Origin of the sequence: Microbacterium oleivorans (genome assembly GCF_001691565.1) — a bacterium.
Taxonomy (GTDB): domain Bacteria; phylum Actinomycetota; class Actinomycetes; order Actinomycetales; family Microbacteriaceae; genus Microbacterium; species Microbacterium oleivorans_B.
In genome coordinates, this window is the sequence record NZ_MAYO01000003.1 from 1830600 (window position 1) to 1945942 (window position 115343).

The following is a 115343-nucleotide window of genomic DNA, read 5'->3' on the forward strand; positions in this document are numbered from 1 at the left end:
CGAGGCGCAGCGCGCTCGTGCCGAGCTCGCCCAGCGAGTGCAGCGCGTCGCCGATGACGAGGCGCATGCCCGCGAACGTCGGGTCGAGCCAGTTGATCGACGGCTGGCCCTGCTTGAAGTAGTGCAGGTACACCCAGCGACGGGTGACGCCGTCGGGTCCGATAGAGGGCGCCGTCGCACTCCAGTTCGTCTCCTTCACACCCGGCGTGTAGAAGATGACGCGCTGCAGGGCGCCGATGATGTAGCCGTGCTCGGCGAGCGTGTGCTCGGTCGCGGGGTCGAGGTTGACGCTGTCGTAACCCTCGGGCACGTCGGGCAGCAGGTGCCAGTCCTCGGGCGGGATCGCGACCATGTGGTAGATCCCGGGGTAGTCCTTGAAGCCCATCTCGGCGAGGCGGAAGTCCGCCCCCTTGCCGGTGTGGCCGGGGACGATGTCGTCGATGATGCTGCCGCCGTGCGTGTCGGCGACGTCGCACAGGGCGCGGAACTCGTCCTCCGTGCCGAAGGTCGCGTCGATGGCGGTGCTGATGCGGTCGAAGTGGCCGTCGACGCTGGGCGTCTCGCCCCAGCCCTCGATGCCGCCGGCGCGCTTGACGGGTCCGGTGTGGACCGCGGTGATGCCGATCCGCTCGAACACCGACCACAGCTCCTCGTCGCCGAGCGCCGAGAGGAAGGACTGCCCCGGTCGCGTGATGAGCGAGATCGGGTAGGCGGTGAACCACACGTCGCTGGTCGCGATGGCGCGACGCGCGTCGGGACGCGCATAGGCGTTCCGCCACATCGTCGGCTGGCCCGACAGCTGGCGGGCGAGCACGTCGGCATCCTTCAACATCGACTGCCGTACCAGCCACTCGACGTACGAGGGGTTCGTGCCGTTCGCGGTGCGCGGGTCGGTGCGGATGCGGCGGACGCTGCTTCCGCGCAGGTTGTCGCGCGGGCGGAGCCGGCGGGGACGGGCGGGGTAGCGCTGCTCGTCGTAACTGATCTCGGGCATCTCGAGGTCGCCCTCTTCGGCCGCGGCGAGCGCCGACAGATCGATGGGGCCGGTGTAGAGATCCTCGGGTCGGTCGTCCTCATGCGCCATGGAGTCCACGCTACGAACTCGCGCGGGTCGGCCGGAAGGGGTGGTGCCCAGATTCTCGAAGCGTTATGGGGCGCCTCGTAGGAACGCCGGCGATCGCCGACCCGACGCGAAGTGCGGTTTGCCTCGCGGGATGGGCGCAGATCGCGTCGGGTCGGCGTCGTCAGGTCCTACAGGCGCGGGTCGATCGGGTCGGACTCCAGCGCGAGCACGCCGAACACCGCCTCGTGGACGCGCCAGAGCGGCTCGCCGGCGGTGAAGCGGTGCAGTGACTCGATCCCGAGGGCGTACTCGCGCGCGGCGAGCGAGCGCTTGTGCCCGACGTTGCGGTCGCGCAGACGCGCGAGATTCGCGGGATCGGTGTAGTCCGACCCGTAGATGATCCGCAGGTATTCGCGGCCGCGCACCTTGATGCCCGGCTGCACGAGCCCCTTCTCGGTGCGCGTGAGGTTGGCGAACGGCTTCACGACCATCCCCTCCCCGCCCGCGGCGGTGAGTTCCTCCCACCAGTCGACGGCGGCGGTGACGGATGCCTCGTCCCCGAGATCGATCCGTCGTCGCCGCGTCGGCGCCACGAGGTCGGGCGCGGCTTCGACGAGCCGGTCGGCGACCCCCAGGTGCCAGCCGTGGTCGCGCACCTCGAACGTCGACTCGCCCGCCGCCAGCACCTGGAACGGCGCGACGCGCGCGGCGGACTCGTCGCCGACGTACCTGCGATAGGCCGCGCGGAACCCTCGCGCACCCTCGGCACGTGCGCGGGTGCGCGAGGCGAGGTCACTGACGTCGATCCCGGATGCCGCGGCCCGGGCGAGCACCGCAGCGGCGGCATCCGTCGCGGTCTCGGCCGCAGCGGCCACCGAGGCGTAGAGGTCACGGATGAGGTCGCCCGCCTTGAGCGACCAGGGCAGGATCTCGGCGTCGAGGAGGACCCACGACGAGCCGAGCTCGTCCCAGAGACCGGCTTGATCGATCGCCGCATCGAGACGCGTGAGGATTCCGGCTTCACTGTCGGGCGCGAAGAAGGGGCGACCCGTCCGCGTGTGGATCGCACCTCGCCAGCCCTCGGGCGCGGAGAAACGCGCCGGATCGCGCGCGACGAGCACGAGGGCACGCGAGCCCATGTGCTTCTCCTCGGCGATGAGATCGGTCACGCCGTTCGCGCGGTACGTCGCGAACGCCTCGTCGGGGTGCTCGAGGTAGCCCTCTCGCGCCGACGTGTTCGGCGGCGACATCGTCGGCGGCAGGTGGATGAGCCAGCGCGGGTCGGTCGCCCACCGGCTGATCGTCTCGAGCCCTCCGGCGGACTGCTCCTCCTGGATGCCGACGCGGCCGTGCAGGCTCGTCTGCACGATGATCTTGCCCTGCACATCGGCGAGGTCGAGGACGCCGGGGGCGCGCACGGGCGCGGCGGGCGCGAGCGGACGGATCGGCTCGTACCAAACCTGCTCGGCCGGCACCGAGACGACCTCGCGCTCCGGGTAGCGCATCGCCGAGAGCGACCCGCCGAACACGCAGCCCGTGTCGACGCACGCGGTGTTGTTCACCCATTCGACCGACGGGACCGGCGTGTGCCCGTAGAGGACGACGGCCTTGCCGCGGTAATCCTGCGCCCACGGATGCCGCACGGGCAGGCCGTACTCGTCGGTCTCGCCGGTCGTCTCGCCGTAGAGGGCGAACGCGCGCACACGTCCGGACGCGCGCCCGTGGTACTGCTCCTTGAGTCCCGCGTGGGCGACGACGAGGCGCCCTTCGTCGAGGATCAGGTGCGACACGAGGTCGTGGCAGAACGCCTCGACCTGCTCGCGGAACTCCTCGCTCTCGCCCGCCAGCTGCGCCAAGGTCTCCTCGAGACCGTGCGAGATCGTGACCTTCGCGCCGCGGAGCGCGCGCACGAGCTTCGCCTCGTGGTTTCCGGGGACGGCGAGCGCGCTCCCCGAGGCGACCATCCCCATCGCGAGGCGCAGCACGCCGACGACGTCGGGCCCGCGGTCGACGAGGTCGCCGACGAAGACGACGCGACGCTGCTCGGGATGCCGCGCGTCGACCGCCCGGCCCTGCTCGTCGCGCACGAGCTCGTAGCCGAGGCGTCCGAGCAGTGTCTCGAGCTCGCTGCGGCATCCGTGCACGTCGCCGATGACGTCGAACGGGCCGTGCTCGTCCGTGCGGTCGGTGAGAAGGCGCGTGCGTTCGATGGTGGCGTCCGCGACCTCGTCGGGGGTGCGGAGCACGTGCACCTTGCGGAAGCCCTCGCGCCCGAGGTGACGGAGTCCGCGGCGCAGCTGGTCGTTCTGCCGCTTCACGACGCCCGCGGGGATGTGACGGTCGGTGCGCGCCGCGTTGCGTTCGACCGAGACCGCCTCGGGCACGTCGAAGACGATCGCGACCGGCAGCACGTCGTGCGCCTTCGCGAGTTCGACGAGCTTGCGCCTCGCCTCGGGCTGCACGCTCGTCGCGTCGACGACGGTGAGCAGGCCCGCGTCGAGACGCTTGCCGGCGACGTACTGCAGCGCGTCGAAGGCGGCGGCGGTGACCGACTGGTCGGACTCGTCGTTGCCGACCAGTCCGCGGAAGGCGTCGCTCGAGAGCGTCTCGTACGGGCCGAAGTGCTCCCGCGCGAAGGTCGACTTACCCGATCCGGATGCCCCGACGAGGACCACGAGCGAGAGGGCGGGGATGTCGAGGACGGTCATGCCGCGACCTCCTTCCGGAACAGGGCGAGCTGCGTGGGGGCGCCGTGGTCGGCATCCGCCTCACCGACGGGACGGTACGAAACGGTGTAGCCGTGACGGGCGGCGACCCCCTCGGCCCAGTCGCGGAACTCGTCGCGCGTCCACTCGAAGCGGTGGTCGTCGTGACGGAACGCGCCCACGGGCAGGTCGGGGTAGAGGACGTTGTAGTCCGCGTTGGGCGTCGTGACGACGACCGCGTCGGGTGCGGCCGACGCGAAGACGGCGTCTTCGAGCGCGCCGAGCCTCGACGGGTCGACGTGTTCGACGACCTCCATGAGCACCATCGCGTCGAAACCGCGCAGCCGCTCGTCGCGGTAGACGACCGAGCCGTGGAGCAGCTCGATGCGCTCTCGCTCGGCATCGGATGCCTCGGCGAGCCGCAGCATCCGTGCGGCCTGGTCGAGCGAGCGGGCCGAGACATCGACGCCGACGATCTTGGTGAAGGAGCGGTCCTTCGCGAGGCGGGCGAGGAGGGCTCCGGGGCCGCAGCCCATGTCGACGACGCGGTGCGCGCCGACGTCCGCGAGCGCGGCGAGGACCGCGTCGGCACGATGCTGGCGGAGCGGCGTCGGGCGGTCCTCGGGAGCGGGCTCGTCCAGCAGGGCGCGCTGGTGCACGAGGTAGCGGCGCGTGATCAGGTCGCGCTCGGGGTGCTCGGCGAGCCATCCCTCGCCGGCGCGCTCGAGCTTGCCGATCTCGTCGTCGCCGACCCAGTAGTGCTTCGCGTCGTCGAGGACGGGGAGGAGAACGTACAGCTGGCGCAGCGCCTCGGCGAGCCTGACTTCCCCGGTCAGGACGACCGAGCTGTAGCGCGAGTCACCCCACTCCGGGTGATCGTCGTCGAGGGTGATGCGAGTCTGCTGGACGGCCCACCCGCAGGGTTCGAACAGCCGGCGCACGAGGTCATCGTCGCCGCGGGCTGACACGACCGGGATCTCGATGCGCAGAGGCAGAGCGGATGCCGCCAACTCGGGGTACGAGTCGCTCCGCCCGGTCATCGCGGTGCGGAAGACCGTCCCGATCGCGACGGCGAGCATGCTCGAGGCGACGTACGGGCGGTCGTTGACGTAATGACCCAGGGCCCCGGCATCCCCTCGGAACCGCTTGTTGCGGACGAGCGCGATCGGATCGACCTCGAGCATGACCGCGACGGTGCACCGCTCGGGGGTCGCCTCGGGATAGAAGACGTGGATGTCGCCGACCGGCGCCGAGAAGGTCTGCACCTTGGCGGGGTGCTTGTGCACCAGGAAGCCGAGCGCGGTCGCATCCTGACCGTCCGTCGGCGCATAGGTCACCGTCGCGAGCATCGTCGCCTCCCCCGTCGTGGCATCCGACTCACTCTAGGGCGGCGGGCCTGGTCTCGACCCGACGCGATCTGCGCTGACCGTGCGCGGATGGATGCCGTTCGCGTCGGCTCGCCCTGGTCCCGGCCGGGAGCACGCCGCTAGGGTCGGGGCTATGACCGCCGTCACCGCGTCCGAGGCCCGTCCCGTCGCACGCCGTCGCTACCGACCGACCCGGTGGACCGTGCTCGTCGCCGGCGTGGTGGTCGTCCCGCTCGCGCTGATGCTCGTCTTCAACAGCTGGGGCCCGCTGACGGAGGAGTCCGCCGTGCGCATGGCCTTCGCCCAGGTCGCGGGCCAGACCGTCGCGATCCTCAGCGCTCTCGCCTTCGTCGTCCTGACGATCCGCCGCGGCCTCGATTGGGCCGCCACCGCGGGTGCCCTTCTCGTCGCGGCTCTCGTCATCTCCTGGTCGGCCGCCGCGATCGATCGCGCGGCAGGCGACCTGGTCGATCGGATCGCCACCGTCCAGAGCGTGTCGCTGCTGGAGGGCTGACGTCCGCCGAGAGAAACAGAAAACCCCCGCATCAGCAGGGGTTTTCATGGCGGTGACGGTGGGATTTGAACCCACGGTAGGGGGTTACCCTACACAACTTTTCGAGAGTTGCACCTTCGGCCGCTCGGACACGTCACCGTCGTCCAGCTTACGACACGAGAGCGGATGCCGCGAACCGAGCCTCGTCACGCCTCGCCGACTCGACAAACGGGCGGACGGGTACTCGCCGACCTCGACCCGACGCGAACTGTCGTTTCACTTCCGGGATGACGACAGGTCCCGTCGGCTCGAGCCCCCGCTGACCCCCAGCCCGGGCGTAACGTGAGCCTGTGAACGCTCCGACGACATCCCCCCGGTTCGGGCTGATCGTCGCGATCGCAGCCCTCGCCTCGGCGGTCGCGTTCCTCGACGGCACGGTCGTCAACGTCGCACTCCCCGCCATCCGCGATGAGCTGGGCGGTGGACTGTCCACGCAGCAGTGGGCGGTGGATGCCTATCTCCTCACTCTGAGCTCCCTCATCCTGTTCGCGGGGTCGGTGAGCGACGCGTTCGGTCGCGTGCTCGTCCTCCGGATCGGGCTGATCGGCTTCGGGATCGCGTCGATCGGCGTCGGTCTCGCACCCGATCCGGTCGTACTGATCATCGCGCGGGCCCTGCAGGGCGCCGCGGGCGCATTCCTCGTACCGAGCTCGCTCGCCCTCATCACGTCGCTGCTGAACGGACCGGCGCAGGCCCGGGCGATCGGCCAATGGACCGCGTGGACGACGGCCGCCAACCTCGCCGGCCCCCTCATCGGCGGCCTCTTCGTCGACCTGCTGTCGTGGCGGTTCGCATTCCTCGTCAACATCCTCCCGATCGTCGTGACGTTCGTCCTCCTGTCCCGCCTCGGCCACGTCGACCACCGCCGCGACGACGCGCACATCGACCTCGTGAGCGCGGCCCTGTGCACCCTGGGCCTCGGCGGCATCGTCTTCGCGCTCATCGAACAGCCGAACCTGGGGTGGGCGCATCCGGCGATCTGGATGCCGCTGGCCGCCGGCATCCTCCTGTTCACGGCGTTCCTGCTTCGTCAGCGCACGGTGCGCTCGCCCATCCTGCCGCTGGGGATCTTCCGCGTCCGGAACTTCTGGACCGGCAACCTCGCCACCTTCTTCATCTACGCGGCGCTCTCGCTGAACGGTTTCGTCGTCGGGGTCTACCTGCAGCAGGGCGCGGGGCTGAGCGCGACCTTCGCCGGGCTCGCGAGCCTGCCGACGACCGTTGCTCTGATCGCGCTCAGCTCGGTTGTGGGCGGGTGGGTGAACCGGTTCGGCCCACGCCTGTTCATGACGGTCGGCCCGCTCGTCATGGCGGTCGGCGCGCTGATGCTGCTCGCCGCCCGCGAGGACTTCGACTACTGGACTCAGGTCCTGCCGGGTCTCGTCGTCTTCGGTCTGGGGCTCGGCATCACGGTCTCGCCGCTGACGTCGACGATCCTCGGCGCTATCGGCGGCGAGCGCTCCGGCATCGCCTCGGCGACGAACAACGCCGTCTCGCGCATCGCCGGACTCGTCGTCATCGCGATCCTCGCCGTCATCATCGGCGGCGCGCTGGACCTCGACGGCTTCCACCGCGCCGCGCTCGTCACGGCCCTGCTGATGGCGGCCGGTGCGGTGGTCTCGTTCCTCGGGATCCGGAGGCCCGTCACCGCCGACGCGCAGGCCACCTGATTTCCACGGCCGGATGCGGGCCTGCGGCATCCGTCGACTGCCACACTGGCGGTATGAGCGTCATCGAGAACTCGAAACTGACCGTCGTCGGCGCGGGCGCCGTCGGATCGAGCGTCGCCTACGCCGCCCTCATTCGCGGATCGGCCCGGCACGTCGCCCTGTACGACATTGCTGCGGAGAAGGTCGAGGCCGAGGTCCTCGACCTCGCCCACGGCGCGCAGTTCACCGGATCGAGCGACATCTCCGGCGGCTCGGACGTCTCGGTCGCCGCGGGTTCCCACGTCGTCGTCATCACCGCGGGGGCTAAGCAGAACCCCGGGCAGACCCGCACCGAGCTCGCCGGAGTGAACGCCGGCATCCTCAAGCGGATGCTGCCCGAGCTGCTCGAGGTCGCCCCGAACGCGGTCTACGTCATCGTCACGAACCCGTGCGACGTGCTCACGGTCATCGGGCAGGAGGTCACCGGGCTGCCGCCCGAGCGGATCTTCGCCTCGGGCACCGTGCTCGACACGTCGCGCCTGCGGTGGAAGCTCGCCCAGCGTGCGGGGGTGTCGACCTCGAGCGTCCACGCCTACATCGTCGGCGAGCACGGCGACACCGAGTTCCCGCACTGGTCGCGCGCGACGATCGGCACCGTGCCGATCCTCGACTGGCAGCCGCTCGACGGCCAGCCGCCGTTCACGGCCCTGGAGCTCGACCGTATCGCCGTCGATGTGCGGGATGCCGCCTACACGGTCATCCGCGGCAAGGGAGCGACGAACTACGCGATCGGCCTGTCGAGCGCCCGGATCGTCGAAGCGATCCTCGGCGACCAGCACGCCGTCATGCCGGTGTCGACGGTGCTGAGCGACTTCCAGGGCGTCGACAGCGTCGCGCTCTCGGTGCCCTCCGTCGTCAGCAGCGCGGGCGCCCGCCCGATCCTCGAGACGTCGTTCTCGGACGACGAGCTGGCGCTCTTCCACCGCTCCGCCGACGCCCTGGGGGCGGTGGCGGCGTCGCTCCGCTGAGCCCTCAGTTCAGGCCGGTCGCCGCCGGAGCGTGCCCGGCTCGGGAAAGGTCCATCCGAAGGCGACGGCGACGACGCGCACCGTCACCGTGACCGCGATGCACACGAGCCCCGCGACGAGGATCGGCACCGAGAATGCGTTCAGCACGACGAGCACGACCACCCCGCCCGCGGCAGCGATCGCGTAGAGCGTGCTCACCTGCAGGAACGAGAACGGCAGGTTCAGCGCGACGTCGCGGAGCATCCCGCCTCCGATCGCGCCGAGGACCCCGACGACGACCGCGCCGACCGGACCCACGCCGAGCGACAGCGCCTTCGAGGCACCGATGGCGCCGAACATGCCCATGACGATCGCGTCGAGGACGGTCAGCGGCCATGTCAGCCGGGACACGACTGCCTGCACCCCCATCCCGACCAGAGCCCCTCCCGCCGCGACGAGCAGGTACCAGTTCTGCCAGATCACGACGGGCGGCTGATTGAGGACGACATCGCGCAGCAAGCTTCCCCCGAGGGCGACGAGGAGTCCGATGACGAGCACACCCAGCACATCGATGCGCTGATGCCGGTGCTCCGCCGCGACGAGCGCGCCCTGGAGTCCGCCCAGTCCCGCGGCCAGCAGCTCGACCCACAGGGGAACGGCGAACGGGGCGACGCTCATCTCGACTCCTCCTCGATCCCTCGTCGACGGGTCAGTGCGCGGAGCCTGCGGCGTCGGCGATGACCTTCGCGACCGTGTCGGCCTGCGAGATGAACAGTGCGTGGCTGCCCGGGACGTTCGTGATCTGTGCTCCGACCCGCGAGGCCATGTGCTGCAGCATCGCCTGATCGAACGCCTTGTCCTCCGTGGCGATGACGGCCCAGCTCGGCTTGTCGCGCCACGCCGCTGCGGTGACGGGCTCGGCGAACACCGACATGTTGACGGGCACCTGGCTGTCGGCGAGGAAGGCGGCATCCGCTTCGTCGATGTCGGCGGCGAACCCGGCGCGGAAGTGATCGCGGGCGAGGTAGCCGTACCCGTCCTCACGGACGTCGATGACGAACTCGGGCGTGGCCGCGAAGCCCTCGTACTGCTGCCCGGACGACTCCCCCGCATCGGGGATCAGCGCCGAGACGTAGACGAGCCCGGCGACGTTGGGGTGGGTGCCCGCCTGCGTGATGACGGTGCCGCCCCACGAGTGGCCGACGAGGATGGCAGGTCCGTCCTGCTGGTCGAGGACTCGAGTGGTCGCGGCGACGTCGGCCTCGAGCGAGGTCAGCGGGTTCTGGACGATGGACACGCGGAAGCCGCGAGCGGTGAGGAGGTCGTACACACGGCGCCAGCCGGAGCCGTCTGCGAAGGCTCCGTGGACGAGGACGACGTTCGTGATGTCTGCGGTGTTCATGAATCTCTTCCTTTGATGTCGTGCCCCCGGATCGGGGTGCTGTCTGACGTAACGCTTGCGATACGCAATATATTGCATACGGGGTGCAGCCGCAAGAACATCTGCGGAAGCGATGTCGGATGCCGCGATTAGCCTGATCACATGGCTTCACGACGACCCGCCCCGACCGCGGCTTTCCGCTGCACCGAGTGCGGGTGGACGACCGCCAAGTGGGTCGGCCGGTGCGGCGAGTGCCAGCAGTGGGGCACGGTCGTCGAGGCGACCACGCAGACCGGGATCACGGCGACCGTCACCCCGATCGCCCCCACACGCAGCGCCCGGCCCATCACGCAGATCGACACGAGAGAGACGCCGCGACGCTCGAGCGGCGTCGGGGAGTTCGATCGCGTCCTCGGCGGCGGCATCGTCCCCGGCGCCGCGATCCTGCTCTCCGGCGAGCCGGGGGTGGGTAAATCGACTCTCCTCCTCGAGGTTGCCGCGCAGAGCGCGCGCGCCGGTCGCCGGGTCCTCTACGTCAGCGCGGAGGAGTCCCTCAGCCAGGTCCGGCTGCGCGCCGAACGCACCGGCGCCCTGCACGACGAGCTCTACCTCGCGAGCGAGACGGACCTCGCGACGACCCTCGGGCACGTCGACGACGTGCGCCCCGACCTCCTCATCGTCGATTCGGTGCAGACGGTCTCATCAGGTCTCATCGACGGTGCCGCCGGGCAGCCGAGCCAGGTGCGGGAGGTGGCATCCACCCTCATCCGCGTCGCGAAGGAGCGCGACCTGCCCGTCGTGATCGTCGGTCACGTCACGAAGGACGGCCAGGTCGCCGGACCCCGCATCCTCGAGCACCTCGTCGACGTCGTCTGCCACTTCGAAGGCGACCGCCAGACCTCCTTGCGCTTCGTGCGGGCCCTCAAGAACCGGTTCGGCGCGACCGACGAGGTCGGCTGCTTCGACATGGCGGGCGACGGCATCGCCGAGGTACCCGATCCGAGCGCGCTCTTCCTCAGCAACCGTCCCAGCGAACCCGGCACGTGCGTGACGGTCGCGCTCGAGGGCCGGCGGGCACTGCCCGTCGAGGTGCAGGCCCTGACGCTGCACACCTCGGCCCCGAACCCACGGCGGATCGTGAGCGGGGTCGACGGCGCCCGCGTCGCAATGGTGCTCGCGGTACTCGAGAAGCGGGCCGGCATCAAGCTGTCGGACCAGGACGTCTACGTCTCGACCGTCGGCGGGGTGCGTCTCACCGAGCCGGCCGCCGACCTCGCCATCGCCCTCGCCATCGCGAGCGCGGCGTCCGAGCGGCCGAACCCTGCGAAACTCGCGGCGATCGGCGAATTGAGCCTGTCGGGCGAGATCCGCCGGGTGACCCAGCACGATCAGCGGCGCTCCGAGGCGGCACGGCTGGGCTACAAGGCCGTGATCGACGCGGGCGCCGGCACCTTGCGGGACGCCCTCGTCCAGCGGTCGCGCCACCACGCTCCTCGGCCGGACGACCGACCCGACTTCTGAGCGGGTCAGGCGTCGAGCGCGGCTATGAGGTCCGCCGGTGCGGCCTGCATGGGGTGCGGACCGGCGATGTCGAAGAACACCGTCGTGATCTCCTCGCCGTACGTGCCGAGGAAGGCGCGCAGCCAGGCCGGAGACTGCAGGCCGACGCCCGGCGGAAGCGTCGCGGGCTTGTTCGCCGCATCGCTGAACAGCAACAGAGCGACGTCGCCGGTGGCGGGGTCGCGGTACGTCCACACCTCGCCGGAATCCCGAGGGTCGTCACGGGCACCCGGACGCAGGAGCGGTACGACGGTCGGACCGTGCCGCAGTGCGAACGCGAGGGCAGCCATGTCCTGCGTCTGGAGAGCATCGGCCAGCGCCGTGTTGCGGAACTCGAGCGGCTTCTTCTCGCGCTTCTTCCCAGCCATCCCCTCAGCCTAAGCGGGATGCCGCGGATCGCCGCGCCGAGCACCGGAACGTAAGGGGGCCCCCTCGAACTCCCCATTGGGGACTGGAGAAGTCGAGAGGGCCCATCGCTCACCGGCAACCGGGGGATCCGAGGTCCCGCTTCTGGGGGTGGGCGGGACTCCGTCGCTGGGGACGACGGGGGTGACCACCGGGAGCTGAACCCCAGGGTACGCGTCGAGGGTCGCCCCGGAACACCCCGCGAGGGCGATCGGAGATGAGAAAGTTCTCAGAAATCCCGGTGCGTCAGGTGGCTCACTTGATCGTGAACGAGGCGGGCTCCGCTGAGCCGATTCCGCCGATGGTGACCGAGAGGTTGTACCAGCCGGGGAGGGCCTTCTGCCGATCAGCGTCGCACGTGTCCACCGACGACCGGGTGCGATCCCAGACGATCGGACTCGCGCTCGTGACGGTCTTGCCGGCATCCAGCTGGACGACCTGGTCGCTCGGCTCGGTCTGACAGTCGGTGGATCGCCACCAGGTGTCGCTGCCGCTCGTGATCTCGAACGTCTGCGCAGCCGTCCCGACGTTGATGAGGCAGGGCTCGTCCGTGTCGTTGACGAGGGTGATCGAGAGCTTGGGCAGCTCCCCCGTCCCGTACGAGCTCTTGTCGACGTCTGCGGTCACCGTCACATCGCCCGTCGTGCACGCAGGCACATCGCTCGGCGTCGCATCCGTCTGCTCGCCGTCTCCGTCCGCCGATGTGGTCACCCGGGGACTCGGGGTGCTCGACGGCGTCGCGGGGGCGGCACCTGCGCTCGGCGCCGGCGTCGGCGTGGAGCCGGCGGATGCCGGGGCTCCCCCGGTAGGCGGGGACGCGGTATCCGTCATCGCACGCCACGGCTGCCACGCCACCAGCGCGACGATGCCGCCGACGATGAGGACGGCGAGGAGCAGCACGGCCAGCCGCCGTCGGCGGTAGACGGCCGGGGACGGCCGGCGGCGGGGGGCGTTGCTGCTCACGCGTCCAGGGTACGCACGGGGTCTTCGCCCGCCGGCCCGGCGCGCCTACAACTGCTTGAGCATCCGGGTGTTGCCCAGGGTGTTGGGCTTCACGTGCGCCAGGTCGAGGAACTCGGCGACACCCTCGTCGGGGCTGCGGAGGAGTTGCGAGTAGACGTCGGGTGCCACGACCTGCTCCCCGATCTCGGCGAAGCCGCGACGGGAGAAGAACGGGACCTCGAAGGTCAGACAGAACAGCCGGCTGAGCCCGAGGGCGCGCGCGTTCTCCTCCAGGAGGTCGACGACAGCGCCGCCCACTCCCCGGTGCAGCCAGTCGTCGGCGACGATGAGGGTGCGGATCTCGCCGAGGTCCTCCCACATCACGTGGAGGGCGCCGCAGCCGACGAGCCGATCTCCGGCTTCGGCGACCACGAACTCCTGCACGGTCTCGTACAGGGTGACGCGCTCCTTGCCGAGGAGGATGCGCCGCTGCACCCACGGCTCGAGGAGCTCCTGGATGCGGGGGACGTCCGTGGTCCGCGCGGGGCGCACGGTGAAGGTCGCGTCCGATCCCGTCATGGGTTCCACTGTATTCGCCCTGCACGCGCCGCCCCGCGCGAATCCGGCGGTCCGGTACGCCTACGCTGGACGCAGGGAGGGGACCCCGTGAGTGTGCTCCGTGACTACGCCGCGGCCGTGTCGCAACCGACGCTGCCGTTCGCGTCGATGACACCGCGCTACGACGAGGTCGTCGACGCCGACGGCGCACTGCGTCCTGCGTGGCAGGGTCTCGCCTCTCTCGCCCTCGGGCTCACCCGCGACGAGCTCGAGCGCGTCGACGGCGAGATCTCGCGTTTCCTCGCCGACGACGGCGTCTCGTACGCCCGCTCCGGCGACGACTTGCAGCCGTGGCAGCTCGATCCGATGCCGTTCGTCCTGGATGCCGTGGGCTGGGCGCGCCTCGACGTCGGCCTGGCCCAGCGCGCCGAACTCCTGGACGCGCTGCTGGCGGATCTGTACGGACCCCAGGTGGTGCTCCGCGAACGCATCGTTCCCGCGGCCGTCGTCTTCGGCCATGCCGGCTTCCTCCGCGCGATGGCGCGACCGGGCGAGGAGGGCCTTCCGCCTGACCTCCTGCTGTCGGCCACCGATCTGGGGCGCGACGCGTCAGGCGAGTGGCACGTACTCGCCGACCGCGTGCAGGCGCCCTCCGGACTCGGCTACGCGGCCGAGAACCGCCGGGTCATCTCGCAGGTGCTGCCCGACCTTCTCGACGAGGGCGCCCTGCACCGCATGGATCCCTACTTCGCTGCGCTGCGGGCCGCGCTCATCGCCGCCGCCCCCGATGCGACGAACAGCCCGCGGATCGTCGTCCTCTCACCTGGTCCCCTGTCCGAGACGGCGTTCGATCAAGCGTTCATCGCGAACGCGCTCGGCTTCCCCCTCGTTCAGGGCAGCGACCTCGTCGTCCGAGACGGGGCCGTCTGGATGAAGCCCGCCGGCTGGCCGCAGCGCTCGCCCCGCGAACGCGTCGACGTCATCCTCCGTCGAGTGGATGCCGAGTGGTGCGACCCGCTCGAACTCCGCTCCGGATCGCGCCTCGGCGTCGCGGGCCTCGCCGAGGCCGTCCGACGCGGACGCGTGCGGGTCGTGAACGGCCTCGGGGCGGGCGTGCTCGAAAACCCCGCGCTTCTGCCCTACCTGCCGGCGGTGTGCGAACGGCTCCTGGGAGAGCAGCTGCGCCTCCCCTCCGTTCCCGCCTGGTGGCTGGGCGATCCCGACGCGCGCGCCGAGGTGCTGCCGCGGCTCACTGCCGGCGATCCGACCCTCGCCGTCGGGCTCATCGACGATCCGCGCCGCCGTCTCGGTCCCGCCGACCGTGCGGTCCTTGCGCGCCTCGACCGCGAGCCGCACCGCTTCGCCGCGGTCGGGCAGCTGCCTCTCTCACAGGTCCCGGTGTGGGATGCCGGGGGCGCGGCATCCGCTCTGCCCGTCACCCTCCGGGGTTTCGCGATCCGCTTCGGATCGACGTATCGGCCGCTCGTGGGCGGCCTCGCCACGATCCGCACCGCGCCCGACGCGGCGCCGCGCACGAAGGACGTGTGGGTGCTCAAGTCGGACGAGGCGGAACCCGACCAGGGGATCGCCGACGTGGCATCCCTCCCGACGACGCGCAGCGACCCGACCCTCGCGCCGCGCGCCCTGTCCGACCTGTACTGGACGGGGCGCTACGCCGAGCGCGCCGAGGATCTGCTGCGCCTCGTGATCGCCACGCAGGCCGCGCTCGACCAGCCCGGCGCGCACACCGCCGCACGCGCGAGTGAGAGCGTGCGGGTCCTGCTCGCGGCGCTGCACACGCTGGCCGGCACGCGCGCGTCGGACCCCGAGGCGGAGTTCCGGTCGCTGTTGCTGGATGCCGCCCGTCCCGGCTCGGCGGCGCACTCGATCGCGAGGCTGCGCGACGCGATGGAGGGCGTCCGCGACCAGCTCTCCGGCGACACGTGGCGGGTGTTCTCGAACATCGAGCGTGCGGTGCGGGCACTGCGCACCTCGTCGCACGCGCACCGCACGGCCGAGTCGGCCGGACGCATGCTCGCGTCGATGCTGTCGCTGTACGGCGTGACGGCCAACATGATCCGCGACCCCGGTTGGCACATGATGGAGGCCGGTCGCTACCTCGAGCGCGGGCTCCAGTTGACGACCCTCTTATCGTCCGCGCTGTCGGCCAGCCGCAGCCCGCGCACCGATCGCGAAGTGCTCGAGTCGTTGCTGCTGTCGGCCGAAAGCGTCGTCACCCACCGCCGCCGTTACCGCGGGGCGATGCGTGCGGCGGACGTCGCCGAGCTGCTGCTGCTCGATCGGGGCAACCCGCGCTCGCTCGCGTTCTCGCTGCAGACGCTCCGCGAGCACCTCGCGGCGATGCCCGCCTCGACGGGCTCCTCAAGGGCCGAGCGTCTGCTCGACCAGCTCGAAACCGAGCTCGCCGAGGTCGAGGTGCTCGAGATGACGGCCGTCGTCGGCGGCCGTCGCGAGCGGCTCGTGGACGGCCTCGACGGGGTGCGCACCCAGCTCGAGCAGCTCTCCGACGCGATCGGCGACCTGCACTTCGAGGCGGGCCCGCCGCCGGTGTCGATGACCGAACTGTCGCTGGTCGAGCTGATGGGCGTGCGCGCATGACTCGGTATCGCGTGTGGCATCGCACCGCCTACACGTACAGCGACGCCGTCCAGGACAGCATCGGCCAGTTCCACCTGCGCCCGCGCGAGCTGCCGTGGCAGCGGATCGCGGATTCCGACGTGACGGTAGACCCGCTTCCCGGGGACGTCTCTCCCCGCACCGACTGGTTCGGCAACTCGTCGACCTACTTCCACGTCACCGACCCGCACGAGGCCCTGACGATCGAAGCCACCAGCGAGGTGACGGTCACGGTGCCCGAGTACGACGCCGAGGCGCTCGCGCAGCCGTGGGAGCTCGCGCGGCCGCTGCGGCATCCCGACATGCCCGGGGCCGTCGAGGCCACGGAATACGCTCTCGAGTCGGCCCGGGTCGCGCACGTCGAGGCGGCCGTCGCCTACGGCGCGGAGTCGCTGACGCCGGGCCGGCCGATCGGCGAGGCGGCGACGGACCTGATGCAGCGGATCTTCCGCGACTTCGACTACGACAAGACGGCGACCACCGTGACGAGCACGGTCGCAGACGCGATGACGAAGCGGGCGGGTGTCTGCCAGGACTTCGCCCACGTCGCCCTCGCGTGCCTGCGCGGGCACGGCGTCGCGGCGCGCTACGTCTCGGGGTACCTCGCGACGCAGCCGCCGCCCGGCAAGGAGCGCGTGTTCGGCGCAGATGCGTCGCACGCGTGGCTCGCCGTCTGGCTGCCGGGCACAGACCAGTGGCTCGCGATCGACCCGACGAACAACCAGTGGGCGAACGATCGGTACGTCACGGTCGCCTGGGGCCGCGACTACGGCGACGTCTCGCCGGTGACGGGCATCATCTTCACCGAGGCGAAGACCTCGACCCTGCGCGTGCAGGTCGACGTCGCCCCGCTCGGCTAGGTTTCGGGGATGGATCATCTCGAACTGGGTGCCGCGCGGGATGCCGCTGTCGCCGCGGCATCCGCTCTGTCCGAAAGGGCGCGCACGGCGGATGCCGCGATCGACGACGCGCTCGAGCACGGCGTGACCGCGCATGACATCGCGGCTGCGCTGGGGCTGACGTACGAGGTCGCCCAGCGGGTCGTGGCCGGTGAGCTGTCGTTCTCGGAGTACCTGTACGCCGGTCTTGCCGCGGGCGTCGTGCCCCCTGCGGCCGATGAGAGGGTGCGGCGCGCGCTCGAGTTCGCGAAGCGTTCGCGGATGCAATAGTTCGGCCGCGACACGCCGTCGCCGGACGAGCGGATGCCGCGTGTCCCCCGGCATCCATTGCATCCGTCGACGCCGCGCGCGGGCCCGACCGCGCGCATCAGTTCCGGGGCGCGCCGAGCGGCAGCACACGCGAGCCGAAATCGAGGATCGTGTAGCGCCCGCATTCCACCGTGTCGGCTACCACCGCGCCGCCGGGCAGCACGAAGGGGACGGAGGCGGCATCCTCCACCAGGAAAGTGACCGGCCCGCGACGCTCCGCGCGGTTGACGAGCCAGTCGTACGGGCGAAGCGTGTTGTCGACCTGGATCAGCTGCGACGGATCGGCGAGCGCCAGCTTGGGCGCGCGGACGGTCCAGAACTGGCCGGCGCCGGTCCGCCCGGACCGCTCCACCCACCGCGTCACGCAGGAGAGGTCGGTGTCTCCCCTGCCCGCTGCCGCGACGGCGACGGGCACGGCGGCGATGCCTCCGACCGCGAGCGCACCCGCGACGACGACTCCCGCCGCCCGGGGCACCGAGAGGGCGGGAGGGCGGACGGCGAGAACGAGGATCGGCAGGAACGCCCACGGCTGCAGGTAGCGGTCGGCATCCGTCCCCGCGACGACGACGAGAACCGCCGACGCGACCGGCGCGGCCACCGCCACCGCGCACACCGCGATGACGGCGGCGTCGCGTCGGCGCCACGCCCGCAGCCCCACGATGATGCTCGCGGCGACGAGCGCCAGGAGGCCGGCGAACCAGAGCACGCCGTTCCACCGCGACACCGTTGCGCCGGTCGCCTCGGCGAGGTGCGCGACCGCGGCACCGGCCTGGTCCGGGCGAAGGTAGTTCCCACCCGCCGCGACGATGTTGCCGGCGAAGGGGGCCCGCAGCAGGTAGCCGCCCGCCGCCGCACCCGCGACCGCGAGCATCGCCACGAACGCGAGACGCGGCGTGATGCGGCGGCCGAGGAGGAGGATGCCGACGACTCCGATGATCGGCAGCACGCACCACACGGCGACGAGAGGATTCGTGAGCATCGAGATCACGACGACTGCCGTCATCACCGGTACGACGCAGGCGACCGGCGCACCGTCCAGCAGACGCCGGAACAGACCCACGACGACGAGGGTGCCGACGACCGTCGCCGAGTAGTAGGTCGTCGTCGCCGTCAGGAGCGCGAGGTGGAACCCCGGCATCCCGTCGGGCACTTCGAGGACGATCAGCACGACGAACGCCGCGAACGCGAGAACACTCCCCGTCACGGGGCGCGCGCCCGCCCGGAAGCGACCGGCGACCAGGCGGATGCCGCCGTAGACGGCGAGCAGGTTGACGACGGAGTTGAGCGTGAGCGTCCCGGTCGTCCCGAGCCCGAACATCGACAGCGCGGCGTAGACCGCGGTCTCGGGCAGGAAGAGCACGGGCGAGAGCGCCCAGTCCTGCGGGTCCCCGCGCCGCAGCGAGTCCGCCACGAGCGCGACGACGACCGAGTCCCCGTCGCGGTACAGCAGCCACGGACTCGTCGAGGCGACGACGGCCACGGCGATGAGCGCGAGAGCGAGGGCCGCACCCCACCCGGCCGCCTCCGCGACACCGCGCCGCTGCATCACCCCGGGCCGCATCATCACCGCTCAGCACACCAGATTCGCCCGGTCGGCACCAGTCGGCGGGTGACGGATGCACGACCACAGGTGCAGGTGCGGCCCGGCGCGGCTCCGAACGCCACATCAGCCCCAGCGGTCGGACGTCCGTCACCCCACCTCAGCCTAGGAACCCTCGCAGCAGCGCCTCGGACCCGGCGAGGTGCTCGAGCACGGCGGCCTCGGCGGCGTCCGGCTTGCCCGCCAGGATCGCCGCGACGATCCGCTCGTGCTGCGCGTCGGAGTGCTCGATGTTGCGCGGCAGCAGTGGGAACGTGTCGAGCCAGGCGTTGATGCGGGCCCGGTTCTCGACGACCAGGGGCAGCAGTGACGGGATGCCGCTGGCCTCCGCGATCGCCAGGTGCAGCAGCGAGTCGAGCCGGCGGTACTCCCCCTCGGCGGCTCCCACGGTCGCGCGGTGGCGTTCCTCGAGCGCGGAGCGGGCGGCATCCGTCAGATCCTGCGACGCCGCGGCGCGGGCGGCTCCCGCCTCGAGCACACGGCGCAGGCCCAGGATGTCCTCGAGCTCGGCGGCGTCCACCGGCCCCGCCGGCACGGGCAGCGGGTCGGCGACGAACGTGCCGCCGTACCGACCGCGGCGACGTGCGACGTACCCGGCGTCGGCGAGTTCGCCGATCGCCTGCCGCACGGTGTCGCGGCTGACGCCGTACCGCTCCGCGAGGTCGCGCTCCGAGGGGAGCGACTCCCCTGGCGCGACGACGCCGAGCCGCACGGTCTGCACGAGCCGCGAGACGGTGTCTTCGAGCGCGTTGCCGCCGCGCACCGGCCGGTAGACGGTGCGGCCGAGGTCCGGCGACGACGCGGCGCGGGTCACAGCGGCGTCACGTAGGCGTTGGTGATGCCGCCGTCGACGACGAACGCGTTCGCGGTGATGAACGACGAGTCGTCCGAGGCGAGGAACGCGACGGCCGCCGCCAGCTCCTCCGGCTCGGCGAAGCGGCCCATCGGCACGTGCACGAGGCGACGCTGTGCGCGCTCAGGGTCCTTCGCGAAGAGTTCGCGGAGCAGCGGCGTGTTCACCGGTCCCGGGCAGAGCGCGTTGACGCGGATGCCCTGCCGCGCGAACTGCACGCCGAGCTCGCGGGTCATCGCAAGGACGCCGCCCTTGGAGGCGGTGTACGAGATCTGCGACGTCGCCGAGCCGAGCAGCGCGACGAACGACGCCGTGTTGATGATCGACCCTTTGCCCGCGGGCACCATGTGACGCAGCGCCGCACGCGAGCAGAGGTAGACGCTCTTAAGGTTGACGTCCTGCACCTTGTCCCACGCGGGCAGCTCGGTCGTCTCGATCGAGTCGTCATCGGCGGGAGAGATGCCGGCGTTGTTGAAGGCGATGTCGACCGAACCGAGGTCGGCGGCGACACCGTCGAAGAGCGCGTCGACGGATGCCTGGTCTGCGACGTTCACCTGGCGGAAGACGCCGACCACCTCGTCGGCGGCCTTCTGCCCGGTCACCGGGTCGAGGTCGGCGATGACGACGCGGGCTCCTTCGGCGGCGAACCGGCGCGCGGTCGCGAGGCCGATGCCGCTGGCACCGCCGGTGATGATGGCGACGCGGTCGCGCAGGCGCTGGGTGAGGTCCATGGGGGTCCTTCCGGGTCAGGAGGTGGCGTAGAAGACGTTCTTGGTCTGGGTGAAGTGCTCGGCCGCGTCGGGTCCGAGTTCGCGGCCGAGACCCGAGGCCTTCATGCCGCCGAACGGGGTCGTGTAGCGGACCGACGAGTGCGAGTTGACCGACAAGACCCCGCTCTGCAAACCGCGGGACACGCGGATGCCGCGCCCCAGGTCGCGCGTCCAGATCGAGCCCGCGAGCCCGTAGACGGTGTCGTTGGCGAGCGCGATCGCATCGGCTTCGTCGTCGAACGGCAGCACCGCGACGACGGGTCCGAAGACCTCCTCGGTCGCGATGCGGTCGCCGCGGCCGGCGAGCACGACGGTCGGCGCGAACCAGAACCCGTCGCCCTCGGGCGCCGCACCGCGGAACGCGACGTCCGACCCGTCGACGTACCCGGCGACGCGATCGCGCTGCGCGGCGGAGATGAGCGGTCCCATCTCGGTGGCCTCATCGTTCGGATCGCCGACCTGCCACGCGGCGACGGCGGGTTCGACGAGCTCGAGGAACCGGTCGAACACCGAGCGCTCGACGAGCAGACGGCTGCGGGCGCAGCAGTCCTGCCCGGCGTTGTCGAAGACCGACCCGGGGACGGCCGCGGCGGCCGCCTCGAGATCGGCGTCGGCGAACACGATGTTGGCACTCTTGCCACCGAGCTCGAGCGTCACGGGCTTCAGCTCGCGCGCGCAGCCTGCGGCGACCTCGGTGCCGACGCGGGTCGATCCGGTGAAGACGACCTTGCGCACGTCGGGATTCGACACGAACCGCGCGCCGACGACTGGACCGGCACCGGGGATGACGGTGAAGACGCCGTCCGGGAGCCCCGCCTCGAGCGCGAGGTCGCCGAGTCGCATCGCGGTCAGCGGGGTGAGCTCGGCGGGCTTCAGCACGATGGCGTTGCCGGCGGCGAGCGCGGGGGCGAAGCCCCACGCCGCGATCGTCATGGGGAAGTTCCACGGCACGATGATTCCGGCGACGCCGTACGGCTCGTGGTAGGTCACGTCGAGTCCGCCGGCGACGGGGATCTGGCTGCCGATCAGGCGTTCCGGTGCCCCCGCGTAATAGTTCAGGACCTGGGCGACGTGGGACGCCTCCCACCGGGCGGACGAGATCGGATGCCCCGCCTCGAGCACCTCGAGCTGCGCGAGCTCCTCGACGTGGTCCTCGACGACACGTCCGAAGTTCCGGAGCGCATCGGCGCGGGCGACGGGGGCGAGCTCAGCCCACGCGCGCTGCGCGCGGACGGCGCGTGCGACTGCGGCATCCGTCTCCTCCACCGAGGCGAGCGCGACGTCGCGGACGGCGGCGCCGGTCGCGGGGTTCAGGACGGTGAACGCGCTCATGCGGAGGCCCCCCGGTGCGAGACGGCGTACGCATCTGAGGCCGCGACCAGCCCCAGGAAGAGCCGCCGATCGGCGGAGTTCTCCTCGGGATGCCACTGCACCGCGACGAGGTAGTCGTCGCCCGGCGCCTCGAACGCCTGCACGAGCCCGTCGTCCGTACGCGCGGTGACGACGAGCCCGCCACCGAGGCGGTCGACGCCCTGGTGGTGGTAGCTGTGCACCGTGTAGGGGCCGGCGCCGATCAGGCCCGCGAGCTTCGTGTCGGCATCCACCTCGACGGTGTTCTCGGCGAAGACGCCGCCACCGATCTTGTAGCGCTCGGTGCCGAGAGCTTCGGGAAGGTGCTGATGCAGCGTGCCGCCGTAGGCGACGTTGATCAGCTGCAGGCCGCGGCAGATGCCGAAGACCGGGATCCCGCGCTCCCGCGCTCCGGCGAGCAGAGCGAGCTCCCACTCGTCGCGGTCCGCGCGAGCGGGGTCCGTGAGCGGATGCCGGGGCGCACCGTACAGCTCGGGCTGCACGTCGAGCCCGCCGGTCAGGATCAGCCCGTCGAGACCGTCGAGCACGACCTCGGCCGCGGCTTTCGCCGACGGCTGCGGCGGGAGCAGCACGGCCACGCCGCCCGAGGCGGTCACGGCGTCGAAGTACTGCTGCGGCAGGAAGCTCGCGCGGACGTCCCACACCCCCTGCACAGCACGCTCGAGGTAGGTGGTGAGCCCGATGACGGGGCGGCGGCCGCCCGCGGGATCAGAGACGTTCGAAGCCACGGATGCGCTCCCAGTCGGTCACGGCGGCGTCGTAGGCGAGGACCTCGACGCGCGCCTGGTGCAGGTAGTGGGCGACGACGTCGTCACCGAACGCCGCGCGCGCGATCTCGGAGGCTCCGAAGAGGTCGGCCGCCTCTCGCAGCGTCGTCGGCAGGTGGTCGACGTCGGCGTCGTACGCGTTGCCGCTGAGCGGCGCGGGCAGCGGGAGCTCGTGCTCGATGCCGTGCAGCCCGCCCGCGACGATTGCCGAGATCGCGAGGTACGGGTTCACGTCGCCGCCGGGCACGCGGTTCTCGACGCGCAGCGAAGAACCCTTCCCGACGACGCGGAGCGCGCACGTGCGGTTGTCGACGCCCCACGCGATGCCGGTGGGAGCGAACGAGCCCTTCGCGAAGCGCTTGTACGAATTGATCGTCGGCGCGTAGAGGAGGGTGAACTCCTTCAACGTCGCGAGGATGCCGGCGATCCAGTGCTCCATGAGCGGGCTGAACCCGTGCTCGCCGTCGCCCGCCATGACCGCTTCGCCGTCCTCGCCGCGGACGGAGAGGTGGATGTGGCAGCTGTTGCCCTCGCGCTGGTCGAACTTCGCCATGAAGGTCAGAGACTTGCCGTGCGCGTCGGCGATCTCCTTCGCGCCGTTCTTGTAGATCGTCTGCTGGTCGGCGGTTTCGAGCACCTCGGCGAAGCGGAACGCGATCTCCTGCTGCCCGTCGTGACACTCGCCCTTCACGCCCTCGCAGTAGAGCCCCGCTCCTTCCATGCCGCGGCGGATGTCTCGCAGCAGCGGCTCGAGTCGGGTCGTGGCGAGCAGGTTGTAGTCGACGTTGTAGTCGGTGGATGCCTGGAGCCCTGCGTAGCGCTTGGCCCAGGCATCCCGGAACGAGTCGTCGAAGACGATGAACTCGAGTTCCGTGCCCGAGTAGGCGACGAGCCCGCGGTCGGCGAGGCGCTGACGCTGCGCGTTCAGGATTCCGCGAGGCGACTGGATCACCGCGCCGCCGCGCACGTACTCGAGATCCGCCATGACGAGCGCGGTCGCCGGCTGCCAGGGGATGCGGCGGAGCGTGGCCATGTCGGGGCGGAGGACCAGGTCACCGTAGCCCTTGTCCCAGCCCGACATCTCGTAGCCGTCGATCGTGTTGACGTCGACGTCGACCGAGAGCAGATAGTCGCAGACCTCGGCACCGTGCCCGGCGACCTCGTCGAGCCAGAACCGCCCCGCGACGCGCTTGCCGACGAGGCGCCCCTGCGCGTCGGGGAAGGCCACGATCACCGTGTCGATCTCGTCGGCCGCGATCGCGTCGGCGAGTTCGTCCACCGTCAGATTTCCGGGCATCGGTCGTCCTTCCGTCGTGCACTGTGCGAGATCGTGGCGGGTCTGTAACGAGAACGCTACATCCCAAAGGTAGACACGGCATACCAATAGACGCCACACTCTTCCGCAAGGCGTGAGCCAGCGCGCCGACCCGACGGCGCGCTGCGCGCCGACCCGTAGCCAGGAGGTCTCATGACGAATCCGAGCACCACCCCCACCACGACGGGCGGCGTCCGCTACGCCCGGGCCGAGGACGGCTATTTCGAGAAACGCACGCTGAAGCGCTCGGCCGGAGTGTGGGGACTGTGGGGTCTCGCGGTCGCCGCCGTCATCTCGGGCGACTTCTCGGGCTGGAACTTCGGCATCGGCTTCGCCGGATTCGGCGGCATGCTGATCGCGTTCGCCGTGCTCGTACTCATGTACTACGGCCTCACCTTCTCGATCGGCGAGATGGCCGCCGCGATGCCGCACACCGGTGGCGCCTACTCGTTCTCGCGCTCGGCGATGGGTCCCTGGGGAGGGCTCGCCACGGGCCTGGCCGAGACCATCGAGTACGTCGCGACGACCGCGGTGGTCGTGTACTTCTCAGGGCAGTACGCCGACAAGGCACTGTCGCTGCTCACCGGGGTCAGCCTGCCGCCGTGGCTGTGGTGGGTCATCCTCTACGCGCTCTTCATCGCCCTCAACGCGGCAGGCGCCGCCGTGTCCTTCGGCTTCGCGATCGTCGTCTCGATCATCTCGATCGGCATCATCGTCGTCTTCGGCGTGATGGCTCTCGTCTCGGGTGCGTTCGACTGGGCTTCGCTCTGGAACATCGCACCCGACCCGGCGGCGTTCGGCGCCTCGGAGTTCCTCCCCCACGGCATCGGTGCGGTCCTGTTGGCGCTGCCGTTCGCGATGTGGTTCTTCCTCGGCATCGAGGAGCTCCCACTGGCGGCCGAGGAGTCGCACAACCCCGCCCGCGACATTCCCCGCGCGGGCCTCTGGGCCCGCGGCACGCTGATCGTGACGGGCCTCATCGTCCTGTTCCTCAACACGGGCGTCCTCGGCGCGGAGGCCACCGCACCGTCCACCGAGCCGCTGCTCGAAGGGTTCCAGGCGTTCCTGCCCGATCAGGCCGCCGCAATCCTTTCGCTGCTGGCCCTCATCGGCCTGTTCGCCTCGCTGATGGGCATCATGTTCGCCTACGGGCGCAACATGTACTCCCTCTCGCGCGCGGGCTACTACCCGCGCTGGCTGTCGCTCACGGGCAAGCGCCAGACCCCGTGGGTCGCGCTCACGTTCGGCGCCGTGCTCGGATTCATCGCGCTCGTCATCCTGCAGGCCGCCGGTGGCGACACGAGTCCCGCCGGTGCGATCGTGCTGAACATCGCCGTCTGGGGCGCGGTCCTCGCGTACTTCCTGCAGATGGTGTCGTTCATCATCCTGCGCAAGAAGTTCCCGAACGCCGAGCGCCCGTACAAGAGCCCGTGGGGACTGTTCGGCGCGTACTCGGCCGGCATCATCGCCGCGATCGTGTTCGTCGGACTGCTGTTCAACCCGTCGTACCTGCTGGCGATCGTGGCGATCATCATCGTCTACGTCGTGATCTTCATCGGGTTCGCCGTCTACGGCCGCAAGCGCCTCATCCTCTCGCCGGAGGAGGAGTACGCCCTCTCGGGCGGCCTGCACGGCGACCCGCAACGCGAGGGCTACGACGCCATGGAGAAGGACGTCTTCGGAAACCGTCGCTCCTGACAGACCCGGACGGGCCGGGCGCTGCCGAGGGCGCGCCCGGTCCGTTCGCATGCCCCGCGCGGCGTCGGCAGCCTCCCCGTTCGCCGATGCAAGAGTCCACGCCCGACACGCCGACGATCGGACCAAGGGATGCCGGGTGTCGCCCGGCATCCCTTGCATCCGTCGACGCGCATCAGCCCCCGCAGACCCGACGCAGATGTTCGAGCACGAGCGGAACGTTCTCCTCCAGCGACAGCGTCGAGTCGATCGTCAGCCGCGCATCGGCCCAGCCGTTGAAGCCGGCGGATCGCGCGCGGACCTCGTTCCACGTGGGCTCCACGAACCCCGCCAGCGACCGTCGCCGAGTCTCGAGGCGACGGCGATGCTCTTCCTGGTCGGTGCACACCACCTCGATGAACGCGACGTCCACTCCTTGCTCGTCGGCGAGCGACCGCCACTGCTGCCGCGCGAGCTCGGCGTCGTTCACAGCGTCGATGATGACGTCGGCACCGATGCGGAGCTGCTCGCGCGCGAGATTTTCGGCCACGACGTAGGCCGCCAGCCCGGTCGGCTGGTCCCGGCCGATCCCCGCGCGCCAGAGCGCGGCCTCGATCGGATCCACAGACAGGATCGCGCAACGCAGTTCGCCGGCGATGCGCGCGGCCAGCGCGCTCTTCCCCGACGCGGGCAACCCCGCCATTGCGATGAGCATGACCCCATCCTCGCCCGTCCGCGGATGCAATAGATCGAGTGCGACACGCCGACGATCGAGCCGCGGATGCCGGGTGTCGCCCGGCATCCCTTGCATCCGTTGACGCGCAGGCCCGGTTGAATGGACGGATGCGCTGGACCACCCGCCCCTCGACGCCCGATGACGCGACGTGGATCGCCGAACTCCGAGCCGTGGTCATGCGTCCCGACCTCGAACGCCTCGGCGTCTACGACGAGACCCGCGTGCGACAGCGGTTCCTGGACGCCTTCGATCCTGCCCTCACCCGAGTGATCGTCATCGACGGGGCGGATGCCGGTTCGATCGCCGCGCGCCCCACGTCCGACGGCACCTGGCTCGAGCACTTCTACCTCGATGAGCGCGTGCAAGGGGCCGGGATCGGCACCGAGGTGCTGGCCGCTGCCCTCGCCGAGGACCACCCACTCCCCTGGCGTCTCAACGTCCTGCAGGGAAGCCCCGCCCGTCGCCTCTACGAGCGACACGGCTTCACCCTCGAGAGCGAGGACGAGGTCGACGTCTTCCTGGTTCGCCGGCACTGAACGACGAAGGGGTCGGACGCCTCTCGGCATCCGACCCCCGTCGCTCTGGTCGCTTACGAACCGGCGATGATGTCCGGGCTCGCGGTGATCTCGCCCGCAGCTCCCACACCGACCGCTTCGCGGCCTTCCTGACGCGTGGTCTCGAAGACGAAGGCGTTGTTCTCGACGTCGACCGCGACGTGGTCGCCGGCGTTCAGCTCGCCACGGAGGATCCGCTCGGACAGCTGGTCCTCGACCTCGCGCTGCATGGCGCGACGCAGGGGCCGGGCGCCGAGTGTCGGGTCGAACCCGATCTCGATGAGGCGGTCCTTGGCGGCATCCGTCAGCGCGACCGTCATGTCACGGTCGAGCAGACGCTCGCTGAGACGCTTGGTGAACAGCGTCACGATCTGGCGGAGCTCCGCCTTGTTGAGCTGCGGGAAGACGATGACGTCGTCGACGCGGTTGAGGAACTCGGGCTTGAAGTGACGCTTCAGCTCCTCGTCGACCTTGCCCTTCATCCGCTCGTAGGTCGTCTGCGAGTTGCCCTCGACCTGGAAGCCGACGGGACCACCGGCGATCGCCGACGAACCGAGGTTCGTCGTCATGATGATCACGGTGTTCTTGAAGTCGACCACGCGGCCCTGACCGTCGGTCAGACGACCCTCTTCGAGGATCTGCAGCAGCGAGTTGAAGATGTCGGGGTGAGCCTTCTCGATCTCGTCGAACAGGACCACGGAGAACGGCTTGCGGCGCACCTTCTCGGTGAGCTGGCCGCCCTCTTCGAAACCGACGAACCCGGGAGGGGCACCGAACAGTCGCGAGACCGTGTGCTTCTCTCCGAACTCCGACATGTCGAGGGAGATCAGTGCGCCCTCGTCGTCGAAGAGGAACTCGGCGAGCGCCTTGGCCAGCTCGGTCTTTCCGACGCCCGTGGGGCCGGCGAAGATGAACGATCCCGACGGGCGGTTCGGGTCCTTGAGTCCGGCACGCTGGCGACGGATCGTGCGGGAGAGTGCCGCGATGGCCTCCTCCTGACCGATGACGCGCTGGTGCAGGGCCTTCTCCATGAAGACGAGACGGCTCGTCTCCTCCTCGGTGAGCTTGAAGACCGGGATGCCGGTGGCCTGAGCCAGGACCTCGGCGATCAGACCCTCGTCGACGACCGCGTGCGACGCGACGTCACCCGAGCGCCACTGCCTCTCGAGGCGCAGACGCTCGGCCAGGAGCGACTTCTCCTCGTCGCGCAGGGCGGCGGCCTTCTCGAAGTCCTGCTCCTCGCTGGCGGCTTCCTTGTCCTCGCGGACCTTGGCGATCTTCTCGTCGAACTCGCGCAGCTCCGGCGGGCTGGACAGGATCGACAGGCGCAGGCGGGCGCCGGCCTCGTCGATCAGGTCGATGGCCTTGTCGGGCAGGAAGCGGTCCGAGACGTACCGGTCGGAGAGGTTGGCCGCGGCGACGATGGCGCCGTCGGTGATCTGCACCTTGTGGTGCGCCTCGTACCGGTCGCGCAGACCCTTCAGGATGTTGATCGCGTGGGGCAGGCTCGGCTCGGCCACCTGGATCGGCTGGAAGCGGCGCTCCAGCGCGGCATCCTTCTCGAAGTGCTTGCGGTACTCGTCGAGCGTCGTGGCACCGATCGTCTGCAGCTCACCGCGGGCGAGCAGCGGCTTCAGGATGCTGGCCGCGTCGATCGCGCCCTCGGCGGCGCCCGCACCCACGAGGGTGTGGATCTCGTCGATGAAGACGATGATGTCGCCGCGCGTGCGGATCTCCTTCGTGACCTTCTTCAGGCGCTCTTCGAAGTCACCGCGGTAGCGGGAACCGGCGATGAGCGAACCGAGGTCTAGCGAGTAGACCTGCTTGTCCTTGAGCGTCTCGGGCACCTCGCCCTTGACGATCGCCTGGGCGAGGCCCTCGACGACGGCGGTCTTGCCGACGCCGGGCTCGCCGATGAGGACGGGGTTGTTCTTGGAGCGGCGCGACAGGATCTGCATCACGCGCTCGATCTCCTTCTCGCGCCCGATGACGGGGTCGAGCTTGTTGTCGCGCGCGGCCTGCGTCAGGTTGCGGCCGAACTGGTCGAGGACGGCGGAGCCGCCCTGGGCCGTTGCCTGCGCCTGCTCGCCGGCGCCCGAAGCGACGCCCGCGGGCTCCTTGCCCTGGTAGCCGCTGAGGAGCTGGATGACCTGCTGGCGGACCTTGTTCAGGTCGGCGCCGAGCTTCACGAGAACCTGAGCGGCGACGCCCTCGCCCTCGCGGATGAGCCCGAGCAGGATGTGCTCGGTGCCGATGTAGTTGTGGCCCAGCTGCAGCGCTTCGCGCAGCGACAGCTCGAGCACCTTCTTGGCACGCGGCGTGAACGGGATGTGACCCGTCGGCTGCTGCTGCCCCTGCCCGATGATGTCCTGGACCTGCTCGCGCACAGCGTCGAGCGAGATGCCGAGGCTCTCGAGGGCCTTGGCGGCGACGCCTTCACCCTCGTGGATCAGGCCGAGGAGGATGTGCTCCGTGCCGATGTAGTTGTGGTTCAGCATCTTCGCCTCTTCTTGGGCGAGCACCACCACACGACGTGCACGGTCTGTGAATCTCTCGAACATCGTCTCCACCTCCACTCGACGCACTGGCGGCGTCTTACGTAGAGGCTAACGACGGCGGGATGCCGGTATGCCCGTGTTCGCCGTGGGCATACCGGATGCCGGGGCTTGCGGTCGCGGCATCCACGGGCATAACGTTTCTCGATAACAACGAATGTCGTTATGTACGTCGAAGGGTTGGTGTGACGTGGCACGGTGGATGCTGATCGTCGGGGCGGTTCTCGTCGTCCTCCTGATCGCGGGAACGATTCTGGCGTTCGCGCTGGCGACTGCCAAGAAGCGGCGCGAGGGGTCCGTACGGGATGCCGACCCGACGCCCGTCGTCCGAGTAGCGCGGATCGTCGCGGTCGTCTGGGCGGTGGTCGCCGCCGCCGGCGCCCTCGCGAACCTCTTGGTGCCGCTGCTGTCACCGGGGGTCGCGATCACGATGCCGGTGCAGGAGTTCTGGCCTCAGCTCCCCAGCTCGGTCACCCTCGACACCGGTGAGGTGAGCCGCGTCTCGGGCGGGTTCACGAGCGTGACCCTCACCGTCGACGGGCTCGGCGTCGCGGCGCGCGTGCTGTGGGCCCTCAGTCAGATGATCGCCTGGGCGATCCCCGGGGTCGCAGCGCTGTTCGTCGCCGTCGCATGCTCCCGACTGCTCACCGGCGCGGCGTTCGCCCCCGTCGTCGCGAAGATGGCCGCGACGACGGGCGCCGTCATCGCCTTCGGCGGCGTCGCCGCCCAGGTCATGGGCGACATCGCGGGAAGCATCGCTTCGACGCAACTGTTCGGCTCGAAAGGCGGCGGCTGGGAAGGCGACTACGCCGGCATCGACAACGTGTTCGACGCCTGGGTTCCCGCCGCCACCGTGCAGGTCTCCTTCCCCTTCTGGCCGATTGCGGTCGGTCTCGCGTTCGCCGTCCTCGCCGCGATCCTCCGCTACGGCTCCCGGCTGCAGAACGATGTGAAGGGGCTCGTCTGATGTCCACCGCGACCCGGACCACCGGAGCACTCGACCTCATCGTCTACGGCGTCGCCGCTTCGCTGGCGGCGTTGGCCGTCGCCACATTCCGAATCACCGAGATCCTGAGCCCCGAAGGCCCTGCCGTGACCGTCGGGGCGGATGCGGCATCCGCTGCCCTCGGGCTCTCTGCCCGTACGGGCGTGGACGCGGTCGTCGTCCGTGCGCCGGACCTCGGCGCGGGCGGTCGCGCGTGGATGATCGCGGCGGTCCTGCTGGCCGCCCTCGCCGCGATCGTCATCGCCGCGGCGCTGATGCGCGTAGCCCTCGCGGTGCGCCGGGGGCGCGTGTTCACCGGCGGCGCGACGCGCGCGTTGGCGGCGATAGCCGCCACTCTCACCATCGCCGTGTTCGCGTGGCCGATCATCGACGGGATGGGCCGACAGCACGCGCTCCAGTCCCTCGGCATCCGGTTCGAGACGCTGTCCATGCTCGATCTGCTGCCCCTCCTGCCGATCCTGCTGGTCGCCGTCGCCGCTGCCGTGCTGGCGAGCGCCTTCGCGCAGGGCGAGCGGCTGCAACGCGACACCGAGGGGCTCGTGTGAGTCCCGCCGAGGAGGACGAGCTCACCGGCATCCACTGTCGCCTGGACGAACTGCTCGCCGCGCGCGGAATGACCCTGACACGGCTCTCCGAGATCGTCGGCGTCTCGGTCGTCAACCTGTCGATCCTCAAGAACGACCGCGCCCGCGCGATCCGGTACTCGACGCTGTCCGCCATCTGCCGCGCGCTCGACTGCGAGGTCGGCGAGCTGCTCGTGCGCGCAGACTGAGCCGCGGCGGTCCCGGGGACGCGATTCGTCGTCTCGCCGCCGCGCACCCGACATGTTGCGTCCCTGGAACACTCACGCCGTCGACGCCCCTGCGCTCCAGGGACGCAAATCGCCGCTCGCACCACGCGCAGGCGACACATCGGGTCCCCGGAAGCCCCGTGTCACTGACGCGCGAGCGCGTGCCGCACGCGTGCGACGACACCCCCGGCATCCGTGAACAGGTGCTGCTTCGTGATCCGGACGACGACCCAGCCCGCGGCGGCGAGCGCCTCGTGACGTTCGATGTCTCGCGACCACTGGCGCGCGTCGACCCGGTGGTGCTCCCCGTCGTACTCCACGGCCACGCGCTCGCGCGGGTAGGCGAGGTCGACGCACGCGAGGAGTCGTCCGTTCACGACGATGTTCCAGTTGAGCTCAGGCTCGGGAAGGCCGCCCTCGATCAGCGCGAGGCGGCACCACGTCTCGGTCCGGGATGCCGACCGTTGCCGCACGAGCGGCAGCGCGTCACGCAGACGGGCGACACCCACCCTCCGCCCCAGCGACGCTGCCGCGAGGTCGTCGACCGTCGCGAGCGGGGGTGGATCGCCGCGGAACATCGGGACGCGGACGATCGCGTCCCCGACGGCGACGAGATCCCGGACGTCGAGGACCGCGCTCAGACTCGCCCAAGTGCAAGCCGGTGCGAGGAGCGGTACGCCCCGTCGCGGGTGGACCCGGATCTGGGTCGACGCGTGCACCAATCGATGCCCGCGCACACCCGCGCCCCGGGGAGTGCGTCGCGGCGCGAGGACGCCGACGTCCAGTCCGGGAGCGCGCAGCGCAGATCGCGGGAGCGGCAGCCCCCACAGCACGGCGGCAGTCACATGACAGAAGAACTGACCGTCGGGCAGTGCCACGGCGTACGCGTGCGCCTGCTGGGCCTGACGGTCCGCGGCATCCTCGGCAATCGGCGCCGCCCGCGCGCGCACGCCGTGGAACGGCCGTTCGAGGTCACGCGCGCGGAGCCGGCGCGGCGAGACGCCGGCATCCACCGCCGCCTTCACGGAGAACGCGGATCCGAGAGCAGGCGGCAGCGGACGGGGCTCCATGCGCCGATGCTCGCGCACCCTACGACGCACACGCAGGGATCCGGGCAGACCGTGGACGTTTCGCCGAGCGTGTGGGCTGGGGAGGATGCCGCAACGCGGCTTCCGGGGACGCAGACGGTCGCGTGCGCACACGCCGGGCGACCACACAGGTCCCTGGAGCGAAGGCGACCGCCGCTCCGGGGACCCGACCCGCCGCTCACACCACGCGCAGGCGACACATCGGGTCCCCGGAAGCCCGCTGACGCGCGTGCGTCAGCGGATCGGCACCGTCTCGCCCGAGCCGAACACGCCGAAGCTCAGCGTCGCGTCGCGATCGACCACCGCGTCGGGATCGAGCTGCACGAGGGTGAGCTGCGGCGCCATGTCCGTCGTGCAGACGCGATCCGCATCCAGCATCGCGAAGCCGACGACGACGGATGCCGGTGACTCCACCCTCGTGTCCGCGACCATCGGCGGGCACGACGACGATCCCCACGTGCGGAGCGCGATCGTGCGGTCACCGACCCAGGTCGCCGCCGGGGCGAACTCCTCGACCTGGCCGCCCGCGTACGCGGCGAGATCGACGTCGGCACTCGTCTCCCCGAGGGACACTCGCAACTGGAGACCGTCCGCGGGATCGACCCCCTGCGGCGTCGGGACCTCGAGCGCACGAGCGACGAGGTCGTCCGTGCACGGTCCCGGCTCGGGCCCGCGGAGGGTCACGACGAATGCCGAACCGTCGAGGTGCGTCTCGTTCACCGCCGGCACGCACGACGAGCTGCCCCACGTCACGAGCGCGATCGTTCTCCCGCCGTCGAGCCAGCCGGCGCCCACCGGCCACGCGGGCGCCGCGTCGGCGGACGAAGCGCCGGGGTCCGTACCGTCGGCGGCAGGCGTCGCACAGGCGGTCAGCGCCAGACCGACGAGGGCGCTGCCGGCGAGCGCGGTCAGAAGGCGGGTGCGCATCAGGGTCTCCTCCCGGGAAGCGGACACCCTCTGAGTGTCATCGCCCGCAGGATCGTCTCACTGGAGCGCCGAGGTGAGCCGGGCCAGGTTGTCGAGGACGACGGAGCGGATGGGGCGCTGCTCCCACTCCTCCATCGTCAACTCGCGTGACATTCCGCGGTACTGGTCTTCGACCGTGCGCAGCTGCTCGACGAACTCGGCTCCTCGGACGAGCATCGTCACTTCGAGGTTGAGGCCGAACGAGCGCATGTCCATGTTGCTCGAGCCGACGACGGCGACCTCGTCATCGATCGACATGGACTTGGAGTGCAGGATGTAGGGCCGCTTGTACATCCAGATCTTCACACCGGTCGCCAGCAGCTGCTCGTAGTAGCTGCGCTGCGCGTGGTAGACCATCGCCTGATCGCCCTCTTCGGAGACGAACAGTTCGACCTCGACGCCGCGATGGCAGGCGGTCTGGATCGCGAGCAGGAGTCCCTCGTCGGGGACGAAGTACGGGCTGACCATCACGATCTTCCTCTTCGCCCCGAAGATGAGGCTGAGGAAGAGTTTGAGGTTGTTCTCGTACTCGAAGCCCGGACCGCTCGGGACGATCTGACAGTCGAGGTCGCCGGTTCCGGCATCCGTCAAGAAGTCGGACTCGACGGCGAAGACCTCGCCCGTCTCGCCGTACCAGTCCGAGACGAACACGGCGGAGAGGGACGCCACGACCGGGCCGTCGACGCGGACCATGAGATCCACCCACTGCAGTCCGCGACGCAGATTCGTCTTCAGGTTGTAGCTGCGGTCGGTGACGTTCTGCGAACCGACGAACCCGACAGCGCCGTCGATCACGAGGAGCTTGCGGTGGTTGCGCAGGTCGGGTCGCTGGTACTTGCCCTTGAGCGGCTGCACCGGGAGCATCAGGCGCCACTGGGCGCCCATGCGCTCGAGGCGCGAGATCGTCGCGTGGTAGTTCGGCTTCCACCGGTTCGCCCAGTGGTCGAGGAGGACGCGGACGGTCACGCCGCGCGCTGTCGCGCGCTCGAGCGCCGCGAAGAATCCGTCGGTCGCCCCGTCGGACTGCAGGATGTAGAACTCGACGTGGACGTACCGGGTGGCGCGATCGATCTCGGACGCCATCGTGTCGAGACTGCCCTGGTAGTCCGAGATGATCTGGGCGCCGTTGTCGCCGGCCATCGGAAGCGCCCCGAGTTTGCGGTTGAGACCCACGAGCTGCTCGAACCACTCCGGCGCATCGGGGCGCAGTGTGCCGAAGTCGAGCCCCTCGCTCGCCTCGCGGAACGCGTCGTTGATCGACTCCTGCTCCTTGCGGCGCTTGCGCGGAAGGCGCGGGTTCCCGATGAGGAGGAAGAGCAGGATGCCGATGATCGGGATGAAGTAGATGGCGAGGAGCCACGCCATCGCCGCCGTCGGGCGACGGTTCCGCGGGATGATGAACACCGCGATGATGCGCACCGAGATGTCGAACGCGAGGACGAGGACGATCCACCACGTCCACGTCCAGTCGACGCTGATGCTGATCACAGTTCCCCCAGAGAGTGTGGGGTCAGCCTATCCTTTGGCGGGTCGACCGGCGGTTTCGTCGCGGGGCGGCAGACCGCGCTTGCGGCGCTCCTCCGCCTCGACCCGCGCGTAGAGCTTGCGTTCGGTGCGGTCCATTCGCAGGATGCTGCGGATGACGAAGGCGAACAGCCCGGCGACGACGATCGTGGGGATCAGCCCCCAGATGACCGCAGTCCAGATCTCACCCATATCTCCATCGTAATCGGCCCGCGACACCGCGCGGCCCGGAGCGTTCTGCACCGGCGCCTGTTCGCGCGACCTCTCCCCAGGCGATCGTCTCGGCGCCCGACACGACGTCGGCGCCGCGACCGTGGGGCCATGTCCACCATCGTCACCGCCGCGGATTCCGCGCACTTCCTCGCCCTCGTCCCCCGCCTCCTCGGGTTCACGCCGACCGAGAGTCTCGTCGTGGTCCCCATGAGCGGTGGCCGAAGTCTCGGCGCTCTCCGGATCGACCTTCCGCCGTCGGACACCTCTGCCGATGCGGTCGCCTCCACCGTCATCGGCATGCTCTGCCGGGTGTCGGGTGCCGACGGCTTCGCCGGCGTCGTCTTCACCGAGGCATCCGCTGGTCGAGGCCTGCCGGGAGCGGATCTCGCGCTCGCGCTCGAGCGCTCGGCAGACGCGTGCGGGCTCGAGGTCGTCGACATCCTGACGGTCGCCGGCACCGGGTGGGGATCGCATTTCGACGAACGGATGCCGCCGGGCGGCCGCCCGCTCGTCGAGCTGGAGCGGCACCTCCCACCGCTGGAGGGCGACCAGCACGAGGGGGCGGCGTTGCCGTCAGCCGAGCCTGCTGCCACGGCGAGCGTCGAGGTCGCCCTGCGATCGCTCGAATCGGCTCTCGCCGTGTTGTGCGGCATCCCGGCCGTCGACGGGACATCCGAGCGGATCGATCCGGCGGCGCTCGAGGCGGGATGCGCACTCGACGACCTCCCAGGGCTGTACGAGGGGTGCCTCGACTGGGATCCGGCGAGCCTCGACCCGATGCGCACGGCGGTCCTCGCATGGTGCCTCGCCCGGCCGTCGCTCCGGGATGTCGCCCTCGTGCAGTGGGCCACAGATCGTCGCGGCGGCGACACGGCGCTCGATGCGCAACGACGGTGGGAGGACGGCGAGGATTACCCCGCCGACCTTGCGTCGGTGATGTGGGGCGAGGGCGAGCAACCCGACCCGAGTCGGCTCGAGGCGGCGCTGACACTCGTGCGCCGCGTGGCGTCGAGGACGCCCGAGGCGCATCGCGCGGGGAGTCTCGCCACTGCCGCGTGGCTCGCCTGGTCGCTCGGCCGGTCCACGCACGCCGATCGCTACGCGGCGGAGGCACTGCAGATCGAACCGGAGCACGGTCTGGCCGAGATCGTCCGATCCTTCGTCGCGCACGCTCACCTGCCCGATTGGGCCTTCCGGCGCTGACCGGGCCGCGGCATCCACCCCGGCCAGGTCAGCATCATCACCGTTCGACGATGGCGAAACCGCCGGCGGGGATGATCACGGCACCGGTGCGGTCCTTCTTCACGCGGACCTCACGTCCACGATCGTCGTAGACGGCCAGCTCGCCCGCGCCCACCGTCACCCTCTGCGGCGAGCGCGCCGCGGAGTGGACGAGCTCGCTGCGCGACCCCGCCTGGCCCTCGAGGACGAGCCGCGAGACGAACGGCCGGAGGAGGACGCCATCGAGCTGCAGGTCGCCTCGCGCCGAGACGACGCGGAGCTCATCGCTCGAGCGGGACATCTCCTTCTGCAGAGTGTGCGGATGCATCGCCCCCGGGGTCGGCGAGATCCCCTGCCGGGGACCGGTCAGGTGCAGGGAACCGAGCCGAGTGCGCTCCGTCGTCCAGGTCGACGACGTCCGTTCGCCGACCTCCGACCACACCACCGGCTCGACCCACCGGTCGGACGCCGCGGCGCCGACATCGAAGACCGCGCTCTCGCCGCGGGACAGCGTCAGCTTGTCGCCCGACCAGCTGGACTCTCCCGTCCAGGCGTCGGGTGTCGAGATGTCACCCGTCGTCCTCACGGCGTCTTCGGCTTCGATCCACGCGAGTCCCTCGCGGTCCGTGACCTCGGTCAGGGCGACGGCGTGCCGCTTCACGTCCGGGTTCGCGTCGAGCGCGAGAGCCGTGAGGAGCCCGTGGATCGTGGACTCCGCGCCGCTGTTGCGATTGACGGTCCCGTCCGGTTGCAGGCCGTCGTATGTGACGCCCGTCGCCGGGTCGTACATCCGCTGCCCCGCGTGGTTGGCACCGAAGAACCACGCCGCCTGCATCGCGGCCAGGCCTTCGAACCCGTCCGAGCCGGTCGCCTTCGCGACGCCCAGCAGCGACTGGACCCGCGAGTCCGCACCGTAGGCGATCTGAACCCGATCGACGGGGCTCGGGTTCCACCCGTTGCCGGGTCCACCCGCGGTGAGGAGGGTCGGCGTGAACGTCGCCGCGTCCGCGATCGCGGGCCGCGCGATCGACCGATCCTTCAGCACGACGGATGCCGCGGCCAGCGCGGCGGGCATCTGCGAGCCCCAGGCGTGCCAGATCGCCGGGGACTCGGCCCACGGCAGCACGGCGTCGTAGGGCCACTCGCGCGCCGAACCGTCCGACATCGCGGCGATGCCCGTGGCGAGCTGGCGCAGCGCCTTCGAGGCCGCCCGGTCGGGACTCGCTTCGACACGCGCTGCCAGACCGAGCACGGCTTCGGCCGAGGCATCCGCCCCGTTCGTGACGAGCCACGTCGGGACGCGTTTGCCGTCCGAGACCGTCCACGCGCCGTAGGTCGACAGGACCTGGCGGTTCAGCGCACCGAGGGAGAGGTCGAAGCGCTCGTCGAGGAAGGCGGCGAAGGCAGGGTCCTCGTCCTCGAACGCGGCGTACCCCTCGCCGAGTGCCCACAGCGTGCGGGCGAGCCAGTAGCTCGGCCCGCTGTCGGACGGGTCGGGGAGCTCGACCGGTTCGGGAGAGGGATTGAAGGTGCCGTCGGGCTGCATCCACAGGACGACGTTGCCGGCATCCGGGCCGTCGGTCGTCTGGAAGTACGCGACCGAACGCAGCAGCTCGTACGCCTTGTCGCGGCTGTCGTCGTCGCCGGTGAGCTCCCAGTGACGCGTGTAAACGACCGCGGCACGGGTGATGTCGTCGGCGTTGTACGCCCCCTGCCCCCAGTAGCCGGTCTCCGGATCGAGCGGTCCGCCCCCGACCCGCTCGAAGGTCCCGCCGTCGCGGGCATCGGCGTACGTCCACGGCATGACGAGCGCGGGCTCTTCGGACTGCCGGTAGGTGCTGTGGCCCTCGACGTCGGCGGGCGGCGTCGCTTCGTCGAGCAGGAAGTCGAGGTGCGCGAGATTCGTGACCGGCGGATCCGTCGGCGCCGCGGCCGCGGCCGTGACGCCGAGCGGGACGGTGAGGGCGAGCGCGGCCAGTGCGGTGAGGCCGACGGTCCTTGCACGACGGTGTGCAGAGGTGGACATGGGGGTTGGTCCTTTCGTGCGGTGCCGAATGCAGGTCCAGAACCGGATCAGACGCCGTTCCGGCGCCCGGAGCCGGGTCGGACCTGCACTCGGCATGCGATCAGTCGGTGCGCTCGAGAAGGGCGACGCCGATCTTGGAGTCGGCCATGCCGTAGAACACGAACAGGCGACCGTCGACCTCTTCGATCGCGGTCGGGAAGACGACGTTCGGCACGATCCCGCTCCGCTCGTCGTCTGTCTCCGGGGCGAGCAGCGGCTCCGGAGTGCGGGCGACGACCTTCGAGGGATCGTCGGCGTCGAGGATGATGGCACCCGCGGCGTAGTTCACCTTCTGCTGTTGCGCGAACGCGCTCTCGAGCACGCCGGTCACACCGTGATGCAGGACGAGCCATCCCTCGGGGACCCGGCGCGGCGGGGGCCCCCCGCCGATCTTCAGCGCCTCGAACGGGAACTCCGGCCCGGCGACGAAACGGTGCTGCTCCCACAGGGTGAGTGCCGAGAGGTCTTCGCGGACCGCGGCGAGCGGGATGTAGCTGATCCATATCGACTGCCGCTCGTCCTCGACGCCGGCGGGTACCCGGACGCCCTGTCCCGGCTTCGTCTCACCGAGGTCCCACATGGGGCGGTGCAGGACGGCGAGCGCCTCCCGCCCGTCCGGCGCGGTGACCGGCTCGGGGAAGAACACGGTGTCCTTGTTGTGGAACAGGTTCAGGTCCATGTCGAGGTCGTCCTGGTACCGGAACAGCGCCGGTCCCAACCGGCGCCACTCCCGCAGGTCGCTCGACACGGCGACCGCGGTGCGCGGGCCGAGGGGCCCGTACGCGACGTAGGTCATGACGTGCAGCCCGAGCATCTCGACCCACGTGACCCGGGGGTCCTCGACGCCGGCGTTGCCGACCCCGCGTTCCCACCCCCGGTCGGGCTCGAGGACGACGCCCTCGCGTTCGACGCCGATCGGCACGCCGTCCGCGACGACGACGCGGGCCAGTCCCACGCGCGACACGTTGCCGTCGGCGACGAGTCGCGGCAGCAGGTACAGCTCTCCATCGGGGCCACGGCCGGAACCGGGGTTCAGCACCCCCTCGACCTCGTTCGGATCGCCCGCGGCGGGGGTCATCACGACCCCCACGCGGGTGAGTCGGTAGGGCACGTGGGTCTCGGTGGGCATGGTCAACCTTTCACTCCGGATCCGAGGTCGTTGGACGTGAAGTAACGCTGGAACACGAGGAACAGCGCCACGGCGGGCGCGGCCAGCACGACGGCGCCGGCCATCATCGCCCCGAACGGGTTCGCGGTGGATGCCGCGATGTTCGAGATGAAGTTGGCGAGGGACACCGCGAGCGGCTGCATGCCGGCATCCTTCGTGATGAGGAACGGCCAGAGGAACTCGTTCCACGGACCGATGAAGGTCAGCAGCACGACCGTCAGGAGGGCCGGTCTCACCAGGGGCAGCGCCACGCTCCACAGCAGACGGAACTCGTTCGAGCCGTCGATGCGAGCGGCGTCGAAGAGCTCCTTGGGGAGCTGCAGGAAGTACTGCCGGAAGATCACGACCGCGGTCGAGTTGATGAAGAACGGCAGGATCATCCCGAGGTAGCTGTCGGCCAGGCCGTAGTCGCGGGCGATCATGACGTAGAGCGGGATCATGAGCAGCTGGAACGGCACGACCTGCACGAGGAGGGCGAGGGCGAAGGTCGCCCCTCGTCCCCGCCAGCGCAGGATCGCCAGCGCATACCCGGCCAGGACGCCGAAGACGACCGTGCCGAGGATCACCCCGCCGGTGAAGATCCCGGAGTTGGCGAGCCCCTTCAGCAGGTCGATACGCCCGTTGATGGCGGTGTAGTTGTCGAGCGTCAGGTTCGCCGGGTTCGGGAACGCCCCCGCCGGCGTCGGATCGACGTTCGTCTGCAGCGACCCGACGATCATGTAGAAGAACGGGAACAGGAATGCGAGCGCGCCGATCGACAGCGCCGTGTACATCGCGATCTTGGAGCCGAGTGCGCGCTTCATCGCTCCTCACCTCCCACGAGCTTGCGCTGCAGGGCAGCGATGGCCAGGACGAACACGATGAGCACAACGCCGATCGCGGCGGCGACGTCGGGGTTCTGCTGCTCGATGCCGCGCTGGTACATGAGGAGCACCGGCGAGGTCGACGCCCCGTTGGGGCCGCCGCCCCCGGTCAGCAGGTACGGCTCGGTGAATAGGTTCGCCCCGGTGATCGTGGCGAGGAGGACGACGAGCAGGGTCGCCGGCCGGACGCTCGGCACGGTGACCGAGAAGAATTGGCGGAGCTTGCCGCCGCCGTCCATCGACACCGATTCGTACAGCTCGCGCGGCACGTTCTGGAGGGCGGCGAGGTAGAGCAGGATGTAGAACCCGAGTCCCTTCCACGTCACGAAGATCGCGATGGTCGGCATCGCGAGCGCGGAGTTCACGAGCCACGACGGGTCGGGCGCGAGCGGCCCGAGCACGTTGTTGACGAGTCCGCCGCGGGCGAAGAGGAAGAGCCACACCGCGACGACGGCGACGGATGCCGTGACGTACGGCACGTAGTAGCTCACCCGGAAGAAGGTCCGCGCCTTCGTGACGCGGTCGAGGGCCGTCGCCAGCAGGATCGACAGCACCACCGTGAGCGGCACGTTGATGATCAGGAAGATCCCGACGTTGCCGAACGACCGCCAGACCTCGGGGTCGCTGAGCGCCGTGACGTAGTTGTCGAAGCCGACGAACGGCCGGTCGACCACTGCCCCCGGGGCGGCGAAGAAGTAGTCCTGGAACGACATCCAGACGGCGAACACCACCGGGTAGGCGAAGACGACCAGGACGAAGACGATGTAGGGCGCCGAGAAGAGGAGCCCGTGCGGCTGCGCGCCGAGGAGGCGGTGAAGGATGCCGCGGCGAGGCGCGGCATCCTTCCCGCTCTTCTCCGGGGCGGCACCGCGGGTCGCGCCGGGATCGGACCCGGCGCGACCCGGGACGACGGCGGTCATCTCAGCCCGCCGATGCCAGCTTGTCGACCTCTGCCGCGGTGTCGGAGAGGAACTGATCGACCGGCGTCTCGCCGAAGATGACCGACTTCGAGTAGCCGTCGCGGAAGGCCTGCCAGATCTCCACCGACCCGATGACGTTCGGGACCTCGACCGTGCGTGCGGCCTGGGCGCCGAACTGCTCGTAGGCGGGGTTGTCGGCGAAGTAGTCCGGGTAGGTGCCGGTCAGGTCCTGCCGTAGCGGCATCTGTCCGGTGGCTTCCAGCCAGGCGCCGTCCTGCTCCTCGCTCGTGGCGAACTTCAGGACGTCCCACGCCGTGGCCTTGTTCTTGCAGGCGGTGAACATGCCGACGTTCTTCGCGTCGCTGAAGGTCCAGGTGTCGTCTGCCGCGGTGCCCTCCTTCGTCGGCACGGGGACCGCACCCCAGTCGATGGAGTCGCCGTACACGCTGATCGCCCACGGACCGACGATGGCCATCGCGGCGTACGCGTCGGCGAAGGCGTCGCCCTGGTACTGCTCGTTGCCGGCGAGCTGCTCCTCGTAGAGCGTCCGCCAGAAGTCGGCGACGGCCTTTCCGTCGTCATCGTTGAACGTGGCCTTGCCGTCTTCGAGCAGCTGTGTGCCACCGGTCTGGGCGGCGTAGAGCGGGTAGAAGTCGAACCAGGACTGGAAGAACTCGCTCGTCGGCGCGGGGTTGATCGCGTACTCGGACACGCCCTTCTCCTTGAGCGTCCGGGCGGTATCGAGGAACTCGTCGTAGGTGGACAGCTTCGGATTGTCGGGGTCGAGCCCCGCCTTCTCGAAGAGGGCCTTGTTGTAGAAGATCATCACCGGGTTCGACTTCCACGGCAGCTGGTAGAAATCGCCGTCTTCGGAGCGGTACTGATCGGCGAGGTCACCGCTGCGCGCGGTGATGTAGTCATCGCCGTCCTCGAAGTCGGACAGGTTCACGAGACCGCCCTGACGTTGGAAGCCGGGCACCGCCGCCGGGGAGGTGTTGAACACGAGACAGGGTGCGTTCCCGGCGGTGATCGCGGCACCGATGACCTCTTCGCTCGACGCGCCGGCGGGGATCTCCTGCGCCTTGACCTGTTCGTCGGGGTGGTCGGCGTTCCACGCCTCGACCATCTTCTTGCCCCAGCCGATCTCGGCCTCGTTGTTGGAGTACCAGATGGTGATGTCGCCGCGGCTCTCGAGGTCGCCGCCACCACCTCCCCCTCCCCCGCCGCACGCGGTGAGGGCGAGCACACCGGCTGCGCCGGCTGCCGTGATGAGGATGCGTCGTTGCATGTCCTGCTCCTTCTTCGTGTCTCGTCGTGCTCTCTTGCTGTCGGCGGACGCGCGTCACGCGCCCGTGGGAGGTGCCGTCGAACCCCGGACGGCGAGGGTGGGATCGGGAAGGTCGATGTGCGCGGGTGCGTCGCCGGCGATCGCGGCCAGGAGCGTCCGCGCGGCGGTGATGCCCCAGCCGCGGGCGTCGGTCGCGACGCTCGTGAGGGCGGGGTGCACCCACCGCCCGATCTCGGTGTCGTCGAACCCCGTGATCGAGAGGTCCTCCGGCACGCGCAGCCCGCGGCGATGGGCGACACCCATCCCGGCGACGGCCATGCTGTCGTTCGCGTAGATGATCGCGGTCGCCCGGGTGGTCTCGTCCAGAAGGGATGCCGTGGCCCGGGCGCCGTCGGCGGCGCTGAAGTCGGTTTCCACGACGGCGACATCGAGGCCGGCGGCATCCGCGGCATCCAGGAACGCGTCGCGGCGGTGCTGGGCGTGGAGCATGCCGGAGGGTCCTGCGACGTGCGCGATGCGGCGGTGCCCGAGACCCGCGAGATGCTCGACCGCGAGCCGGATGCCGGCGCCGTCATCCGACGAGACCGAGGCGAACGGCGAGGCGACGTCGGGGGCGCCGAGAGTGACAGCAGGGATCGAGAGTTCGGCGAGGAGCGCGATGCGCGGATCCGCCGCGCGGATGTCGGTGAGGATGACGCCGTCCACCCGGCGGTCGGCGGCGAGTGCCCGATAGGTGTCGGCTTCCTGCCGACCGGGGTTCGCGACGGCGAGGACGAGCGCTTGCCCCGTGACGGAGAACTCGTCTTCGAGGCCGGCGATGAAGGAGGGGAAGAACGGGTCCGCCGCGATGACGTCGGGACTGCGGCCGATGACGAGCCCGCACGCGAACGCGCGGCCGACGCTGAGGGACCGCGCGCTCAGGCTCGGCGTCCAGCCGAGGTCGGCTGCGGTGTCCATGATGCGTCGTCGCGTGTCGGCGGCGACGCCGGGACGACCGTTCAGCGCGAAGGAGACGAGTCCCTTGCTGACGCCGGCTGCGCGCGCGACATCCGCGATCGTCGGACGGGTCTCGGGCGGCATCGGTCACTCCTTCGTGGCGAACCCGTTCCACTAAACCGGTTCAGGCGACCAAAAAGCAAGACCTTGACTTTCGAGGGAGGCGCGGGAGTGCGCCCGCGATCACCGCGGGCGCACCGCGATCACGCCCGCATCCCCGCATCACCCCGCGCCCGCGCAGCGCACCAGGTAGCCCGCCATGCCCGTCGGCCACATCATGTGAGCCGGACGAGACCCCATCTTCCGCACCGCGCACGACGTGTGATGTCGTCGCGAGCACATGATGTGGACCGAGGAAGACCCGGCCGGGACACGCGGGACCTGCGCACGCGCGGACGTGCCGCGACCGCTACTTGACGAGCGGGAAGAGGATCGTCTCGCGGATGCCGAGGCCCGTGATCGCCATCAGCAGGCGGTCGATCCCCATGCCCATGCCACCGGTGGGCGGCATGCCGTGCTCGAGCGCCCGCAAGAACTCCTCATCGACGCGCATCGCCTCGTCGTCGCCGCGCGCGGCGAGCTTCGCCTGCTCGACGAACCGCTCGCGCTGGATGACGGGGTCGACGAGCTCGGAGTAACCGGTCGCGAGCTCGAAGCCGCGGACGTAGAGGTCCCACTTCTCGACGACGCCCGGGATGGTGCGGTGCTCGCGCACGAGAGGTGAGGTGTCGAGCGGGAAGTCCATGACGAACGTCGGGCGCTCGAGGCCGCCCTTCACGAAGTGCTCCCAGAGCTCCTCGACGAACTTGCCGTGGGTGGCGATCTTCTCGGGGACCTCGACACCCGCCTCGGCCGCGAGCGCCTGCAGGTCCTCGAACGGGGTCGCGGGCGTGATGCGGCGACGCTGCGCTTCGGGGAGCGCGCTCTGCGCGACGGCATCCGACAGCGACTCGTACATCGAGATGCGGTCCCACTGACCGCCGAGGTCGTACTCGGTGCCGTCGGCCCACGTGACGGTGGTCGAGCCGGCGACCGCGATCGCGGCGTTCTGGATCAGCTCCTGGGTCAGGTCGGCGATCCCGTTGTAGTCGCTGTAGGACTGGTACGCCTCGAGCATCGCGAACTCGGGGCTGTGCGTGGAGTCGGCGCCCTCGTTGCGGAAGTTGCGGTTGATCTCGTAGACGCGGTCGATGCCGCCGACGACGGCGCGCTTGAGGAAGAGCTCCGGCGCGATGCGGAGGTACAGCTCGGTGTCGAACGCGTTCGAGTGCGTGACGAACGGGCGAGCGGCGGCGCCGCCGTGCTGCACCTGCAGCATCGGCGTCTCGACCTCGAGGAAGCCGTGCGCGTCGAACGTACGGCGGAGCGAGGCGTTGACCTTCGCGCGGGCGACGACGGTCTCGCGAGCGGTGTCGCGCACGATGAGGTCGAGGAAGCGCGAGCGCACGCGGCTCTCCTCACTCAGCTCGGAGTGCAGGTTCGGGAGGGGCAGCAGCGCCTTCGCGGCGATGGTCCAGTCGGTGACCATGATCGACAGCTCGCCGCGGCGGCTGGAGATGACCTGGCCGGTGACCGAGACGTGGTCGCCGAGGTCGACGAGTTCCTTCCACGCCTGCAGCGACTCGTCGCCCACCTCGGCGAGGGAGACCATCGCCTGGATGCGGCTGCCGTCGCCCGCCTGGAGCGCCGCGAAGCACAGCTTGCCGGTGTTGCGGCTGAAGACGATCCGGCCGGCGACCGACGCGGTCTCGCCCGTCTCGTCGCCCGCCTCGAGCGAGGCGAACCGCTCGCGCAGGGACGAGATCGTGTCGGTGACGGGCACCGTCACGGGGTAGGCGCCACCCGCGGCATCCGCTCGTTCGCTCAACAGTCGTTCCCGCTTCGCGAGACGGACCGCCTTCTGCTCGATGACGTCCTCTTCGGTCGTCTCGGCGGGCGTGGGCGCGGACGCGTCGGTCATGTTCGGGGGCTCCTCGGGGATTCGACCCTTCAGTCTATCGACGGGGTCCCGTGCGGTTTCCGAGCGGATGCCGGTGGCCGCCGTGCCCGCACCCCGGACTCAGCGGCGCGGGGTTCACCCGGGCGGACGCGGGTCGCCGCCTGCGGCACGCTCCGTGTCGAACGCGGCCGACCAGCCCTGTGCGGCATCCACCGTGTCGAAGCCGCCCCGCGCGATGCGGAACCCGACGTCGTCGTGCGTCATGCGCGGGCCGCCGCCCCGGCGCGTTCCAGCTCGGACGCTCCAGGCATCGTCGGCGAAACCGCCGCCGCGGAAGACCCGGTAATCGTCGTAGCGCTCAGTGTCGAGGGAGTCCCAGCACCACTCCCAGACGTTGCCGAGCGTGTCGAACAGGCCGTTCAGGTTCGGGAGCTTGCCGCCGACCGGCTGCGGCGACGTCACACCGTCGCCCGCCGTCCACGCGACCTCGGCGAGCGGACCGTAGTGCGGTCCGGTCGAACCCGCACGGCACGCGTACTCCCACTCGGCCTCGGTCGGCAGCCGGAAGCCATCGCTGTCGACGTGCCAGCGCACCTCCTCGCCGTCCACGGCATACGCCGGATCGAGCCCCTCCCACTCCGACAGCGCGTTGCAGAAGCGCACGGCGCGCAGCCAGCTCACCTCGACGGCGGGACGGCGGGGGTCGGATGCCGCGACCCCGATCACCTCGGAGAGCTGCTCCTCCGTGACCGGGTAGACGCCGATCTCGAACGGCTCGAGCGCGACGCTCCAGCGCCGGCGGCGTCGCGCGTCATGGAGTTCGACGCTGCCCGCGGGGATGCGGGCGAGCTCCACATCGCTCACGGCAGCGGCGGTCCGTCGCCGAGCGAGGGGGCCGCGGCGCTCAGCGCACGATCGATCGTCGTGTGGACGAGGGCGGACAGGTATCGAGACGGATCGTCGACGCCTGCCCCACGCAGCAGATCGGCCGCCTGCTGGACGATCGACGACGAGAATGCGGTCGCGGTCGAGATCGCCTCGCCGTATGCGGCACGGTCGGCGTCGGCGACGACGACCGGCTCGCACCCCATCTCGACGGCGAGCGCCTGCGCGATCGGGAGGACGGCTGCCGGCGCCGTCACCGCGGCATACGCATCTTTGAGGGCGCGCAGGTCGGTCGACGTGCCGGTGAAGGCGATCGCAGGGTGGATGGCGAGGGGGATGGCTCCCCGCCCGGCGGCCGGGGCCAGCACCTGTATGCCGTGCGCGGCATCCGTGTGCATCACGATCTGTCCGACCTGCCATGCGCCGATCTCGGCGAGACCGGACACGAGGCCGGGCAGCTCATCGTGCGGCACCGCGAGGACGACCAGCTCGCTGCGGCGGATCACCTCTTCGGCGCTGACGCGCGGCACCTCGGGGAGGATCGCCTCGACACGATCGTCGTCGGAACCCGCGGTGATCCCGGTCAGGGCGTGCCCCGCACCGGCGAGCGCAGCCGCGACGACGGGACCTACCCGGCCGGCGCCGATGACACCGACACCGAGGCGCCCCTCGCGGGTCACCGGTCCTCCGCAGGTGGGGCCGGTGGCGCAGGCGGCGCCCACGCCGGCGGCGCGAACGAGCCGGGCGCCTCGGGCGGCGTGAGGGACGGCGCGGCTTCCGGCCACTCCACCTCCACCGCATTCCGCTCGCCCCCGTCCGTCGACGACGAGCTCTCCGCGGATGCCTCGGCCACCGCGGCGGCCGTGATCGCGTTCCACCGGGCGTAGGCCTGCTCGTGGTCGAGCGACTCGATGGTCCCCGAGACGGGTCCCATCACGGTGTGCCCGGTGAGGGCCGCGAGTCCCAGGCGACGCGCGAGGGGACCCTGGGAGATCCGCACCGACTGCAGCCGCGCGAGCGGCAGGATGGTGAGCTTCGGCCACAGGCGTCCCGTGCGCATGAGCACCGCCTGCGGCAGGACGAGGATGCCGTTGCGGCGCCACGTGAGCGGATCGATGACGCGGGCGCGAGCGGGCGACGTGAGGTATCCGTCCCCGTCACGCGGACCGCGCAGTCCCGCGTCGAGCAGAGGCGCATCGATGTGCAGCGACGGCAGGAGCAGCCGTAGGACGCGCTCGACGTCGGCCTGGGTTCCGATGGGCAGCACATCGCCCATCTGAGCGGCCGACGCGTCGCTCGCCGAGCGCCCCGACAGCTTGTTGACGCGGATGCGGTACCAGCCGCCCCACCGCCACAGCAACGGCTGACGGATGTCGACGGCGTGCACGCGGCCCGGCGGCAGCGTTTCGGTGACGGTCGTGAGGAGGCCGAAAGTGATGCGCACCCCGGCCGACGACGGCGCGATCGAGTACCGCACGGTCTTGATGAACTGCCGGATCGCGTACGTCCCGAAACCGATCGCGGCTGGAACCGAGGCGCCTAGGGCCGGGATGATCCAGACCGGCTGCAGCACGAGCCCGACGATCACGGCGACCACGATCAGCACGAACCAGATGGTCGAGCCCGACAGCAGGCCCGCGAGGATGAGGCGCGACATCGGCACCCGGACGATCGACTCCGGTTCGGCTCCGTCGTCATCGACGCCGTCGACGATCTCGCTGAGGCCGGCGCTCACCCGCGAGCTCAGGCGGCCATCGGCGGCGGCGGGGCGTGCCGCGGCATCCTTCGCGCGATGTCCCGACGCGAGACGCAGGATGTCGCCGCGCACCGTCTCGGCGTTCCGCGTCGACAGGTATTCGAGCTTCACATTCGCGTCGAGGCCCGCGCCGACGACCTCGAGCTTCGCAAGCCCGACGAGGCGAGCGAGGGCGGGTCGGGTCAGGTTGACTCCCTGCACGCGGTCCAGGGGCGCGCGCCGGTGGGTACGGAACAGCACGCCGCTGCGCACCTCGACCTCGTCGCCCGTGATGCGGAAGGTGTGGAACCGCCACGCCGTCCAGAAGATCGCCAGCAGGACGACGAGACCGACCACGACGACGACGATCGCCTGCACCGCGATGCCGTTCTGCAGGACGAAATCGACAGGATCCTCCTCGTCCCACCGGAAGTTCTCCGGCAGGAAGAAGGCGATGAGACGGTCGCGGAGGTTGGCGACCAGGATGCCGATGATCACGATGAGCGTCAGCCCGCCGCGGAGGAGAGGCGACAGCGGATGCATCCGGTGCCATTCGCCGTCGCTCATGTCGGAGTGCACCGCTGCCGGCGGCGGTGCCGACGCGTGCTCCGCGGGCGCGGCGTGCGGGTCGAGGTCGCTCACAGACCGGTCCGCCGGGTCTCAGCCACCTCGATGAGCGTGTCGCGCAGCTGCTCCGCATCGGCCTGCGGGAGGCCGGGGATCGTGACGCCGGTGGATGCCGCGGCGGTGACGAGCTTCAACTGGGCGATGCCCAGCATCCGATCGAGGGGGCCGTGGGTGATGTCGACGAGCTGAAGGCGGCCGTACGGGACGGACACCATCCGCTGCCAGAGGATGCCGCGACGGAAGACCAGGTCGTCCTCTCGCAGTTGGTATCCGATCGACCGCGCCTGACGGGGTGTGACGACGAGGGCGACGAGTGCGACCGCGAACATGATGGCGCCGGGGATGAAAGGCCAGGTCGCCTCGAACATGAGCCAGAGGGTGAGGACGGCGGCGGCCGCCAGCACCATCAGCACCAGGTAACCGACGATCTGACCGATCACGTACTTACGCGACAGCTGTCGCCACTGGCCGTCGCCCAGCGGCAGACGGGAGGATCCGCGTGGTTCGAGGATCGAGGTGAAGGTCTCGTCAATCGGAGTGGGAGAGCCCGTAGCCGGGTTCCTCGGGTCCGGGCTGGTCGTCATCATCGTCCTTCCGGATCGTGCACAGGTGTTCGGCGACGAGGGCGGCGCCGACGAGGAGCAGCCCGCCCCCCAGCGCGGCGACCACCGCACCCGTCGAGCCTAACGACGGCGACACCGGTCGTGTGAGAACGAAGACGAGAAGTCCGCCGGCGAACCCGGCGACGAGGGCCCCGACGATGCTCGACGCCTTCGCCATCATGGCGATCCGCAGCGCACGGAACGGGTCCACCGGAGCAGCCGCCCCGACCGTCGCACGACGCACGGGGATGGCGGCGATGACCACCGCGGCGCCCAGGGCGACGAGCAGGATCGGCAACAGCGGCGACGGCGTGAAACTCGGATGCCCCATCCCGGTGAGGATCTGATCGACGAAGAAGCCGGCGAACCCGGCGACGACGGCGACCGCGACGAGCAGAAGAGGTTTCGTGCGGGTCATGCGGTGCCCCCGGGGAGTGCGGCCCGCAGGTCGGCGACCTTCCCGACGCCCGGCAGCACCGCGTCCGGGTCGATGCTCAGCCAGGGGTCCAGCACGAAGTCGCGCTCCGCGGCACGGGGATGCGGCAGAACGAGGGCTGGGTCGTCGGAGCGCACGTCCCCGTACGCGATGAGGTCGAGGTCCAGGGTCCGGCTCCCCCATCGCTCGCGGCGTTCCCGCCCATGACGCCCTTCGATCGCGTGCAGGTAGCCGAGCAGCAGACTCGGGGCGAGCCTCGTGTCGACGAGTGCGACCGTGTTGAGGTAACGGGGGGCGTCGGCATCCGGTCCCCCCAGGGTGATCGCGACGGACTCGAGCGGGTCGGCGGCGGCGACGAGGGTCGTCAACGGCAACCGGCCGAGGTCTGCCACCGCCTCGTCGATCGTGCCGGCACGGTCGCCCAGGTTCGCCCCCAGCGCGATGACGGCGCGGTGGGCGGGGCCCGCTGCGCGCGGTTCCTTCGGCGGCATCTCTTCGGCCAGGCGGCGACTCATGCGCGGGACCTCCGCACCGTGACGGCGACATCGCCGAACGGGACCGGGATCGGCGCGGCCGGCTTGTGCACGGTCACCGCGACGGCGTCGACGAGGGGCCAGTCCGACAGCACGGCGGTCGCGATGCGCTCGGCGAGAGTCTCGATGAGGTCGACCGGCTCGCCCGCGAGGATCGCGGCGACCCGCTCGGCGACCTCGCCGTAGTGGACGGTGTCGGTGACGTCGTCGGTGGCGGCGGCCCGGGCCAACGAAAGCGACAGCGTCAGGTCGGCGACGAACTCCTGTCCGTCACGGCGCTCGTGCTCGTAGACGCCGTGGAACCCGGTGGAGCGGATGCCGGTGATCGCGATCTCGTCGGTCGTCATCCTTCACCCTCCCACGCCGTCCGCACCGCGAGGGCCAGACGCGTCGCGGCGACGTCGTGCACGCGCACCGCCCAGACGCCGGCTTGCGCGGCGAGGACGCTCGTGACGGCTGTGGCGAGGTCGAGGTCGTCCTCACCGGTGAGCTCGATGTCCGCGCCCGACGCGGCGACCGCCAGCATCCGTTTGCGACTCGTTCCGACGAGCACGCGCTGCCCGCCGACGACGAGCCGGCCGAGGCCGCGGACGACCCGCCAGTTCTGCTCGGGCGTTTTGCCGAAGCCGAAGCCCGGGTCGATCACGATGCGGTGATCTGGGATGCCGGCCGCCCGAGCGGCGGCGACGCGTTCACCGAGTTCGCCGACCACCTCCGCGACGATGTCCTCGTAGACGGCGGTGCCGTACATGTCGGCGGAGTGCCCCCGCCAGTGCTGCAGGACGACGTCGGCATCGGTGCCGGCCACGGCCGCGAGCATGTCCGGATCGGCGATTCCGCCCGAAACGTCGTTGACGATGCGGGCCCCGGCTGCGACCGCGGCGACCGCCGTGGCGGCGTTCATCGTGTCGACGCTGATCGTCGCGCCCTCGGCGGCGAGCGCCTCGACGACGGGCAGGATCCGGGCCTGCTCATCGCTGGGTGCCACGCGGGTCGCGCCGGGTCGCGTCGACTCCCCGCCGATGTCGAGCAGGTCAGCCCCGTCGGCGAGGAGGGCGCGGCCGTGCGCGATCGCCGCATCGTGCGACGCGTAGCGTCCGCCGTCGCTGAACGAATCCGGCGTGACGTTCACGACCCCCATGACGAGGGTCACGTCCGGCCGCCCGTCAGCAGGGCGATCGCCTCTGCGCGCTCAGCCGGCTCCGTGAACCGGCCGCGGGCCGCGACGGTGACGGTGGATGCCGACGGCTGGCGTCCCCCGCGCATCGTGACGCACTCGTGCACGGCGTCGAGCACGACGAGCACTCCGCGCGTATCGATCGATCCGGCGATCGCATCGGCGATCTGCTCGCCCAGGCGCTCCTGCACCTGCGGGCGCGCCGCGAGGATGTCGATCACCTTCGGCAGAGCGCCGAGCCCCACCACCTGCTCGCCGGGGAGGTAGGCGACGTGCGCGCGCCCCGCGAACGGCAGGAGGTGATGCTCGCACATCGAGCGGAACCGGACGTCGCGCAGCATGACCGCGCCAGAGGGCAGCGTGTCGGGGGCCGGGCCGCGGCTGACCGAGATGGTGTGCGCGAGCGGCTCAGCGGCATCCTCTCCGACGCCCGAGAAGAACTCCGCATACGCGTCGGCGACGCGCTGCGGAGTCAGCTTCAGGCCGGGGCGTTCCGGGTCCTCACCGATGGCGACGAGAAGCTCCCGCACCAATTCGGAGACGCGCTCGCGGTCGACCGCCATGCGCGCCGCCTCAGGCCGTCGCGGGTCGAGCCTGCCCGGTCGCGTGGCGCGCCGGTGAGGTCTCGGGAGCCGTCTGCTCGGCCTCGGTGTTCGCTGCGACCGGAGCCTCGGCCCGACGCGGCACCTCGACCGGCGGAAGCGTCGAGACGGGACGCTCGCTGCTCGAGAGCCACTGCGGGCGCGGGGGCAGGCGCTTGATGTCCGAGAAGATCTCGGCGAGCTCGATGTGGTCGAGCGTCTCCTTCTCGAGGAGCGCGAGGGCGAGACGGTCGAGGACCTCGCGGTTCGCGTTCAGCACCTCGTAGGCCTCGTTGTGCGCCTGCTCGATGAGGCCGCGGACCTGGGCGTCGACGCGCTCTGCGATCCGCTCGCTGAAGTCGCGGCCATGGCCCATGTCGCGACCCATGAAGACCTCACCCGACGACGAGCCGAGCTTGACGGGACCGACCTCGGTGGTCATGCCGTACTCGGTGACCATCTTGCGGGCGATGCCGGTGGCCTTCTCGATGTCGTTCGAGGCGCCCGTGGTCGGGTCGTGGAAGACGATCTCCTCGGCGACGCGGCCGCCCATGGCGTACGTCAGCTGGTCCTGCAGCTCGTTGCGGGTCACGGAGTACTTGTCGTCGAGCGGCAGCACCATCGTGTAGCCGAGCGCCTTGCCGCGGGGAAGGATGGTGACCTTCGTGACGGGGTCGGTGTGGTTCATCGCTGCGGCAGCGAGGGCGTGGCCGCCCTCGTGGTACGCCGTGATCAGCTTCTCCTTGTCCTTCATGACGCGGGTGCGACGCTGCGGACCGGCGATGACACGGTCGATCGCTTCGTCGAGGGCGCGCATGTCGATGAGCTGCGCATTCGAGCGGGCCGTCAGAAGCGCGGCCTCATTGAGGACGTTCGCAAGATCGGCGCCGGTGAAGCCGGGGGTCTTGCGCGCGATGACGGCCAGGTCGACCGAGGGCGAGAGCGGCTTGCCGCGGCCGTGCACCTCGAGGATGCGCTGGCGGCCCTTGAGGTCGGGCGCGTCGACGCCGATCTGACGGTCGAAGCGGCCCGGGCGCAGGAGCGCGGGGTCGAGGATGTCGGGACGGTTCGTCGCGGCGATGACGAGCACGGACACCTTCGGGTCGAAGCCGTCCATCTCGACGAGCATCTGGTTGAGCGTCTGCTCGCGCTCGTCGTGACCGCCGCCCATGCCGGCGCCGCGGTGGCGGCCGACGGCGTCGATCTCGTCGATGAAGATGATGGCCGGAGCGTTCTCCTTGGCCTCCTTGAAGAGGTCGCGCACGCGGCTCGCGCCGACGCCCACGAACATCTCGACGAAGTCGGAACCCGAGATCGAGTAGAACGGGACGCCCGCCTCGCCGGCGACAGCACGCGCGAGCAGGGTCTTACCGGTTCCGGGAGGGCCGTACAGAAGCACACCCTTCGGGATGCGGGCGCCGACGGCCTGGAACTTGGCCGGGTCCTTCAGGAAGTCTTTGATCTCCTGCATCTCCTCGATGGCCTCGTCGGAGCCGGCGACGTCGGCGAAGGTGACCGTCGGGGTCTCCTTCGTCACGAGCTTCGCTCGCGACTTGCCGAACTGCATGACCTTGCTGCCGCCGCCCTGGGCGCTCGAGAGCAGCCACCAGAAGAGCAGACCGAGGATGAGGATGGGGAGGAGGATCGAGATCAGGCTGCCGAACCAGCTGGTCTGCGGCACGACGTCGTTGTAACCGTCTTTCGGGGCGGCGGAGTTCACGGCCTGCACCACCGCGTCGGCGCGCTCGGTGACGTAGTAGAACTGCACGTTCGTCGACCCCTCGAACGCCTTGTTCAGGGTGAGATCGACGCGGTTGTCACCGTCGGTGATCACCGCCTTGCTCACGGTCGAGCCGTCGAGGAGCGTGAGACCCTGCTGCGTCGTGATGCTCTTCGCACCGGTGAGGTTCGAGATCAGCGTCATGCCGATGATCAAGAGCACGCCGATGAGAACCACGTAGACGAACGGGTTGCGGGAGAGCTTCTTGACGTTCATGGTGCGTTCAGGCTACCCCCGCGGCGCTATGCGAGGTCTGTGCGTTCGTTTTGGGCGTACCGGGGTGCGCTCAGGAGTAGACGTGCGGTGCGAGGACCGCCACGTCGCGGAGGTTCCGGTACTTCTCCGCGAAGTCCAGGCCGTAACCGACGACGAACTCGACCGGGATGTCGAAACCGACGTAACGGCAGTCGATCTCGACCTTCGCAGCCTCGGGCTTGCGCAGGAGCGCGAGCACCTCGATGGAGGCCGCGCCGCGCGAGGCGAAGTTCTCGAGCAGCCAGCTCAGAGTGAGGCCGGAGTCGATGATGTCCTCGACGATCAGGACGTGCTTGCCAGAGATGTCGGTGTCGAGGTCCTTCCGGATCTGGACGACACCGCTCGACTTGGTTCCGGCCCCGTAGGACGACACGGCCATCCAGTCCATCTCCATCGGGCGCTTGAGCGACCGGGCGAAGTCGGCCATCACCATGACGGCACCCTTCAGCACACCGACCAGCAGCAGATCCTTGCCTTCGTAGTCCGCCTCGACCTGACGGGCGAGCTCTTCGAGCTTGGCCTGGATCTCCTCCTCGGTGACGAGGACATCGGTGAGCTGGTCGGCGATCTCGGCTGCGCGCATTGCAGAAGTCTAAATACCGAGATCGGATGCCGGCGTCGCGGCGTCCGATCCCGTCCCCGTGAACTCGATCATGGCGCCCGTGCGGCGGGCGCGGCATCCGGGCAGGTCGATCGGTCCCTGCCCCGCCCAGTCCGTCACGAGGCGCGCCACCTCGAGCGTCTGAGTGCGGGTGAGTGAGACGTGGAACTCGCTCGCGACGACGTGCCGGATGATGCGGTGTCGGAGCGCGGGCGGGTTGGCCGCGAGGGCGGCGACCGAGACCGCGATGCCCGCCTCGGCGTGCTCGACGATGTCCTCGATGGTCTCGTCGATCATGTCGTCGAAGGCCTCCGCGTCTTCGCGGAGCTGGGCGGCCGTGCGGACGAGGGCGTCGGCGATTCCCGGGCCGAGCTCGGCCTCGAGCATCGGCAGCACCGTTTCGCGGACGCGCACCCGGGCGTACTTCGGGTCGCGGTTGTGCGGGTCCTCCCACGGCTCGAGGCCCTGCGCCGCGCACGCGTCGCGCGTGGTCGTGCGACGCACGTCGAGAAGAGGACGCAGCAGGGGGACGCCGCCCAGATCGGATGCCGCCGCCATCCCCTGCAGGCTGCCGGCGCCGGATCCGCGGGCCAACCCCAGGAGCACCGTCTCGGCCTGGTCGTCCAGCGTGTGCCCGAGCAGGACCGCCGCCGCACGGACGTCGCGCGCGGCATCCCGGAGCACGCGGTACCGCGCGTCGCGCGCCGCTGCCTCGGGGCCGCCCTCGGTGCCGACCTGCACCCGGACGATGAGCGGATCGAGGCCGAGCGTCGCCGCCCCGCGGGCGGCAGCCGAGGCGACCTCGGCGGAGTCCGGTTGCAGACCGTGATCGACGGTGACGGACGCCGCCCGCAGTCCGAGCTTCGGGGCCTCGAAGCCGACCGCTGCGGCCAGGGCGAGCGAATCGGCGCCGCCCGAGAGCCCGACGATGACGACGGCTCCCTCGGGGAGTCCGGTCAGAGCGGTGCGGACGGCGCGGCGGACCTCGGCGACGGCAGGATGCAGGGACGGCACGGAGCAACGCTATCCGGCCCGGCGTTCCGTATTCAGTCTCCGCTGCGCACCGGGGCGGGGGGGGCCGCGTCTTCTCGGGTCGTTGCCCGCGAGTGGCAGCCGCGGAGACTGAGTTCGGCTCACCCACCCGCGCAAGTAGGCTTATGCCCGCATCCCACCGGACTTTCAAAGGAGCACAGGTATGGGCGCGTACGACGCCGTCATCGAGATCCCGCGCGGCAGCCGCGTGAAGTACGAGGTCGACCACGGCACGGGCCGCGTCTTCCTCGACCGCGTTCTGTTCACCCCCATGGGGTACCCCGCGAACTACGGCTTCTTCGAGAACACGCTCGGCGAGGACGGCGACCCGCTCGACGTGCTCGTCCTCCTCGACCGCGAGATCTACCCGGGCGTGCTCGCCAAGGTCCGTCCCGTCGCCGTCCTCAAGATGAGCGACGAGGCCGGCGGCGACGACAAGGTCGTGGCTGTCCTCGCGAAGGACCCGCGCTGGGCGCACATCCAGGACGTCGACGACATCGACGAGTGGACCAAGGGCGAGATCGGCCACTTCTTCGAGCGTTACAAGGACCTCGAGCCCGGCAAGTGGGTCAAGGTCGACGAGTGGGCGGGCGCCGCCGAGGCCGAGCGCCTCGTGTCCGAGGCTTTCACGCGCTTCGACGAGCACGAGGGCGAGACCCGCACGCAGGGTGAGGGCGAAGCGCCCAACAGCCTCTGAGGCTCATAACGAGAAGGTCGGATGCCGCGCGGCATCCGACCTTCGTCGTTTCGGGACGCTGAGCGTCAGACGCTGATGCCGCGGGCCCGCAGGAAGGGTGCCGGGTCGACGCGGATGCCGCCGCGATAGACCTCGAAGTGCAGGTGGCAGCCGGTGGATGCCCCGGTGCTGCCGATGTAGGCGATGGTCTGGCCGGCGCGGACGTAGTCGCCGATGCTCACCGCGTAGCCGCCGTCGATGATGTGGGCGTAGCCGGTGATGGTGCCGTCCCGGTGCCGGACCTTCACGAAGTTGCCCCAGTCGCCGCTGTAGCCGGCGAAGACGACGGTGCCCGAAGCAGCGGCGTAGATGGGCGAGCCGCACGAGCTGGCGAAGTCGATTCCGCGGTGACCGCTGGCGGTGCACCCGCTCGGGGTGCAGATGCTGCCGCGGACGCCGAACCATGAGCTGATGTAGCCATGGGCGGGGCGCACCCAGCCCGAGGGCTGAACGGAGCCGCCGGTGCTGCCACCGCCGCCGCCGGACGATCCGCCGCCGCCGGAGGACCCACCGCCGCCGCCGGACGAGCCACCGCCGCCGCCGGACGAGCCCCCGCCGCTGTTGTTCTTGGCCTCGTCTTCGCGTCGGCGCTTCTCTTCGGCGAGCCGGCGCTCTTCGGCGAGCTTGGCCCGGCGGAGGGCTTCGGCCCGAGCTTTGCGAGCGGCTTCCTCGCGACGCTTGCGCTCCGCCTCGACCCCGGCCTTGTAGCCGGCGACGGTCTTCGCGGTCGTGTCCTGCAGCGCCTGGAGCTGTGCTTCGAGGACCTCGCGGTGCTCGTTCTGCGCAGCGAGCGCGGCCTGGGCGGCTTCGGCGGCATCCTGCGCGGCCTGCATCTTCTGCTCGGCTTCGGCCTTGCGCTTGTCGCGTTCGTCGCGGGCGACCTGCGCCTGCGCGGCGAGGTTCTTGGCGCTGTCGCGCGCACCGATCGCCTCGGCGTAGACGTCTCGGTTGGCCTCGACGAGGCGGTCCATCGTGCCGAGGCGGCCGAGCAGGTCATCGGCGGTCGCGGACGAGTCGGAGAAGAACAGGTCGAGGGTCGCGTCGCCCTTGCCCGAGCGGTACTGCTGCGCGGCGAGCACTCCCAGCTTCGAAGCGGCTTCCTTCGCCCGCTCCTCTTCGGCGTCGGCCTGCGCCTGGCGCTGATCCGCGAGCGCGGCCGCGTCCTCGTAGGCGATGAGGGCGTCCTGATACTCGACGCCGAGTCGCTCGGCCTCGGCCTGCTTGGCGACGACGTCGTTCTCGAGCGACGAGATGAGGTTCTGGATGCGGGTGATCTCGGAGCCCTTGGCGGACTCGTTCTTGCGGGCCTTCTCGACGTCGTCCCAGCTGGGATACGAGGTCGCGGCGAACGCGGGCAGGGCGAAGCCGATGCCGGTGGATGCTGCGGCCACGCCGAGCGCTCCGAGCCCGAGGACGTTGCGACGGCTGATGCGTGACGAGATCGATCGCATCTCGTCGGCGGTGGGCGCGCAGCCGCAGTCGACGTCGATCGCTTCGGGTAGGTCGGTCACTGCACACACCCTTCCCTCGGCCAGACGGCGTGCTGATCCGCCCATCACAGTAGCAACACTGGTCACATTCGTCACAGAAGAGCTTGTGGGAGGCACGGCCATCCTGCCCCCGTTCCGAGGGTCGGAGGGGTCGGCGCGCCCTCGATTCGCACATTCGCCAGGGATCGCATATGCTTGACCCTCGGTAAGCGTGATCCCCCCGGGGTCGCTCGGCCCCATCGTTTAGCGGCCTAGGACGCCGCCCTTTCACGGCGGTAGCACGGGTTCGAATCCCGTTGGGGTCACTCCCACAACTTAATAAGTATGGCCCTGTAGCGCAGTTGGTTAGCGTGCCGCCCTGTCACGGCGGAGGTCGCGGGTTCAAGTCCCGTCAGGGTCGCTCCGAGCGACAGGCCCTTGTCTTCAGCTTCTGTTGAATTCACGGGCCTTTCGTCTAGGACATGGCACTTCTGATGCCATGCGGCTCTGTAGCTCAGTTGGTAGAGCGCACGACTGAAAATCGTGAGGTCACGGGATCGACGCCCGTCGGAGCCACACGAACCGTCGTTACAACGGTTCTAGGAACCCTCGCGAAGCTTCTATTCGCGGGGGTTTCGCCTTTCCCCGGGTGAGACGCGGCTTTCCGCGCCACCCCGGGCGAGCAGAACCGCGTGTGTCCGGCGAGCGAATTGAAGACGAAACGCTCCGATCGGACGCTGTGCGCCATGACTCTGGCAGTGGTTGAGCCGGTCTGGGGCCGGTTCAAGGCCACCCCGAGCCCGAGCAAGCAGCAGCTACCGCGCGACGTCGATTGGCGGCCTCGAAACTGAGACCACCCCGCGTTGGGGTTGAGCCCGGCTGGGTTTGCGTGAGCAAACTCTCGACCAACGCTCGATGAGCTGAGAACGATTTTGAAGCGGACGCTAGATCGACAGAGCCTCGGGCTCAAGCGAGAGTTCGGAAAGGGGCGGCGACGCATAGGAGACCAGCCCTTCAGCCCTAATCGGTGATTGGGACAACGCGATGGTTGCCTCTAAATCTGGTGGCGCGTTGGCCGAGCCCGGCTCTAGGATCTGATGGAGCCTGGGGGGCACTGTGACGGACGAGTGGGAGCTCAAGTACGACGATTACGTGGCCTGGTACACCGGAGCGCGGAAGAGCTTCCTTGCACCCGCGCTCGCGACGGCGCTGAGGTTGATGGGCGAGCTGCTCGATGCGCGCGTGGACAGTGTCGATCGCGGTAGGTTTCGAATATCAGCAAGCCGAGTTAAGAGCGCGCAACGATCCTTCGCGAAGCTGAGCAACGACAAGTACCGCTCACGTCTAAGGAACTACGCCCAGACGCCTGACGTTCTGGACGATCTGGTCGGCATGCGACTGGTCTGCAACAACCTCTCCGACATCAACACTTTGCAAGAGATATTGGGCGAGCTGCCGCTCGAGGACGGCTCCTCGGCCGGGCTCACGGTTGAACCGGATTCTCACCGCGACTACTTCAGCGACCCGAAGCCTTCGGGCTATCGTGCGTACCACGTCAATCTCGTCGTACCGGTTCCACAGATGACGGGTCACCGACGCGTACGCGTCGAGGTTCAGGCACGCACCCTTCTGCAGGACGGTTGGGGCGAGCTCACCCATGAGGACACGTACAAGCCGGGATCAACGGTGCCGGACTGGATAGTCGGAATGTCGCTCCGGATGGCGGAGCTGCTCGCCGCGGTCGACAACATTGCTCAGGATCTACGCACGGGACTCGACATCGAGACCCAGCGCTCGGTGCTGTCGTCGGATGGCAAGAATGACGGAGTCGAGGGAGCGCACATTGGCGACGGCTCAGCAGAACTCGTCATCGCAACTGCAAGCCCGCTCACGCCAGCGAGCCACCCAGTCAATGAAGACGAACGGAGCAGCGACGAACCACCTGAAAGCGATCCGATTGAGTCCGCCGTCTTGTCCGAGACCCAACGCTTAGTGGGCGCACTCGCTAAGCCGACCGCACTCGCAGTAGTCGCACAGGATCTCAACACAATCTTCGGAGCCGAGATAACGCGCACGTGGGCCAAGTTTGGCGGATTCAAGAAGCTCGTCCAGATAGCGGTTCCGGAAGCGGCGCTTTCTGGTCCCGCACCCGGCTACATCCACCCCCCTAACACGCCGATACCCGATGACTGGACGACGGAAAACACCGGAGAGGGGTCGATACCCGACCTTGTCCGTGCATTGCGGACTTACGACAAGGCGGTTCCCCTGGTTGGAACACAGAGGCTGAACGACGTCATAGTTGCGGTGACAAACGCATTGCGCGACTCGGATGCGCGTGCCCTAACGGGGAGCGCGACGATATCTCAGATAGAGGCCCTTGCCCGCAAGGCGAGAGCCGATGCCGAGTCTCGTGATCGGCTAGTCGTGCGGCCCCACGCGGTTTACGTTCTACAAGCGCTGAACAGAGCGGGGCGGGTCTCCAGTGATATCAGCGATGCCGAGGTCCGCGCCATTGTCTTCGCTCGGATCTTCCGCCTTGCCGAGCAGAATCACTTGATAGAGGATGCTTTAGAAGCTCGTCGGGAACTCGCTGGATGGCTTGGTGTACAACTAACAAGCTGATCACAGGGGTGGGCCGAGCATTGGTCCGTTCTTTTAACGTCGTCCCCGCGGGCTTCAATCTCGCGTCAGTGAGGAGATCGGCGTGATCGTCGGCCTCAGTCGCCCCGCTCACCCGAAGGTCGATGTGACGAACGACGCCTCACTCAGGCGTGAGGTAGGCGAACTGTGAGAACTTTCTTTACTCGTTCAAGGCCGGCCTCCGGCCGGCACCGGCGCGTGGCCGGCGCACTGCGGTGCGTCCGGTCCTCGCTCCGCTGCGGTCCGGGCGCTCCTCGCGCGCCGCCCCCACACCAGCGAGCGACGCTTCATCACTCGATCGCGTCGTCGATTAACCCGAACGGCGGAACAGCGCGATTCCCCGAAAATCGGATGACAATGCTGCTGGCTAGCTCGGGAGGCGGTGAATTGTCTACGAAGACGGCCTGAGCTCCGCTTCCGGCACCAGCAAGCCACGACTCCACGTGTCTATAGACGTTGTCTACGAGCTTGGCGTCAGCGAAATCAGCGTCTTCAGGACCCGCTCGGTGGCCGAGATTCTTCTGTGGGCTATCGACAACCAAGAGTCCTGGGAGTAGGGCCCGCCTTTCCCAACTGATCTCCCAGAGGGCCATGGCCCAGGCAAGACTGATGAGCACAAGTCCGCCGCTACTCGCTTTCGTGTAGACCGCGCCGCGGACATGCGGGATCAGCCTGTCGTCAAGCCACGCGTCCCCCTTGAGCTTGGGGTAGCCAAAGTCCGTCAGGATGTTTGCGAAACGCTTCGAGAGCGCCGTCTTCACTTCCGCTCGATCGGGCCTCGTGCTGAGTTCTCTCTGCTCACGTCGGAGACGCGTGACGGTGCCCTGCCGCGCATCCCGCTGCCTCTCTGCCTCTTCGACTCGACCCCAGAAACGAACTCCGACCTCAGCCCGAGCAACCTCAGATTCCGCTGCGTTGAGATCACGCATGAGTTGATCACGCGCCGCCAAGAACGGGGCCGGAAGTTCGGCTGCGTGGTTGAGCTCGGAGGCAAGCTCCTGAACCGCCGCCTGCTCCGACGCCGCCCGCGATTCGAACACCCTCAGCTCCGACTCGAGCCGACCAAGGTACTCCGTCAACTCGTCGAGTCGCTGGGTAGTTGAACGAAGCTCTCGTCGCGACAATATGGACCCCGACGCTACGACGGATCGATCCTCGGACCCACAAAGGGAGCAGTGCCCGTGATCGAGGCTCACATCGCGGCCTAGCGTGGCCAGACAAGCTGGGCAGACCTCTATCCGCAAAGGGTCGAACACCTTCTCTGCCTCAGTGAGGAATGTCAGTTTTCGCTTGTCGTCCGCATACTGCAGGGCGAGCGCGCGTAGGCGGTCGATGAGGCTCTCCCTGGAGCGAACTCGCTCCCAGGCCTCGGACTCGATCTTCTGTTGACGAGTGAGTCGATTGCGAAGATCTGACAAACCATTCTGAGCAGCCGATTCGATCCGGTCGGTCCGAGCTACCTCGGCTCTGAGCGCCTCACGCTTGACCGAGGCATCTTCCAAAACGATCGACGCTCCGGTGGGGCCTAGAGGGTATTCCTTGTCGACGACCGCCGTCAGCGCCCGAACGGTCGACTCGGCCTCGCGCAGCGCCTCCTCCGCGCGTCGAAGACGCTGGGTCGCCAAGCCCAGTTCTTCATCCGACACCTGGAAAGCGAAGTCGATGGTCTGCTGGAGTTTGTACGCGACAACGGGATTCCCGTTCTCAACCAAGAGGTTCTGACTGTCCAGTCGCGAATTCTTATAGAAGATCAGCCGGGTTAGATCCTTAAAGCTGAACGCATGGGAATCTGCGTTTGGATTGCCGGCACTCGTGTTGAGTCGAGCGCCGGCTAGTCCAAGAGCGTCCATCAGAAAGTAAGAAAGTGAGTCTTCTGCACCAGGCTTGTCGAGCTGGTAACGCGCTTCAAGCGCGTCACCAATCAACTCAATCGGCGCGTTCCATATCGACGCAAACTTGGACGGTGTGCCTACTGTCGTTCTCTGAATCGTATATATCTCGCCGTTGAGGGAGACCTCCAGGACCGCGCTAGTGACGTTGTCCCGCATCTCTTCGTGGTCTGGGAAGTCGTCGCCCCCCAAGAGATACATCACGTACTCGATAACACTCGTCTTGCCGGTCTGAGACGCTCCAGCAACGATCCCGATTGGCCGAACTAGGTCGTCCGCCAGAAAGCTGACCTCATAGGTTCGGGGGTTGGAGATGGTTCCAAACAGCCGCAGTCGGCGGATTCGCAGACCGGTGAGGCTCTCGTCAATCATGAATCTCCAACTTCGGGACGGACAACGTCGTCGAATAGATCGAGCATCAGCCAATGGGTTCCCGCCCAGCGCGCACTGGCTTCACGCAGGGCTCGGTCCGACAGCTTGTTTAGACGAATGAGGACGATTTCCGCCGCTAACCGGTGCGCATCCGCGTAGGCCGTTTCGAGCTGCCGAGCGATGCCTTCGCCAGCGTCGGTGATCACGAACGCTTCCTCGCCAATGGCGATGAGTCCGCGAGCTACCAAAAAGGCCAAATCTGCTCGAATTCGTTCCCGACGGCTAACAAAACGATGCCCCAGCGACGCGTAGGAGAGTTGGCCGCGCGTATAACCAACGAGCTCGAGCCTCAACGCATCGCGCTGGTCGCCGACATCGTCTCCGGATAGGACCGCGAACGGATTCGCGGTGAAGAAGTCGTAGGTCGCCACCCGATCAGTCGTAGGCATTTGAACAGACAACTGTGAAGCAACCGAGAAGCCCAAAAGCAGTTGGGCAGCACGGAACGACACCTGACCGTCTAGATCGTGGGTAGGGATGAGCGGAACTTCAAGACTCTCCACGCCGAATCACCTCCGCCACGATCTCAGGGCCAGAGGGTCCAGCGTGGTCTTTCGCGACTTGACGCCAATGCAGCACCCAGCCGGCACGAACGTGCTCTACCAATCGGTGCGCTATGCCACGCCTGTGAGCCGGGCGAAGCGGGAGTTTTCCTGTTGGCGGCAGGGCGCCAGCAGCTGCCACGACGGCGTCGACCAACCCGGTCATCTGGCCACCTTCGTCGGCTGACGCGCTGGCGAGGTTGAACGCTGACTCCCACTCACCGTGGATGTCAAGTTCGATCTCTTTCAGCGCGCTCACCTCGCCGGGAACAGCACGCGCAGCCACGTCTCTAGCCATCGCCTCCGCTGCGAAAAAGTAGCCTTTCGCCGCGTCCGTTTCGAGATGACCAGCGAGGTTGAGCTGCCGGACGAACAGCGCTCCCTCGAGTGCACTCAGATCACTCGCGACCTTCACCTCGATGGGATCACCCGGTGCGATGATCTTCGGGAAGTACTGTTCGCGAACCCAGGACGCGTCGGGTCGCATAAGTTCACGCCGCAGGCGCCCACCGTTCTTGAGCTCGATGACAATCCCCTCGTGTTTGCGGCGCTTTCCCGCCGCCCACGTGTCGAACCACTTTTGTTCGTCGGGCGGTAACACCGAGGGGACGCATAGGGTCCACGCCGCGACGGTGAACGAGTTTTCTGCCGCCTTCTTCATGACCTCATTGAAGGAAGCTCGAATTTGCCCTCGCTGCGTTTCACCCCAATCGAGGAAGAACTTCGACTGCCAGACGACCATGTGTCCGTTGAGCGCGCCCACGTAGGTGTCAATCCCCCAGTCGCTCCCGGATGGCGCAGCGACTTCAGACGCAGCGGGTACCTGGACCGAGACGAGGTCGGTAACCAGCAACTGAAAACGCTCGCGGGCGCCAGCAAGGGTCTTACTGTCATCGAGAAATCGTCGAAAGAGCACGTCGGGCGCAGCCAACTCGTCCAATGCGCCCCCTATCAAGCAACCTGCGGCCACCCCTGAGCAGCCCGGGCCTCTACGCCCTTGGGACGAGACTAGCTACTCGTCGGCCAGAACCCACGAGTGCTTAGACGCGCGCCGGGAACTCAACTGGCTGCGTCATCTAGGGTCGTCCAAGACGTCGACTGGACGCGCCCTACGCTGAACCGTCGGCACAGCACCTAATCGGCACAGGGTTCCGGGCCGGTGCTGGGCCGGGAACTCGGTTGAAACCATCGACAACCAGCCATCACCAACGGGCACGACTTCCGCGGAATCATGCGGTAATCGAGCATCAACTGACACCCGTAAACCCGTGTCACACAACTGAAAATCGTGAGGTCACGGGATCGACGCCCGTCGGAGCCACACGAACCGTCGTTACAACGGTTCTAGGAACCCTCGCGAAGCTTCTATTCGCGGGGGTTTCGCCTTTTCCCGGCTCGCCGCGCGTCAGTCGCTCAGCCCGCGTCGACTCGCTGGCTCTCCGCCGCCAGACGCGCCTCCTGGATGCCGTGCGCGACGGCCTTGCGGACGACCCAATAGAGGACGTACGAGCCGGCGGCGAACACGGCGACGAAGAGCACGGCGCTCGTCAGGGGATCCATGCGACCAGTGTGGCCGCCACCGACGCGTCTGTCGACCGTCGCTACTCGCAGCCGACGCCGTCGCCGTCCCGGTCGAGGTGCGTCGCGTACCCGGGGTCACCCACCCGCACGGGAGCTGCTCCAGCGTCGCGGGCCGCGGTGCAGTTCTTGTAGTACACATCCGCGGGCTTCGCGGGCGCGGGCTTCGCGGGAGCGGGTGCCGGTGCGGGCTTCGACTCCTGGGTCGGCTGAGGCTGCGGCTTCGGCGCCGGCGCGGCGCTCGGACGGGGCTTCGCCGCAGGCTCTTCCGCGATCGCCATGGCCCCCGCGGCGTAGTCGGAGGTCAGCAGAGGCTCGCCCGGGCACTCGGTCAGGATGCGCTCGACGGCGTCGCGCTCCGCCTGCGTGACCCACAGCCCGTACGCGACCTTCACCGAGACCTGCCGCGCGACGTACGCGCAACGGAACTCCTTGTTCTTCGGCAGCCACGTCGCGGCGTCGCTGTCGCTCTTCTGCGCGTTCGCGGCACCGTCGACGGCGAGAAGGTTGAGCGGGTCGTTCCCCAGGGTCTCGCGCTGGTGCGCGGTGAGCTGCTGCGCGCCCTTCTGCCAGGCATCCGACAACGGCACGACGTGATCGATCTGCACGAGGGCGGAGGTGTCCTGGCCGCGCACGAACGCGATGCGCTCTCCGGTGAACGGATCGTTCAGGATGCCGGAGGTCACGACGCAACCGTTCCTCTGCACGGCGGTGAGGTCGCGGGCGAGGACGTCGTCGCGCTGCCCGCAGCCGTTTCGGTCGATGTCCCTCCAGCGCTGGCCGAACTCGTCGCGGTCGTAGCCGGTCTTCGGCGCGCGACCCTTCACCTCGAGGGTCGCGAGGGCCGCCAGGGCGGTCCCCGCCTCGGGCACGACGGTCTGCGTCGGCGTCGGGGACGCCTGCTGTTCTGCGTCGACGACGACTGCGTCGTCGACGGCCGGGGATGTGGGCGCGAAAGCGACGGGCGCCTCATCCACGGTCGTGCCCGACCGCGGCAGGACGAGGTTGGCAATTCCTGCCGAGAGCAGCGCGACGACGACGGAGATGATCAGCGCGCGCGTGGCCGTCGCCGCGCTCGTGAACCGCAGGAACGTCGGAGTCTTCTTGCCGAGGGAGACCCCCGCGGTGATCGCGACGGCCACGGCGAGTGTGCAGATGATCGGGGAGAGGACGATGATCCCGATGATCAACGCCAGGACGAGGGCCGTCCACCAGAGCTTCCTGCGACGTCCCGTCTTCGCGGTCGCGGTGTCGGAGGTCGCGCGGGGCGGGGTCAACGAGGGCATGGTGGTGCTGCTCCTTCGAGCGAGGAAAGACCGCACGAAGGGCGCGCGAGTACCGAACGAACCGGCCACGGATCCGCGGCCAGCGGCAGGAGCCGGAGCATCGTCGGGTGGGACGGTCGGGCATAGCCTGGACGGAGCTGGGACAGCCCGCCGTCATCGACCGTATCCCGCGCCGCTCACCCGGAGGGGCGCGACCCGCAGGCGCGACCGGATCCCGATCGCCGGCTCACTCAGCGAGCTCGTCGAGCCCGTTCTGTTCCAGAACTGCTAATCGTCCCACCGCAGGGTGCTCAGGTGCGCGTCGAAGACCTCGACGAGAATGTCAGCCAGGGGCCCCGCGGGGTCTCCGCTTCCGATGGTGGCGAAAACGAAGACCACCCAGGCCCGCGGGTCGACCGGGCTGGACACGGTATAGGTGACCCTCCGCCCCGCGTACAGAGCGAGCGGCTCCTCGCCTGGTCGCGCCGGCTCGATGTCCTCCTCGCGCAGACCGGGCTGCCCGTCGAGATCGACGATGCTCGCCTCACCTGCCGACTGTGACGCCAGGACCTTAAGGATCGCGACCGGGTCGGCGGTCTCGTGATCCGGATCCGTCCACTCCGACACCGTGTACGACGCGGGAATCACCGTGTCGCCGGAACGCCCGGTCGGGATGCAGACCAGTCCCGCCCCAGCCGTCCGGGCCTGATCCATGAGACGGGAGAGGTGTCGGTAGACCTCTGAGCGGAAGGGCGTCGCGGTATCGCGAGGCACGTCCTCGGGGACGGTACCGTGGGCGAGTTCCTGCAACCTTGCGTCTACCGCGTCGCGGTCCGCGGAGTTCATGGAGAAGCTCTCCCAGCCGGGGATGTCGACGATCGCGTAACCAGTCATGGTGTTCCTTTCATGGGCTGCACGGCGCACAGATCGAGCGCGGCGTCGTAGACGTCATCGACGCCCTCCAACGGGATGCCTCGGGCCGAGAGGATGATGTCGAGGTCCCAGGCCCGCCGGAGCAGCACGAGCCTCGCCGACAGGCGTCCGTCATAGGCTTCGTCGAAAGACAGGAGCGAGACGCCTTCGGCGAGCGACTCGGGGAGCTGCTGCATCCGCGCACGCCCGAGCGGACCGCCGGGGACGGCCCCGACGCGGTCGAGGAGGTACCGGGTGTCGGAGCCGAGCGCACGGAAGACACGGAGATCCGCACGGACGCCCTCCGCCCGGCCCGCCTGCCTCAGTGTGAACCTGCCGACCCTCTCTCCGACGTCCCATGCCTGGGGAACGGGGTCGAGCGAGACCGTCGTCATCGTGGCGTGCATCGACATCAGCCCCTCCTCTCAGGTGGGCGGGCGACATCGGGTACGAGACGAACATGAGACAGCTGCCAGACGATGCCTTCGCTCTCTCGTGGCGAGGGTGCACCGCCGGTCGGCGGGAGCGCAGGGTCGCTCCAGCATTCGACCGGGATCACGACGGCGCTCACAGGTCCCGCCATACTCGCGGCGGTGGGACTCTGCGCGGGGGCTGCGTGACGTTCCCCGAGTCGTCGGCCGGCGTCCATTCGTACGTCGTCCCGTTCGGGTCAGCCCAGAATCTGCCGTGTCGCCTGACGTCGGCCTGCGAAGCGATGTCCCACGGAACGGCCCATTCGTAGGTGTCTCCGCTGCCCTGAGGGAGAGGGTTGCGCAGGATGATGCCCTTGTCACCCAACGCATCGACGAAGGGTCTCCCGCCGTCCAGATCGAGCTCCGGTACTACCGCGAACGGGTCATCCTCCTTACCGATCTGCCTCGGCGGCTGCACGAGCGTGAAGTCGCGATTGATCTCGTACCGGATGATGTCGCCGTGACCGGGGAGCCCGTCCTCGCCCATCTCACCGTGCTTCGCGTACCCGGCAGCGCCGGATTCCGTCTCGGCGACATACAACGCCTTCCAGTTCGGATCATCGCTTCCGTTACTCCATCCCGGAATCCGCTGCGGGCCATTCTCCAGAGTCCGCTCGGCACCGGGGACGTCCGAGCCGCGGAAACCCTGCCAGCTCTCGAGACGCGTGAAGACGGCGCCTGACGGCGACTGCCACGACGTCGTGCCCGGTTTCACGAGTCCCCGCTCGACGAGATCCGCCGGCGGATCGACGCGGACCGACCCGGGCGGGACGCCCCAGGCCCGTGCGGCATCGAGAGTCTCGGCCGCGTTGGACGCCGACGAGCCGGATCGCGGAGGCGTGTCGGGGCGCGGCGCCGGCTCCGGAGTGTCCGCCCGCGGCGCCGGCTCAGGAGTCTCAGCCCGCGGCGGAGGCGTCGGCGCGCCGTCGGGCTCGGGCGTCGGCGTTCGACTGCCCGGTTCGCCCGTGTCCGACGCTGCCTTTCGCGCTTTGCCGATGGCCTTGCCCGCGCCGAATGTGACGAGGCCGAGGAGCGCCCATCCGAGATCCTCGAGGTCTCCCTCCCCCAGACCCACGAGAAGGACCTCCGCCGCCACGGCGATGGCGTCGAAGACACGCGACGCCGTCATCAGCGCGGCGGCGATGATCGGTCCCACGCCGGGGAGGAAGAGGGCGAGGGCGGCGAGCGCCATCGCGACGATGGAAAACCACTTGACGATGAATTTGAGGATCTGGACGAAGAGGAACTTGAAACGGTCCCACCCGGAATCCTTCAGCCCGTCGTTGAAACCGCCCCGGATCGTCGCCGCAGCAGCCCTCCCAGCGTCATCCAACTGCGCGAGAACCGCGTTCAGTCTTGCGCGAGCCTCGCGCAGTTTCGCCGCGGCGTTCTCGGTCGCCGCGGTCTTGTCCGCGTTCGCCTGCTCCTGCTCGGGGGTGAGCGACGCTCCGGACTCGGGGATCGCCATCGGCATCGCCTCAGCACGCCCCTGCGCGCCTGCGGCATCCATCGCCTCGTCGAGCGCCGCCGCCGACCCTATGAGGGCGACGTCGACGGCGGGGCGGTAGTCGCGGAGGGCACCCGCCGCCGCCTCGTACCGGCCGACGGTCTGTCGCAGGTCCTTCGCCACCTCGGTCGCCGACGACCTCAGTTCGTCGGCATACGCTCCACGCAGCGACTCACCCGACCCGATACGAGCGAGCCGGTCACCTTGAATCCGCATCGCGTCCGCGAGTGTGCGGAAGTGCTGCACCTGCTCGTCGATCGCGGCCGTGTCCGCGACCACGGGGTCGGAGGGCCGCTCGAGGAGATCCCATCTTCCCGGACGTTCAGGCACCGGAGGCCTCCTCCACTCGGATGCTGTCGGCGAGCTGCTTCTCGGCGTCGGTCCACGCTTTGCAGGCCGCGTCGACTCGCTCGCTCAGTTTGCCGAGGCGCTTCTTGATCTTGTCGCGATGGGCGTACCAGTTGTCGTTGAACTCCTTCATCGCACTCGTGATGTCCGCCTGACCCCAGATCGGGCCGAGCTCCTTCGACCGCTTGTCCGCGGTGTCGAACTCTTGGGCGATCGCCTTGAGGTCACTGTTGGTCGTATCGAGCGTCGCGTCGACGATCAGATCACCGGCCATGGGATATCCCTTCTTCTCGCTGTCTCACTCGACCAGCCGCGGGGCTTGGAGAGTGTGTATGGTTCCGTCGCCGAAATGGGCCAGGATGCGGCCGGGCACGACAGGAGCCGTCGTCGCCGATCGCGGGATCCGGACCCCGATGAGGTCGCCGTCGAACTGATTGCGCGGGCTGAGGAGCGCACCGCGCTGGTTGTTGCGCACGTCGGTCTGCCACCCCGTGAAGCCTCCGCCGACCTCGGCAGCGCTGCCGCCCAGGATGACGCCGCGATTGCCCCCCGACGCACCGCGGATCCACTCGCGCAGCTCATCCTTTGCGGGCATCTCCCTCACGAGCTCGCCGTCGTCGATCACCACGACGATCGGCTCCGACGTGGCGAGCGCCTCGGCGAGCTCCTCTGCGGCGACGTCGACACCGGTGAACGCGGCGCGGAGGCCGGGACGGCCCGCCACGAGCTCGGGGAGGGGCGATCGGCGGGGCGCGATCACGACGACGCCCGTTCCTGCGTCGAGGAGGGAACGAGCCATCGCCCCCAACACGTTGCTCCTGCCGGACTGCGGTGGACCTGCAACGAGGAAGGTCGGCGGTCCGGACGCCAGATCGACCCCGATGGACGAGAGCTCGTCGCCACCGACGCCCAGGAGCGCCCAGAGCGCGGGAGACCCGGAATTCGTCGGATACTGGGCGAGATCCTCCCACGTCACGATCGACGGAAGGACGTCGATCCGCCAGGGCCGGCGACGTTGCGGGATGTCGCGATCACGCTCACGGGCGCGCATCGCGATCTCAGTGAGCGCCGCTGCCTGAGCGGTCGCGCTCGGGTCGGCGGCGAGGAGGGCGACCTGCGCCTCCTGCCCGGTTCCGGCGCGGAACATGCGGCCGTCGGGTACCGACTGCGAGAGCTTTCGCGGGTTGAGCCCGCCCATGCCGTAATCGGCACGATCGCTCAGGCGCAGCATCCACTTCTCTTCGGTCAGAACACTGATGCGCCCCGACAGGAGCGACCGGTCACCCGCGAGAACGAGGTGGATGCCGGCGCTCGCACCTTCGCGCAGGAAACCCATCACCTGTTCGACGAGCAGTCCGCCGTCGAGGTCGCCGAAGGTGCTCGTGAAGCTCTCCCATCGGTCGAGCATCACGATGATGTGCGGCAGCCGTTCTTCGGTGGACGCCCGGGAACGCTGCTCGCTGATGTCGGCGACCCCGAGTCGACCGAAGGACTCCTGGCGCGACGTCAGCTCCGTCTGGAGGCGGTCGAAAAGACGCACGAGCCGCTCGCGTTCGCTGCGCTGCACGATCGCGCCGGTGTGCGGCAGTCGGGTCAGCGGCAGCAGGGCACCGTTGCCCATGTCCACGCCGAAGAGGTGCAGGTCCGCAGTGGTGACGGAGTCGGCGAGCGCTCCAGCGATCGTGCGCAGCGCCTGCGAGCGACCCGAGCGCGCGGTACCGACGATGAAGAGATGCCCGAACTCGCTCAGCGAGAGCGTGATCGGCGGCTGCGACTGCGTCGTCGGGGAGTCTCCGAGCGCCCAGGCGACCTCGGACGGTCGCGGAGGGCTCGGCTCCGCTGCGGCCTCGCGCGACCGCCCATCGGGGTGCGCCAGGTCCGCGAGAAGTACCGTCTCTGGCAGGGAGGGCAGCCACGGGGAATGGTTCGGTGGCAGATCGAGCCCGGCCGCGGCTTGCGTCGCGGCGTCGACGAGCCGCGAGAGGTCGGTCGTCTCGCCTTCGTGACCATCGGTGCGCGGGGCAGCGGGCGACGGGTAACCCGCGTCCCGCCAACCGACGTCTGCGACGAACGGGATGGGAACGACCTTCGATCCGCCGCCGACGAGGCTCCGACCGCCGACCCGCGCCGTCTGGAACGGGACGAGCGAGGAGTGCCCCAGCCGCACGTAGGCTCGTCCGGCAGCGCTCGCCGGGATTCGCGCTGCGTCGGGCGCGTCGATGACGTCGATGCTGTCCGCGGCATCCGTCACTCGGAGCGAGATCCGCAGGTTCGTGTTGGCCCGTATCTCCGCCGAGACGACACCCGACGGGCGTTGCGTGGCGAGGATGAGGTGGATGCCGAGGGATCGGCCGCGCTGCGCGATGTTCACGAGCCCCGACACGAAGTCAGGGAGCTCTCGGGCCATGGAGGCGAACTCATCGATCACGATGAGCAGCCGTGGCATCGGCGCGTGCGTCGCCGCACCGCCGCGCGCCTGCGCGGAGACGTAGTCTTCGATGTCTTTCGCTCCCGCCGCGGCGAGGATGTGCTCACGGCGGGTCAGTTCGGCGCCGAGGGATGTCAGCGCCCTCTCGACGAGGTGGGCGTCGAGGTCTGTGACCATTCCGACGGTGTGCGGCAGTCTGACGGCGTCCTTGAAGGCCGCACCGCCCTTGTAGTCGACGAGGACGAAGTTCATCGCGTCGGGCCGGTTGCTGACCGCGAGGCTCGCGACGACGGTCTGCAGCAGTTCGGATTTGCCGGATCCGGTCGTGCCGGCGACGAGCCCGTGCGGGCCATCGGTGACGAGGTCGATCGAGAACGGTCCGTCGAGGGAGACCCCGACGACGGCGCGGGTGCTGCGTGCACCGCCCACCCACCGCGTCATGATCGTCCGCGCGTTGACCGGCTCCAGGCTCATCACCTCGGTCAGGCGCGCGCTCGTGGGAATCGCGTCTTCCTCCTCGTCCCCGGAATCACGCAGTGGCGCGAGTGAGCGGGCGACCTGCTCGAACCACGCCGGATCGACCTCGTCCAGACGGATGTTCTGCACGGCCTCATGAGCTGACCGGCGCACGACAGCCTGCCCTCCGACGCGGAGGAGGACCACGGACGTGCATTCCTCCGGCAGCGCGCGCTCGTTCTCATCGAGGCAGATGGCGTAGACGCCTACTGCGGGACCGTCTCGCAGGATGCCGGCGACGCCCGGATAGGCGCGGAGCCGACGTGCCCCGTCCCACACGACGACGACATCAGGGGGGAAGCGCAGGCCCCTCCCGTTGGCTGCCGAGAGCTGGGCACCGCGGTCCGCGACCAGTTGCGCGAGTTCGGCGACGCGACGCCCGAGCGTGTCGGCATCATTGCCCACGAGGGTGCGTGCATCCTGGCCGAGGGCCGGTGCGACGTGCGGAAGCCAGCGCGTCCAGGCCCAGTCCTCCTCGGTGTCGCCGGTCGTCAACAGAACGAGTTGCACATCGCGCGGGCTCTGCAGCACTGCCAGTTGTGCGATGAACCACCTCGCCGCAGCCCGGGCACGGTGAGGCGAACCGGCGACGCCCATGACGCCGGCCTCGGTCAACGGCACCGACGTCGGCACATCCTGAAGAAGCGCCGGAGTGCGACGGCGATACTCGAGCGCCTCTCGCAGATCCTCGACGGCCACCGCGCTCGGAACGTGAGCGGTGCCGATCCGGATGAGCAGATGGTCGTCATCGGTCGCCCGGCGTTCCCACAGTCGGGAATCGGGTGTGGTCGCGACCGTCCACAGATCGGCCGCGCTCGGCGCTGACGACAGCCGCATCTCCCGTTCGAGCGCGTGACGCGCGCGCACGTCCGCCTCGATGCGTTCGACAGTGGCGGCGTGCTCCGCGACCCGCTCCCGGTAGGTACGCCGCCCCTGCCGCTTCGTCGTCACCGCATTGGCGATGACCATGATCGGTGACAGCAACGCCAGCGCGAGGAAGGCGAGGGACTGGAAGACGATCGCGGTGACGACGCCGCCCAGCAGCGGCAAGAGTGCGGCCACCCACGGGAGCGAGCTTCTCACCTCGAACGCGGGGGCCGCGGGGATGCGGTAGACCTCGCTCTCCGCGACGTTCCGGATCCGCGGGGGACGGTTGAACTCGAGGACGCTGCGATCCTCCGAGGGCTCGAGCACTGCGTCCGCTTCGCTCACCGGCCGCTGCTGGAAGAGGCTCTCGCCGATGCGCAGGTCGACCCCGCGCGGCCACACCGTGAACTCCTCGGTCAGATCCAGCCCCGCCAGGCTCGCCTGGATCAGCAGGTTCGTCACTCGCACGCGGACGGTCATCGTGATGTCGATCGCGACGATCAGCGCACGTGAGGGAAGCGGCGCGAGGACGGCATCGTTCGAGGCAGCACTGCCGACGGAATGCAGTCCCGGCCCAACTCGGACGACATGACCCGCCCCGGGCCCGCTCGATACCCCGATGTCGACGAGACCGGCCCCGGCTGCTGCGCCAACGGCGCCCTGCGCCTCGAGCGAAAGGACGGCGCCCTGACGGATGCCGGTGGCTGCGAGTGTCTGCGAGGGGTCGATCGGGTCACCACCGACGACGACCCGTCCGCCCGGCTCGACGGTCACGCCCGCATGACGCAGGACGTCGATGACGGGTGTGTCCGCGTCTGCGTCGACGAAGAGGTCACGGGTTCGTGAGGTTTCGTCACGGAAGGAGACGACGACTCGCATGGGGAGTATCCGATGTTCGAATGAGGAGGGCGGGAGGACGGGGCCCGCGCGGACGCGGGGCCCCGCCGAACGGTCAGCGCTTGAGCGCGTTGGCCAGGTCGGTGTCCGTCTGCTGCAGGGCCTCGGCGGCCTTGTTCAGGTAGGTGCTCATGCCCTCGAGGCCGGCGATGGTCTTCGTGGCACCGTCGTTGAACTCCTGGTAGGACGTCCCGAACGCGATCGACGACTGGTCGGTGACGTAACCGCCTGACACGAGGCTGTCGACGAGTGATTTCAGGCGTGTCAGCTGCGCGTTGATTTCCTGCTGACCGCTGGAGAGACGACTCGCGGCATCCCGCATGTCTCCGTAGGTGACGTTCAAGTTCGCCATGTGCTGCTTCTCTCTGTGTGAGGTTCATCCGGACGGGCGTCCGGATGCGTGTCGGCCGTTACGCGTTCGTCCGTTCGGAGGAAGCGGTGTACCGGACGTCGGGGAGCAGGTCGCTCGAGAGCACGCCGTCTCGGACGGAGAATCGCCAGGACGCACCCGCGAACGATGACTTCACGAGGACGATCCAGTGGAAATCGGGGTTCGCGAAGAGGGCGCGCAGGGCATCCCCCTGGGCTCTCGTCGCGATCTCGTCGATGACGGCGACGCCGCGCTCGTGGGTGTCCATGCCGGCGCCTGCGATGAAGTCGTCCAGCGCCGCCGCACGGTTGGCGCCGCGGGTCGTGATGTGCGCGACGTGCGGCGACGCCGACCAGGGGTTGCTCGTGAGCTCCACGACCCACGCGTCCACGACGTCATCCACCGCATCGGCGGGACCCTCGACGCTCACCGGGCCGCGAGCTTGTGCGAAATCGAGCAGCAGCCGACCGGACTCCGTCGCGCCGAGCGCTGCGAGGCCGCTGAACCGGGTGTCGCTGGTGTCGGGAACGGGCTGGCGCTGCAGGTACGCGAGCGCCGCTGACCAGGTTCGGCCGTCCGGGGACGATGTCCACCCCGCGGGTGCCCGCGTCGACGGCGCCGTGAGGTGCAGGTGGATCGAGGTGTCGTCGACGGTGACGACGTACACGCCGGGGAACGCTATCTGCTCGGCCTGACTGGCCGCGACGGCGATCCGCAGAGCGCTGTCGATCGTCCACGATGCCGAGCTGTCCCGGACGTATGCTCCACCGCCTGCCGTCCGAGCCGCGCGGCGACGCCAACGGAGGATGCCGAACACCGTCCCGGCCGCGATCGCTGCGGCCGAAGCGACAGCGATCGAGACCGCCCCGACGACCGGCAGCCCGCGGGAACCTCCCGGCGTCTCGGCGGCATCGCCCCGCGGGGGCACCTGGCGGTCGGGAGCGACCTGGGTGGGACGGGGTTGGGCCGGGGGCTGCTCGGAGTTCCGAGGGTTCTGCTGCTGCGGACTCGTGGGACGCTGCTGCGACCGCGGTTCCTCCTCGCCTGAAGCGAGTCGGCCGACCTGGACGCCCGGGCCGCGCGCATCGTCGGGCAGAAGGAGTATCCACCCCGGGTTCAGGCTCGTAGGCACGGTGAGCGCCGAACCGTCCGGCTGCCGTCGGCCCTTGTTCAGTTCGAAGATCTCCTCGAACCGGTTGCCGTCCCCGAGGTAGCGCTGTGCGATCGCGAAGAGGAACTCCGGCTCGCCGTTGAAGCTCTCCTTGACGACGTAGAACCGCACCTCGCGCTGGTCCGCCTGCGGAACGCGAACGGATGCCGTGAGCGGGTCGGCGTGGGCGGGGAGCGCCACGAACGGGAGCGCCGTCGCGATGACCGCGGCGATGAGGAATCCACCCGCTGATCGGGGATTGAGGTGGCGTTGGATCACTGTTCCATCCCACCAACGGGCAGGATGAGCAGGAATACGTACTCCTACGTAAGTCCGCGGTCAGCTCTCGGGATCGTGCGCCCGCTCACGAAGATGGTCGGCGAGCAGCACCGTCAGTTGCGCGCGGGAGGTGATGCCGAGTTTCCGATAGGCCGAAGACAGCTGCGTCTCCACGGTCCGGATACTCGTGAAGCCGGCTTCGGCGATCTCCCGGCTGGTCGCGCCGCGGGCTGCTGCGAAAGCTATCTGCCGCTCGCGCGAGGTCAGGGCGGCGAGGAGCGCGTCGGATGACGTGAGCCTCAGAGCCCGGTCGACGAGCAGTCCGATGGCGCGGTCCCCGGTCAGCCCCGTCAGCACCCGCGCACGGTCGAGCGCTTTCCGCGCGTCCGTGTACCGTTCTGCACGGGTCAGGGCACGTCCGAGCTCGAGCAGAGAAAGTGCCAGTTGATCCGGAAAGCCGGCTCCGGCAAGCGCCGCGACCGACTCCTCCAAGATGGCGATGGATGCCGCAGGGTCGTCCGATCCCGCGATCACCCCCCGGATACGCCCCGCCATCCCGTCCAGGATCGGACGGGCTCCCGCCGACAGCCGCTCCAGGTTGTCGCTGATCCGGGCGGCTTCTCCAGGCCGGCCGATCGCGATGGCCGCCCGTGCGAGATCGACGTCGATCCACATCCGCCGACCAGGCTCCTCCAGGCCGAGCGACCGGGCGTGCATCTGCGCACGAGACAGCTGCGAGTACGCTTCCCGCCATTCTTCGCGTCGGGCGGCGCCGAGCCCCGTCAGAGCGCGCCGAGTGAATGCGCCGTGGATCGCGGATCCCTGCAGCGTCGGCTGGAGGAGGACCTCTTGGAAGGCGACGTCGTCCGCCGCGCGAAGCGCGATGAGCCCCAAGGCTCGCGCAGCCGCCGGCGACACCGGCGTCTCACCGCGGTACGAATCGAGCAGTGCCGCCGCAGCAGCCAGCCGCCCGGCGTACGCGTCGACGGTCGCCAGGTGGGTCGCGAAGACGCTCTCGATGAAGGGCTGCTGATCAGCCCGTGCTTTCCGCTTGAGAAGCCTCAAGGCGGTGCGCGATTCGTCGAGCTGGCCCACCTGGTAGGCCAGGAAACCTCGCTGCGCCAGGGCACTGTCGACGGACGCGACCAGGTCGATCTCGCGCTCCACCTCCTCCATCTGGGCAAGGAGGTGACCGTCGAGGCCTTCACCGATGTCGACCTTCGCCGCGAGCAGCACGGCAAGCGCACGATGGCGCGCGATCGGAGCCTCCGCGGGCAAGCCCTCCAGCGCGGCGGTCGCCAGAACCGCTCGTCGTCGGGGCTCTGCGGTCGCCTCGGAGCGGTAGGTGCGAACGATGCTCGCGATGGGGGCGGCGGCATCCGCGGTCTGACGTTCCACGTCGTCGAGCACGGTGACCGAGAACTCCTCCCCCAGCGTGGCATCACCTGACATCAAGAGGATGGGCAGGGCGCGGTCGAGGAGCGGGATGGGCATGGCCGGGATGTTCCGCGCGTGGAGGACGTCGAAGGCTCCGGCATAGTCGGATGCGTGGAACAACGCCTCGGAGCGAGAGACTTCGGATGCGTCGTCTTCCGGTGACGGCCCCGGCGAACGGGGTGCTGCACCTGCCGTCATGAGAGATCACGTCCTCGTTACGTATGGTCCGCGCGATTCATCGATCGCAAATCGATATGCAATCTATTACTCGCCCGCTCTCACGGGATCCGCGTCGGGCCGTGCGACGATCAGCGTCTCCCCGTCCTCCGGCACGTGGACAGCCGCGGTGATCCCGTGAGTCGCCGCCGTCGCGCGCACATCGGCGCGGGTCACGGTGCAGTGATCGAGCGCCTCCATGTGGACGGCGATGACGCGGGCATCGGGCGCGAGATCGTGCACGCGCACGACGTCCTCGGCCCCCATGAGGATCGGGTCGAGACCGGGCAGCACGGCTTCGCCCGTGTTCAGCACGACGACGTCCGGCCGGTGTGCGGCGAGCGCCGCCTCGACGGCCGGGTGGTAGACGGTGTCGCCGGCGACGTACAGCGTCGGCTCCGCGGAATGTGCGATGACCACACCCATGACCTCGCCGAGTCGCGGCGCCGCAGCGAGCGTCGCGTCGGAGCCGTGCTGCCCGCCCGTGCGCGTGAAGGTCACGCCGGCCAGCGTCGTCGGCTCGTCGAGGACAATCACCTGCGTGAAGCCGGCGCCGGCGATCACCGCGGCGTCGTCGGCGTGCTGGACCAGGACGGGAACCTCACGCGGCAGGAGCGCGGCGGCCGCGGCATCCCAATGGTCGGTGTGCGTGTGCGTCACCACCACGATGTCGGGGTCCAGCAGGTCCGCGAGCGGGACCACGAGATCGACCAGCGGGTTGCGCCGTGCGCTGGCGAAGCCGGGCTGCGAGCCCTTCGCCCCCAGCATGGGATCGACGAGCACGCGGATGCCGCCGACCTCGAGCAGCAGAGTGGCGTTGCGGACCTGGGTGATCTTCACTTCGGGATCGTCTCACGCATCGGCGCCGGCGATCCGCGTCACGAAGGCCGGGCGGAGCCGGCTGTTGTCGGCGATCCGCTCGGCCGTGAGTCCGGACCGGACGAGTTCCCGGACGATCGGCGTGACGCGAGCCTCGAGCTCCGAGACGTCGTACGTCTCTCCGCGAGACGCGGGCAGTTCCGCCTCCACCTGACCCAGGAGTGCCTGCTGGTGCGCGGTCAGCCGGTCGGGCTCGGAGCCGGGGATGCGGATCGTCCAGTCCGGGCCGGTGCTCATACCGCCGCATCCTGACACAGGTCAGACGCGGTCGATAGCCTCGTAGGATGACCCGCACGACCGCCGCCTACGCACACCGGGCCGCGGAGTACGTCGGCGTGCTCGGGTCCGTGGGCGCGATGCACCACGCGGATCGCCACCTCATCGAGGCGTGGGGAGCCGCGGCATCCGGTCGCCTCATCGACGCGGGCTGCGGCCCGGGCCACTGGACGCAGCACCTCGCGGAGCGGGGCGCCGAGATCCGCGGGATCGATCTCGTGCCGGAGTTCATCGACCACGCGCGTGCGACCCACCCGGGCGTCCGGTTCGATGTCGAGAGCATCGAGGCGATCGACGAGCCGGATGCCGCGATCGGAGGCATCCTCGCCTGGTTCTCGACGATCCACCACGAGCCCGAGGCGATCGCGGTTCCGCTCACCGAGTTCGCGCGCGTGCTGCGTCCCGGCGGGTCGCTGCTGCTGGGCTGCTTCGACGCGGACGAGACGGAGGCGTTCGACCACGCCGTCGTGCGTGCCTACCGCTGGAACACCCGCGACCTGCAGCGGCTCCTCGAGTCCGCGGGCTTCGACGTCGTCGCCGTCCACCGCCGCGCCGAGCGCGGAGCTCGACCTGTCGCAGCGATCATCGCGGAACGGCCGAGCTGATGCGCACCGGACCGTAACTGATGAGGCGCGCCAAGATTGCGAGCAGGCGAACAGAGCCTCCTCGCCTAAGACATCAGGGGATTAGTGACCGAAGGTGGTCAAACTTCTGGAGCAATCGGGCGAGGCTAGGACTGCGCAACTCCGCCAGGCCGACGTCCATGCGGGCAGTCATGCGAGGTTGATGTGTAGGTTTCACATACTTCTGGGGCAGCAGGGCGCTAGGAATGGCTGACTTACCCCTTCGATTCGGCTGATATTCGAGTTCTGGATCAAAGCCGAGAGTTTCGGCAGACGCATAGAGCCAGTCCTCGTAGTCACGTTCCGCGATAGCAATGACCACCGGCACACCGACTTCCTTCTCCGCGCGAGCGAGAAGCTCTGGCCCTTCCTGACAGACCAGCTCGTCGTCTGCGTCCAGCACAACGATCACACCCACAGCGCCCGGGCGTGCTGCGGTGGCGACATACCCCTCTATCCCGCCTTCGGCAGTGGCGTTCCCCTTGCCATTGAAAGGAACCGGTTTGCCAATCACATCGACATAATCGTCACCTCGCGCACGGTGAGCCCTTAGCAGCATCGGAACCGCTCGGACATCTCCGGGGCCTTCTACAACTAGTGCTATGTGCGGTTTCCCCGCTGGCACCGTCATAGCGCCGGGTCCAGGGAATCGGCGCGCAACAACTCGCCCGGCGTCATGAGACCCCGCCGCACCACATCTCGAGTGTGATCTGACACCGGAGCAAGACGAGACTCACCGTTCTCTGTCCAGACGACACGAAGATCCTCAATGGGGAGCGCATTCACGATGTCCGCACTGTGAGTCGTGATTAACACCTGAGACACATTCGCCTGCTGCTGCAGGATGTCTACAAGCGTTGTCATGGCTCCAACGTGGATGGCAATCTCGGGCTCCTCGATGACGATGAGCGACGGCGACGCTGGCTGAAGCATCGCCAGCAAGATGCCGAAACTGCGCAGTGTCCCATCCGACATCTGCTTCGCTAGGAACATCCGATCTTTAGACTCAGTCGCTTGGTAGAACGCGAGGGTTTGTCGGTCCGCCAGATTTCTTAGCTCGATCCGAGCAATGCCAGGAACAATCGCGGCGAGCTGGTCAACGAGTTCGGTCCGGCGGGCCGCAGTGAGGCTCTCGAATACGCTCGTTACGTTCGACCCGTCGGGCTCGAACTGCCTCGTCGAGGATGGCTCCTGAAGATCAGCAACACTCGAGGGGTTGATCTCAACAGCCTGCAGGCTCTGAAGCACCCTCTGAACGAGGAATGCGGTGAGACTTCCTGTGCTCAGTGCGCTTTGCCCGGGGGCGACTGGGACCGGTCGCTCCTCCTCCGGGCTATGCACTTCGACCCGAGTCCCGTCGCTCTCGAAGCCCCATTCTTCTCGACCGAAATAGACGTGAGCGGACTCTCTCTTTACCTCGTACCGCTTGCCCGCCACCGAACCAAGCTTGAGTTCGTAGTGAGACACCTCAGCAGAGCCGAACTGAAATTCAAGCCGCAAGGAGGGCTCGTATGGCCGGCCCTCGCTGCGGTGACGCAGCTGGTCGTACCCACCTCTGCGCCGCACCGCGTTGGGCAGGCCGTGAGTGGGAATGTCTCGAAGCAACTTGATTGCGGCCACCGCGTTCGACTTGCCACTGCTGTTCGGACCAACAAGAGCCACGAAGTCACCTAGTTCGATGGTGGCATCCCGATACGACAGAAAGTTTCGCAATGTGAGCGACTTGAATTGCAGGTTCTTGAGCGCCAGCGTCTCACCAAGAGTCGTGGCGTCACCGTCGGCGGCGACCTCGTTAGCGTCCATGGACATGCTCGAAGCCTAGCCATCCGTTCGGAGCGTATGCGTCTCCTCGTCTCGTGCCTCCGCTTGTCTCTTTTCGTCGCCTCGGTTTGCACCGGACGCGGTCCCGCCCCGACACCCGACTACAGTCCTTCAGCGCGCTGAGCGATCCTCACCGACCCATCAGCGCGGCTCCGTCACGCGCACCAACCCGCAGTTGAGGCAGGACCACGCGACCGTGAACCGCTCGTCGTCGAGGATCTCGAAGCGCAGCGGATCGCCGCAGGTGGGGCACATGACCGCCGGACGCTCGCTCACGACACGAGCCTAAGGTCGCCACGGCACCCGGTTACCCTGATCGCATGCCGCAGTTGCTCAGCGCCGAACGGCGGTCGCTCCTGATCGAGATGCTCGCCGAGTCCGGCAGCGTCCGACTCGAGCCGGCCGCCGAGGCGTTCGGCGTCTCGGCGATGACCGTCCGCCGCGATCTCGACGACCTCGTCCGCGAGGGGCTCGCGCGACGGGTCCGGGGCGGGGCGGTCGCCGCCATCGTGCCGCAGGACTTCACCGCCCGCATCGCTGCGCGCGGCGGCGCGAAGGCCGAGATCGCCCGCAAGGCGCACGACCTGCTCCCCCACGGCGGCGCCGCGGCGATGGATGCCTCCTCCACCGTCGGCGCACTCATCTCGACCCTCGACGACAGCGACGAACTGCTCGTCGTCACGAACTCGTACGACAACCTCCGCGCAGCCCAGGGCCGACCCGCCGTCGACGCGATCCTCCTCGGCGGCCGCCTCGAACCGCGCACCGGCAGCTTCGTCGGCGCGCAGGCCTGCGAGAGCGCCGGTCGGTTCCACTACGACCGTTTCTTCACGAGCGCCGCCGCCCTCGACCCGTCATTCGGCACGAGCGAGACGACCCTCGAAGAAGCCGAGGTCAAGCGCGTCCTCTCGACGAACGCCGACGAGACCGTCGTGCTCGCAGACTCCTCAAAGCTCGAACGACTCGCCGTCGCGCGGGCCCTCTCCTGGACCGACGTCGACCTCCTCGTCACCGAGCTCGACCCCGCCGACGAACGGCTCGCGGCCTTCCGGGGGCTGGTCGAGATCCGGTGAGCCTGTTAGATTGTGAAATGTTTCACAAGATCTTCCACTTCTGAGCCTCGCAGGAGAGTCGATGTCCCCCACGCCCACGGCCGCCGCCGAACTCATCGCGCGAAGCAACCGCCTCGGATCCGACCCCAAGGTCACCAACTACGCGGGAGGCAACACGTCCGCGAAGGGCACCGACACCGACCCCGTCACCGGTGAGCCCGTCGAGCTCCTCTGGGTCAAGGGCTCCGGCGGCGACCTCGGCACACTGAAGCCCGAGGGCCTCGCCGTCCTCCGCCTCGACCGCATGCGCGCCCTCGTCGACGTCTACCCGGGCGTCGAGCGCGAGGACGAGATGGTCGCGGCCTTCGACTACTGCCTGCACGGCAAGGGCGGCGCGGCTCCCTCGATCGACACCGCCATGCACGGACTGGTGGATGCCGCCCACGTCGACCACCTGCACCCCGACGCCGGTATCGCGATCGCGACCGCCGCCGACGGCGAGAGGCTGACCGCCGAGATCTTCGGCGACAGGGTCGCCTGGGTCCCGTGGCGCCGGCCCGGCTTCCAGCTCGGCCTCGACATCGCCGCCATCAAGGCCGCGAACCCCGATGCGATCGGCTGCATCCTCGGCGGACACGGCATCACCGCGTGGGGCGACACCTCCGAGGAGACCGAGCGCAACAGCCTTTGGATCATCGAGACCGCGCAGGCCTACATCGACACCCACGGCGCGGCGCAGCCCTTCGGCGGCATCCGATCCGGCTTCGACGCACTGCCCGAGACCGAGCGCCGCGCGAAGGCCGCCGCCCTCGCACCCACGATCCGCGGCCTCGCCTCGACCGACAAGCCGATGGTCGGCCACTACACCGACGGCGACGTCGTCCTCGACTTCCTCGCCGCCGAGAAGGCCCCCGCGCTCGCGGAGCTCGGCACGAGCTGCCCCGATCACTTCCTGCGGACGAAGGTCAAGCCGCTCATCCTCGACCTGCCGGCATCCGCCTCCGTCGAGGACTCCATCGCCCGGTTCCGCGAACTCCACGAGGCGTACCGCGCCGACTACCAGGCGTACTACGACGCGCACGCGACGGCCGACTCGCCCGCGATCCGCGGCGCCGACCCGCTCATCGTCCTCGTCCCGGGCGTCGGCATGTTCAGCTACGGCGCGAACAAGCAGACCGCTCGCGTCGCCGGCGAGTTCTACGTCAACGCGATCAACGTCATGCGCGGCGCCGAGGCGCTCTCGACCTACTCCCCCATCTCGGACGCCGAGAAGTTCCGCATCGAGTACTGGGCCCTCGAAGAGGCGAAGCTGCAGCGGATGCCGAAGCCCAAGACCCACCAGGGGCGCATCGCGTTCGTCACGGGCGCGGCATCCGGCATCGGCAAGGCCATCGCCACCCGCCTCGCTGCCGAGGGCGCGTGCGTCGTCGTCGCCGACCTCGACCTCGAGAAGGCGCGGGCCGCCGCGGCGGAGCTCGGCGGCACGGACATCGCCATCGGCGTCGCCGCCAACGTGGCGGATGCCGAGGGCGTGCAGGCCGCGCTCGATGCGACCGTCCTGGCCTTCGGCGGAGTCGACCTCGTCGTGAACAACGCCGGACTGTCGCTGTCGAAGCCGCTGCTGGAGACCACCGAGAAGGACTGGGACCTGCAGCACGACGTCATGGCGAAGGGCTCGTTCCTCGTCGCGAAGGCCGCCGCGAAGGCGCTCATCGAGCAGGGAATGGGTGGCGACGTCATCTACATCTCGTCGAAGAACTCCGTCTTCGCGGGCCCGAACAACATCGCGTACTCGGCGACGAAGGCCGATCAGGCCCACCAGGTGCGCCTGCTGGCCGTCGAGCTCGGCGAGCACGGCGTGCGCGTCAACGGCATCAACCCCGACGGCGTCGTCCGCGGGTCGGGCATCTTCGCCGCGGGCTGGGGCGCCAACCGCGCTGCCACCTACGGCGTCGAGGAGAAGGACCTCGGCCAGTTCTACGCGAACCGCACGATCCTCAAGCGCGAGGTCGTCCCCGAGAACGTCGCCGACGCGGTCTACGTGCTGACCGGCCCCGAACTCTCGCGCACGACGGGACTCCACATCCCCGTCGACTCCGGCGTCGCCGCCGCTTTCCTGCGTTAATCCCGGCCCGCGTCGGATCACTCCAGAGGAGGATGGTTGCCATGGTGCAGCGTCAATTCCCGAAGCCGGTCGAGCTGCTCGAGCTCATGCAGTTCAAGAAGCCCGAGCTGAACGGCACGAAGCGTCGGCTGGATGCCGCGTACACGATCTCCGACCTGCGGAAGATCGCGAAGCGCCGCACCCCGAAGGCCGCGTTCGACTACACGGATGGTGCCGCGGAGGGCGAGACCTCGCTCGCGCGCGCCCGCCAGGCGTTCGAGGACGTCGAGTTCCACCCCGATGTGCTCCGGCCCGCCGCCGAGGTCGACACTTCCGTCGAGATCCTCGGCGGGCCCTCGGCGCTCCCCTTCGGCATCGCGCCGACCGGCTTCACGCGCCTCATGCAGACCGAGGGCGAGGTCGCGGGCGCAGGCGCAGCGGGGGCCGCCGGCATCCCGTTCACCCTCTCGACCCTCGGGACCACCTCGATCGAGGGTGTGAAGGCGGCGAACCCGCACGGCCGCAATTGGTTCCAGCTGTACGTGATGCGCGACCGCGAGATCTCGTACGCGCTCGCCAAGCGCGCCGCGGAGGCCGGATTCGACACCCTGCAGTTCACCGTCGACACCCCCGTCGCGGGTGCGCGCCTGCGCGACAAGCGCAACGGGTTCTCGATCCCGCCGCAGCTGACCCTCGGCACGATCGTCAACGCGATCCCGCGTCCCTGGTGGTGGATCGACTTCCTCACGACCACCAAGCTCGAGTTCGCGTCGCTGTCGGCCACGGGCGGCACGGTCGGCGACCTGCTCAACGCGGCGATGGACCCGACGATCAGCTACGAGGACCTGAAGGTCATCCGCGAGATCTGGCCCGGGAAGATCGTCATCAAGGGAGTGCAGAACGTCGAGGACTCGAAGCGCCTCATCGACCACGGCGTCGACGGCATCATCCTGTCGAACCACGGCGGACGTCAGCTCGATCGCGCCCCGATCCCCTTCCACCTGCTGCCCACCGTGGTGCGGGAGGTCGGCAGGGACGCCACGATCATGGTCGACACCGGCATCATGAACGGCGCCGACATCGTCGCCGCGATGGCGCTCGGCGCGAAGTTCACGCTCATCGGCCGCGCGTACCTCTACGGCCTCATGGCCGGCGGGCGTGCGGGCGTCGACAAGACGATCGAGATCCTTCGCAGCGAGATCGAGCGCACGATGAAGCTGCTCGGCGTCGCCTCGATCGCCGAGCTCGAGCCGCGGCACGTCACGCAGCTCACCCGCCTCGCGCCGATGCCCCGTTCCGACGCCTGACCGCGATCATCGACTGATGAGCGACGTCGTCCGCTTCTGCCGCAGTCGCAGCGCCGGTCGCCGCTGCACGCGGCCCCTCGACCACCCGGGTCTGCACCGCCACCGCACGATCATGTGGACGGATGCCGCAGCCGACCCGTCCCGCTGCGCGGGCTCCGGCGAGCCCGGCTTCCCCGCCGCGAGCCTCGACGACGGATGGCCGGACGGCCGCGCGCTGTGCCCCGTCTGCCACCGCTTCGTCCCACTCCAGGACGGCCTGCTCGCCGAACACGTCACCTCGGACGAGGACGAGACGGATGCCGAGGCATCCCGCCGCCGGCAGTGGCTCAACACTCACGGGTGGTGACGGCCCCACCGCTTCGAGCGCGTGACATGCTGACGGGATGCGCATCGCCGTCACCGGTTCGTCCGGAAAACTCGGGTCCGTCGTCGTCCGCGAGCTGACCGCCGCCGGTCACGAGGTGATCGGACTCGACCAGCACGGCACCCGCGGCCCGGGCTTCGTGCAGATCGACCTCACCGACCACGGCCAGGTCGTCGACGCCCTCACCGGTGTGGGCGATCAGCACGACGGCATCGACGCCCTCGTCCACCTCGCCGCGATCCCGGCTCCCGGGATCCGCCCCGACGTCGCGACCTTCCACAACAACATCACGACCACCTTCAACGTGTTCTGGGCCGCGCTCCGCCTCGGGATCACGAAGATCGTCTACGCCTCGAGCGAGACCGTGCAGGGCCTGCCGTTCGAAACACCGCCGCCCTACATCCCGGTCGACGAGGACTACCCGGCGCGACCCGAATCGGTCTACTCGCTCGTGAAGCACCTCGAGGAGCAGATGGCGATCGAGCTGACGCGGTGGTACCCGAAGGCATCCATCACCGCCCTCCGTTTCTCGAACGTCATGTGGCCCGAGGACTACGCGGAGTTCCCCTCGTTCGACGCCGACGCGCGGCAGCGCAAGTGGAACCTGTGGAGCTACATCGACGCCCGCGACGGATCGCAGGCCATCGAACGCGCGCTCGAGGTCGCGGGCCCCGGCTTCGACCACTTCCTCATCGCCGCGGCCGACACCGTCATGAGCCGCCCGAACGACGAGCTCGTCGCCGAGGTGTTCCCCGACGTCGAGCTACGCGGCGACCTGGGCGTCAACGACTCCCTCTTCTCGACCGCGAAGGCGCAGCGCGTGCTCGGCTACCGCCCGCAGCACTCCTGGCGCGACGCCGTCGACTGAGGTCAGCCGCCGAACTCGGCGAGGACGTAGACCTCGCTGTGGTTGACCGCGCAGAGCTGGGCGATCGGGTTCTGAGCGTCCCAGAACTCCTGCACCTCGGTCATTCCGCCGGGGATCGGCGAGCGCTCCGCGAGAACCGTGTGAAGCGACCGGAGATAGGGCGCGAGGGCGGTCGACGACGACGCGGCGAGCATGTCCGCCGCGTCGGCCGCGGCATCCAGTCGGCGGTTCCATTCGTCTGCGCCGAAAGCCGCGTAGAAGCCGTAGCCCTCGTCCGCGTTCGTGACCTGGCTGTAGACGCCCGAGAACAGCTCGCACTCCTCGGCGAGCACGGCATCCTGCGGAAACGGTTCGGACAGATACGAGACGGATGCCGACCACTCGACCTCCGGGGTCAGCCCGAGCGTGAGCTCGGGAGCCGACCGGGCCTCCCACGGCCAGGAGAGCACGCGCTCCGGGTCGCACGGCCCGGACTGCGGCGCCTGCCCGAGCATCATCGAGTCGCCGAGCTCCGCCGTGAAGCGCTCCGCGGGATCGCACGTCAGCTGGATCTGCACCGAGCGCGTGCCAGCCGGCACATCGAGGGTGACGGCGCCGGGACCCGAGCCCGCGATCTCCTGCGTCGCGATGACCGACGAGGACGCCGGGGAGGGCTCGGCCGTCGGCGAGGGGGACGGCGACGGTGCCGCAGCGATCACCGGCGCCTCCGCGGTCGGGGAGGCGCCGGCCGCGGGGTCGACGGCCGTCGACGCGCATCCCGTCGAGAGCATCACCAGCGCGGTCGCGAGGACGCTCGCCTTCGCGCGCCGGCGCGTGCGCGGCGCAGCGGCATCCCCCCAGATCATCCCTCCTGTCTAGCAGACGGCCGGCCGCCGCCGTCAGCTGACCCAGAACCTTCGCGGGGGACATCCCCAGTCGACACCGCGGACGCACAGCTAGGCTGAGACGTCCCCGAGCCCGCCGCCGAGCATCGCGAGCCCCGCCATGGATCTGTCGATCATCGTTCCGACCTTCAACGAAGGTCCGAACGTCGATGAGCTGCTGCGACGTATCGGCGATGCCCTCGAGGGACGTGTGTTCGAAGTCGTCTTCGTCGACGACTCGACGGACGACACCCCGGAGATCATCGCCGCGGCGGCGACACGAGCCGGCTTCCCGGTACGTCTGATCCATCGGGAGGATCCCGTTGCGGGGCTCGGGGGCGCGGTCGTCGCAGGATTCCAGGCGGCGAGCTCGCGGTGGTGCCTCGTCATGGACGGCGACCTGCAGCATCCCCCCGAGGACATCCCGCGGCTCATCGACCGTGCCGACCGCGGCGACGTCGATGTCGTCGTCGCGTCGCGCTACGCCTCGGGCGGGACGTCGAAGGGCCTCGCCGACGCGACCCGCACCGCTGTCTCGCGCGCGTCGACGGCGCTGACCAAGGCGATGTTCCCCCGCAAGCTGGCGAACTGCTCCGACCCCATGACCGGGTTCTTCCTCGTCGACACGCACGCGGTCGACGTCGAGGCACTCCGCCCCCGCGGCTTCAAGATCCTTCTCGAGGTCCTCGCCCGTCGTCAGCTGCGCGTCGACGAGGTGCCGTTCGATTTCGCCTCGCGCCACGCCGGGACCTCGAAGGCGACGTTCACGCAGGGCGTGCGCTTCCTGACGCAGCTGGCGATGCTGCGCTTCGGACGGATGTCGGCGTTCGCCCTCGTCGGCGGGTTCGGCGCGATCGCGAACCTCGTGATCATGTGGGGACTGATCCGGTTGGGGATGGACTACGTGCCCGCCGCGATCATCGCGAGCGTCATCACGATCATCACGAACTTCCTGCTCCTGGAGTACCTCGTCTTCGCCGACATGCGCTCCGAGTCCGGACGCATGCTCACGAGGTTCGTGAAATCCTTCACCTTCAACGGGCTCGAAGCGATCGTCCGCATCCCGATCCTCTCGATCCTCGTCGAGGGTGCCCACATCCCCGCCGTCCTCGCGGCCGCGCTCACCCTCGTCGCAGCGTTCGTGCTGCGCTTCGTCTTCCACGCGCTCGTCGTCTACGCACCGCGCCGCGCGAGCAGGCCTGTGGCGACGAAGGAGACAGCGCCCGCCTCGGTCGGCAGGCGTACGCTGGAGTGATGACCGACACGTCCGCTCAGATCACGATGTTCGGCGCCGAATGGTGCCGCGACTGCCGCCGCACCAAGGCGCAGCTCGACAGCCTCGGAGTCGACTACCGCTACGTCGACCTCGAAGCGGAGCCCGACGCCGCCGAGGTCGCCCGCGAGATCTCGGGACGCACCAACATCCCCGTCGTCGTCTACCCGGACTCGACCCACCACGTGGAGCCCAGCAACGACGACGTCGCGGCGAAGCTGCGCGAGCTGTCTCTCATCTGAGCCCATCGGCCCTCGCCCATCACCCAGCGACGATGACGACGACGTCACCGGCCACGCCGCGCGAACTCTCCCCCGACACCCGCACCGCCCTCGACACGGCCCTCACCCGCCTGCGTGCGGGAGCGGGCGACTGGACGTCGCTCACCGCCGCCGGCCGACGTGACCTGCTCCGCCGCGTCCGTGCCGCCGTCGCCGACTCCGCCGACGACTGGGCGAGGATCGCCGCTGCGAGCAAGGGGCTCAGCGCGTGGCATCCGCTCGCCGGCGAGGAATGGCTCGCCGGTCCGTATGCGGCGATCGTCGCCCTGGACGCCTACGCGCGGACGCTCGACGCCCTCGCCCGCGGCCGGAGCCCGCTCGGCGGCATCCGCACCGGGACCGGCCCCGATGGACGCACCGTCGTCCACACGTCGCCGCTGACCTTCTCGGATCGGATCCTGCTGTCGGGCTACACGACCGAGGTGTGGTTGCAGCCCGGGGTCACGTCGCACGCGGCTCGGGATGCCGCAGGCCTCGGTTCGCGGCATCCGCTTCGCAGCACCGGGGTCGGACTCGTCCTCGGGGCCGGGAACGTGACCTCGATCCCCTTCCTGGACGTGCTGTACGAGCTCCTCGCGGAGGGGCGCGTCGCGCTGCTCAAGGTCAACCCCACGCAGGACGCGCTCGTCCCCGTCTTCGAGCGCGCGTTCGCACCGCTCATCGAGGCCGGGTTCGCCGCCGTGGTGAGCGGAGGCGGTGACGTCGGCGCGTACCTCACGCGGCACGCCGAGGTCGATCACGTCCACATCACCGGGTCCGAGACGACCTTCCGTGCCATCGTCGGCGCGGGCGAGGATCGCCTGCGCGTCCCGATCACGGCGGAACTCGGCGGGGTTTCGCCGATCATCGTGGTGCCCGGACGTTGGTCGAAGGCCGACCTGCGGTTCCAGGCCGAGCACGTCGCCACCATGCGGTTGCACAACAGCGGCCACAACTGCATCGCCGGGCAGGTCGTCCTCCTCAGCCGTGACTGGGACCAGCGCGAGGACTTCGAGCGCGAACTGCGGCGAGCCTTCTCGCGGACGCCGAAGCGGCCGGTCTGGTATCCGAATGCGACCGCCCGCCTGCAGCGGGTGCGCGAAACCTACCCCGATGCGGAGTGGTTCGCGGGTGGCACGCGCGCGATCACCCACGGCGACGGTGAGATCGAGACGGCGGAGTACTTCGCGCCGGTGCTGGGGATCGTCGACCTTCCCGGCACAGGGGCAGCCTTCCTCGACGCCGCCATCGACCACGCGAACGAGCGACTCACCGGCACCCTCGGCGCGAACGTCCTCGTCGACCCGGCTACGTCACGCGAGTTGGGCGCCGGGCTCGAGGAGTCGATCGCACGCCTGCGCTACGGCACGGTCGCGATCAACGCGTGGACCGCCTTCGGGTTCCTCATGCCGACCGCCACCTGGGGCGCGTTCCCCGGCGGCACGGTCGACGACGCCCCGAGCGGGATCGGGATCGTCCACAACGCCCTGCTCCTGGACGACGTCGAGCGGACCGTCGTGCGCGGACCGTTCCGCCCGTTCCCCCGGTCTCTGACCGGCGGCCGGTTCTCGGTGCTGCCGAAGCCGCCCTGGTTCGTGACCTCGCGCACCGGCCGCGTGGTGTCGGAGGGGTTCGCCCGTTTCCGCATCGACGGGCGCATCGCCCCGCTGCTGATCACCCTGGCACGGGCCTTCGGCGCCTGAGCCGCGCCCATCAACGGCGAGAGCCGCACCCCGGATGACGGGATGCGGCTCTCGAGAAGAGTGCGCTCAGCGGCCGGAGCGCCGACCTGCGCCGTTCTGACGGACGACCGAACCGACGGTCAGCGAGCCGCCGCCGCTCGCGCGACGACCGGTGCGACGAGCCCCGCCGGTCGGGGCGGCCTTGAGCGCGCCGTGCGACGCGGCCTGGCCGGCCGTCCGAGCGGGCTGGCCGTCGCGGCGCGGGGCGTCTGAGGAGCGACGCGGGGCGTCGGACGTGCGACCCTGACCGCGTCCGCGACCGCCCTCTCCGCGTCCGCCGCCCTGGCCGCGTCCGCCGCCCTGGCCTTCACGAGCGGCGCGCTTGCGCTGCGCGTTCGCGCCCTGGCTCTGCCCGCCGCCGCGGCCCTGCGGCTGCTCGGGCGCCGGGGTGACGTGCGGGGCGATCTCGCCGACGAGCTCGACGACCGGGGCGGATGCCGCGGTCACGGTCTGCGGCGTGACGGAGATCGCGGCCTTGCGCAGCAGGGAGTCGACGTCGCGACGCTGCTCGGGCAGGACGATCGTGACGACGGCGCCCTCGGCGCCGGCGCGGGCGGTGCGGCCCGAGCGGTGCAGGTACGCCTTGTGCTCCATGGGCGGGTCGACGTGGACGACGAGCTCGACGTTGTCGACGTGCACACCGCGGGCGGCGACATCGGTCGCGACGAGCACACGGGCGGTGCCGGCCGAGAACGCGGCGAGGTTGCGGTCACGCTGCGGCTGCGACAGGTTGCCGTGCAGGTCGACCGACGGGATGCCCTGCGAGGTCAGCTGCTTGGCGAGCTTCTTCGCGGCGTGCTTGGTGCGCAGGAACAGGATGCGGCGACCGGTGCCCGAGGCGAGGAAGCGCACGAGCTCCTTCTTCTCGTCGGAGCCGGGCACGTGGAACACGTGGTGGGTCATCGCGGTGACGGGCGAGTGCGCCTCGTCGACCGAGTGGAGCACCTCGTTCTGCAGGAAGCGGCTGACCAGCTTGTCCACGCCGTTGTCGAGCGTGGCGCTGAACAGCAGGCGCTGCGAACCCTGCGGGGTCGCGTTCAGGATGCGGGTGACCCCGGGCAGGAAGCCGAGGTCGGCCATGTGGTCGGCCTCGTCGATGACGGTGATCTCGACGGCGTCGAGGCTCACGAGCTTCTGCTGCATGAGGTCCTCGAGGCGGCCGGGGCAGGCCACGACGATGTCGGCGCCGGCGCGGATGGCCTCGACCTGGCGGTTCTGGTTGACGCCGCCGAAGACGGTGGCCGTCTTCATGCCGTAGGCAGCCGCGAGCGGCGCCAGAACGCGGTCGATCTGGGTAGCGAGCTCGCGCGTCGGAGCGAGGACGAGGCCCAGGATGCGGCCGCGGCGGCGGGTGCCGCCGGCGAGGCCCTGCCCGAGGCGGGCGACCATCGGGATCGAGAAGGCGAGGGTCTTGCCCGAGCCGGTGCGGCCACGGCCGAGCACGTCGCGACCGGCGAGCGTGTCGGGGAGCGTGTCGATCTGGATCGGGAACGGGGTGGTCTTGCCGTCCGCGGCGAGCGCGGTGACGAGGGGGGCGGGCACGCCGAGCGTGCCGAACGTGGGTTCAGTCATGAGAGAACTAACTCGGGCGTGTTCGCCCGGATCGGTGTCCCGAGTGCGAGTGCGCAGACGGGTTCGCCGTGAGAAGGAGTCGCCAGCGACGATCGATGGATCGGCAGCGGATGATGCGTTCTACGACGCGAGGGGCACCAGGAAAGGCGCCGCAACTCCGTCAGCCTATCAGGCGCCTCCCGGGCGGGACTCTCAGAGGTCCCGACCCGAGACCGCGAACGTGTCGCACGCGCGGGGTTCGCCCTCGTATCCCGCCATGAACCAGCGCTGCCGCTGCTCGCTCGAGCCGTGGGTCCAGCTCTCGGGATTCACGCGGCCCGACTGCTGCTGGATGTGGTCGTCGCCGACGGCAGCGGCGGCCGAGAGCGCGTCGTCGATCTGCGCCTGCGTCGGTTCGAGCAGGTACGGCTGACCCGCGGCATCCTTCTGCTTCGACGCGTCCGCCGCCCAGGCTCCGGCGTAGCAGTCGGCCTGCAGCTCGGTGCGGACGGCGTTGCTGTCCTCGCCGGTGCCGTCGCGCGGATGATCCTCGAAGACGCCCGTCAGGTGCTGGACGTGGTGTCCGTATTCGTGCGCGAGCACGTACAGCTGCGCGAAATCACCGCCCTCGGCGCCGAGCTGTCCCCGAAGGATCGACCAGAACGTGGGGTCGATGTAGACGGTCTCGTCCGTCGGGCAGTAGAACGGACCGGTCTGATTGGATGCCGTGCCGCAGGGTGTCTGCGCCTGCTGATCGACGATCACGAGGCTCGGCGCACGGTAGTCGCCGTCGAACTGACCTTCCCAGTAGGAGTTGATGACTTCCTCACCGGCGTCGAGCCGGCACGCGTCGTCGTTGTTGGCGTCGCTGCCGGTCTGGCAGTTCGTCAATGCGGTCCCCTGCTCCTGGGTGCCACCGCCCGGCGCCCCGCCGAGCAGTCCGCTGAGGTCCTGGCCGGTGAAGAGCGAGAAGAGCAGCACGGCGATGCCGATCACCCCGACCCCGGCACCACCCGCGATCATCGGCCCGCGGCCGCCACGACGGGTCGCGCTCTTGCCCCGCACATCCGCGTTCGGGTTGAAGGTCATGCCGTGACGGTACTCCCGGCACCGTGTCGGACGACACGGGTTGCGTCCGCGGCCGGAACCGTACTCGCACCCTCCCCGACCGTCGGCGATCGGACAGAATGGGGCAATCGGACACAATGGAGTGCGACGGCGCTGATCGCGTCGCCGCTCGCGGAGGAGATCACAGTGGACGCACGCGCGGACGAACCGGCACCCGGGGACTACGCGGAATCGCGCCTCATCGCGATCCCCGACGATCCGACGACGGATGCCCCCGGTTTCGCCGCGCTGCACCCCAGCCCCGAATGGTGGTTGGCTCTCCCCGCCGGCTCTCGGCTCGTCGGCCTCGTCGTCTCGCGCCCCGATATGCCGAGCGTCGTCGCGCAGCGTGAGGCGCTCGCGCAGTTCGGCGTGCCGATCGATGGTTTCCGGCATCCGGCCCCCGACATCGGGGAGACGTGGGAGGAACGACTCACGCGCCTGTTCGGACGCCTCGGCGCCGGAGACGTGCTCGTCGTCACCGACGTGAAGGCCCTCGGCCGCGACGCGCACGAAGAGACGCGTACGGTCGCGGAACTGCGCCGCCGGTCGGTCATCGTGAAGGTGCTCGACCGGGGCTGAGTCCGCCCGTCAGGAGGTTGCGCAGATGCGGAGCGGGTCGCTCGTCGAGCCGTTCTCACGGCGCACACTGACATCGATGCAGACCTGGGTGTCGGTACCGAGGGGCACGGTGACGCTCGTCTCGCGCACGTTGGCGGCCGTCGCCTCACCGCCGTCGAGCCGGACCTGCTGCCAGAGGTAGGTGTCGCCCTCTTGCGGATCGGGGTTGATCCACCGGAACGTCGCCTTTCCGCCCCCGACCGAGCTCTCGCCCTCCGTCGGCGGCGCGATGAACTCCGCGACCGGATCCTGCGGGACCGGCGCGGCCGAGGGGGACGTCGACGGTGCAGCCTCCTCGGCGGGCGGTGTCAGAAGCGACGCGACGACGACGGCTCCCACCACGACGATTGCGACCACGGCGGCGGCGATCAGCCCGATCCACAGCCCCTTGCGCGACGGCGCCGGAGGGGCGGGAGCCGTCGCCTGCGGCGAGCCGGTGTCCGCCGGAGGCGACACCGGTGCCGTCGGCGCGGTGGCTGCGGGGATGCGCTGGGGGCCCCGCACGATCGTGCCCTCGTCAGCCGCGGTGGTGACCGGAGCCGACGGCGGGATCGCTGTCGGCGGGCGCAGCATGGTCGCATCCGAGCCGGTGTTCGTGCCCGTGTCGACCGGGGCCCACGCCGACGTGTCGCGGCGAGCCGTGGCATCCACTCCCGTCCCGAGACCGGCCGCGAGAGCGGAACGCTCCCACGTGGGGCCCGCAGCGGGCGCCGTGTGAGGATCGATGCTGACGATGCCGCGGACGCGGGTGAGCTCGCCCTCTTCCTCCTCGTCCTCGACGGGCGGAGCATCGTCGAGGATGTCGATCGGCGTGACCGAGTGTGCCAGCTCGATCTGCACCTTCTGCAGCGCACGAGCGAAGGCGACGGCGGATTCGTACCGGTCGCCCGGCCGCTTCGACATGGACCGTTCGAGCACCTGGAACAGCGACACGGGTACGTCCGCGCGTTCGAGGCGCGCGAGCGGCTCCGACTCGATTCGGCGGATCAGATCCGCGCCGCCATTGCGCCCTCCCGGCACTTCGAACGGCGAGCGACCGGCCAGCAGGTTGTAGACGGTCGCACCCAGGGCCCAGACATCAGAGCGCACGGTGAAGTCCGGCGCATCGGCGAACGACTCCGGCGGGGACCACGGGATCGACATGCCCGCTGACGGGTCGGTCCCCTCGGCCGTCGTCGCGATGCCGAAGTCGGTGAGCGCGGGACGGTTGTACTCCGTGACGAGGATGTTCGCCGGTTTGATGTCGCGGTGGAGGATGCCGGCTCGGTGGGCCGTCTCGACGGCTGCGGCGACCTGGATGCCGACGCGCAGCGACTCGGCGACCGAGATGGGCGCCGAACGGGCACGCACCTGCAGGTTCGGCTTGGAGCAGTACTCCATCACCAGGTACGACCGGCCGTCGTCCGAGACGCCCGCCTGGTAGATCGTGACGATGGCGGGATGCGTCGACAGCATCGCCATGACGTTGGCCTCGGCCTGGAACTGCTCGGCCACGCCGCTGGTCATCTTGTCGGCGAGGAGGACCTTGACCGCGACGCGGCGACGCGGCAGCGCCTGCTCGTACAGGTACACGTCGGCGAAACCGCCGGAGCCGAGCACCTGGACGTAGGAGAAGCCGGGGAGTTGCGGCGGCGGCGCGGGGGCGCGCTTGGAGCTCACGGAAGATCCTCGAAGGTGAGGGTGACGCCGTCGCCGAGATCGAGCACGTCGGCATCGATCACCATGGTCGGCTCGTTCGGGTGGAGGCGGACGGGATCGTGTCCGCCGCGCAGGAGGACGGTTCCGTTCGTGCTCGCCAGGTCCACGGCGAGCACGTGCTCGCCCTCGGCGCGGATCTCGACGTGATTGCGGGAGATGTCGTGCTGCGGGCCGTCGACGGCGACCAGCGTGGGCAGATCGTTCTCGGCGGGGCGGGTCGAGCGCGGGCGGCGCCCGACGATGACGGTGCGTTCCAGCTCGACGACGCGCCCGTCGGCGAGGCGGATGCGTCCGCGGGACGGACTGCGCGGCGGAACGTCCTCGATCGAGTCGTACGAGGTGGATGCCGCGCGCATCGCGCGGGCCTCGGCGACCGAGACCGTCGCACCGTCGTGATCGCCGAGCGGTGCGGCGCCGGGTGGATCGTTCGGCAGCGGAGGCAGCGGAGGGACGGGGGGCGCGCTGAGGTGCGGCGGCACGAACGGCGGGAGAGCGGGCACGGGCGCGGTTCCCTTCGCGGCGGTGCGCGGGCTCGCGATCGTCGCGCCCAGCTCGGGGTCGTCATCGACGCCGGAGATGGTCTCGGAGTGGTCGGCCGGGCTGTACGGCGCCGGCTCGGGCAGCGGGGTCGACACCGGCGATCCGCCGAGGGTGTGCAGGGGCGGCACGCCGGTGACGAGGCCGGGCGGCGACGAGGCAGGTGCCGGCTCGGGGGCGGGGTTCTCCGCCCGACTCCGGGGTGAGGCGATGGTCTCGCCGAGCTCGTCCGCGGCAGCGTCTGCCGGGGCGGACGGCCCCTCCGGTGCGGGGTCGGACTCCGACTCGGCAGCAGGCTCCGGGGCGGGCTCCGGCCCCTGCTCCTGCTCGATGGCGGGCTCGGGCTCCGGCTCGGTGGCGGGCGCGGGCTCGGGCTCCGGCTCGACGGCAGGCGCGGGCTCGGGCTCCGGCTCGACGGCAGGCGCGGGCTGAGCGGCGGACGCTGCCGGCGCCGCGGCGGGCGTCGGAGCGTCACCTCCGCTCAGGTCGAAGACGACCTCGGCCGCAGGGACGACGCCCGATTCGATCGGCAGCAGGTCGGCATCCGTCCCCGTGCCGAGGTCGACGCTCACCCGCACGACGCCGGGGAGGAATCGTTCGGTCCAGGTCGCGACGCCGTCGCCGGAGACGGCGTGGGTACCGTCCGCCGTCTCGACCACGAGCGTCACCGGGCCGCGGACGGCGACCCGGACGCCATCGCCCTCGGCGACGGCGAGCCCGAAGGGCGGGATCGCGGCGAGCGAGGTCCCGAACGCGCCGGTGAGCGACTCGAGGACGGCGCCGATGCCGCCGGTGTCCAGGCGACGCCAGACGCCCTCGACCGCGTGCGGCGTGACCGCCGGCGGCAGGACGGCGAGCGCGGATCCGGTCACCGCGGCACGCCACGCCTCGGCGTTGCCGTCAGGCCGGTATCGCACAGAGCGCATCAGGCGTCTCCTCCTGCCGCTGCACGCGGCCGTGTGTCCTCGTCGGCGGGCGACACGCCCCCCGCGGGCGATGTGTCGTATGCATCATCATCCTGCCCTGACACGCGGACGGCATCGACCACGACAGCGGTGATGTTGTCGCGGCCGCCGTGGAGCATCGCCTCGTGGACGAGACGGGTCGCCGCTTCTGCGGGGTCGCTCACATCCCGCAGGATGCCGCTGATCCGCTCCTCGGGCACCTCACCCGACAGGCCGTCCGAGCAGATCAGCATGCGGTCCCCGGGCTCAGCCGCGATCAGCCAGAAGTCGGCCTCGCCTCCGCTGCCGGCGCCGATGGCTCGGGTGATCTCGTTGCGTCGCGAATCCCGCCCGGCCGCTTCGCCGGTCAACTCTCCCGCGTCGATGAGCTCCTGGACGACGGAATGGTCGACGCTGATCTGCTCGAGCTCGCCCTCGGCGTACCGATACGTGCGCGAATCGCCCACGTTGATCGTGAGCCAGTAGCCGTGTCCGCCCACCTCGGTGACCGCGACGCCGGTGAGCGTCGTACCGGCCGCACGTGTCTCATGGCTGATGCGGAGCACGGCGGCGCGTGCGCGGGTGAGTGCCTCCCGCATCCCTTCGATGCCGACCGAGTCGCGGCCGACGAGGGTCCGGAACTCGGCGACGACGGCCGAGCTCGCCGCGGCCCCGGCGTCATGGCCGCCCATGCCGTCGGCGACGAGGAAGAGCGGATACTCCGCGAGATGCGAATCCTCGTTGACGCGTCGGCGCAGGCCCGGATGCGTCGCTGCGCCGACCGCCACGTCGATGGCGATCACCGGGCGCTCTCCACGGTCAGGCTGCGATCGCCGAGCTCGAGCACGTCGCCCGACCAGATGCGGGCCGGTTCTCCCGGGGCGAGTCGCTGCGGCTGGCCGCCGCGGACGATCACGACCCCGTTGAGCGAGTGCCGGTCGACGATCCAGGAGCCCGTCGCGTCGACTCCTATCTCGAAATGGGTCTTCGACATCGAGAGCGTCTCGTCGCGCACGGCGACGCTGCGACGGCCCTCCTGCTGACCGGGTCCGCGTCCGAAGAGGCTCGGCTCGTACACATTGTGGCGCGTGCCGTCATCCCAGCGGAGGATCGCGATGACCGGCGGGACGGCGTGCTCCACCGCGTCGGGTTGTCCGTCGCGGTGCGGAAGCCCGGGGACGGTCGAGATGACGTCCACCGGCAGGGTCCGCGGGATGCGTCGGCTCGACGGCGGGGATGCCGGGGCCCACGCGGGCGCGGCCAGGGGGGCGCCCTGCGGGGCGGGCGTTGCCGCGGCGGGCGCGGCTGGGGCGGGCGTTGCCACCGGAGCGGGCGCGACCGCCGGTGCGGACGCAACCGCGAGCGCAGGCTCCGGCGCGACGACCGGAGCCGGCGCGACGACGGGAGCGGAAGGCGGAGCAGCCTCGACCCGCTCGCGCCGTTCCGCGCGCGCGGCGTCGACCATGACGGCGCCCGAGGCGACGTCGTGCCACCCGCGCCGCCACCGGGACGGGTCGAACAGCGGCGAGAACAGCCCGACGATGACGCTGCTGGTCAGACCCCAGACGAGGTTCCGCCCGAGAGCCCGTCCGAAACCGAGATCGGCGTCGTCCGCGGCGTGGGCCAGCCGAAGCCCCATGACTCTCATACCGAGCGAGCCGCGTCCGCCCTGCATCGTCGTATGGACGAGGAACCACGCGACCGCAGCGAGGGCGACCGCGGGAGCGAGCGCGAGGACCGCCAGCGCGCCGCCCGCGAGCACCGACACGGTCACGACCGCGCCCGAGACGAGCGCGACGACGACTCCGCCTGCGACGGAATCGATGACGACGGCGAGGATGCGGTGAGGCATCGTCGCCGGACGGCGCTCCGTCATCTCCGACGCGTCCGGATCAACGTCGAGAGACTCGCCCACAGATTCGTCCGGTCGCGTCGCAGCGATCGCAGACTCAGCCGCGCTCGGAGGCGCTGCCAGAAGGTCGCTCCCCCGGCCATGCCGGCGACGATCTCATCGACCTCGCGCCAGAAGGCATCGACGTCCTCGGGGCTGGGGTCGCCGGGACCGTAGACGTCGGCGTCTGCCCGATGCGCCAGGGTCGCGACGCGGCTGCCGTCGAACGTCTCACCGACGACCGCCGCACTCTCGGCACGCGTGGATCCGGGCGGGACGCTGACCCGATAGTCGACGGCGCGGTCGACGAGCTCGTCCCATCCACCGGACACGCGGTCCGCGGTGCGTTCCGCGTGCAGACGACGCGTGCGCCGGGCGGCTTTGATCCCGCCGATCACGAGGAAGGGCGACAGGAGCAGAAGGATGCCGCCGAGGCCGACACCCGTCCACAGCAGAGCGGACAGCAACCATCCCAGATCGGAGTCGGGCTGCTCGTCCTGGTCGCGCTCCTCCGCCAGTGCCGGCGGGAGCTCCGCCGGCTCCTGAGCGGGCGGCGGCGGCTGCAGCACCTGCGGCTTGGGGTTCGCCCGCGGCTTCGTGTTCTGCTGGCTCGGCTCGTTGTCCTCGTCGGGGGTGGGGTCGAACGGCACCCAGCCGACGCCCTCGAACGCGATCTCCACCCAGGCGTGGATGTTCTCGCCCGTCGCGGTGAAGACGCCACCGGCATCCTTCTCACCCTGGTCGGGGTGCCAGCCCATGACGACGCGCGCGGGCATGCCGAGCTGGGTGGCCATGAGCGCCATGGCGACGGCGTACTGCTCGTCGTCACCGATCATCTGTTCGTTCGAGACGAGCATCGAGATGCGCGCGGCACCGTGACCGGACGGAGAGTACACGTCGCTGGCGAGACCGTGGCTGAAGTAACCGTCGGTCTTGAGGTACGTCTCGAGGGCGCGCGCCCGATCGATGGGACTCTCCGCATCCTCCGTCGCGTCCGACGCGATCTCGCTGAGAGCCTGCGGGATGCCGGACTGCTTGGGCATCTTCAGCGAGGCGAAGGGTGTGTCGGAGAGCTGCTCGTCCTTGATGACCGGGGGGACGATCGTGTCGATCGTGTACGCGTCACCCGATCGGACGCCTGCCGTGGTCACCGCCGTGCCGGTGCCGTCGTTGAAGTGGGCGCCCCGACGGAGGTCGGTCGCACGGGACCCGGTGAAGTCGATCTCGCGCGCGGCACCGACCGTCGGCAGCCAGACGCCCGAGAGGTTCTCGATGTCGACGCGGACCTTCGTGTCCGACCCCGTCGCCTGCGGCGACATGTTGGAGCGGATGGAGGTGAACGCGCTCGACGACCCTGCGCCGTCCTCGGCGACGTTGTAGACGACCCCGTCGTACGAGTCCATCGTCGCCAGTCGCACGCGGCCGTCCTTCGGGAGGCCGGTGACGGTGAACAAGGGATCGGTCGTGTAGTCGCGGACGTACTTGCGCCAGGCCTGGAGCGGGCTCGCGTAGTCGCGGATGTCGAAGGGCGGGACGACGAAATCCCGGAGGATGTAGCGCTGCGTCGGGGGCGCGGCGGTCGCCGCCACCGCGGCACCCGCTCCCGTCGCGAGAGCGAGGACGACGCCACCCGAGATGAGGCGACGCAGCCGCGCGGCGCGCGACGCAGCCGCTCCCGGCGTCGCCGCTTCGACAGCGGTGCGCTCCGGGCTCCACATCGTGCGCAGCGCGAGCCAGACGACGGCGACGACCACGAAGACCACGCCCTGGACGATCGGGGCCACGGTCTGCGCCGTCCCGAGGAGGATCTCACCGGCGATGTAGAGGGACGCGGGGATGAGAGCCCACGCCGCCCTCCGTAGTCGGAGCGCCAGCGATGCGGTGAGCACCGACGCGGCGAGGGTCATGAGGAACGGCACGATCAGGTGGCCGTCACCGGGATCCACCGGCGGCACCGTGGTGAGCAGGTCCTTCCACGAGGTCACGACGCCGACCGCGAGCTGGCGCCAGGTCTCGAGCGTCGGGACGACTCCGAGGAACGTGGTGTGGGGAAGGGCGAGCGCGCCGCCGAAGAGGAAGTACACCGCGACCGCGGCGCCCGTCAGGGTCAGGATCCCCCAGCGCCACCGCGTCCCGATCCACGCGAGCACGAGCCCCAGCAGAAGCGCGCCGATGGCCGCAACCAGGTAGCTCGCTCCGTCGAAGGTGGCGGCGAAGCCGATGATGCCCACCGTCAGGAGGAGGATCACGGCGCCGACGTCCGCGACGATACGGCGCCAGGTCATCCCCGGCAGCATCAGGAGGGCGAGACGGTTCACGAGAGTACCTTGCGGAGCGCGTTCGGGAGCTGGTCGAGATGCCCGAGAGCGACGACGTCGGCGTCGCCCACGCGGCGGAGGGCGGGGGATTCGAGGCGGCCGTCCGCGATCACCGCGATGGTGCGGACGCCGAACGGCACACGCGAGCAGGCCAACCGGATCTGACCCGCATCGACGGTGGACCCGCAGATGAGGATGGCGACGGCGGCATCCGGTGAATGAGCGGCCAGGATGCCGGCAAGGGCGACGATCCCGCCGTCACGCGGCTTCGTGGTCTCGATCGCGGAGAGCGAGTCGAGGAAGCGGCGACCGGTCTCGGCCCGGATCTTGCCCTCGGAGGTCCGCACGTCGAGGGTGCGCGAATCGCGGAGCGCTCGCAGGCCGACCGACCCGGTGACCGAGATCGCCGTCTCGAACTCGTCGGCATCCCGGTACTCGCCGGGGTGGGTCGACAGCGCGACGACGAAGTGCGACCTGCGGGTCTGCTCGTACTCGCGGACCATGAGCGTGCCGGTGCGGGCCGTGGACTTCCAGTGGACGTGACGGAGGTCATCGCCGGGCTGGTAGTCGCGGAGGGCATGGAACGACACGTCGTCTCGGGCCAGGTGCTGGTCGGGCAGCCCCTCGAGGTCGCGCATCTGGCCGAGCGAGAGCCCTTCGAGCGGGAGCGTCCGCGGGTGGACGAAGAGGTCGACCGCCTGACGGCGATCGTGCGTCCGCTCGAAGAGTCCGAGCGGGTCGCCGCGGAGCACGCTGACGGGGCCGACGGAGAGGACCGACCGGTGGGTCGTGGGGATCGCGAAGAGCTCCTCGTGCTCTTGACCCGCGTGCAGGCGCGGTACCTGGAACACACCCCGGCCGGATCCGACCGGCAGCACGATCTCGGACGGCAGCAGGGCGCGCGAGGTGCGGTTCGCCAGCTTCAGCGCGCCGACGGCCCGCTCCCCCACCACGACGCGGGTGCGCGTCAGGTCGAGGTCCACGTCGTACGCCGTGCGACCGAACAGGAAGCCGACGCACAGAAGCGCGAGGACGGTCGCGACGATCGCCGCGACGAAGGCTTCCTCCCACCCGAGCGTGAGCGCGGTGATCCACAGGACGATCGCGACGGCGATGACCACCCAGCCGGTGACCTGGATCACGCCGGCGACGACCGCGATCCGCGCTCCGACGCGACGCCCCCACACCGCAGCGCCCTCGCGCAGCCTCTCGAAGCTCGTCGCCTGTCGCGGTGCGAACGCGGGAGCGTCGTCGGCGGTGTCCGCGGGCACGCCGGAGGGGCCGGGCGCGTCCGGCGCGGCGACCGTCTCCGGCGTCATCGTCATCAGGCCGACGCCCTCGCGAGGGGCGCCTCGACCTGCGTGAGAGCGCGCTCGATGACGGACTCGGACGTCGTGCCCGAGAACTCTGCCTCGGGGTCGAGGACGAGTCGGTGGGTCCACACGGGTGCCGCGAGCGCCTTGACGTCGTCGGGGATGACGTAGTGACGACCCTGGGATGCCGCGACGACGCGCGCGATCCGCATCATCGAGATCGCACCGCGGACCGAGACGCCGAGCTTCGTGGCGTCCGACTCGCGCGTCGCTTCGACCAGCTGCGCCGCGTAACGCGCGACGGCGGGGTCGACGTGGACGGTCGCTGCGAGGTCGGCCATGTCGGCGACGGCCTTGGTCGTGATGACGGGGCTGAGCTTGCCGGACGGGTTGCGATCGACATCGCCGGCGAGGATGCGCTCGGCGACGGCGAGCGAGGGGTAGCCGATCGAGGTCTTGATCATGAAGCGGTCGAGCTGCGCCTCAGGAAGCTTGTACGTACCCGCCTGCTCGATCGGGTTCTGCGTCGCGATGACCAGGAACGGTCGACCCACCTCGTGCGGCACGCCGTCGACCGTGACACGAGACTCCTCCATGACCTCGAGGAGCGCCGACTGGGTCTTCGGCGAGGCGCGGTTGATCTCATCAGCCAGGACGATGGAGGAGAAGACGGGTCCCTTGTGGAACTCGAACTTGTGGTTCTGCTGGTCGTAGATCGTGACACCGGTCACATCGGAGGGCAGCAGGTCGGGCGTGAACTGGATGCGGGTGGACGTGCCCTGCACGCTCGCGGCGAGCGCCTTCGCGAGGCTCGTCTTACCCGTGCCGGGAGCATCCTCGAGGAGGACGTGGCCCTCGGCGAGCATCGCGGCCAGCACGAGGCCGACGATCTCGCGCTTGCCCATCAGGGCCTGGTCGACGTTGTCGACGAGACGGGTGAACGTGTCGCGGAACCAGGCCGCCTGTTCGGGGGTCATGCTCATTCGTTCAGTCCTTGCTCTCGAAATCGTTCACTGACTCATCCACGTGGCCACCACTGCTTCTCCGTGTCGACCGCGCCGCCCCAGCCCTGGATGTCCACCCACACGTCGTAGCCGTCGGCGCCCAGCCAGCACTCGATCTGCTTCGAGCCGTTGGCGGGGAGGTCGTAGGCGTAGGCGTTGTTGCTGACGTTGCCGCTGCCGCCGCTGTACTTGCAGGCGATGTTGTACCGACCGCCGTCGAAGTTCTGCGTGTTGACGACGAACTTGTAGCAGCCGTTCGTACAACTCTGCGGAGCGCGATCCCCTCGCGTGACCCAGACACGAGGCTGCGGCGGCGGCGGCGCATCCACGCTGCGCGCACTCGCCTGGTCCGTCGTGGTCGTGCTTCCGTCCGCGCTCGTGCGGACCTCGATGGTGCGCGTCGTGCTGTAGTCCACGCGGTAGTCCTCGGAGCCGGACGCAGCGACCTTGCGCCACCCGTTGCCGTCGCCGGTGCGGATCTCCGTCGTCACGGGCCGACCGTTCGCTGCCGGCGAGGACCAGCTCATTCTGATGGTCCTCCCGTCTCCGACGGTCGACGCGCTCGCGGACGGTCTCCCGATCTGACCGTACGGCCGGACCTGGTTGGATGCCGCCGACGCTGCGCCCTCGTAGGTCGTCCCGTCGGCGGTCGCCACGGCGCGGATCTGGACCGTGTACGCGCCGTTGTTGTTCACCGCGCCGTTGCCGATCGTGCCCGACGTGCCGGAACCGCCACCGTCGACCCAGTCGGCACGCCAGCCACCGCCGTTGACGTTGTACTGGTACTGGATCTCATTGGCGCTCGCACCATTAGAGGCACCGGCCTGCCACCGGACACCGACCTGGTTGTCGCCCTCGGTAGCGGTGACGCCGGAGGGAGCCCCCGGCGGCGTGAACGCGCGCCGCGGAGCCGATGGAGCGCTCCACTCCGCCCATCCCGCCTTGTTACGGGCGCGGACGCTGTAGGTGTAGTCCGTCTCCGAGGTGTCCACAACCACGGCTTGGCTCGTCTGTCCCGCCGACGGCTTGAGAGTGTCCACGACATTGCCACCGCGGATGACGCGGAGCTCGTAGCCGGAGATCGCGTCGCCGTTCTCGGCGGGCTGGTTCCACGAGACGCGCATCTGAGCGCGGTTGCCCACCGGTTCCATGCGCGCCACGGTGGGCGCGCCAGCCGCCGCAGGCGGAGCCGCGGGGATCTCCCCGGCGGACCACTGCGAGAAGTCCGACGGCTCGGGTGCACGGTTGTGGGCGCGGACGCGAACCTGGTACTCGGTGCCGTTCTGCAGACCGTCCCACGTCAGGCGAGTCGCGGCGACGCCGGTCTTCTGAGCGACGCCGGACGGCGGCGCCGGCGAGATCTCGAGCGTGTAGCTCTCGACCGGGGATCCCTCGGTGCGGGGCGCCGTCCAGCTGACGTCGAGGCTGCGGTCGCCGAAGGTCAGCGTCGGCGGAGCGGGCTGATCCGGCCGCACGTCGGGCCGAGCGGTCTCGGACGGGACGGACGGGTCGGACTCGCCGACGCTGTTGGTCGCCGTCACGACGAAGTTGTACTCGACGTTGTTCGTCAGGCCGTCGAGGGTGCACGTCGTCGACGGGCAGTCGCGCGTGTAGCCGCCCGCGGTCGAGGTCACCGTGTACTTCTCGATCCTGCGGCCGTTGTCGACCGGAGGCGTCCAGCTGAGCACCACGGTGCGGCTCTCCACCGTCGTCACCGTCGGCTTGCCCGGTGCGTCGGGGCGCCCCTGGACCGTGATGCGGATGCGACCGTCGACACGTCGATCCGAATCGCCTGTCGCGTCCTGCACCGTGTAGCGGACGACGACGTTGCCGACGAAGTCCTTGTCGGTGGTGACGCGGACCGTCCCGCCGGACTGATCCACACTCGTGACATCGCCGGTCTCGATCTGCGTGTTCACAATCTCGAGCGGCTTCTCGGGGAACGGGTTCACGTCGTTCTTCAGGACGTCGATCGACACGGTCTCGCCCTGGTCGGCCTGGGCGACGATGTCATCGTTCACCGACGGGAGCTCACGAGTCGAGGCCGTCACCGTCACTTGGATGGTGGCGTCGACCGGCTCGGTCTGACCATCGGTGGCGCGCACCGTGAGCGAGAACCGGGTGCCCTTCTGGACGTCCGCCTGAGCGGACACCCGGAGGGTCTGACCGTCGATCGAGGCGTCGACTCCGGCAGGTGCGTCGGACGCGAGCGAGAACTGCAGTTTGTCCATGTCGCCCGGGTCGGGGTCGGAAGCCAGCTCGCGCAGGCCGAGCGTCGTGGGGTCCTCACCCGGAGCGACCGATATCGAGGCGCCCGTCATGGTCGGCGGGACGTTGTCGGGCGGGAGCACGGTGATCGGGATGGACAGTGTCGCCTTCCGCCCGTTCGGGTCGTCCGGCCCGCTGCCGTCGGTGACCTCGAAGGTGAGGGCATCCGAGCCGAAGTAGCGCTCCGCAGACGTGTAGGTCAGCGTCGACTCGTCCTTCACGAGGTTCGCGCCGTTGCTGTGCGCCGCTGCCACCTTCTCGGCTTCGGTGATCACAACATCGGCGCCGCCCGAGGCACGCACGTACTCGGACAGCGGCAGGTCGATCGACTCGCCGCTCTTGACCGTCACCGGCTCGGTGGAGATGAGCGTCGGGGGCAGGTCCTGGAATGACGGGACGTGGATGAAGGCCGCCGCGACCTGGTCGTCCTCGTCGGTGACGAAGTAGGTGATGAGCTGGCGCTCGTCGGTGATCTTCAGGCTGACCTTGCCACCGGAACCGACACGGGCGTTCTCGCCGCCGGCACCGAGCGACACCTCCAGCGCGGATCGCGTGCCATCGGGATCGTCGTCGTTGGCGAGCACGTCCACGACGGCGCTGCCGTCCTCCTCGACCTGCTCGGGGAGGACACGGTCGTCTCGCGCGATGGGTCGGGCGAGCGGAACGTCGGGATCGACCGTGATCTGCACGGAGGTCGTGGCGCTCAGGCCGCGCTCGTCGGCGATCGTGTAGACCACGCTCGTCTGCATCGGCTCATCGGGGGCCGTGATCAGGAGCTGCTGCCCGGAGACCTTCGCACTGAGACCCGGGACATCCGGCACCTGGACGGCGTTCTCGGCGAAGCCGAACTTGTCGCCGTCGGGGTCGGAGTCGTTCTTCAGGACGTCGACCGCCACGGTGCGCCCGGGACGCATGGTGATCGAGTCGCGAACGGCGTAGGGAGCCTGGTTGGTGCTGGGAGAGGGCGCGATGCCCACCTCGACGGTGGCGGTCGCCTCCTTGCCGAGCGCGTCACGCACCCGGTACTGGAATCGGTCGACGCCCACGGCGTCCTCGAACGCGGTGTACGTGAACGAGTCCGCCTCGATCGCCGACACCTGACCCTTCTGCGGGGCCGAGGCGAGACCGACGAGCTCGACCGAGTCGCCGTCCGCGTCGATGCCGTTCAGGTCGATGGGCACCGTGACGGCGGAGTTGCTGAGCGTACGGACGGTCACGTCGCGCGGGCGCGGAGCGGCGTTCGCTTTGTCGTCGCGGGCCAGGATGCGGATGGTCACGTAGCCGGCATCCCGCTGCCCGGTCTCGTCCACCACCTCGTACGTCGCATTGACCGTCTTCGCCTCAGAGCCGGCGCGGAAGCGGAGCGTGTCCTCCGAGACGAACACATCGCCATCCGCGTCATCGACGAGCGGGGGCACGAGTGTCGGCGAGACATGGATCTCGCTGTTGTTCGGGCTGTAGTCGTTGTCCATCACGGGGATGGTCACGACGTCACCGGCGCGTACGACGACCTCGTCGTCCCCGGCGATCGGCGGCCTGAGCTTCTCGGGGGCAGGCACCGGGATGACGATGATCTCGCCCTGTGCGGACTGCTTCCCGTTCGAGATCGTGTACGTGAGCCGGACCTGCTTGTCGAGCGAGGCCTGGTCGCTCACGCGGACCGTCTCGTGGCCGAGCACGGCGGCCGCCACGCCGGAGTCCTCGTCGACCGACACGGACTGGACGACGAGGATGCCGCCTTCCGGGTCAGTGTCGTTGCCGAGCACATTGACCAGCACGTCGCCACCCGCGGGGAGGAGTGCGACGTCCCGAACAGCGATCGGCGGGGTCCCGGCATCCTCTTCGGGAAGGACGTCGATCCGCACGATGCCGGGAGCGGAGTTCGGCCCCGCAGACGCGAGGTACGTCGCGTAGTACGTGCCGATCTTGGACGACTGGAACGTGAAGGACTTGTCGGGGTAGTCGCGGGTGACCTTCCCGCCCTCGACGTCGTCGACGCGCGTGAGGCGGAGCGGCTCGGAGCCGGTGCTCGTGTCGTTCGTCAGCGGCCGGACCATGACCGGGCGGTCGGGACGCGTGACGACGTGATCCGCGTTCGTGACCGGCAGCGTGGTGCCGAGAGGACGGATGTCGAAACGCGCGACTCCCGTGGCGCTCTCGCTTCCGTCCGAGACGGAAATGGGGACGTCGATGCGGCCCTGAGTGCCGCCGATGGCACGGTAGGTGATCTGGCCATCGGGGGTGAACTCGGCCTCGTCGCTGCCGTCGGTGGTCACCGACTGGAGGAAGATGTCGTCGCCGTCGGGGTCGACCCAGTCGCTGAGGACGTTGTATGAGACGACACCACCGGTCTCGACCGTGATGGCCGTCTTGCGCTTCTGCACGGGCGCGGAGTTCTCGGAGAGCGGTTTCACCGTCAGCGAGACCCGGGCACTGTCCTTGCCGCCTCGACCGTCGGAGACCTCGTAGGTGAAGTTCGTCGTCCCGGTCGCGTCCTCGGGCATGGCGATCTGCAGAGCGGTGCCGTTGTAGATGGGGATGACCTTGCCGGTGGACGGCGGTGTGACGACCTTGGCGACGAGCACGTCGCCGTCGGCATCGAGGTCGTTCTCGAGGACGGGGAGGACCGTGGTGCGGCCCGGACGGACGCCGTAGCGGTCGTCCTCGGCAATGGGCGGCGTGTTCTGCTCGCTGCGCTCGGGGAGAGTCGTCTGGATCGTCTCCTCGGTCGTCTCCTCCTCTTCCTCGCCCTCGCCCTCGGGCGGAGTGAGGTCCTCCCAGTTGTCCACCTGCTGGAGCGCGTCGCTGGCCATCCATGCGCCGCCGCCGAAGATGTCATTCAGGACCACGACGTCGCGGTTCACCCGGAAGCGGAGGTCGCTCTTTCCGTCGACACCCTTGATCGTCTTGGTGAGATCGTTCTCGTCCCCCGCGCAATCCCGGATGAACGCACCCGTGCCCGACCAGGCGCCGTAGGCGCACCCCGCGACGTAGACCGGCTGAGCCGGGCTGCCGCCGCCCCCGGCATCCTTCACGACCGAGTCGCCACCGGCGAGAGGGACGCGCACCAGCTGAGTCGGCGTCGCGAGCGTGACGGTGTCGGTGACGTTGGAGGGCTGCTGGAGGACCGCCTCCTTCGGAACCTCGGTCTGCAGACCGTCGCTGGAGTAGAGGACCGAGGTGGTCCGATCGAGGACGACGCTGACACCTCCGACCGCGCTGATCGCGAGCTCATCGCCCTTGTCGATGCCCTCGAGTTCGCGCTCCGCCGTCTGAACGAAGCTGCCGTCCGCGCTGGGGCCGTAGGCGAAGAGCTTGCCCTTCTCCGGCGAGACGGCGTAGACGATGCCGGCCGTGCTGACGGTGACGACAGCACCCTTACCGAGCTTCGCGATGGGATCGCCTGCCTCTTTGCCCACCGCAGCGATCGACGTGAACGGTGCCGCGCGGAGTCCCCCGTCGGCATCCACCGTGGCGACTGTCGGACCGCCGAGAACCGTCGTCGCGCCGGATGCGAGGTCGGCGCTGTCGGAGAGGATGACCCGTGCCGGATCGATCGCCGTCGCGGTGTTCTCGGTCTGGTCCGTGACGAGGACGCGGTTGCCGGCCTGCTGGATGTCGTAGTCGGGTGAGAGCGTCCGGAGTCCGTTGTCGAGGACCCGTGACTCGTTGTTGAAGTGCCCGACGAGCAGACTCGTCTGCTTCGTCAGCCACACACCGCCGTCGTTGAGCTCGACCTCGGTCGTCGGCTCGCCGTCGTAGGTGAGCGCGAGGACGCTGATGGCGACGACGGCCGCGGTCACTGCGCTGATCGACGCGAACGTCTTGGGGCGGGATCGCAACCAGCCGAATGACATCATGAGTGCTCTGACTCCCCCCAGGCAGACGCGCATGCAGTATCGACGGCACGAGGAAAGATGTGCCCCGTGCGTCGGTGTGTGGACGCCACTAAGGATAAGTGAGTGAGGAAATTAGGGCGAGCGCGTGACGTGGGGACTTCTCCCCATCTATGCTTCTTGGCCCGATCCGCTCCCCGGCTCAGACCGTCCCGACGTAGCGGGCCAGATGGTCGCCCGTCAGCGTCGACCGCGTCTCCACCAGCCGAGTCGGCGGCCCCTCGAAGACAATGCGGCCACCGTCCCGTCCCGCTCCGGGGCCGAGATCGATGATGTGGTCCGCGTGGGCCATGACCGCCTGATGGTGTTCGATGACGATGACGGAGTTGCCGGCATCCACCAACCTGTCGAGCAGGGCCAGCAGGTTGTCGACGTCGGCGAGGTGCAGTCCCGTGGTCGGCTCGTCGAGGACGTAGATCGCCCCCTTCTTCGCCATGGCGATCGCGAGCTTGAGGCGCTGCCGCTCTCCGCCCGACAGGGTGTTCAGCGCCTGGCCGAGGGTGATGTAGCCGAGGCCGACGTCGATCATTCGAGCGAGGGTCGTCTTCGCCGGGCCCGTCGTGAACCCGTGAGCCTCCTCCGCCGACATCGCGAGGACCTCGGCGATGTTCTTGCCGTCGAGGGTGTACTCGAGGACGGCGTCGCTGAAGCCGGACCCGTCGCACACCTCGCAGCGCGTCTCGACGCTCTGCGTATAACCGAGGTTCGTGATGATGACGCCGAGCCCCTTGCACGCGCGGCACGCCCCCTCGGAGTTCGCGCTGAACAGCGACGGCTTCACCCCGTTGGCCTTGGCGAACGCCGCACGGACGCCGTCGAGCACCCCTGTGTACGTGGCGGGACTCGACCGACGTGATCCCTTGATCGGCGATTGGTCGACGACCACGACATCGTCGAACGCGGGGACGTTCCCGTGGATGAGCGACGACTTGCCGGAACCGGCGACGCCGGTGACGACCGTCAGGACTCCGAGCGGGATGTCGACGTCGACGCCGACGAGGTTGTGCTGGGTCGCGCCGCGGATCGGCAGAGAGCCGGTCGCCGTACGCGTGCTCGTCTTCAGCGCAGCGCGATGGTCGAGGTGCCGTCCGGTCAGTGTGTCGGAGGCGCGCAGGCCCGCGACGTCCCCCTCGTACATGATCCGACCACCGCGCGATCCCGCCTGCGGCCCCAGGTCGACGACGTGGTCGGCGATCGCGATGACCTCGGGCTTGTGCTCGACGACGAGCACGGTGTTGCCCTTGTCGCGGAGCAGGAGGAGCAAGTCGTTCATGCGCTGGATGTCGTGCGGGTGTAGTCCCGCGGTCGGCTCGTCGAACACGTAGGTGACGTCGGTCAGCGCCGAGCCCAGGTGCCGGATCATCTTCGTGCGCTGGGCCTCACCGCCCGAGAGGGTGCCCGAGGACCGATCGAGCGAGAGGTAGCCGAGGCCGATGTCGATGAACGAGGCGATGACGCGCTTGAGGGACGACAGCAGCGGGCCGATCGATGTCGGGTCGACGGTGTCGAGCCAGGCCGAGAGATCGGTGATCTGCATCGACGAGACCTGGGCGATGTCGACACCGCCGATCTTCGAGGATCGGGCGCCCTCGTTGAGGCGGCTGCCGCCGCAGTCCGGGCACGGCAGGAACTTCACCGCGCGGTCGACGAACGCGCGGATGTGCGGCTGGAGCGCCTCGCGGTCCTTCTGCAGGAACGACTTCGTGATCTTCGGAACGAGACCCTCGTAGGTCATGTTCATGTTCTGGAGCTTCACCTTGGTGGGCTCCTTGTAGAGGAAGTCCGTTCGTTCCTCTGCCGAGTAGTCGGCGATCGGCTTGGCGGCATCCAGGAAACCGGATTCGGTGAAGATGCGCACCATCCAGCCGTCCACGTTGTAGCCCGGGACGGTGATCGCCCCTTCGGACAGCGACTTCGAGCTGTCGAAGAGCTCATCGAGATCGATGTCGCTCACCTCGCCGAGTCCCTCGCAGCGGGGGCACATTCCGCCGGTCACCGTGTCGGAGCCCGGGGCGGAGGGGATGTTGAACGAGAACGCCTGCGGCGATCCGATGTGCGGCTCCCCCAGTCTGCTGAAGAGGAGGCGGAGCATCGCGTAGGCGTCGGTCACCGTGCCGACCGTCGAGCGCGCATTGGCTCCCATGCGCTCCTGGTCGACGATGATCGCGGGACTGATGTTCTCGAGTCCGTCGACGTCGGGGCGGCTCAGCTGCGCCATGAACTGCTGCACGAAGGTCGGGTACGTCTCGTTGATGAGACGCTGCGACTCGACGGCGATCGTGCCGAACACGAGCGAGGACTTGCCCGACCCGCTCACTCCCGTGAACACCGTCAGGCGTCGCTTGGGGATCTCGACGTCGACGTCCTTGAGGTTGTTCTCACGCGCCCCGATGACGCGGATGACGTCGTGCGCGTCGGCGACGTGACCGTCGGATGCCGCGGCTCGCCCCTCGGTGACCTCCTGACCTGCCATATTCACCCTTCCTCCGCCGTGTCCACATGATCCCGGGAAGCGGACCCCTCCGACAAGGGAGCCTCCGACGAGGTCGTCACTGCTCGGTGGCATCCGAGGACGTGATCGTCGACCATGCCCGAGGACTGCATGAGCGCGTACATCGTCGTGGAGCCGACGAATCGGAACCCCCGCTTGCGGAGCGCCTTGGACATCGCGTCGGACTCCGCCGTCGTCGCGGGCACCTCTGCGAAGGACGTCGGTCGACGATGGGATGCCGGGGCGAACGACCACATGAACGCGTCGAGCTCTCCCGGTTCCATCTCGGTGACGAGCCTCGCGTTGCCGATGGTGGCGAGGATCTTCGCGCGATTGCGGATGATGCCGGCATCCCCCGTCAGACGTTCGACATCGGACTCGTCGAACGCAGCGACGGTCGTCGGCTCGAAGCCCGCGAACACCTCGCGGAAACGGGGGCGTTTGCGGAGGATCGTGATCCACGAGAGCCCCGCCTGGAACCCCTCGAGGCTCATCTTCTCGAAGAGCGCCCGGTCGCCGTGCAGGGGCCGACCCCACTCCTGGTCGTGATAGCGGCGGTACTCGGCGTCGTCGCCGACCCAGCCGCAACGGAGGAGGCCGTCGGGCCCGAGACGCGTATCCACGCGCTCAGGCTACCGACGGCCTCCGACGCTCACTTCTTCTTCTTGAGCGACTTCTCCGGCACGGGCGCCTCACCGCGTGCGGCGAGGTCGGCGTAGTGGGCGCGAGCTTCGTCCTGACGCTGCCGCTCGACCCCCGACGCGATGGGGGCCCGCACGTGCTCCGGCGCGAATCCGAACGCGTCGACGAGGTCCTGCGCATGGGGACGCAGACGCGCGCAGAGACGGTCGATGTACTTCGACACCGCCGCGCCGCGCTGCGTCGACAGCCGTCCGTTGATGAGGTGCCACGCGAGGTGCTTCTCGATGAGGTGCAGCCCGAAGAGGTCGCGCAGCCACGTGAGTACCTGGCGCGTGCTCTCGTTCTCGGTTCCCTTCACGGCATCCGAGAACGCCTCCCACTGCAGCAGTTCGCCGTGCGCCCGCGCCGCCTCGATGAGCTCGGCCTGGTGCTGGTTGAACAGCGCGGCGGCCTGGTCGGAGGGGAGCTTGGATGCCGGGCGCAGCGCACCGGCGATGTCGGCGACCATCTGCTCGACGCGACCGGCGAGCAGCTCGTGCTGTTGCTCTGCGCGCAGGCCGAGCTCGACCGAGCGCGCCGTCGAACCGAAGTCGGCGACCGTCTGGCCGAGGCTCCGCAGGCCCGCCCCGTGGAATACCTTGCCGGCCGTCTGGCCGACGGCGAACTTGGCGAGGGTCGCGGCATCCGCCCCCTTGAACTGCTTGGCGAAGTCGGCGAGCAGTCGCTTGCCGACGAGCTGCAGGAGGACGTTGTTGTCGCCCTCGAAGGTGACGTAGACGTCGAGGTCGGAGCGGAGTCCGACGAGGCGGTTCTCGGCCATGAAACCCGATCCGCCGCAGGCCTCGCGGGCCTCCTGGATCGTGTTCAACGCGTTCCAGGTGCTGAGGGGCTTGAGCGCGGCGGCGAGAGTCTCGAGGTTCTCGCGCTCGGCCGGGGTGTCGGCCGAGCCGCCGAAGACGCCGTCGAAGGTGCGGAGCAGCTCGTCGTGCGCGAAGTACTGCGCGTAGTTCTGAGCGAGCAGCGGCAGGAGCCGTCGCTGGTGCTTGCCGTAGTCGAGCAGGACGACCTCGTCGGTCCCCGCACCCGAGTCGAACTGACGACGCTGGTTGGCGTACGTCAGCGAGATGTACATGGCCAGGGACGACGCGATCGTCGCCGCACCGTCGAGCGACACCCGACCCTGCACGAGAGCGCCGAGCATCGTGAAGAAGCGCCGGCCGGTGCTCTCGATGGGGCTCGAGTAGGTGCCGTCGGGGGCGACGTCGCCGTAGCGGTTGAGCAGGTTCGTGCGGGGCACGCGGACGTGATCGAACGCGAGGCGGCCGTTGTCGATGCCGTTGAGGCCGCCCTTGACGCCGTCGTCCTCGCTCTGGACACCCGGCAGCAGCTCGCCGTCGGGCGTCCGGATCGGCACGAAGAAGCAGTGCACGCCGTGGTTCACGCCGTTCGTGATGAGCTGCGCGAAGACCGTTGCCGCCTGGCCGTGGACGGCGGCGTTGCCGAGGTAGTCCTTCCACGCCGCACGGAACGGGGTGTTGATCACGAACTCTTCCGTGTCGGGGTCGTACGTGGCCGTCGTGCCGATGGCCGCGACATCCGAGCCGTGCCCGATCTCGGTCATCGCGAAGGCGCCGGGGAGCGTCGCGTCGCGGATGTCGGGAATCCACTTGTCGTGGTGCTCCTTGGTGCCCAGCTGCAGGACTGCGGAGCCGAAGAGACCCCACTGCACGCCGGACTTGATCTGCATGCTCGGGTCGGCGAGGACGAGCTCCTCGAAGCCCGCGAGGTTGGCACCGTTGTCCTCCTCGCCGCCGTACTCCTTCGGCAACGCGCGGGTCGAGCCGCCGTTCTTCGCGAGGAGGCGGACCTGGCCCATGACGCGCTCGCGGTGATCGGCGACGCTCTGGCCGTCGATGCGCCAGTAGGCGGGATCCTTGATGAGCTCGCGGACGGTCAGGCGCGTCTCGCCCCACGTGCCGCGGAGCATCGCGCCGACGGCGTCGATGTCGATGCGGGGTTCGCGCGCTTCGTCGGCGGTGTGCGGGGCGGTCGGTGCGCCTCCGGCGGGGGTGCGCTTGTCGGCGGCGGGAGTGGAGGAGCGGACGACGGTGTCGGTCATCACTGGCCTTTCTGAGGACGCCCGGTCAGGGCGACG

At 69.5% G+C, this 115343-nt stretch carries 97 protein-coding genes and 4 tRNA genes (1 of these 101 only partly in view); 28 read left to right on the top strand and 73 right to left on the bottom strand.

All coding sequences use genetic code 11. The features are described from left to right. From treS to BBA86_RS11575, 3 genes are all read right to left on the bottom strand, one after another. On the bottom strand, positions 1-1084 hold the 5' portion of the coding sequence (gene treS / locus BBA86_RS11565; protein WP_065571699.1) for a maltose alpha-D-glucosyltransferase. Its footprint begins 1205 nt before the window's first position; only the first 1084 of its 2289 coding nucleotides appear in the window; it begins with the start codon at positions 1082-1084; its stop codon lies beyond the left edge, outside the window. Positions 1085-1251: 167 nt separating this feature from the next. After that, positions 1252-3771, bottom strand: a complete 2520-nt coding sequence (locus tag BBA86_RS11570; RefSeq protein WP_065571700.1) for a polynucleotide kinase-phosphatase — start codon at positions 3769-3771, stop codon at positions 1252-1254. Continuing rightward, a complete protein-coding gene (locus tag BBA86_RS11575) occupies positions 3768-5117 on the bottom strand; it encodes a 3' terminal RNA ribose 2'-O-methyltransferase Hen1 (RefSeq protein WP_065571701.1) in 1350 nt (449 codons plus the stop codon). Before BBA86_RS11575 ends, BBA86_RS11570 begins: the two co-directional genes overlap by 4 nt. Before the next feature lie 151 nt (positions 5118-5268). Between BBA86_RS11575 and BBA86_RS11580 the strand changes: the two genes are divergently transcribed. Further along, complete coding sequence (locus BBA86_RS11580) at positions 5269-5649, top strand: hypothetical protein (RefSeq protein WP_065571702.1); 381 nt, start codon at positions 5269-5271, stop codon at positions 5647-5649. Positions 5650-5696: 47 nt separating this feature from the next. Here the strand turns inward: BBA86_RS11580 and BBA86_RS11585 are convergent. After that, a tRNA-Ser gene (locus tag BBA86_RS11585) sits at positions 5697-5787 on the bottom strand. A 191-nt stretch (positions 5788-5978) separates the two neighbouring features. Here BBA86_RS11585 and BBA86_RS11590 point away from each other — a divergent pair. After that, positions 5979-7358: an MFS transporter gene (locus BBA86_RS11590; RefSeq protein ID WP_065571703.1), complete on the top strand. Its 1380-nt coding sequence runs from the start codon at positions 5979-5981 to the stop codon at positions 7356-7358. A gap of 53 nt (positions 7359-7411) precedes the next feature. Beyond that, positions 7412-8365 carry an L-lactate dehydrogenase gene (locus BBA86_RS11595; RefSeq protein WP_065571704.1) on the top strand — a complete coding sequence of 318 codons (954 nt, stop codon included), beginning with the start codon at positions 7412-7414 and terminating at the stop codon, positions 8363-8365. A 9-nt stretch (positions 8366-8374) separates the two neighbouring features. Here the strand turns inward: BBA86_RS11595 and BBA86_RS11600 are convergent, their stop codons facing one another. Both BBA86_RS11600 and BBA86_RS11605 read right to left on the bottom strand, forming a co-directional pair. After that, positions 8375-9022, bottom strand: a complete 648-nt coding sequence (locus BBA86_RS11600) for a trimeric intracellular cation channel family protein (protein ID WP_065571705.1) — start codon at positions 9020-9022, stop codon at positions 8375-8377. 31 nt (positions 9023-9053) lie between these two features. Next, a complete protein-coding gene (locus BBA86_RS11605; RefSeq protein ID WP_065571706.1) occupies positions 9054-9746 on the bottom strand; it encodes an alpha/beta fold hydrolase in 693 nt (230 codons plus the stop codon). A 141-nt stretch (positions 9747-9887) separates the two neighbouring features. On the opposite strand from BBA86_RS11605, the gene radA reads away from it, so the two are divergent. After that, positions 9888-11246, top strand: coding sequence for a DNA repair protein RadA (gene radA, locus BBA86_RS11610; RefSeq protein WP_065571707.1), 1359 nt, complete (start codon positions 9888-9890; stop codon positions 11244-11246). Between the two features lie 5 nt (positions 11247-11251). Here the strand turns inward: radA and BBA86_RS11615 are convergent, their stop codons facing one another. The 3 genes from BBA86_RS11615 to BBA86_RS11625 form a co-directional block, all read right to left on the bottom strand. Further along, on the bottom strand, positions 11252-11653 hold the full coding sequence (locus BBA86_RS11615; protein ID WP_065571708.1) for a dehydrogenase: 402 nt from the start codon (positions 11651-11653) through the stop codon (positions 11252-11254). 292 nt (positions 11654-11945) lie between these two features. Further along, entirely contained in the window at positions 11946-12653 is a 708-nt protein-coding gene (locus tag BBA86_RS11620) for a hypothetical protein (RefSeq protein WP_317614750.1), read from the bottom strand. A gap of 45 nt (positions 12654-12698) precedes the next feature. Then, complete coding sequence (locus BBA86_RS11625) at positions 12699-13211, bottom strand: amino-acid N-acetyltransferase (protein WP_065571710.1); 513 nt, start codon at positions 13209-13211, stop codon at positions 12699-12701. A gap of 87 nt (positions 13212-13298) precedes the next feature. Between BBA86_RS11625 and BBA86_RS11630 the strand changes: the two genes are divergently transcribed. From BBA86_RS11630 to BBA86_RS11640, 3 genes are read left to right on the top strand one after another with little or no spacing between them, the layout of a single operon-like run. Further along, a complete protein-coding gene (locus tag BBA86_RS11630) occupies positions 13299-15809 on the top strand; it encodes a circularly permuted type 2 ATP-grasp protein (protein ID WP_065571711.1) in 2511 nt (836 codons plus the stop codon). After that, positions 15806-16687, top strand: coding sequence for a transglutaminase N-terminal domain-containing protein (locus BBA86_RS11635; RefSeq protein ID WP_065571712.1), 882 nt, complete (start codon positions 15806-15808; stop codon positions 16685-16687). Before BBA86_RS11630 ends, BBA86_RS11635 begins: the two co-directional genes overlap by 4 nt. Positions 16688-16696: 9 nt before the next feature. Further along, entirely contained in the window at positions 16697-16996 is a 300-nt protein-coding gene (locus BBA86_RS11640; protein WP_065571713.1) for a hypothetical protein, read from the top strand. Positions 16997-17093: 97 nt separating this feature from the next. On the opposite strand, the gene BBA86_RS11645 is transcribed toward BBA86_RS11640, so the two are convergent. From BBA86_RS11645 to BBA86_RS11670, 6 genes are all read right to left on the bottom strand, one after another. After that, positions 17094-18581 (bottom strand): hypothetical protein, encoded by a 1488-nt coding sequence (locus tag BBA86_RS11645; protein ID WP_065572286.1) that lies wholly within the window; start codon positions 18579-18581, stop codon positions 17094-17096. Between the two features lie 154 nt (positions 18582-18735). Next, complete coding sequence (locus tag BBA86_RS11650) at positions 18736-19449, bottom strand: FadR/GntR family transcriptional regulator (protein WP_065571714.1); 714 nt, start codon at positions 19447-19449, stop codon at positions 18736-18738. Continuing rightward, positions 19446-20219 carry a 3-oxoacyl-ACP reductase gene (locus tag BBA86_RS11655; protein WP_065571715.1) on the bottom strand — a complete coding sequence of 258 codons (774 nt, stop codon included), beginning with the start codon at positions 20217-20219 and terminating at the stop codon, positions 19446-19448. The genes BBA86_RS11650 and BBA86_RS11655 overlap by 4 nt, the downstream gene beginning before the upstream one ends. A gap of 15 nt (positions 20220-20234) precedes the next feature. After that, complete coding sequence (locus BBA86_RS11660) at positions 20235-21590, bottom strand: aldehyde dehydrogenase family protein (protein ID WP_065571716.1); 1356 nt, start codon at positions 21588-21590, stop codon at positions 20235-20237. Next, positions 21587-22357 carry a gamma-glutamyl-gamma-aminobutyrate hydrolase family protein gene (locus BBA86_RS11665; protein WP_065571717.1) on the bottom strand — a complete coding sequence of 257 codons (771 nt, stop codon included), beginning with the start codon at positions 22355-22357 and terminating at the stop codon, positions 21587-21589. The genes BBA86_RS11660 and BBA86_RS11665 overlap by 4 nt, the downstream gene beginning before the upstream one ends. Next, positions 22338-23693 carry a glutamine synthetase family protein gene (locus tag BBA86_RS11670; RefSeq protein WP_065571718.1) on the bottom strand — a complete coding sequence of 452 codons (1356 nt, stop codon included), beginning with the start codon at positions 23691-23693 and terminating at the stop codon, positions 22338-22340. The genes BBA86_RS11665 and BBA86_RS11670 overlap by 20 nt, the downstream gene beginning before the upstream one ends. 171 nt (positions 23694-23864) lie before the next feature. Between BBA86_RS11670 and BBA86_RS11675 the strand changes: the two genes are divergently transcribed. Then, the gene (locus tag BBA86_RS11675) at positions 23865-25409 is read left to right on the top strand and encodes an amino acid permease (RefSeq protein ID WP_065571719.1); all 1545 of its coding nucleotides are present in this window, start codon (positions 23865-23867) and stop codon (positions 25407-25409) included. A 172-nt stretch (positions 25410-25581) separates the two neighbouring features. Here BBA86_RS11675 and BBA86_RS11680 read toward each other — a convergent pair whose 3' ends face one another. Next, a complete protein-coding gene (locus tag BBA86_RS11680) occupies positions 25582-26100 on the bottom strand; it encodes an AAA family ATPase (protein ID WP_065571720.1) in 519 nt (172 codons plus the stop codon). A 128-nt stretch (positions 26101-26228) separates the two neighbouring features. Between BBA86_RS11680 and BBA86_RS11685 the strand changes: the two genes are divergently transcribed. Beyond that, entirely contained in the window at positions 26229-26657 is a 429-nt protein-coding gene (locus tag BBA86_RS11685; RefSeq protein WP_065571721.1) for a GNAT family N-acetyltransferase, read from the top strand. A gap of 53 nt (positions 26658-26710) precedes the next feature. Here the strand turns inward: BBA86_RS11685 and BBA86_RS11690 are convergent, their stop codons facing one another. Then, positions 26711-29236: an ATP-dependent Clp protease ATP-binding subunit gene (locus tag BBA86_RS11690; RefSeq protein WP_065572287.1), complete on the bottom strand. Its 2526-nt coding sequence runs from the start codon at positions 29234-29236 to the stop codon at positions 26711-26713. A gap of 184 nt (positions 29237-29420) precedes the next feature. Between BBA86_RS11690 and BBA86_RS11695 the strand changes: the two genes are divergently transcribed. The 3 genes from BBA86_RS11695 to BBA86_RS11705 are packed head-to-tail and all read left to right on the top strand — an operon-like array spanning position 29421 to position 31008. Further along, positions 29421-30197 carry a hypothetical protein gene (locus BBA86_RS11695; RefSeq protein ID WP_223247082.1) on the top strand — a complete coding sequence of 259 codons (777 nt, stop codon included), beginning with the start codon at positions 29421-29423 and terminating at the stop codon, positions 30195-30197. Next, a complete protein-coding gene (locus BBA86_RS11700) occupies positions 30197-30781 on the top strand; it encodes a DUF2975 domain-containing protein (protein WP_065571723.1) in 585 nt (194 codons plus the stop codon). Before BBA86_RS11695 ends, BBA86_RS11700 begins: the two co-directional genes overlap by 1 nt. Continuing rightward, the gene (locus BBA86_RS11705) at positions 30778-31008 is read left to right on the top strand and encodes a helix-turn-helix domain-containing protein (RefSeq protein WP_036310673.1); all 231 of its coding nucleotides are present in this window, start codon (positions 30778-30780) and stop codon (positions 31006-31008) included. The genes BBA86_RS11700 and BBA86_RS11705 overlap by 4 nt, the downstream gene beginning before the upstream one ends. A 161-nt stretch (positions 31009-31169) precedes the next feature. Here BBA86_RS11705 and BBA86_RS11710 read toward each other — a convergent pair whose 3' ends face one another. The 4 genes from BBA86_RS11710 to BBA86_RS11725 all read right to left on the bottom strand — a co-directional run bounded on the left by BBA86_RS11710 (position 31170) and on the right by BBA86_RS11725 (position 34796). Further along, a complete protein-coding gene (locus BBA86_RS11710) occupies positions 31170-32096 on the bottom strand; it encodes an endonuclease domain-containing protein (protein ID WP_065571724.1) in 927 nt (308 codons plus the stop codon). Between the two features lie 252 nt (positions 32097-32348). After that, positions 32349-33041 carry a hypothetical protein gene (locus BBA86_RS11715; protein ID WP_141677867.1) on the bottom strand — a complete coding sequence of 231 codons (693 nt, stop codon included), beginning with the start codon at positions 33039-33041 and terminating at the stop codon, positions 32349-32351. 57 nt (positions 33042-33098) lie between these two features. Further along, positions 33099-34568: a cardiolipin synthase gene (cls, locus tag BBA86_RS11720; protein ID WP_065571726.1), complete on the bottom strand. Its 1470-nt coding sequence runs from the start codon at positions 34566-34568 to the stop codon at positions 33099-33101. Positions 34569-34595: 27 nt separating this feature from the next. Then, positions 34596-34796 (bottom strand): hypothetical protein, encoded by a 201-nt coding sequence (locus BBA86_RS11725; RefSeq protein WP_065571727.1) that lies wholly within the window; start codon positions 34794-34796, stop codon positions 34596-34598. A gap of 129 nt (positions 34797-34925) precedes the next feature. Here BBA86_RS11725 and BBA86_RS11730 point away from each other — a divergent pair, with 129 nt between their 5' ends. Further along, entirely contained in the window at positions 34926-36020 is a 1095-nt protein-coding gene (locus BBA86_RS11730; protein WP_065571728.1) for a DUF4192 family protein, read from the top strand. A gap of 37 nt (positions 36021-36057) precedes the next feature. Here BBA86_RS11730 and BBA86_RS11735 read toward each other — a convergent pair whose 3' ends face one another. From BBA86_RS11735 to tilS, 19 genes are all read right to left on the bottom strand, one after another. Then, complete coding sequence (locus BBA86_RS11735; protein ID WP_065571729.1) at positions 36058-38064, bottom strand: hypothetical protein; 2007 nt, start codon at positions 38062-38064, stop codon at positions 36058-36060. Between the two features lie 100 nt (positions 38065-38164). Next, positions 38165-39232, bottom strand: coding sequence for a glycosidase (locus BBA86_RS11740; RefSeq protein ID WP_065571730.1), 1068 nt, complete (start codon positions 39230-39232; stop codon positions 38165-38167). Positions 39233-39234: 2 nt separating this feature from the next. After that, a complete protein-coding gene (locus tag BBA86_RS11745) occupies positions 39235-40074 on the bottom strand; it encodes a carbohydrate ABC transporter permease (RefSeq protein ID WP_065571731.1) in 840 nt (279 codons plus the stop codon). Beyond that, positions 40071-41054, bottom strand: coding sequence for a carbohydrate ABC transporter permease (locus BBA86_RS11750; RefSeq protein WP_065571732.1), 984 nt, complete (start codon positions 41052-41054; stop codon positions 40071-40073). Before BBA86_RS11750 ends, BBA86_RS11745 begins: the two co-directional genes overlap by 4 nt. Before the next feature lies 1 nt (position 41055). After that, on the bottom strand, positions 41056-42342 hold the full coding sequence (locus tag BBA86_RS11755) for an extracellular solute-binding protein (protein ID WP_065571733.1): 1287 nt from the start codon (positions 42340-42342) through the stop codon (positions 41056-41058). 54 nt (positions 42343-42396) lie between these two features. Continuing rightward, positions 42397-43422, bottom strand: coding sequence for a LacI family DNA-binding transcriptional regulator (locus BBA86_RS11760; protein ID WP_065571734.1), 1026 nt, complete (start codon positions 43420-43422; stop codon positions 42397-42399). Between the two features lie 325 nt (positions 43423-43747). Next, positions 43748-45298 (bottom strand): lysine--tRNA ligase, encoded by a 1551-nt coding sequence (gene lysS / locus BBA86_RS11765; RefSeq protein ID WP_065571735.1) that lies wholly within the window; start codon positions 45296-45298, stop codon positions 43748-43750. Between the two features lie 114 nt (positions 45299-45412). Next, the gene (locus BBA86_RS11770; RefSeq protein ID WP_065571736.1) at positions 45413-46141 is read right to left on the bottom strand and encodes a formylglycine-generating enzyme family protein; all 729 of its coding nucleotides are present in this window, start codon (positions 46139-46141) and stop codon (positions 45413-45415) included. Then, positions 46138-46842, bottom strand: coding sequence for a DUF2520 domain-containing protein (locus BBA86_RS11775; protein ID WP_065572288.1), 705 nt, complete (start codon positions 46840-46842; stop codon positions 46138-46140). Before BBA86_RS11775 ends, BBA86_RS11770 begins: the two co-directional genes overlap by 4 nt. Then, positions 46839-48539: a PH domain-containing protein gene (locus tag BBA86_RS11780; RefSeq protein ID WP_065571737.1), complete on the bottom strand. Its 1701-nt coding sequence runs from the start codon at positions 48537-48539 to the stop codon at positions 46839-46841. The genes BBA86_RS11775 and BBA86_RS11780 overlap by 4 nt, the downstream gene beginning before the upstream one ends. Next, positions 48536-49108 (bottom strand): PH domain-containing protein, encoded by a 573-nt coding sequence (locus BBA86_RS11785; protein ID WP_065571738.1) that lies wholly within the window; start codon positions 49106-49108, stop codon positions 48536-48538. The genes BBA86_RS11780 and BBA86_RS11785 overlap by 4 nt, the downstream gene beginning before the upstream one ends. After that, entirely contained in the window at positions 49053-49544 is a 492-nt protein-coding gene (locus tag BBA86_RS11790; protein ID WP_065571739.1) for a DUF3180 domain-containing protein, read from the bottom strand. The genes BBA86_RS11785 and BBA86_RS11790 overlap by 56 nt, the downstream gene beginning before the upstream one ends. Then, complete coding sequence (gene folK / locus BBA86_RS11795; protein WP_065571740.1) at positions 49541-50077, bottom strand: 2-amino-4-hydroxy-6-hydroxymethyldihydropteridine diphosphokinase; 537 nt, start codon at positions 50075-50077, stop codon at positions 49541-49543. Before folK ends, BBA86_RS11790 begins: the two co-directional genes overlap by 4 nt. Next, the gene (gene folB, locus BBA86_RS11800; RefSeq protein WP_065571741.1) at positions 50074-50442 is read right to left on the bottom strand and encodes a dihydroneopterin aldolase; all 369 of its coding nucleotides are present in this window, start codon (positions 50440-50442) and stop codon (positions 50074-50076) included. Before folB ends, folK begins: the two co-directional genes overlap by 4 nt. Then, on the bottom strand, positions 50439-51248 hold the full coding sequence (folP, locus tag BBA86_RS11805; protein WP_065571742.1) for a dihydropteroate synthase: 810 nt from the start codon (positions 51246-51248) through the stop codon (positions 50439-50441). Before folP ends, folB begins: the two co-directional genes overlap by 4 nt. Next, entirely contained in the window at positions 51245-51835 is a 591-nt protein-coding gene (folE, locus tag BBA86_RS11810) for a GTP cyclohydrolase I (protein ID WP_065571743.1), read from the bottom strand. Before folE ends, folP begins: the two co-directional genes overlap by 4 nt. Before the next feature lie 10 nt (positions 51836-51845). Then, positions 51846-53849 carry an ATP-dependent zinc metalloprotease FtsH gene (gene ftsH / locus BBA86_RS11815; RefSeq protein ID WP_065571744.1) on the bottom strand — a complete coding sequence of 668 codons (2004 nt, stop codon included), beginning with the start codon at positions 53847-53849 and terminating at the stop codon, positions 51846-51848. 70 nt (positions 53850-53919) lie between these two features. Then, positions 53920-54471 carry a hypoxanthine phosphoribosyltransferase gene (gene hpt / locus BBA86_RS11820; protein WP_065571745.1) on the bottom strand — a complete coding sequence of 184 codons (552 nt, stop codon included), beginning with the start codon at positions 54469-54471 and terminating at the stop codon, positions 53920-53922. Between the two features lie 9 nt (positions 54472-54480). Further along, entirely contained in the window at positions 54481-55503 is a 1023-nt protein-coding gene (tilS, locus tag BBA86_RS11825) for a tRNA lysidine(34) synthetase TilS (RefSeq protein WP_065571746.1), read from the bottom strand. A gap of 181 nt (positions 55504-55684) precedes the next feature. Between tilS and BBA86_RS11830 the strand changes: the two genes are divergently transcribed. Next, positions 55685-56218, top strand: a complete 534-nt coding sequence (locus tag BBA86_RS11830; protein ID WP_018185764.1) for an inorganic diphosphatase — start codon at positions 55685-55687, stop codon at positions 56216-56218. 65 nt (positions 56219-56283) lie between these two features. Here BBA86_RS11830 and BBA86_RS11835 read toward each other — a convergent pair whose 3' ends face one another. Then, the gene (locus BBA86_RS11835) at positions 56284-57768 is read right to left on the bottom strand and encodes a M23 family metallopeptidase (protein WP_065571747.1); all 1485 of its coding nucleotides are present in this window, start codon (positions 57766-57768) and stop codon (positions 56284-56286) included. 211 nt (positions 57769-57979) lie between these two features. On the opposite strand from BBA86_RS11835, the gene BBA86_RS11840 reads away from it, so the two are divergent. From BBA86_RS11840 to BBA86_RS11855, 4 genes are all read left to right on the top strand, one after another. Then, positions 57980-58052, top strand: a tRNA-Glu gene (locus BBA86_RS11840). Between the two features lie 21 nt (positions 58053-58073). Then, positions 58074-58147: transfer RNA gene (locus BBA86_RS11845), tRNA-Asp, on the top strand. An 82-nt stretch (positions 58148-58229) separates the two neighbouring features. Continuing rightward, positions 58230-58302 (top strand) — tRNA-Phe (locus tag BBA86_RS11850). A gap of 540 nt (positions 58303-58842) precedes the next feature. Continuing rightward, positions 58843-60351, top strand: a complete 1509-nt coding sequence (locus BBA86_RS11855) for a GTP pyrophosphokinase family protein (RefSeq protein ID WP_065571748.1) — start codon at positions 58843-58845, stop codon at positions 60349-60351. Between the two features lie 308 nt (positions 60352-60659). Here BBA86_RS11855 and BBA86_RS11860 read toward each other — a convergent pair whose 3' ends face one another. The 15 genes from BBA86_RS11860 to BBA86_RS11925 all read right to left on the bottom strand — a co-directional run bounded on the left by BBA86_RS11860 (position 60660) and on the right by BBA86_RS11925 (position 78591). Beyond that, a complete protein-coding gene (locus BBA86_RS11860; RefSeq protein ID WP_065571749.1) occupies positions 60660-62630 on the bottom strand; it encodes a hypothetical protein in 1971 nt (656 codons plus the stop codon). Further along, positions 62627-63061: a hypothetical protein gene (locus BBA86_RS11865; protein ID WP_065571750.1), complete on the bottom strand. Its 435-nt coding sequence runs from the start codon at positions 63059-63061 to the stop codon at positions 62627-62629. Before BBA86_RS11865 ends, BBA86_RS11860 begins: the two co-directional genes overlap by 4 nt. Before the next feature lie 118 nt (positions 63062-63179). Further along, positions 63180-64172, bottom strand: a complete 993-nt coding sequence (locus BBA86_RS11870; protein WP_065571751.1) for a hypothetical protein — start codon at positions 64170-64172, stop codon at positions 63180-63182. Positions 64173-64645: 473 nt separating this feature from the next. Further along, positions 64646-64792 carry a hypothetical protein gene (locus BBA86_RS14610; RefSeq protein WP_189318460.1) on the bottom strand — a complete coding sequence of 49 codons (147 nt, stop codon included), beginning with the start codon at positions 64790-64792 and terminating at the stop codon, positions 64646-64648. Positions 64793-64833: 41 nt separating this feature from the next. Beyond that, positions 64834-66096 carry a DUF1524 domain-containing protein gene (locus tag BBA86_RS11875; protein WP_065571752.1) on the bottom strand — a complete coding sequence of 421 codons (1263 nt, stop codon included), beginning with the start codon at positions 66094-66096 and terminating at the stop codon, positions 64834-64836. 267 nt (positions 66097-66363) lie between these two features. Beyond that, positions 66364-66969: a hypothetical protein gene (locus tag BBA86_RS11880; RefSeq protein ID WP_065571753.1), complete on the bottom strand. Its 606-nt coding sequence runs from the start codon at positions 66967-66969 to the stop codon at positions 66364-66366. Continuing rightward, entirely contained in the window at positions 66966-67400 is a 435-nt protein-coding gene (locus BBA86_RS11885) for a hypothetical protein (protein ID WP_065571754.1), read from the bottom strand. Before BBA86_RS11885 ends, BBA86_RS11880 begins: the two co-directional genes overlap by 4 nt. 154 nt (positions 67401-67554) lie before the next feature. Further along, positions 67555-69297 carry a hypothetical protein gene (locus tag BBA86_RS11890; RefSeq protein WP_141677869.1) on the bottom strand — a complete coding sequence of 581 codons (1743 nt, stop codon included), beginning with the start codon at positions 69295-69297 and terminating at the stop codon, positions 67555-67557. Further along, positions 69290-69589 carry a hypothetical protein gene (locus BBA86_RS11895; RefSeq protein ID WP_065571756.1) on the bottom strand — a complete coding sequence of 100 codons (300 nt, stop codon included), beginning with the start codon at positions 69587-69589 and terminating at the stop codon, positions 69290-69292. Before BBA86_RS11895 ends, BBA86_RS11890 begins: the two co-directional genes overlap by 8 nt. A 24-nt stretch (positions 69590-69613) precedes the next feature. Then, entirely contained in the window at positions 69614-74005 is a 4392-nt protein-coding gene (locus tag BBA86_RS11900; protein WP_065571757.1) for an FtsK/SpoIIIE domain-containing protein, read from the bottom strand. Positions 74006-74078: 73 nt separating this feature from the next. Further along, on the bottom strand, positions 74079-74375 hold the full coding sequence (locus BBA86_RS11905) for a WXG100 family type VII secretion target (protein ID WP_065571758.1): 297 nt from the start codon (positions 74373-74375) through the stop codon (positions 74079-74081). A 58-nt stretch (positions 74376-74433) separates the two neighbouring features. Continuing rightward, positions 74434-75822 (bottom strand): hypothetical protein, encoded by a 1389-nt coding sequence (locus BBA86_RS11910; protein WP_065571759.1) that lies wholly within the window; start codon positions 75820-75822, stop codon positions 74434-74436. 60 nt (positions 75823-75882) lie between these two features. After that, positions 75883-77316 carry a helix-turn-helix transcriptional regulator gene (locus BBA86_RS11915; protein ID WP_189318461.1) on the bottom strand — a complete coding sequence of 478 codons (1434 nt, stop codon included), beginning with the start codon at positions 77314-77316 and terminating at the stop codon, positions 75883-75885. A gap of 207 nt (positions 77317-77523) precedes the next feature. Next, a complete protein-coding gene (locus BBA86_RS11920) occupies positions 77524-78315 on the bottom strand; it encodes an MBL fold metallo-hydrolase (RefSeq protein WP_065571761.1) in 792 nt (263 codons plus the stop codon). 12 nt (positions 78316-78327) lie between these two features. After that, entirely contained in the window at positions 78328-78591 is a 264-nt protein-coding gene (locus BBA86_RS11925) for a hypothetical protein (RefSeq protein WP_065571762.1), read from the bottom strand. 47 nt (positions 78592-78638) lie between these two features. Between BBA86_RS11925 and BBA86_RS11930 the strand changes: the two genes are divergently transcribed. Further along, positions 78639-79235: a class I SAM-dependent methyltransferase gene (locus BBA86_RS11930; protein WP_065571763.1), complete on the top strand. Its 597-nt coding sequence runs from the start codon at positions 78639-78641 to the stop codon at positions 79233-79235. 73 nt (positions 79236-79308) lie between these two features. Here BBA86_RS11930 and BBA86_RS14470 read toward each other — a convergent pair whose 3' ends face one another. The 3 genes from BBA86_RS14470 to BBA86_RS14740 all read right to left on the bottom strand — a co-directional run bounded on the left by BBA86_RS14470 (position 79309) and on the right by BBA86_RS14740 (position 81350). After that, a complete protein-coding gene (locus BBA86_RS14470) occupies positions 79309-79767 on the bottom strand; it encodes a hypothetical protein (RefSeq protein ID WP_411267693.1) in 459 nt (152 codons plus the stop codon). 113 nt (positions 79768-79880) lie between these two features. Continuing rightward, positions 79881-81062: an AAA family ATPase gene (locus BBA86_RS11935; RefSeq protein ID WP_065571764.1), complete on the bottom strand. Its 1182-nt coding sequence runs from the start codon at positions 81060-81062 to the stop codon at positions 79881-79883. A 153-nt stretch (positions 81063-81215) separates the two neighbouring features. Next, positions 81216-81350, bottom strand: a complete 135-nt coding sequence (locus BBA86_RS14740; protein WP_262981985.1) for a hypothetical protein — start codon at positions 81348-81350, stop codon at positions 81216-81218. Between the two features lie 44 nt (positions 81351-81394). Here BBA86_RS14740 and BBA86_RS11940 point away from each other — a divergent pair, with 44 nt between their 5' ends. The 5 genes from BBA86_RS11940 to BBA86_RS11960 all read left to right on the top strand — a co-directional run bounded on the left by BBA86_RS11940 (position 81395) and on the right by BBA86_RS11960 (position 86769). Further along, positions 81395-82147 carry a DeoR/GlpR family DNA-binding transcription regulator gene (locus tag BBA86_RS11940; protein ID WP_065571765.1) on the top strand — a complete coding sequence of 251 codons (753 nt, stop codon included), beginning with the start codon at positions 81395-81397 and terminating at the stop codon, positions 82145-82147. Between the two features lie 61 nt (positions 82148-82208). Further along, positions 82209-84251, top strand: coding sequence for a bifunctional rhamnulose-1-phosphate aldolase/short-chain dehydrogenase (locus BBA86_RS11945; RefSeq protein ID WP_065571766.1), 2043 nt, complete (start codon positions 82209-82211; stop codon positions 84249-84251). Between the two features lie 41 nt (positions 84252-84292). Beyond that, complete coding sequence (locus BBA86_RS11950; RefSeq protein ID WP_065571767.1) at positions 84293-85537, top strand: alpha-hydroxy acid oxidase; 1245 nt, start codon at positions 84293-84295, stop codon at positions 85535-85537. 16 nt (positions 85538-85553) lie between these two features. Beyond that, complete coding sequence (locus tag BBA86_RS11955) at positions 85554-85883, top strand: hypothetical protein (RefSeq protein WP_065571768.1); 330 nt, start codon at positions 85554-85556, stop codon at positions 85881-85883. A gap of 37 nt (positions 85884-85920) precedes the next feature. Next, on the top strand, positions 85921-86769 hold the full coding sequence (locus BBA86_RS11960) for an NAD-dependent epimerase/dehydratase family protein (RefSeq protein WP_065571769.1): 849 nt from the start codon (positions 85921-85923) through the stop codon (positions 86767-86769). 2 nt (positions 86770-86771) lie between these two features. On the opposite strand, the gene BBA86_RS11965 is transcribed toward BBA86_RS11960, so the two are convergent. Next, positions 86772-87614, bottom strand: coding sequence for a hypothetical protein (locus BBA86_RS11965; RefSeq protein WP_223247083.1), 843 nt, complete (start codon positions 87612-87614; stop codon positions 86772-86774). Positions 87615-87753: 139 nt separating this feature from the next. On the opposite strand from BBA86_RS11965, the gene BBA86_RS11970 reads away from it, so the two are divergent. The 3 genes from BBA86_RS11970 to BBA86_RS11980 are packed head-to-tail and all read left to right on the top strand — an operon-like array spanning position 87754 to position 90868. Next, positions 87754-88887 (top strand): glycosyltransferase, encoded by a 1134-nt coding sequence (locus BBA86_RS11970; RefSeq protein ID WP_065571770.1) that lies wholly within the window; start codon positions 87754-87756, stop codon positions 88885-88887. Beyond that, entirely contained in the window at positions 88887-89147 is a 261-nt protein-coding gene (locus BBA86_RS11975; RefSeq protein ID WP_065571771.1) for a glutaredoxin family protein, read from the top strand. The genes BBA86_RS11970 and BBA86_RS11975 overlap by 1 nt, the downstream gene beginning before the upstream one ends. Before the next feature lie 32 nt (positions 89148-89179). Further along, entirely contained in the window at positions 89180-90868 is a 1689-nt protein-coding gene (locus BBA86_RS11980; RefSeq protein WP_065571772.1) for an aldehyde dehydrogenase family protein, read from the top strand. Positions 90869-90934: 66 nt separating this feature from the next. On the opposite strand, the gene BBA86_RS11985 is transcribed toward BBA86_RS11980, so the two are convergent. Both BBA86_RS11985 and BBA86_RS11990 read right to left on the bottom strand, forming a co-directional pair. Beyond that, positions 90935-92479 carry a DEAD/DEAH box helicase gene (locus BBA86_RS11985; RefSeq protein WP_065571773.1) on the bottom strand — a complete coding sequence of 515 codons (1545 nt, stop codon included), beginning with the start codon at positions 92477-92479 and terminating at the stop codon, positions 90935-90937. A 192-nt stretch (positions 92480-92671) separates the two neighbouring features. Beyond that, positions 92672-93547: a neutral zinc metallopeptidase gene (locus BBA86_RS11990; protein ID WP_065571774.1), complete on the bottom strand. Its 876-nt coding sequence runs from the start codon at positions 93545-93547 to the stop codon at positions 92672-92674. A gap of 165 nt (positions 93548-93712) precedes the next feature. Between BBA86_RS11990 and BBA86_RS11995 the strand changes: the two genes are divergently transcribed. Then, positions 93713-94147, top strand: a complete 435-nt coding sequence (locus BBA86_RS11995) for a dehydrogenase (protein WP_065571775.1) — start codon at positions 93713-93715, stop codon at positions 94145-94147. A gap of 9 nt (positions 94148-94156) precedes the next feature. On the opposite strand, the gene BBA86_RS12000 is transcribed toward BBA86_RS11995, so the two are convergent. From BBA86_RS12000 to BBA86_RS12050, 11 genes are all read right to left on the bottom strand, one after another. Next, on the bottom strand, positions 94157-95845 hold the full coding sequence (locus tag BBA86_RS12000; RefSeq protein WP_065571776.1) for a serine/threonine-protein kinase: 1689 nt from the start codon (positions 95843-95845) through the stop codon (positions 94157-94159). Further along, complete coding sequence (locus BBA86_RS12005) at positions 95842-97347, bottom strand: FHA domain-containing protein (RefSeq protein ID WP_065571777.1); 1506 nt, start codon at positions 97345-97347, stop codon at positions 95842-95844. Before BBA86_RS12005 ends, BBA86_RS12000 begins: the two co-directional genes overlap by 4 nt. After that, positions 97347-98168 (bottom strand): PP2C family protein-serine/threonine phosphatase, encoded by an 822-nt coding sequence (locus BBA86_RS12010; protein ID WP_065571778.1) that lies wholly within the window; start codon positions 98166-98168, stop codon positions 97347-97349. Before BBA86_RS12010 ends, BBA86_RS12005 begins: the two co-directional genes overlap by 1 nt. Further along, positions 98165-99241, bottom strand: a complete 1077-nt coding sequence (locus BBA86_RS12015; protein WP_065572290.1) for an RDD family protein — start codon at positions 99239-99241, stop codon at positions 98165-98167. The genes BBA86_RS12010 and BBA86_RS12015 overlap by 4 nt, the downstream gene beginning before the upstream one ends. After that, the gene (locus tag BBA86_RS12020; protein ID WP_065571779.1) at positions 99238-101574 is read right to left on the bottom strand and encodes a transglutaminase-like domain-containing protein; all 2337 of its coding nucleotides are present in this window, start codon (positions 101572-101574) and stop codon (positions 99238-99240) included. The genes BBA86_RS12015 and BBA86_RS12020 overlap by 4 nt, the downstream gene beginning before the upstream one ends. Next, positions 101571-102899 (bottom strand): DUF58 domain-containing protein, encoded by a 1329-nt coding sequence (locus tag BBA86_RS12025; RefSeq protein ID WP_065571780.1) that lies wholly within the window; start codon positions 102897-102899, stop codon positions 101571-101573. Before BBA86_RS12025 ends, BBA86_RS12020 begins: the two co-directional genes overlap by 4 nt. Continuing rightward, a complete protein-coding gene (locus BBA86_RS12030; RefSeq protein ID WP_065571781.1) occupies positions 102899-103870 on the bottom strand; it encodes an AAA family ATPase in 972 nt (323 codons plus the stop codon). Before BBA86_RS12030 ends, BBA86_RS12025 begins: the two co-directional genes overlap by 1 nt. 35 nt (positions 103871-103905) lie before the next feature. Next, a complete protein-coding gene (locus tag BBA86_RS12035) occupies positions 103906-110052 on the bottom strand; it encodes an Ig-like domain-containing protein (protein ID WP_223247084.1) in 6147 nt (2048 codons plus the stop codon). 145 nt (positions 110053-110197) lie between these two features. Continuing rightward, complete coding sequence (locus BBA86_RS12040) at positions 110198-112528, bottom strand: ATP-binding cassette domain-containing protein (protein WP_065571783.1); 2331 nt, start codon at positions 112526-112528, stop codon at positions 110198-110200. Positions 112529-112530: 2 nt separating this feature from the next. Continuing rightward, positions 112531-113169, bottom strand: coding sequence for a DNA-3-methyladenine glycosylase I (locus tag BBA86_RS12045; RefSeq protein WP_223247085.1), 639 nt, complete (start codon positions 113167-113169; stop codon positions 112531-112533). A gap of 29 nt (positions 113170-113198) precedes the next feature. Continuing rightward, positions 113199-115307: an acyl-CoA dehydrogenase gene (locus BBA86_RS12050; RefSeq protein ID WP_065571784.1), complete on the bottom strand. Its 2109-nt coding sequence runs from the start codon at positions 115305-115307 to the stop codon at positions 113199-113201. Between the last annotated feature and the right edge of the window lie 36 nt (positions 115308-115343).

Bases quoted from the DNA above. Each gene is read 5' to 3' on its own strand.
- BBA86_RS12040 (WP_065571783.1), bottom strand. From the start codon at position 112,528: ATGGCAGGTCAGGAGGTCACCGAGGGGCGAGCCGCGGCATCCGACGGT.
- BBA86_RS11660 (WP_065571716.1), bottom strand. From the start codon at position 21,590: ATGAGCGCGTTCACCGTCCTGAACCCCGCGACCGGCGCCGCCGTCCGC.
- BBA86_RS11625 (WP_065571710.1), bottom strand. From the start codon at position 13,211: ATGACGGGATCGGACGCGACCTTCACCGTGCGCCCCGCGCGGACCACG.
- BBA86_RS11725 (WP_065571727.1), bottom strand. From the start codon at position 34,796: ATGGGTGAGATCTGGACTGCGGTCATCTGGGGGCTGATCCCCACGATC.
- BBA86_RS11615 (WP_065571708.1), bottom strand. From the start codon at position 11,653: ATGGCTGGGAAGAAGCGCGAGAAGAAGCCGCTCGAGTTCCGCAACACG.
- BBA86_RS12030 (WP_065571781.1), bottom strand. From the start codon at position 103,870: ATGAGCATGACCCCCGAACAGGCGGCCTGGTTCCGCGACACGTTCACC.
- BBA86_RS11830 (WP_018185764.1), top strand. From the start codon at position 55,685: ATGGGCGCGTACGACGCCGTCATCGAGATCCCGCGCGGCAGCCGCGTG.
- BBA86_RS11960 (WP_065571769.1), top strand. From the start codon at position 85,921: ATGCGCATCGCCGTCACCGGTTCGTCCGGAAAACTCGGGTCCGTCGTC.
- BBA86_RS11885 (WP_065571754.1), bottom strand. From the start codon at position 67,400: ATGTCGATGCACGCCACGATGACGACGGTCTCGCTCGACCCCGTTCCC.
- radA (WP_065571707.1), top strand. From the start codon at position 9,888: ATGGCTTCACGACGACCCGCCCCGACCGCGGCTTTCCGCTGCACCGAG.
- BBA86_RS11675 (WP_065571719.1), top strand. From the start codon at position 23,865: ATGACGAATCCGAGCACCACCCCCACCACGACGGGCGGCGTCCGCTAC.
- BBA86_RS11710 (WP_065571724.1), bottom strand. From the start codon at position 32,096: ATGGAGCCCCGTCCGCTGCCGCCTGCTCTCGGATCCGCGTTCTCCGTG.
- BBA86_RS11915 (WP_189318461.1), bottom strand. From the start codon at position 77,316: ATGCCCATCCCGCTCCTCGACCGCGCCCTGCCCATCCTCTTGATGTCA.
- BBA86_RS11750 (WP_065571732.1), bottom strand. From the start codon at position 41,054: ATGACCGCCGTCGTCCCGGGTCGCGCCGGGTCCGATCCCGGCGCGACC.
- BBA86_RS11600 (WP_065571705.1), bottom strand. From the start codon at position 9,022: ATGAGCGTCGCCCCGTTCGCCGTTCCCCTGTGGGTCGAGCTGCTGGCC.
- BBA86_RS11875 (WP_065571752.1), bottom strand. From the start codon at position 66,096: ATGCCCTCGTTGACCCCGCCCCGCGCGACCTCCGACACCGCGACCGCG.
- BBA86_RS11940 (WP_065571765.1), top strand. From the start codon at position 81,395: ATGCCGCAGTTGCTCAGCGCCGAACGGCGGTCGCTCCTGATCGAGATG.
- BBA86_RS11895 (WP_065571756.1), bottom strand. From the start codon at position 69,589: ATGGCCGGTGATCTGATCGTCGACGCGACGCTCGATACGACCAACAGT.
- BBA86_RS11950 (WP_065571767.1), top strand. From the start codon at position 84,293: ATGGTGCAGCGTCAATTCCCGAAGCCGGTCGAGCTGCTCGAGCTCATG.
- BBA86_RS11990 (WP_065571774.1), bottom strand. From the start codon at position 93,547: ATGACCTTCAACCCGAACGCGGATGTGCGGGGCAAGAGCGCGACCCGT.
- BBA86_RS11735 (WP_065571729.1), bottom strand. From the start codon at position 38,064: ATGTCCACCTCTGCACACCGTCGTGCAAGGACCGTCGGCCTCACCGCA.
- BBA86_RS11760 (WP_065571734.1), bottom strand. From the start codon at position 43,422: ATGCCGCCCGAGACCCGTCCGACGATCGCGGATGTCGCGCGCGCAGCC.
- BBA86_RS12025 (WP_065571780.1), bottom strand. From the start codon at position 102,899: ATGACGATGACGCCGGAGACGGTCGCCGCGCCGGACGCGCCCGGCCCC.
- BBA86_RS11640 (WP_065571713.1), top strand. From the start codon at position 16,697: ATGGATCATCTCGAACTGGGTGCCGCGCGGGATGCCGCTGTCGCCGCG.
- BBA86_RS11965 (WP_223247083.1), bottom strand. From the start codon at position 87,614: ATGATCTGGGGGGATGCCGCTGCGCCGCGCACGCGCCGGCGCGCGAAG.
- BBA86_RS14610 (WP_189318460.1), bottom strand. From the start codon at position 64,792: ATGGATCCCCTGACGAGCGCCGTGCTCTTCGTCGCCGTGTTCGCCGCC.
- BBA86_RS12050 (WP_065571784.1), bottom strand. From the start codon at position 115,307: ATGACCGACACCGTCGTCCGCTCCTCCACTCCCGCCGCCGACAAGCGC.
- BBA86_RS11980 (WP_065571772.1), top strand. From the start codon at position 89,180: ATGACGACGACGTCACCGGCCACGCCGCGCGAACTCTCCCCCGACACC.
- BBA86_RS11930 (WP_065571763.1), top strand. From the start codon at position 78,639: ATGACCCGCACGACCGCCGCCTACGCACACCGGGCCGCGGAGTACGTC.
- BBA86_RS11580 (WP_065571702.1), top strand. From the start codon at position 5,269: ATGACCGCCGTCACCGCGTCCGAGGCCCGTCCCGTCGCACGCCGTCGC.
- BBA86_RS11945 (WP_065571766.1), top strand. From the start codon at position 82,209: ATGTCCCCCACGCCCACGGCCGCCGCCGAACTCATCGCGCGAAGCAAC.
- BBA86_RS11570 (WP_065571700.1), bottom strand. From the start codon at position 3,771: ATGACCGTCCTCGACATCCCCGCCCTCTCGCTCGTGGTCCTCGTCGGG.
- BBA86_RS11905 (WP_065571758.1), bottom strand. From the start codon at position 74,375: ATGGCGAACTTGAACGTCACCTACGGAGACATGCGGGATGCCGCGAGT.
- BBA86_RS11935 (WP_065571764.1), bottom strand. From the start codon at position 81,062: ATGTCCATGGACGCTAACGAGGTCGCCGCCGACGGTGACGCCACGACT.
- BBA86_RS11700 (WP_065571723.1), top strand. From the start codon at position 30,197: ATGTCCACCGCGACCCGGACCACCGGAGCACTCGACCTCATCGTCTAC.
- BBA86_RS11755 (WP_065571733.1), bottom strand. From the start codon at position 42,342: ATGCAACGACGCATCCTCATCACGGCAGCCGGCGCAGCCGGTGTGCTC.
- BBA86_RS11575 (WP_065571701.1), bottom strand. From the start codon at position 5,117: ATGCTCGCGACGGTGACCTATGCGCCGACGGACGGTCAGGATGCGACC.
- BBA86_RS11740 (WP_065571730.1), bottom strand. From the start codon at position 39,232: ATGCCCACCGAGACCCACGTGCCCTACCGACTCACCCGCGTGGGGGTC.
- hpt (WP_065571745.1), bottom strand. From the start codon at position 54,471: ATGCGCGCAGCCGAGATCGCCGACCAGCTCACCGATGTCCTCGTCACC.
- BBA86_RS11670 (WP_065571718.1), bottom strand. From the start codon at position 23,693: ATGCCCGGAAATCTGACGGTGGACGAACTCGCCGACGCGATCGCGGCC.
- BBA86_RS11690 (WP_065572287.1), bottom strand. From the start codon at position 29,236: ATGTTCGAGAGATTCACAGACCGTGCACGTCGTGTGGTGGTGCTCGCC.
- BBA86_RS11655 (WP_065571715.1), bottom strand. From the start codon at position 20,219: ATGGACCTCACCCAGCGCCTGCGCGACCGCGTCGCCATCATCACCGGC.
- BBA86_RS11925 (WP_065571762.1), bottom strand. From the start codon at position 78,591: ATGAGCACCGGCCCGGACTGGACGATCCGCATCCCCGGCTCCGAGCCC.
- BBA86_RS11605 (WP_065571706.1), bottom strand. From the start codon at position 9,746: ATGAACACCGCAGACATCACGAACGTCGTCCTCGTCCACGGAGCCTTC.
- BBA86_RS11730 (WP_065571728.1), top strand. From the start codon at position 34,926: ATGTCCACCATCGTCACCGCCGCGGATTCCGCGCACTTCCTCGCCCTC.
- BBA86_RS11645 (WP_065572286.1), bottom strand. From the start codon at position 18,581: ATGCAGCGGCGCGGTGTCGCGGAGGCGGCCGGGTGGGGTGCGGCCCTC.
- BBA86_RS11595 (WP_065571704.1), top strand. From the start codon at position 7,412: ATGAGCGTCATCGAGAACTCGAAACTGACCGTCGTCGGCGCGGGCGCC.
- BBA86_RS12035 (WP_223247084.1), bottom strand. From the start codon at position 110,052: ATGCGCGTCTGCCTGGGGGGAGTCAGAGCACTCATGATGTCATTCGGC.
- ftsH (WP_065571744.1), bottom strand. From the start codon at position 53,849: ATGAACGTCAAGAAGCTCTCCCGCAACCCGTTCGTCTACGTGGTTCTC.
- BBA86_RS12015 (WP_065572290.1), bottom strand. From the start codon at position 99,241: ATGACGGAGCGCCGTCCGGCGACGATGCCTCACCGCATCCTCGCCGTC.
- BBA86_RS11955 (WP_065571768.1), top strand. From the start codon at position 85,554: ATGAGCGACGTCGTCCGCTTCTGCCGCAGTCGCAGCGCCGGTCGCCGC.
- BBA86_RS11860 (WP_065571749.1), bottom strand. From the start codon at position 62,630: ATGATTGACGAGAGCCTCACCGGTCTGCGAATCCGCCGACTGCGGCTG.
- BBA86_RS11715 (WP_141677867.1), bottom strand. From the start codon at position 33,041: ATGCGCACCCGCCTTCTGACCGCGCTCGCCGGCAGCGCCCTCGTCGGT.
- BBA86_RS11745 (WP_065571731.1), bottom strand. From the start codon at position 40,074: ATGAAGCGCGCACTCGGCTCCAAGATCGCGATGTACACGGCGCTGTCG.
- folE (WP_065571743.1), bottom strand. From the start codon at position 51,835: ATGGCGGTCGACCGCGAGCGCGTCTCCGAATTGGTGCGGGAGCTTCTC.
- BBA86_RS11880 (WP_065571753.1), bottom strand. From the start codon at position 66,969: ATGACTGGTTACGCGATCGTCGACATCCCCGGCTGGGAGAGCTTCTCC.
- BBA86_RS11985 (WP_065571773.1), bottom strand. From the start codon at position 92,479: ATGACTGAACCCACGTTCGGCACGCTCGGCGTGCCCGCCCCCCTCGTC.
- BBA86_RS11790 (WP_065571739.1), bottom strand. From the start codon at position 49,544: ATGACCCGCACGAAACCTCTTCTGCTCGTCGCGGTCGCCGTCGTCGCC.
- BBA86_RS11785 (WP_065571738.1), bottom strand. From the start codon at position 49,108: ATGACGACCAGCCCGGACCCGAGGAACCCGGCTACGGGCTCTCCCACT.
- BBA86_RS11970 (WP_065571770.1), top strand. From the start codon at position 87,754: ATGGATCTGTCGATCATCGTTCCGACCTTCAACGAAGGTCCGAACGTC.
- BBA86_RS11635 (WP_065571712.1), top strand. From the start codon at position 15,806: ATGACTCGGTATCGCGTGTGGCATCGCACCGCCTACACGTACAGCGAC.
- BBA86_RS11685 (WP_065571721.1), top strand. From the start codon at position 26,229: ATGCGCTGGACCACCCGCCCCTCGACGCCCGATGACGCGACGTGGATC.
- BBA86_RS12005 (WP_065571777.1), bottom strand. From the start codon at position 97,347: ATGCGCTCTGTGCGATACCGGCCTGACGGCAACGCCGAGGCGTGGCGT.
- BBA86_RS11680 (WP_065571720.1), bottom strand. From the start codon at position 26,100: ATGCTCATCGCAATGGCGGGGTTGCCCGCGTCGGGGAAGAGCGCGCTG.
- BBA86_RS11900 (WP_065571757.1), bottom strand. From the start codon at position 74,005: ATGCGAGTCGTCGTCTCCTTCCGTGACGAAACCTCACGAACCCGTGAC.
- folK (WP_065571740.1), bottom strand. From the start codon at position 50,077: ATGAGTCGCCGCCTGGCCGAAGAGATGCCGCCGAAGGAACCGCGCGCA.
- lysS (WP_065571735.1), bottom strand. From the start codon at position 45,298: ATGACCGACGCGTCCGCGCCCACGCCCGCCGAGACGACCGAAGAGGAC.
- folB (WP_065571741.1), bottom strand. From the start codon at position 50,442: ATGACGACCGACGAGATCGCGATCACCGGCATCCGCTCCACCGGGTTC.
- BBA86_RS11975 (WP_065571771.1), top strand. From the start codon at position 88,887: ATGACCGACACGTCCGCTCAGATCACGATGTTCGGCGCCGAATGGTGC.